Consider the following 115,343-nt stretch of genomic DNA (forward strand, 5'->3'; position numbering starts at 1 on the left):
ATCCGTCCAGCAATAATCGGGCAGGATGAAGGACGCCGTCGGAACAAATCCGGCGGCTTGCATCTGCCGGATCTTGGTTGGAATCGTATCGATTTCCGGATAGGCGTCGGTCCAGAACCGGTCGATTTCATCCGGGCGCATGTCGGTGAACCAGGACGCCTCGGAAACGGCGATGAAACCGCCTTTTTTCAGAAACCGGCGCCACTCGTTCAAGCCGCGTTCAAACCCGATGTTGTAGATGGCCCCTTCCGACCAGATGAGATCCAGGCTCTCTTCGTCGAATGGCAGGTTGTCCATGGACCCGACCCTGCCAATCACCCGATCCGCCAGATCAAGCCTGCGGCTGTTCTCATTGAAGATCGTGATAAAGTTTTCGAACAGATCGATGCCCGTGATGCGCCCCGGCGCATGCCGCGCCAGCACCATGGTCTGCCCGCCCGTTCCGCAGCCGATATCGGCGATGAGCGACCCGTCATTCAGGTTGTCGATGAAGCCCAGAGCCTTCACGGTGATTTCAGGGCTCCCCGGCCCCTGCCGGTCCAGCTTCGAATAATAGTCGCAAATCAATGCGACATCAAAATCGTGAATGGATGTGATCTCGTCGCCCACGGCATTTTCCTTCAGGTATAAATGAACGCCAAAAAAAGCGGCCAGTTAGAAAATGTTGGATTTTAATTCACATACCCCGGAAATACAAGTATCAATCACGAACGATGTTTGTTGATCACGTACCCGAGGATTTTTTCCGGGGGAAACATGGAAAGGAGGGCCTTGATGTCTTTATGGGTGGTCCGGCCTTCTTCGATGACGATTAGAAGACCGTCGATCAGGGGAGCAAGGGTCAGGGCGTCGGCGGTATGGAGGGCGGCGGGGGTGTCGAAGAACACGAAACGGTCGGCATAACGCGTCTTCATTTCACTGATCAGGGCCGCCATCTGGGGTGACCCCAAAAGCTCCGCGCTGCCGGCAACCGGACGCCCGCCGGAAATCACGGTCAGCTTGTCGATGCCCGGCCAGACCATCACGTCCTTCATAGACGCACTCTTGAGAATGATGTCCGAAAGGCCCTTGTCGCCGGGCAGGCCCATGTAGTCGTAGATCGTCTGCTTTCGGAAATCACAGTCCACCAGAAGCACCGTGTCTTCGAAGGTCCGGGCGAAAGTCAGGGCCAGATTGATGGCGGTCACCGTCTTTCCGGTTCCGGGCCCCGGGCTGGTGACCATCAGGGTGTTCCAGCCCTTTTCACGGATCCGCTGAAGGATCTGCGTGCGGAGCTGGGTGTAGGTCTCGCCGATCGCTGAATCAGTCGCCGAGCCGAGACAGCGGTTCGCTTCCATCCGGTTCAGATCGGGCCGGACATGGCGGGACGACACATAGGACGGCGAATTCCACAGTCCCGCGATATCCGGACGGACAACGGCACCGGCCGTTTCTTCGCCGGCAGACGTAGATGATTTTTTAAACAGGCTCAACCAGGCCATAGGGTTCACACTCTCCTTTCGCCTAAAACGAATACGTTATGGAAAGGCGATAGATGTTACGTTTTTTTTCAAGACTCTTTTCCCTGTATTCCAGATGAGAGTACTGGGCGGACAGAGACAGATCATCGGTCAGGGCGTAAAAAAGGCCGGTCCAGATACGGAAGGTTTCGAAACGCAGGGAATCGTTATCCTCCGTGTCATCACTCCGGTTCAGATAATACTGGGCCGACGCACGACCCTCCAGGTCGGCGATCAGTTTTTTCCGGACAGACAAATCCACCGTGGTGCGTTCAAGGGATTGATTCTGCCCCGTCGAGGGCTGAAGACTCTCGTCCACGGACAGCCGGACCGCATAATCCTCACCCTGAACATCCAGGCCCGCCCGCCCGATCCAGCCCCGGGTATGGTCGTGTTTCTCACGGAACACCGGCCGGATCACGCCGCTGCTCACGTCGTACCCCGAAAACACATCATAGGTATACGTGGTGTAGCGCCCACCGGCACTCAGGAACCCTGACATCGTTTCACTGAAACTCCGGGTCAAACCAACCACGGCATAGGACTGGTCCAACGTATGGGTCTCGTAATCGTAATAGCCGTACCCGCCGTTGACCGTAAGCGAGGTGAGTTCGTTCCACTGAACGGTGAGACCCGTCGATACGGATCGGCTGTCCAGCGAATCCTCGGAACTGCCGCTTAGGGAGTCAGAAAACCTTTCCGACCCGACCCCCACGCCAAAATCCACGGTGATTCGTTCATGGAGAAGGTGATAAACGGTCACGCGCCCGTCCAGGCTCCGATGATCCCGGGTGTCCAGAAGAACACCGGTCGAGGCCAGATAGCGGTCGATGCCGGTTTCCTCCTCAAATCCCAATGTCGAGGAAATCCGGGTCCGTTCGCTGAAAACCCAGGTCAGATCGTGCAGGACGTTCCAGTCTTCACCGTCAAGCTCCCGTTCCCGTTCATAGAAGGAATAATTCAGATCAAAGGACAAGCGGCTTTTCATCACCTCGCTGTCCATGGAAAGATCCAGAGACGACAAAAGAACGGTCACCTGGGACTGTGTTTTATCCGACTGATCGAAAAAAAGATTGTCGTTGAATTCCTGAGCGACCCCGACACTGCCCCGGGTGTCCAGTGCCGACGCGAGGCACGGGGCCGTGAAGATCAGAACAAGGACAAGCCATACCGGTTTGCCCCAGGCCCGACGAACCGATCCCTCCCTCGGCAATGCCGGTTTCCTCATCGCGGCAGAAACCCGTCGAGCACAGGAACGGCCTGAGCCATAAACGCCTGGATGCGGTCTTCGGCATCAGCGGAACGCTCATCCGGATAAACCAGGGTGATCAGCCGGACCAGGGCGCCGTCGGTCCGCTGCCGGGTCAGAGCGTCCCAGAAATTGAAAAACTTCATCAGATAGGTATTGGTCAGAATTCTCCCCCGGGCGGGAAACCAGTAATAGGCGATCTGCTCGACGGAGCCCTTTGCGATGACGGCCCGGTTGACAGAAAGTGAGGCCTCCCCACGAAGGTCAAGCTCCCGAACCCCGGCCTGTTTGAACTCCCACCCTCCCCCGCTCAGGCAGGAGGCCGGGGAATGGATGGACGCCCCCTTGGACTGGCTTTCATAATAAGCCACATAAAGCTGAACCGTTTTGCCTGAAGGATCGGCGTAATCGACCATCAGATAATCGGTGAAATCGAGTTCATCGATGAACCGGGCATCCATGGTCTGCCGGGTGCCCGTATAGGGGCCGAGGTCCTGGGGAAAAACGTCAAACGATTTCGTCATGGGAATGGCCTCCCGAAACTCCACGGCCAGGGAAAACCCTGTGGTCAGAACGATCAGAACCACGGACACCATGGCGTAGGCCCGGCCGGATCGAAAAAAACCGTCTTTGACGGGAACCGGTTCGGACAAGGTCACGGGCGTTTCAACCTTGCCCGATTCGCCGGGTTTTTCCTTGAACAGGGCGTTCAGGATCTTGATTTCCGCCATCAGAAAACCCAGACTGAGCATGAAAATGAACCAGCCTTCGAAATCATGAAAAAAGCCTTCGATGGCCGTGACCCCGAAGCGTTCGGCCAGGATGCCCGAAAGGGCGATACGAAGGCTGTTGCTGAACAAGGTGATCGGCACGGACGAGATCACGATCAGAATTTTTTTCCACACTGCGAGTTTGTAGACATAGGCCACCAGAATCGACAGCACCACCATGGGAAACAGATACCGGAGGCCGCTGCACGCATCGACCACCTGAAGCTGCGTGAACCCCAGATCGATGACATTGCCCTCCCGATGGGCGCTCATGCCGGTCATCTGCATCATTTTAACCCCGAGGCCGGTGGACAGAATTTTCAGAGACAGGGTGATCCGGTTGTTGATAAAGGCCGGAAAGGGAAACATGGCAAGGGCGAACACCAGTGGAAACAGAATGATCTTCAGCTTGCTCCACCCCAGATGCAGAAAACAAAGCCCGAACACCGTAAGCCACAACGACAGGTAGAGGGTAAAAAACTCACCGGCCAGCTCCCCCAGCCAGAACAGGGCAAGCCCCGCCGCCACAAAGAAAAAACCCGCTGCGGAGGGCTCGGACATACAGGCCTTAAGCCGCTCCCGCTTCCAATACACCAGCACCAGAACGATCAGGGGCACCAGCATGGCGTGGGAGTAATCCGGTTTGGCCCAGTCCTCTGTGATCAGCCAAAAGAGTGCCGAATGATAAAGAATACCCAGCAAAACGGCATAGCCCCCGGCTAAGGCCAAGGCGAATGGGTCCACGGGAAACTGACGAAACGCGCCGGATGATAAAGAAAAACGCATAACAATTTCAACCCTTTGATTTCACGGCTTCTCGGAAGACGCGGAAAAGAAAAACCGGAGACGATTTCATATTCCGTTCCCACAACCGTCCCGGTTCTTTGAGAAAACGGGGCAGCCATTCCAGACCCAGTCTGATCCAGAATTCCGAGGAGCGTTGTTTCGTCCCCGCGTAAAAATCAAACACCGCCCCGATGGCACAGGCCCAGGGGACCTGAATCCGATCGAGGTTTTTGTAAATCCACAACTCCTGCTTGGGAGCGGTCATGCCCACCCAGAGAATATCCGGAGCGGCCCGATGGATCGCCTCGAGCATCCCGTGGTCGTCCTCGGAAGAAAAAGTCTCTTTGAAGGGCGGTGAATAGGTCCCGCACACGGTCATACCCGGATAGTCCGCCTCCATACGGCGGGTGATCCGGGCAAGAACCAGGGGTGTGGATCCGAGAAAAAAACACCTCACCCCCTTGTTGCGATCGGCCCGTTCGTTGACCGCCCGGAACAGATCGCTGCCGGCGATTTTCTTAATCCTGAGGCCGTTCAACCATTTGGCGGCCAAAACAATACCTACCCCGTCCGGCAGAAGGATATCCGCCGCTCGAAGGGCCTTTCTGAACAGAGGAGACCGGTCAGCCGTCACCAACGAATGGGGGTTCAGACAGGCGACCCAGCGGGTCCTGCTTCTGTCCGGAAGTGTCTCCATGATCTGATCGACAATGGGCTCCAGACCGTTGACCCAGGTCGGGTAGCCGAGAATGGTGGAATTATCAGTGTTGGATGTCACGGTGTGGCACCTCCTTGGGTTCCGGGTAGGCCCGGAACGATCGTCATGGGTTCAAGGCGGGGGGGCCGACGGAGATTCCCGCAACGCTCGGGTGTGCAGTCTGTCCTTGTTCGGCCTTGGGTATCTACGATCCCAATTCTGTCAAGTGGAATGGGGATAAAACCCAACTTCAGGGCCGGAGAATCCGGATGAATTCCGAAGTCGCCGTTTACAGGGTCAACCAGCAGGGGATCGGCTTCATGGCTTGTTCGATCAAATCCCATGGACTTCCAGAGACTCCAGTTCGATGGGAACAGCTTGGACGGTAGACGGACGCCCAGAGAGCCACTGCCGCAAAAAACCGTGTTGGCGTCGGACACGGTACCTTTGAAGTCCATGGGATGGGGGACATCGAAGACGACGGCGTCAGGCTCCGTCAAGACAACAATATTCCGGATGAAACGGTTGCCGGTCATGGCTGATCCTGAACGGGGGCTCTGGATCGACGAGATGGCGGGATATTTTTTCACGTATACCCCGCTTTTTTTTTCAAGCAACGTCCCATACATCTTCGGCACCCACTTCCTCGACACGGAATGATCGGGTGGCCAGGCTGACAGAATGACCTGCCCGCGCCTGCCCCCATTATAAATGATATTGTTTTCAATTATGTTGTCCCGACCGCCGTGGATCAGGACACCTCCGCTCACCGTGTTGACGATGATGTTCCCGAAGACCTCTGTACCACTTGTCCAGTCGTCCAGATAGACACCATAAGTCACAAAAGATGTTTGGAAGGAATCGAATGAGGATCTTCGACCATACCCTCCGCTATTTTTTAGATAGTTGTACCGGATTTTCGTGCCCCGGGCGGTCCAGTCGATCTGACTGGAATAAATCATACCGCTGTCCTGGGTTTCGAGGTTTGTGTCACAGACGACGTTGTACTCGATCAGGTGATCGTTTCCCGAAAACCAGATCCCCACCCGGGGCGTGGTGGAAACCCTGTTGTGAACAATGATATGTCCCACACCTTTGCAGAGGATGCCGCTGGCTCCACCTTTATGAATCATCCCCGTATGATGAATATCGTTGTTATCGACACGGTGTCCCGAAGCCGTCAGATTGACCGGATTTCCGCCCTTGACTGTGACTCCCGTGTGCCCTACGTCGTATATGTGGTTGCCGGTCACCCGGTTGTCACGGCCCCGGTCGATCACGATGCCGCAGCTTCCGACTCCACGCACCGTGTTACCGGAAACAGTAATGCGATTCCCATCGGAGATCAAAACCCCATGGCCGGATGATCCTTCGAACACAAACCCCGAGATCTCAATATCGGATACCGGAAGCCCCTCACTGTGGCCGATGATCCCGATCACGTTTTCTGCCCAGGACAGCGTGACGGCGCTTACATCTTCGGGTGTAACGGGAATTACATAGAGAATCCCCGCGTTCCGGTCCACATACCATTCCCCCGGCGCGTCCAGTTCCTCGAACAGGTTCTCCACATAAAACCGGTTGCCTGAAAGAATGTCGTGGGTCGGCGGTGTGAGGGGACGGATCGTATTGGTCGTCCTGTCCCATTCAAGCCCCTTAAGGATGTTATTGGTCCAGTTGTGGCCCGGGAAAAGGACCATGCGGGCCTCAGAAAGAGACCGCCATGGCCGGGATGACTCACGAGGAAAGACGGCCTTGCCCTTTGCGCCCTTCCGAACGTGAAGAAACCCGCCGTAACGAGGATTCATCGAATCCTGATTCGGATATCGGGCCAGGGGACGTCGCTGACCATGGACGAACAGATGGGCCGCTGATTTTTCCGATAAAACTGGCCCCCCGAGATTGGCTTTCATGATCCCCCGCGCATGGGGCACAAAGCCTGTGATGGACCTGGCGACGCTCAGCACGGGGATCTCTGCCTCGAAGGCCTCGTATTTCACCGGTTTTTGCGGCAGTCCGGAATCTTCAGTCCCCAGAAAAAACGGCTCCGACCGTTCGTATCGACCGCCTCTGACACGGACGGTGATCGATTGTTCCGGTTCCGCCGCCCGTGCCTCCATCACGGCCCGCCGGGCCCGCTCAAGGGTTTCGAAAGGGCCGTCATTTTTTCCGGTTTCAGGGTCGGGAAAACCCCCGCTCCAGTCGTCGTTCCCCTGAAGAGACACATAAAAAACCCTCTCCCCGGACGCCGGGAAACACACCGTGGAGAAAAGGAAAATCAGGGCCTGAACCAGGCCGATCGCAATAAGGGATTTTTGAAATATCATCTAATCGTCGGGGGCATATCCCAGCATGGCATCATGACGATGCCGCTGGTCCTCGTCAAAACGCCATGAAAGAATCCGGGCCGGATTCCCTCCCACGACGGCGTATGCCGGCACATCATGAACGACCACACTACCGGCTGCCACCACGGCGCCCCGGCCGATGGTCACCCGCGACAGGACAATGACCCCGTAGCCGATCCACACATCATCCTCGACCACCACCTTGAACCGGTCCCCCCTGGGGGAGTCCCAGATGGTCACGCCGGTCATACGGTAATCGTGATCATCCCTGCCAACAAAGGCGGCGTTGTCGGCGATAAGGACATGATCCCCCATGATGATGTCACAGTGCACCGTGACGTTGCGACCGAACTGGACATTGTGGCCCAGTTCGATATGTCGGTGGGGAGACCACATATCCACAGACCAGGGCAGCCTGACAAAACCGCTGTATCGAAGATAGGGGCAACGGAGCCTGACATACAGCCAAGTCCTCAACCTGCAAAAATGGCTGCGAACAAAGGCGACCCAGGGTGACCTTCCGGGACGGATATTGGAAACGGATGTCATCGGCGGCACTCCGGTGCAGTCGTCAACGGCCAGACGCGCGTCAGGTCACGCGCCATGGTTGAAAGGGCATAGCGTCGAATCTCGGTTCGTGAATATGCTTCTACACTCCGGAGGGACAGGGCCTGCTCCATGGCCGTCGCGAATACGACCGGATCACGATCGACCACAAACCCGTTTTTCCCCTGCCGGACAAGGGCCTCGGCGCTGCTGAATCGGCTGGTGACCATGGGACGACCGCAGGCCAGCGCCTCGACCAGCACCGTGCTCCAGCCCTCTTTGATAGACCCCATGACCAGAAGATCCGAGGCCCGGAGATAGGCTGCGACCCGATCAGGGGGTTGATGCCCGGTAAGACTCACGTTTTGCCCCAACCCGAGTTCGTCAATGGCCTCGATCAAGGCATCCCGATCGTCTCCGTCACCCAGAAAAATCAACCGTGATTCAGGATGACGGCGGTTGAATTCGGCAAAGGACTTCAGTACCAGGGGCCAGCCCTTGGCCCAGTGAAGACGGCCGCTTGCCACGGCAATGGGAATGCGGGTGGGCAGTCCCAAGGCCTGCCGGACCTCGGTACGTTCTCCGGGAAAAAACATCGTTGTGTCCACCCGGGTGGGAAAAGGAATCACGGCACGCTGCCTGAGCACTCTTCCTGCACGCTGCTTCAGAGTCCTGATGGCTTCCGGATCGGCCGAAGCGAGAATGACCGAAGCCTTACGGACCAGGGCATTGAAAAAAAGGCTGTCGAACACTCGGCTGAAGGGTTTGGCCCAGGGATAACGGGAAATGGATAGAGGTGGTTCAACGCCCGGAAAACAGTAGCACAGGTTGTCTTCAAAACGACGATCAAGAGCCAAAAGAACGGCGTGCTCCCTAACGAGAATATGGTTGATTCCCAAACTGCGGATGCCCCTCTGGTAGCGTTTTATTCTCAGATACGTGAGCAAACGCGCCGGAATCCTTGGCTTTCCTGAGGCGGGGAGGTCACGGCCGATGGCGAAAAAATAATGGACGCCGCTGTCGAAGATTTTCATGAACCAGTGGCCCAAGGGATCGTAAGGATCGTCGGTCCAGCCCACCAGGGCCAGCCGGGAGCCCAGACACGCCATAAGCTGCCGTGAAAAATTGAGCTGCCCCCCCTGGGGACGATCCTTGAAATTGCAGGCTTCGATATGAAGAATCTCCGGAAACGGGCATGGAGAATTCATCGGCAGACCTCCTCGATCAGAGAGCGAAGATCCGGCCCATAAAGGCGGTAATCCAGACGGGGGAGTCCAATGCGGGTGGCACGGCGTACCCGGCTTTCGGCGTCTTTGGGATCGGAAAGGCAGCGATCAAGAACCCCGGCCAGACTGCGGACACTTCCCGGTTGATAATAATATGCCGCATCATCGGGCAGAATGCCTGTCACATCGCCAACGGGTGCCGTCACCACAGGCCGCCTGGCCGCCAGGTACTGGCCCAGCTTGGTGGGGAACCTTGTCCGGGACCGGTCGTCGTCCCACAGGGGCATGAGAAGGGCCTGGGCGGACACACACCATCCCCGGAGTTCGCCTTCCGACACATACCCCCGGACCATGACCCGATCCGGATCGATGCCGTTCATGTGGGCATGGTCCTTGAGCGTTTGACGCATCGGTTCGCTGCATGGACCGACAACAACGAGGGCAGCCGCTTGCCCCTCAGGGCTCGTGAGCGCTGCAAGGGCGTCCACCAGAAACAAAACGTCCCGCCGGTAACCATCAACCATGCCGCACCACAGCAAAACGGGAGCGGCATGTCGTATAGGCTCTGTTTCACGTTTATGCACGGTGTCATCGGGATCGACAAGGACCGGGATAGAAAAAGTTCGATGCCCCGGTTTCCGAAGCCTTTCGATCCGAAGGGCGATTGCTCTGGAAATGGGCAGCGATGCGGCACTTAGGCGAAACATGATTCTCCTGTAAAGAACACGGGAGATCAGGGTCTCGTACTCCGTTCCCGGCCACCATTCGGAAGCCTCCTGGATCACGGGGATCTTCAAGGCCCTGCAAATCAGAAAAACCCACAGATTCATGACGTTTCCCTGATAATAACAGTACACGACACCGAATCTCCTTCGTTGTAACAGGCGGATCAGAAGACTCACTCCGCCCAGGATGTAGCACAACGAGCGACCCACACGATTATCCGACCAGCGGACCCTGGGCCCCAGGTAATCGTAACTGATGCCTTCCACCTGACCGGATCTCAGCGTGTTCGCCGAAAAGGGGCTGGGTCCGATATGGAGCACATGAAACGGCAGGCCGCTTTCGGAAAGAGCCCGGCCGATCAGCGTGACGCGCCGGGTGCTGGCCGTTCCGTACGGAAAGCCGATACCGCCGCACACACAAAAGACACTGGGAGTCGCCATGGGTTGTTCTTTTCCTTTTCCCCGGTTCGCCATACGGATCATAAAGGCCGGATCACCCTGGCCGGTGAACCTGCGGCAAGCACGTCAGATGGCAGAGACCGCGTAACCACGCTGCCCGATCCGACCACGGTGTTTTCTCCGATGGTCACACCTTTGAGTACGGTCACCCCGGCTCCCAGCCAGACGTTTTTTTTGATATGGACCGGTGCATCCGGCCCCGATCGCCCGTCATCACCGTGCCAGTCCGAATCGGTAATGAGGGTGTTGGCCCCGCAGCGCACCCCTTCGTCGAGAATGACGGAACGGGCGCAACCAATAGCGGTGCCGCTCAATCCGCACCTGGGCCCGATCACCAGATGCGCCCCTTCTTTGAAGGTCGACAGGATGCAGGGATGGTTCAGGCCAAGAAAGTTGGAGGACAGGGAAGAGTTGAACACGCTGCCGTCATGGACATCCATCCGGCTCCCCGGGTGACGGTAAAACCGTGTATAACCATGAAACCGTTGACGCCCCTCAAGCGAAACGCCCCACCACCTCGCCCGTATCCGGCAGATCAGGCCATACCAGGGGGAAACCACGGCACGACGTGTCCAGAACAACACATGGGGCAGGCTGTCTCGATTGATACGCCTCATGAACGGCATTCCAAAATCTGGTGATAGGCATCAAGAATGTCTTGAACGACCGTATCGGGATCATGGCGGACCAGAGCGGACTGACGTGCCCCCTGCCCCAGCCGTTCCGCCATCGTGTCATCGTCGAACACGTTCCGGATCATCTGGGCCAGCATGGGCATATCGCCTTTGGGATAGAACAGCCCCGTGCGCCCGTCGTCGATCAGAGATGGAACGCCGCCGGTGTAGGAAGCAACCACCGGCATACCCAGACTCTGGGCCTCACAGACGGCGTTTGGGCTGTTGTCGATGTACGACGGCGAGACGAACACATGTGATGTAAGCATCGCCTGTACCATGGCCTGTGAATCCAATTGGCCCAATTCCCTGACGGCCGACCCCAAAGCGGCCATCTTCCGCCTGATAAACGTTCCGTATCCACTTCGCCGACTCACTGGACCCGCAATGCAGACTTCCATATCGGGATAATCGGATCTGAGCAGCTCCAGCGCATCGAGCAGGAGGTCGGTGCCTTTGCGTGGATGCCCTGCATTGGTAAAAATAATCCGGTGACGTTGAACCCGATTCAGTTGCCAAAGATTCTGATAGAATGCATCCCGAAGAATTTCGCCTCCGTGAAAGTAGCGGGCCTCCGGATGGATTGCTCTGATGTAAGCCCGGTCCCAACGGGTCCGTCCGATAAAAAACCGGTTGGTCCGAATAATGTCCCTTTCCCGCCGCGCCTTTTTCCGAATGTCCATGAACCCTCGTAACAACCCGCGCATAGCCGGGATTTCAAGAATGCGATGCATACGGACAATGGTCCCGAGGGAATGATCCCCGAAAAAATGATGAAAGGTGGAGCTTGGCCCGAGGAGCCCCTGCATGCTGATCACCACCGGACACGCCGGGGCATACCGCTCGGTCAGAAGTCCATAGGGTCCTTCACTCCCGTGGATATGAATCAAATCGGGTCTCAGCGACTCAATCACGTCGGCACACGCCTCAAGACCCCTCCTACGGGGAAGGGCAAAAGTGGTGACGCGGGGCATTCCCGTCCGGACTGTCCGACTGCTATCGCACAATGACGCACAGGTGAAGTCATGATCCGTTTTTTCCAGCATATGCCGCAGCAAGGTAATCATCCAGCCGCCGCTGTGATCGATGTCTCTCCTGCCTGTGATTTGGTCGGCGCTGAAGGGCAGATTGGTAAAATGAAGGATATGCATCAGCTATAAACCTCTTCGTCCGCTTCTCTGTCCGAAAGGCCAATGACGACGGCATGGGTCAGCCCCAGAAGCATCCAAGTCAGAAGAAAATAGCCCGGATTTCGTGTCACGCTGATTTTGTACTGGTCCACAAGAAACACACCCCACATCAAAGCGAACCCCAATGCCAGCGGTGTGAGAACGTGATTGGAGGACCGCTCACCCATATACGCCATCCAGGCCCTCAGCCCCGTGAAAAGTACGATCAGTATGAACGCCGCCGATCCGAGCCATCCGAAAAAAAAAGGCAGGCTCAGATAGAGACTGTGGTAACCGGAGAGTTTTTTCTTTTCGATGCCCAGGCTTTTCCGATTGCTTTCCTGGGTTCCGTAACCTGCACCGATCCATCGCGGTTTTTTCGAAAGCTCCCTGAGCGCCAGATCGAACAACCCGCCCCTGTTGATCCCCTGACCGCTGACAACCGATTTCACGTTCAGGCCGGCCTGGTCAAGCTGCCTGAAATCATCGGCCATGGCCCGGTAGGACGCCGTGTTGCTCATCAGATACACAAGAACGCCGAGCAGAGGGAAAAAACCGAGGATAAAAACGAACCGTTTAAGGCCCGCCACCGACGGCAGAAGTATGAAATCCACCACCGTGATATAAAACAGACCCATACAGGCCAGGATGACGGCCGACCTTGCACCGCCTGCAACAAGGACAAACAGTGACAGGGCAACCATCAGAAATGCCGTCATCCGACGAAGCCCCAGTGTGTTCAGGGTGCTACCATGAACAATCAGAAGAAAAGCAATCAGAAAAAATGAACAAAAATATTCCGCATTCAGTTCACTGTTCATGAAGGTTCCGATGGGGGTCGACCGAACGGATTCCGATATGCTTCCCGCATGATACAGCAAGGGGCTTGGGCTATCGATCAGATGGAATTTCTGATTGACGACGACCACGACCATCCAGCCGCAGACCAGAAACCACACCGAAAGAAAACGACGGGTGTTTGCGTCGGTCATTGGCTGTGAGGCGAACCAGTAGAATACAAAAAGGTGGGCCAGTGAAATCACAATGCCCTGAAGTTTTGCGACCCATGGGTATGGATTGACGGCAAGGCCGATGATCTGATGGGCCAGAAAAACCAGAACCATCAGATTGATCGGAAAGGAAACGGCCCCAAAGGAAAAACGAAAGTTGCGATTGAAGACAAGCCTGGCCAGGAACAAAGTGAACGCCAGATAGGACCACAGGCTGCCCTGCTGATCGGCAAACGCGAAATGGGTGCAGACGAAAAGGGCAAGCAGAATTTCAAAATCGTCATTTCGTATCATGATCCACACCAAACCCAACCCGACCATGATCGAAAGCCCGGCGACCCAGAAGGCCGCGTTCGGGAAGAATGTTTTTACGGAAAGATGAGCCAGTCCGAGAAAGACAAGACTGATGACGATCACCCCGGCAATGGATCGAGGCGGAGTCTCGTCATCGGCATCGTGCCAGTCATACACGGCGTCGGCCATGGCTGTTTGTTCAGGCTGCGGTTTTCCGTGACCGGTCACCATCATCCGCTCACACCCTTCTTTCGGACCGACAGACCCGAAGGGATCGGAAGGATACGCCGAATCATCGCGGACAAACGGCTTTTAAAAGGTAGGCTCCGGGTGTGTTGGCGGTCCAGGTCTTTTTCCGGTTTCTTGTCCACCCTGACCTGTACCGGGTGCCGAAGGGGAAAAGAAAGGCCGTGAACTGGGCAGCTTGAAAAGACGGTTTCCACGGTTCGGGTGTGGGTAGCCTCACTGTCGAAGCCGATGTTCCGGACAAGGTTCTTCTCAGGCACGATACAAAGGCCGCGGCGGACATAACAAGACAGATTCCAGTGAAAATCCCAGAAAGGGTGTTCTCCACGAACGTAGGCCCGGTATTTTGCAACCATCACTCGCCAATGAACGCGGTTGATCGAGTACTCCCGAAGCATGGCCAGAATCTGTTTATCGTCACAGCCCGTCAAGTCCGGGGGAAACCATTGAAAGGCCCGTTTCCAGGTAGCCCAGCCGTGGCAACGGAACGCTGTGCTGAAATGATAGTCAAACGGGTAGGCACGATCACGGTAGGGCGAAAAACCGGAAATCTGCATCATCCGGCTGTCATCACTGTACCGTTCAAGCAACTCCTCACAAAAGGGGAAAAAATGGGGATGCGGTACGCAGTCGTCCTCAAGAATGATTCCCCGGTCCACATGATCGAAAAACCATCCAATGGCGGCGGCCACCGCTGGATCACAGCCCTGGTTTACATCGGAAAACCGGGTGTGAACGTCACAGGGCCAGTCCACAGCCATGGCGGCCCTGCGGGCCCGATTGCACGCATCCACTTCGCCGGAATACCCCGCTCGGGGCCCGTCGGCAGCAATAAACAACCAAAGTGGCCGGACACGTCGCAGGACCTCCATGACCCGCCGTACTTTTTCGGGTCGATTGAACAGAATCAATAAAACCGGAACCCGGGTCTGACTGTCCATGATCAGTCTTCCTTTCGATGTGAGCCGGATGACAGGCTCATTCGAAATTGCCTGGCTGCGTTCCAGGCCAGAACTCCGCCAAACAGAACGGACGAAAGTTGACAGGCCACGGAAAGGATGACGACATCCGAAAGAGTCAGGGTATCATTGGCCTGCATCCGAATCCCAAGAAAAACGACGAACAGAAGAAACGACGACATCACAGACAGTCCAAACAACTCGGTCCGTTTGGACACCACAAGCAGTTGTTTGGGAAAGTCGATAACCGGAACGAGGGCCAGCCAGCACAATCCGCGAACCACAGGGGCACAATCGACATAGCGAGGCAGCAGCATCGTCAGCAGGGGACCGATGGCAACCCAGGTTACCGCAATGAGAGGGAACATGACCACCGCACCCGTCAGACTGCATCTCAGAGAGTACCTGAACGTCAACGCCATGTTTTCACCCGAAGATCCATAAAGCATGGCGATCCGGGGGTTGAACACCTGGCTGATGGATCGGGCCACGGTGACCAGCGCCAAGCAAAGTGAAGATGCAAAGGCGAACAGTCCAAGTTCCACGTTACCCAATCGACCAAGAATGACGGTCCGTTCAACGGCGACCCAGAGGTGGGACGACACGTAACCAAACACCATGAGCGGGGCTCCGAACACCATCATGGCCCGAATCACGCCCCAATCCAGACGGGGTCGCACCACAATGGGGCGTCTCAGATGGGCCAGAATCATACCCGATAAATCAGGCAGGGAATACCGCAGACAAAGTCCCCAGAACTGATAAATAGCCACGACCGGCAGCAACAACAGCGACATGACGGAGGAAACGACGGTGGTTTTCGACCAGGTAACGAACTCGGCGCTGCTTCGGTAGGTAGTTCCCAGATAAAGCATATAAAGGGACACCGATGTGATGACCGTCTGAATACCCCAACCGAAGGCTGACCGGAAGTCACCCCTGATTACTGCGTAAACCGAGGGCACCAGATAGATCAACGTGTGAACACCGCAAAGAAGGAGTGTCCAGCCCAATGCATTGGCCGCGTATGTCTCGGCAGACACCCTGTCGTTCTTTCCGATAGAATATGGAAATTGACGGCCGAAAGCGGTGAAAACCCCAAGATGAAGAAAAAAAAGATAGCCCGGGAGAATGGTGAACGTCGTATAATATCCCAGTGTTTCCGGACCGATAAACCGGCCCTGTACGATACTGCCCACAAAACGAAGCATCACGGCAAAAAGTCCGCTGGCCGCAAGAGACGATACGGATACCAAAATCTGTTTTCGAGAATCCCCTGAGAAAAAGGCCTGTAAACGAAGCCAAAATGGTGCCACTCCGAATTTACGGTCAGGTATAGTTTTCATTGAGATCATTCCCGAGACCCATTCAATGCCCGCTCAAGAAAGGCCCTGGATAAACCCACGCGGTGTTCACGTTCTTTTTCAACTTCATCCCAGGGGATGGCCCGGTGCAGAACGGCGGCGACGTTGGAATCATCGGGATTTTCAATCAGCCGGTCCGAAAGATTCAGATCAGACAGAAGATCCCGGGACCGTGCCGGGGTCATGGAATGAGGACAGCCGAGAAAAGGCTTTCGATACACGATGGAAAAAACGGTTCCGTGAAATGAATTCGTCAGGACCAGCGTGGCATGTTTGACCAGCCCCAGAAAAGACCCGGGACCGGCGTCAAGGATCACCCGGTCTGCAACCAGCAGCCATCTGAAGTCGAAAACCAGGGGCAGAACACAGACTATTGGACGGCCTGTCTGTTTTCGCACTGCCTTGACCAAGCGAAGGAACTCCCTGTTTTCACCAAGTTCCATAGGGTAAACCAGGGTATAATCCTCTTCCAGAGAAGGTGTCTCGATGATCGGATCGTAGTCTGAAGCCCCGAGGAGCAAGGTTGGATCGACCACATGTTCAGCGTCTCGTCCGGTCAGTTCAGCGATGATAGCCCGGCCTCGTTTTTCCCGAACCGAAAGATGATGATAGCGGTGAAGATATCTGACGATTGAGGGCTTGAACGATTCAGGAATGTCACTGACACCAAAACTGGGGGCGTAGGAAACAAGGCGGACCTGCTGCGGATCGGCAAACCCCAGATGGTAAACGTGGCCCGGATCATGATCAAGCAGTTTGGGTTGCCACACCTGGTCCGATCCGGTGACCAGAGCGTCACAGGACGGCGGATGTGCAGAAAGCTCCGAAAAACCGGTATACACCTGCTCGGTAAGGGGGATATGATCGTGCAGGAATGAACGAAACGACGCCTCGAACCTCTGGTTCGCCCTGCCATGAACAGCGTTGTAAAACCGACTCAGACGAGCACCGGGATAAGCGGCACGAATGGAAAGACGTCCCCCTGAACGATGACGGGTAAAATTCACAGTTCTGCATCCGTGGCCCAGACGGCGGATCATCCGGTTTAAGGCATACGCCTGGAGAGCGGCCCCATAGTTCAGATGATCATGTATGGTGACAATCCCAACCTCCATCATCACACCAGCCCCATGGCATTGGGATGGAAAATCATGTTGTGGACGAGGGAGAGGCCGGCGGTGGTTTTTCGGTCGTTTTTTTCAAGGCCGGTCGAGGCGAGGTGTCTGAGGTACCAGGCGTAAGCGTCTTTGATGCCCTGGGTGAGGGAGATGCGGGCGGACCAGCCAAGGGCGTCCATGCGACTGACGTCCAGGCGTTTGACCATGGTGCCGTCGGGCCTGGAGGCGTCGAAGACCAGATCCCCTTCAAAGCCCACGATGCTCCGGATACGTTCTGCCAGCTCGAGGATGGTCAGATCTTTCCCGGTTCCCAGGTTGACAAAACAGGGCGCGGGATAGTCGGTCAGTGACTCGCTGACAACGCGGTCTGAAAGATTCATCACATGGATGCAGCCGTCGGCCATATCGTCCACGTGAAGGAACTCCCGTCGGGGGGTTCCGGTGCCCCAGACGGTAACCGAGGGAGCCCCTTCCGTTTTTGCCTCGTGAAACTTCCGGATCAGTGCGGGCAGCACATGGGAGGTTTCAAGGTCGAAATTGTCGTTGGGGCCGTAAAGGTTGGTGGGCATCACGGCGATGAACTGCGTGCCGTATTGCCGGTTATACGCCTCGCACATCTTGATTCCGGAGATCTTGGCGATGGCGTAGGGCTCGTTGGTGGGTTCGAGAAGCCCTGTCAGCAGATGGTCTTCGGTCATGGGCTGGGGGCATGCCCTGGGATAGATACAGGACGAGCCCAGAAAGAGCAGACGCCTGACCCGGTTTTCGTAAGCCCCGTGGATCACGTTGGACTGCATGACCAGGTTGTCGTGGATGAACCGGGCCGGATAGGTGTTGTTGGCGTGAATGCCCCCGACCCTGGCCGCAGCCAGAAACACATGATCCGGCTTTTCCGTGTTGAAAAAGCAGCGGACCGATTCCTGATCCAGAAGATCGATGCGCTCGAAACGCAGCCGTCCTGGGGCATGGACATCCGGTGTCCTTGAATGGCAACTGCCGATCAGGTTCGTGTACCCCTTGGCCAGAAGCTTTCGGACAAGGGCGCTTCCCACCATGCCGGCCGCGCCGGCGATGAAGATTTTGTCTGTTTTGTTCATTGACGGTTCCGTATAAAGATTATCGGACGACTGCGTAAAAACGTTCGAGGTCGCGGCGTGCGAGTCCCGAGTAATGAGGCGCACCTGGGGTACGCCGCAGTGACGAGGGACGAAGCCCGGCGCAGAGATCGGATGTTTTTCGAAGCCGTCATTCATTGTATTGATATACCTGGAACCCCGCCCGATGGCAGAGTTCGTCTTTTTTGGCCTCTTCCAGATCGGCCCGGGTCATCTCCCGGACCAGTTCCTCAAATCCGATTTTGGGTTCCCAGCCCAGATTCTTTTTCGCCTTGGACGGATCACCCAAAAGGGTGTCGACCTCCGTGGGCCGGAAATAACGGGGATCGACACGGACAATGGTCTTGCCGTTGGCCGGATTGACACCGATTTCATCGACACCCGCGCCTTCCCAGACGATGGTGATGCCCAGTTCCCGTGCACAGCATTCCACAAACTCCCTGACCGAATGCTGCTCACCGGTGGCGATCACGTAATCATCCGGGCTGTCCTGCTGGAGCATCATCCACTGCATCCGAACGTAGTCTTTCGCATGACCCCAGTCCCTAAGGGCGTTCAGGTTGCCCAGATAAAGACAGTCCTGCATGCCAAGATAAATCCTCGAAAGGGCCCGGGTGATCTTGCGGGTCACGAAGGTCTCCCCCCGGATGGGGCTTTCATGGTTGAACAGAATCCCGTTGCAGGCGTAAATCCCGTATGCCTCCCTGTAATTGACCGTGATCCAGTAGGCATAGAGCTTGGCGCAGGCGTAGGGTGACCGGGGATAAAACGGCGTGGTCTCGGTCTGGGGTATTTCCTGGACCTTGCCGTAAAGCTCCGAGGTGGACGCCTGATAAAACCGGGTGGTTTTTTCCAGACCCAGGAGACGGATGCCTTCGAGCAGGCGCATGGTCCCCAGGGCGTCGGCGTCCGCCGTGTATTCCGGAGAGTCGAAGGACACCTGAACATGGCTCTGGGCCGCCAGGTTGTAAACCTCGTCGGGCCTGACCAGCTGGAGAATCCGGATCAGGTTGGTGGCGTCGGTCAGATCCCCGTAATGGAGAATCATTTTCCGGCCCGTTTCGTGGGGATCCGCATAAAGATGGTCAATACGGTCGGTGTTCAAAAGCGAGGCCCGGCGTTTGACGCCGTGAACCTCATAGCCCTTTTCAAGCAGCAGTTCCGCAAGGTAGGCCCCGTCCTGGCCTGTGATGCCTGTGATGATCGCTTTTTTCATTGTTTTCCTTTTCACTGTTTTAAAACGCCAGTTTTCGGGCCAGCTTGGCCCAGAACACATACAGGTCCATGATAAAAAAATGAAAGATCAGAACACTGACAAGCGGGGTCAGGACGGCGCCGGCCCAAAGGGTGATGCGCCGTTTTTGGATGCGTTCCCGATCCATCCGGCTGTAGATCACGCCGATTTCGCCGAGAACCGGAATGCCCGTCATCCGGACCAGTTCCTGGGGCTTTCGGACCGTATCGTCCAGGAATTCCGCCGCCGCAGCCGTACCTGCGCCCAGACCCAGTCCGAAAATCAATCCAATGATCATGATCACGATGCGTTTCGGTTTAAAGGGTTTCTCGGGCATCCGGGCCGGGTCGATGAGGGTGAATCGTTCCCCTTTCTGGTCTTTCTCAAGACCGTGGGCCACCTTGGCTTCCATCAGCTTCTGGGTGAGATCGTCGAGTTTTCGGGTATGGTTGGCCTGCTCGGCCAGAAGACTCTTGTACCGGCCTTCGATGTTGGCCGAGGCTCCGATGCGCGATTCGTATTCCCTTTTCTTGGACTGAACGTCCCCGATCTGGCGGAGCAGGGAATCGATTTCCGACCGGGCACCGGAAAGCTGGGCCGCGTAACTGATGTAGGTTGGATTGTCCGGTGTCCGGTTCGCCGTGTCTTCCGAACGTCCTTTTCCCGCATTGAGTTTTTCGGTGAGCCGCCTTATTTCATCACGGGTGTTGATCACATCCGGGTATTCGTCGCTGAATTTGGACGTCAGCGAAATCAACAGCACCTTGAGTTCCTCCAGGCGCCTTGCGTCGCTGTTGAATTCCATGTCCGGCGACATGAGCGAGATCTGGGCTTCCAGGTAGTGCTCCCGTTCCCTCAAGGTTTTCAACCGCTCGACCAGCTGTTCCTGGGTCTTGTCGGCCGAGTCCAGAAGCTGCATGGTGATGGTGGTGTATTCCGGCAGTGACAGGTAATTCTTTTCCTTGAACGCCGATATCTCTTCGTTCAGGCCGAACAGCTCGTCCTTGACCTTGTTGATCTCGTCTTCGAAAAACCGGGTCGTTTCCTCGGTCTGCCGGGTTCTGACCTTGAGATTCTCCTCGAGAAAGAGCGTGGTGAGGGCACTTGTAACGGCATGGACACTGCCGGGCGTTTTCCCCTCGTAGGAGAGCGTGAAGGCGATGGTGGCCACCGTGGCCCGCCCGGTTCGCCTGTCCATGATTTCAGTGCTGATGGTGTTCACATGGATGTCGTCACGCATTTTATCCACAATCTCTTCGGTGGTCCACCGGTCCCGAAGATCCCGGTACAGGCCGTGGGCCTCGATGAGTTTCAAAAGATTGCCGTAACTCATGATCCGCTGTTTGATCATTTCAAGGCGCTGTTCGGCGAAACTGTTGACCGTGGCCATGACGAATTCCTGGGGAATCTCCTGTTCCTCGATAAGAATGGTGGCCGTCGCCCTGTAATGGGAGGGCAGGAGAAAGGCCAGCAAAAGACCGGCCGTCATGATGATGAAAAAGGGAATCAGCAGAGCGGATTTTCTTCTTTTTATAATGGGGACGATGTCTTTGGGATCAAAGGGTGTGGTTGTTTTCCTCAAGCGTACCTCGTTATCTCAGCGATCAATCGCATATGAAATACTACTGAACGACGATCATGTCGCCGCGCTCAAGCAGAATGTTCTGTTTCAGGTTTTTTCCCCGGGCCAGGGCTTCGTAATCGAAAGCGAAAATATAGTCTTTGCCGTCCACGGTTCTGAACACACGGATATTATTTTTGTCGGCAAAGGGATTGAGACCCCGGGCCAGGGCCAGGGCCTGCATGACGGTGATCTGTTCATGGATCAAAAAATTCCCGGGGCTGTTGACCTTGCCCAGTACGTAGATCACCATGCTGCCTGGTTTGATCACCTCCACGGAGACGACGGCGTTTGGCATATACCGTTTGAGGCGACCGACAATCTCCGTCTTGAGCTGGGACACCGTCAGCCCTTCGGCCCGAACGTCTCCGATCAGCGGCAGGGTGATGTTCCCGTCGGGCAGAACCGACGCCTGCCGGGTGAGGGAATCTTCCTTCCACACCGAAATGTGCAAAAGATCTCCGTGGCCGATACGGTAGATGCGCTGACCCGTGACCGATGCGGTAAAAACCGGCGGACCGTCCGGAACAGGGCCCGTCGAAGCGCAGGCCGCAAGCACTGCGGCAAGACAGAATAATACAAGATGTTTCATGGTTGCCTTCTTCACCGTCGGATCATTCATATCCTGATCACCCGTTCGTCCCGACGCGAAGTTTTCCAAGGGTCTCTTCGGCCTCCCGGTATCCATGGTAATCCTTGCCCCCGGCAACGGCCTTTTCAAGGGCTCTGCGGGCGTCATCGCGTTTGTTCTGTTTGAAGAAAACCATGCCCGCGTGGTAGTTGATCACAGGATTGTCGGGCCGATCGGCCAGCACCTTTGCAAGAATATCCGAGGCCTGGTCCACATTCCCCATCTTATAGTGCAGCCAGGCCAGGGTGTCCCGGGCCGCCGGGTCTTCCGGCCGCTTGTCCACCACGCGCCGGGCGTAAGCCATGGCCAGATCCAGATCCCCTTCCTTTTTCGGGTATTCACCCAAAAGAACGGCCAGATTGTTCATGGCGTCCAGATTGTCGGGCATCCGATCCACGACGATCTTGTAAAGATCGATGGCCTTTTCGAATTTCCCGCCGTTTTCGTAAAGCACCGCAAGAAGAATCGAAGCGGGCAGATTGTCGGGATCATCGGCCCGCATGCCCTCGAAGGTGCTGATGGCCGAGGACTGTTTGCCCTGGGCAACGTACAGCCGGGTGAGGTTGAGGTAGGGCTCGTTCCAGGCGGGCTGGAGTTCCGTGGCCCGGAGAAAGGCCTTCTCGGCCGGGGCGTATTGTTTCTGCGCAAGATGAAGGCGACCCAGGATATTCTGAAACAGGGGCTCGTTTTTCTTTTTAGCGATCTGGTCACGACAGATGGCGGCCGCCTTGTCGTAGTGTTTCCCCTCGGCCAGAAGCTTGATCATGGGCGAAAGGACGGTGGGACTGTCCGGGCTGACGGTCAGCGCCGCTTCGAGTTCCGCCCGGGACTTGTCAAGGTTCCCCATGGTTTCATGGACAAGGGCCGTTTTCACATAACCGTGTTCCCGTCCCGGCGCGTTGGTCTTCACATAGGCGTACAGCTCCAGGGCCTTGTCGAATTTCTTTTCGATCAGGTAAAAATCTCCCAAGGCGATCCGGGCATCCAGGTCGTCGGGCAGGTCCCGGACCATGGCGAGCAGTTCCTTTTCGGCCCCGGCCTTGTCCTTGTTCGAAAGATGATAACGGATGAGGACCATCCGGAGATCCCTGGACCCTGGGATGCCGTCAACCCCGCGCCTTATGGCGTCGTAGGCCAGCTCCTTCTGCCCGTTCATCATGTAGGCGCGAATGAGGTTCAGATAACCGTTTTCGAAATCAGGTTTTTCAGCCACCACGGTCCGAAGGTTCGTGATGGCGCCTTCAAAGGCCTCCCGGCCCATCATGATAAGAGCGTCCAGGTAAAGGGCGTCGACGTTCTTCGGACTGGCTGAAAGGACCTGTCGGACATAGGCCTCCGCCGTGTCCTTTTCATTTTTCATCAGGTGGATTTCAGCAAGCCGGTTTTTGACCCGCAACAACCCGGGGTCTGCCTCGTCATCAGTCAGGGTCAGGGCCTTTTCAAGGATCGCAAAGCCCTCGTCCGGTCGGCCGGTGATTTCATAGAGACGACTGAGTGTAAGATGCAGATCGGCACGATCTCCCAGGCGGGCCATGCCTTCCTTGAGAACCGACTCAGCGGACTCGGGCTGTTTCCGGCCCATCAGGAAATCGGCAAGGCGGATGATTTTTTCCGCCTGGACATCCGGCTTGGCGTCGGGATCAAGAGTCTTATACAAAAGGGTTAAGGCCTTGTCTTTCCGGTCCATCCGAAAACAGGCGTCAGCCAGGGCGAACAGATGTTCCTCTTTGTCCGGCTCCAGGCGAATCAGTTCCTCGAGAACCCCTGAGAGTTTTTCCATGTTGTCAAGGCGCTTATAGTGAAGGGCCAAAGCCAGGCGCAGGGTGGTGTTGTCCTTATGGGCCGCGCAGCCGTCTTTGAGCACGGCTTCGGCTTTTTCCATTTCGTTTTTTCGGCTGTAAAGGCCCGATGAAAGAATATACCACTCGGGTTCGAGGGCGCCCTGTGTCTTCAGTTTCTCAAGCAGGGCCTCCGCCTCGCTGAATTTGCTTTCGCTCAGGTCCAGGGACACCTTGAGAAAACGCCCCTGAATGCTGGACGGATCGGCGGTAAGGATATAATCGATGGTTTCCCGGGCCTTGTCGATCTGACGGGCCGCCATGTACAGGCGCCCCAGCTGGATCTTGATGTCCAGGTTGTCGGGGGAAAGGGTTTCCGCCTTGCTCAGGCCCGCGAAGGCCTTCTGGTAATTCCTGTCCGCAAGCTCGGTCAGGCCCAGATAGTAATAGGCGTCGGCATAATTCACGTCGATCTGGATGGCGTTCCTGAATTCAAGCCTGGCACGGGTAAAATCTTTTTCCTCGTAAAGGCGTTTGCCCTTTTCGAGAAAGGCCGCTTTCTTTTCATCGGGACCGCTGCACGAGCAGAGGCCGACAAGAAAGGCTGAAACAATGGCGATACAGGTTTGGAACGATTTGACTTTCATGGATCATCTCCCGTCACGAAAACGCCGTCCCCGGTCACAGGGAACGGACAAGGTATTTCGCCAGCAGGATCACGACCATGCCGTGACTGGCCAGCGACAGATAAACGGTTTTGTCTCTCAGTTCCCCGGCGAGCACCTCGTAGGCGAACAACAGAACCAGGGCTTTGACCGCCACTTTCATGATGCCGGCGTCGACCATCTGGAAATTGATCAGAAGGGGCATGCACAACGTCACGAACAGCACCAGGTAATCATGGGGCGTGGGTTTGAATCCCTTGCGCCGCCGGGTGAATTTGAGGGTCAGAAGCATCAGGACGGTCAGCACGCCGAACAAGGCGTCGTAGCACACCGAAAAACCATGGACGGCCCAGCCGCCCACGCTCCGTTCACCCAGAAACAGCACAAAGGGCACCGTCATATAATAAAGGTAGCGCAGTCCGCCCTGGGTTCTGTCCTTGAGGGGCTTCACAACGATAAACACAAGGGCGAGCAGAGGAAACCCCACACCCAGGGTCAGGGGCACCTCCGGCAGAATCATCGCCGTCACAAGGGTCAGAAACAGAAAAAAAACAATCAACCCTCGGAAGGCCGTTTTGATGAGAAGCTGGCGGTCACGGTAAACCTTCAGCCGTCCGATGATCAGAAAATCAATGAGGCTGTGCCGCCGGTACCGCCACCCTGTGCGGGACGCCGCATCGAAGGCGGCGATCACGATGCCCGCAAAACCCAGGTAGGTAACCAGGAGGTGCCACTCGGAATAAAACCGGAACACATAGGCCAGACTCACGAGGGTGGACTGAAGCAGGTACACCACGAACACCGCTTCCGAATGGGACAGCCCCAGGTCCATCAGCTTGTGATGAAAATGGGATTTGTCCGCCTTGAACGGTGACTGGCCCTTGAGTATCCGCCCGGTCATGACCGTCAGGGTGTCGAGGATAGGAAAACCCAGGAGAATCAAAGGAAAAAGCGGGCTGATCGGTTCACTGGCCTGGCTGACCTGAAGGGACAGAGTCACGGCAAGGAACCCCAGAAGCTGGCTGCCGGTGTCGCCCATGAAGATGCTTGCCGGATGGGTGTTGAACCGAAGGAAGCCGAACACGGCCCCGACCACGGCCAGGGAAAGAACGCTGACCGCCGTCATACCCAGGGTGTAGGCCACGTAGGACAGACAGAGAAAGCAGAGCATGGTGATGCCCCCGGCCAGGCCGTCCAGACCGTCGGCCAGATTCACGGCGTTGGTTACGCCCACGATGACCACGAGCGTCAGGGGCAGCGACAGCCACACCGGCAGCATTCCTTCGCCGGGCAGCAGGTTCCCCGCCGATGCGATACGAAGCCCCCCTGCACCGATCACCACCAGGGCCGCCAGAATCTGGCCGAGAAATTTCACGCCATAGCCCAGGTCTTTAACGTCATCCAGGAAGCCGAACACCACGATCACCGCCGAACCGGCCAGAATGGACCGGATCACCGTCTCGCCCGGAAAGAACATCAGGGCCGACAGAAGAATCCCCGCCGCCATGGCCAGCCCGCCGATTTTCGGAACGGGTTGCGCGTGGACCTTGCGCTCCGCCGGATAGTCCACGGCGTTGAAATTCACCGCCAGACTCTTGAACAATGGAATCAACGACAGGGTGATGAACAGGGAAATCAGTAGGGTGGACAGATAGATCATGCCATGCCTGCAATAAAAGGGTACATCTGCCGCGATTCAACCTGAAACGGCATCCGGTAAAGACAGCTCCGCACGGTCGGTTACATGACCGATGAGATCCGCGAATCAACGTGAGCCGATGTATATCACGGACAACATTACGCAATTATTAATGGGGGATTAGGATTGTGTTACGGCATGCGCCTGTCGTCGAACCACAAAAGCCCATGGATAGCCGACACCGAACGAATCATAAAAACTTAACCAACCCTTAACGTTTTCCAAACAAATCCATTCTATAACCCTCAGGTCAACGGCCCGCACGAACAGCTGATCGACTGAAAAAAGCTGAATATCACATGGATTAAGGAACGCTGCGACGTCTCGAGTGGAACACAGATACGGCAGATCGTCCGGGCCCACCCTAAACCCTGAGGACAGGCACGCCCTGCCGCTCTATATAACAAGGAAGAAATCGACCATGAAACATTTCACCATGCTCATTTTCACCCTGATTTCCTTTGCCCGGCCCATGTCCGAAGCCTGGGCTTACTATATCGAAGTCGATTCCCTTTCCATGGTTCGGAACGGATCGACGGCCCAGCTGGTTTCCGGCGGCAACCGTTATTTAAGCCAGACCTTCACCGTCACCAACACCGGTGACGAAAGCCTCTCGGACGTGGGCGTGGCCTGGATGTTCCTTTATTCGGGCAGCAGGGTCTTTGACTATGACTCTGAGAGCCACACATGGCGGACGGATGTCTCCGTGGGCGGCCGGGATTACGGCGAGCATGCCGTCTCGGTCTACACACGGTCTCCCTTTGAGGACAGCCTGCCCCAGACCTACCTGTCCCTGTCCCGGGACGTCACCGATCTGGGACTGACCGGGTCGGCCTGCTCACGGGGCGGGCTTCTGTCTCTTGACATCGACGAGGCCGACGAGGTTCCGGTGTTCTGGATAGGGGACCTTGATCCGGGTGAAAGCGCCAGCCTGATCTGGTACGCTCTTCAGACCCCGTATCTGTCTCCGGCCACGGGATCGGGCTGGAGTTTCAGCATGCAGAACCGATTCGTGGCCCGCTGTGCCAATGAGGTGCCCCTTGCCGCCGGTCTCTGGTTTCTCGCAAGCGGGTTGGGTCTTCTGACCTTGAAACGGCGACAGCGTGTGATGCATTGATGAACCAATAAATGATCATCAACGGGCGGCCCATGCCGCCTTTTTTTGAAAACATGTTCGGACGTCGGGGCACCGGCGGTGGATTCCGCCTCCCCGTGCCGACGGCCTGTTGGATGAAAGCAGAGCGGAGGTTGGTTATGGACGGCCAGGGCACGGTACAGAAACTGGAACAGGGCACCAGGAAAAAAGACGGGCACACCCGGAAACAGGAGCGCCTTCTTGAATTCCTGAACCATTCCCGGGAAAAGAAATTCACCGGTTACATCAAAATCAATTTCAGCCAGGGCATCATCGGCCGGATTGAAAAATTCGAAGAAATTCTGAAATAAACGCGAGGCACCTCATGAACACACAACGTCAACGATTCACCATCATCCTGCCGGCCCTCTTGCTGCTCATCGCCGTCCTGGGGGCCACCCCGGCCCAGGCTTTTTTCGAGGAAGGGCACCTGATTCTTTCCGTCTACAACGAAAACGACATGGACCTGGGCGTGGACCTGGGCGTGGCCCTGGAACTATCCCAGTCCACGGCGACCAACGTCGTTCTGGCTCCCCCCGGCACCGTGAGTCTCGACAAGTTCGGAGACAATGTGGATGGATGGGATGATTTGAGAGCTGCGGCCTGGGGAAGGGTAATGGACACCCCCACAAATACCTATCAGATGTATATGGCTATGACTGAAACGATGTCCCCGGTTCCGTCGTCTAATCTGGTAATGAATTTTTTTTCACTAACAGCAGACGTTTCTTTAACTGGTTATGGCGACACCAATAACGGTCAACAATTCGCTGTAATTTCATCAACAGATCGGAATTCGTATGACCAAAAATTAAACAGGGCATCTAACGCACCAGGTACTTTTGGAGCTCTACATCCTGCGGGGTCCCATCTTTCCGAAGCCGACCTTGGCACATTGATCACTTCCGGCTATACAGATCTTAACGTTTATTCCTATGATTTATTTAATAATCAAGCAGGGCTTGCCGGTGGCAATCCCCCCAACGCCAAAATCCGCATCATGGCGGACGGCAGCGTGATTCTGAACCCGTCCTCGGCCAACACCATCACCATCACCTCGGCCTCCGCCGATATAAGCGACACCGACGAGGGCAGCGCCGCGCCGATCACCTTTGCGGGGGCCGCCACGGATACCAGCGGCTCTCAACTTGTCTATGCCTGGGCCGAAGCCTCGGGCCGGGCCACGGCCTGGATCAGCCATCCGGCAGACTCACCGGCCTGGACCCTCCGGGTGCCCGATGTGACGGAGGACACCGTGTACACCTTTCACCTGACCGTCTCCGACCACGACGGCAACCAGGCCGTGTCCGATCCGGTCACCGTCACGGTCCGGAACGTCAACCGGGCCCCCGAGGCTGCAGCGGGTGATGACATCACCCTGAACCGGGCCACCGCCGGAGATACCGTGACGATCCAGGGGTCGGCGTCCGACCGCGACGGAGACGCCATAACCATCGCCTGGACCCAGACCGCCGGAACGCCCGTGGCCCTGTCCGGCGCGGACACGGCCACCCCGTCCTTTTCCCTGGCCCAGGTCGATCCGTCAGACAGCATCCTCGGGTTTCAGATCACGGTCACGGATGCCCATGGCGCTCAAGATCAGGCCGGCATGACGGTGACTCTTTTCAGCCCGCCCACGGCCCTGGCCCAGGCCACGCCCCTCGCGGTGGACGAAGTCCATGGCGCCACGGCCCAGGTGGCCCTTGTCGGATCCGGCTCCTCCGATCCGGACAACGATATCGTCTCATTTACCTGGACCGTGGCCGACAGCCTTCCCGGTGTGACCTTCACCCACAGCGATACCGGCAACCCCGACCGGACGGCCCTGATTCCCGAGGTCAGCGCGGACACCGCCCTGACCTTTACCCTCACCGTCACCGACACCCGGGGCAACACGGATTCGGACAGCATCACCGTAACGGTCAGGAACGTCAACCAGGCTCCGGCCATCGCATCCCTCACCTGCCTGCCCGACACCGTTCATGAAAACGCGGCCTTCACCCTTTCCGTTGCGGTCGATGACGACGCGTTCACCGCCGATGAGACCCACGTGGTCTGGACCTTCGCCGGCGATGACACCCCCCTTGCCGATGAGGACGGCGACCCCCTGACCCTAACCGTCACGGCCCCGGATCTTTCCGCCGCTGACGCCCCGTTCCGCCGGGTGACCTACCGGGTCACCGTGATCGACGAGGCCGGAGACGAAGTCACGGGCACCAAAGACGTGGACGTCCATTTCGTCAATCAGCCGCCCGAGGCCCGAATCTCCTGCCCCGGCTGCGCGGACGGATGGACCGAAAACATAGAATCGGGCCTGTCCGTTTCCCTGACAGGTGCGGGAAGCAGCGACCCGGACAGCACACCCCTCCATGACGACATCGAAACCTATCACTGGATACTGCGTGATGCCACGGGTCAATCCCTGGACGAGGCAAGCTCAGGCATTCCGGAATACAGCCTTTTGGCGCCCCAGAGCGCCGGTGAGTACACCCTGACCCTCACCGTCACGGACCGGGCCGGAGAAACCTCAAGAACCTCCCTGACCCTTTCCGTCGTCAACACCGCCGGACCCAATCCGGTCATAACCGCCGGAAGCAGGGTCTACGAACGGCAGACCCTTTCCCTGTCCGGCGACCAGAGCACCGATGCCGACGGTGAGGGCATGGAGAGCATAATGACCTGGTCCTGGTCCTGCGTGCCCGATATCGGCGGGGTCTTCTCGGACACCGCAGCCCTCAGCCCCACCTTCACGGCTCCGTCCGTGGATGCGGACACCCCGGTCACCATCGTCCTGACCCTGACCGGAACCAACGGAATCCAGGCCGGCCGAAGCCATGCACTGACCATCGCGGACAACCGCCTTCCCACGCCGCCTTCGATCAACCACCCCCGCCACGACCCACTGGCCGGGACTTTTTCTCCGGGCAACGGGGAAGTGAGCTCCCTTTTCCCCACCGTGTCGGTCAATCCCGCAACGGATGCCGACGGCCACAGCCTGACCTATCGGTTTCAACTGGCCGCCGATGCCGCCATGACCCGCATTCTGGCGGAACGAAGCGGCCTGGTCCGGGAAGGCACCACGGTAAGATGGGCCCTCTCGGCCCAGGATTTTATCGTTCAGCGAGGCAGTCTTGCTGATCACACGGTTTACTATTTCAGAGCGTCGGCCGATGACGGCATCAGCCTCCCCGATGAACGCCTCTGGTCGGAAACCGCCGCCTTCTTCGTGAATACGGACAATGATGCGCCCGAACTTCCGGAACTGTCGGCGGCCTATTCGCCCCGGCTCGACGCGGTGATCCGGACCATCACCCCGTCATTCGCCCTCCCCCCGGCCCAGGACGCGGACCGTGATGTTCTCTCCTATGAATTTGAAATCCGGACAACCATGGGCCATCTGTTCCTGCCGTCCTTCCCTGAAGACATCGTCCCGGCAGAAAACCGTGTCACCTGGACCCCCGACTGGACGGGACTTGCCCTTGAACTCGATGACAACACCGTCTACCTGTGGCGTGTCAGGTCCCTGGACGACGAAGGCCTTGGCAGTGGATGGCAGGACATTCCCTTTACGGTGAATATCGCCGATGAAAGCCCGCTTCCCCCCGCCATCCGGACCCCGGCCCGGGGCTCGGAAGTGTTGACCCGGACCCCCACCCTCACGGTGGTGAACGCCGTGGACCATGATCCGGGAGACACGGCGTCCTATTATTTTGAAATCACGGCCCGGGGGGATGCAGAAGGCTGTGAGGAACGCTTCACCCTGTGCGACGATCTGGGCGGATGCACCCTCTTCGAATCCGGCGCCGTCAACGAGGGATCTGTGGACCCCGAACTTCCCGACGACGGCATCTGGTCCGGCCTGGACGACGGGGAAGGCTTACAGGATGACGGTTGGGACTTCCCGGTCTCCGACGGAACCACGTCATTTACCGTCCCCCTGCACCAGCCCGGGCTGCCCCTCGCCGACAACAGTCCCTACTGCTGGCGGGTCCAGGCCCGGGACGAAGGCGGTCTTGCCGGCCCCTGGACCTACGGCGACTTTTTCGTGAATCTTGAAAACGATCCGCCCCAGGCTCCGGAGATCCTGGCCCCCGAACACCAGGGCCGCGTGACCGTCGCGCGCCCCACCTTAAACGTATCTCCGGCCACGGACCCGGACCGTGACATGCTTTCCTATGAATTCGAACTTTACGAACATGCGTCGGAAGGAGCCCCTCTCCACACAGCAACGACTGACCAGTGCCACTGGACCCTGCCCGAGGCCGTAAGGCCGGGGGTCACCTATGCCTGGCGGGTCCGTGCGTTGGATCAGGACTCCCAGGGCCCCTGGACGACCTGGGCCGAGTTCCGGTATTTCCCCATCTACCCGCCGGCTCCGCTGATCAGCAGTCCGGCCAACGGCAACGCGGTCAACACTCTTTCACCGACTCTGTCCGTTCTCAATCCCGATGGTGTGGAAGGCGACGACCTTGACTACGTGTTCGAACTGTATGCCGACAGCCGCCTTTCCTCCTGGGTGGCCCGGGCCCGCATTCCCCAGGGCGAAACCGTGACAACCTGGTCCCTGGACTCGGACAGTACCCTGTGGAACGACGACGTCTATGACAATCACCTGCTGATCGACGGCTCGGCCTATTACTGGCGCGTCGGGACCTGTAACGGGTCGAACGACGTCGAGGACGGGGCATGGATGACCACGGCACGTTTCGTCGTCAGACTGGACGCCAAGGTTCTTGACGTAAAAGTGGAATCGGCCGCGCCGGTGTCCGCCAATGCCCAGGGGGATCAGTATGTGACGGTCAGCGACCCGGAAAGCCCCGTCTACGGTGTAAGCCTTCGGATTCCGCCGAATGCTGTCGATGAGGACCGGACCATCACCATCGGCTTCGTGACCAACTCGGTGTCCCTGCCCTCGAAGGTGGTCTCCCTTTCACGGGTGATCGGCTTGTCGCCTCCGGGTCTTTCCTTCGGACGGAGTGTGGAGCTGACCCTTCCCTGGAATGTCGAGGGACTGCCCGCCGGCGTGGTGGAAAATGCAGAAACCGTGGTTCTTTATCTGTATGATCCCGAAAACGGGACCTGGGAGACGGTGCAGGAAGTTCCCATCACATCGGTCAAGGGAAGCACCATCACCTTCACGCTCAATCACTTCTCCCACTATGCGGTGGGAATCCCGATCAAGGGGTCGGAATCGTCCGACGATGATCCCGACCCGGCGGCCGGCTCCGACGATGACGACGATCCGGGCTGCTTCATCGGCGTTCTGCGCCGCTGAAAACCGTTTACCATGGGACAGGGGCAACCGGCACGATGTTTCCCCCTCTGAAACTGGCATAAACCGCCCCTGCCCCATGGTTTTTTCTTCCCCCGGCCCTTGCCGGGGGCCTGTTCAAATCGCGTGTTCCCCTTTCCATGGGGCACGGGCAGACAAGACATACGCCTCTCCGCGATGCCGCCCGTGTTCCATGGATTTTTTTTATCCTGGCACATGTCGGATTTTCCCATCCAATCGTAGGGGCGGCCTGCGGTCGCCCTTGATCGTATGACGGCGACGGGCCGGGCAATGGCCATCACAACCCCTGGCCCTGCGCCCTCTGTCATCTGTCTGGTTTCGTGCCTCAACCCGACCCGCGATGGTCGGTCGCATGGGCGAAACGGTGGAGAGGAGGGGGGCTGCATTTTTCATGGGGGTGTTGTGGGGCGGTTTGGGGATGGGCGCACGCCGTGCGCCCCTGCATGCCATAAAAAAACACCGCCTCACCGCTGTCAGGAAAGACAAGGCAGCGCGTGCCCGTTTTTTCTTCGTGGACCTTCGTGTCCTTCAGTGAGGCAGCGAACGGGTGGTCACATTCACGCCGGACGGCAGGCGGGATTCGTTCCTGATCCCGCGGGCGGTCGATTTTTCGGGCGGTGGTGAGGGTGATTTTTTCGTGGGATCGACCGGTGGCATGACGATGGTTCCATGGTGTTTGGCTGGCGCACAATCCTAGGGGCGGCCTGCGGCCGCCCTTGATCGCATGACGACGGCGGGCCGGGCAATGACCATCACAGGGGGCGGAACGCCCCCCATCATTTCACAACCGTTTTGGCGGCGTTGTTCTCGTCGATGCGGGTTTTGTACTGCTGGACCATTTTTTCCATTTCGACCTTGCGGAGCTGGGTCAGGGGTTCGGTGACGGAAATCACGTTCAGCAGGCCCTTGTTCTGGTACATGTCCACCAGTTCTTCGTTGATGGTGCACAGCCGGGCGTTGTGTTCGCCGCAGGTGTCGAGTTTGTTACGGGTGCGCTTGAGTTCGTAATCCGTTTCCTTGAGATTTCGGGAAAGGTCGGCGATGGCCAGATCCCGGGCTTCGACCTCCTGGACCTTTTCTTTGTAACGGGCAATGATCTCGTCCCGGACGGCCTTGATCTTTTCGATACGGTCATTGAGTTCCGCGATGGTCTTGTCCTTGTCCTCGAGCTTTTTCACCCAGTTTTCCTCCAGGTGTTCCTTTTCGCTCACAAGACGCTGATTATCCTCCCGGGCCTCGGCCAGCTTGGCCTCCATGCCCCGCAACAGGCCTTCCAGGGATTGTTTGCTGCGCAAAAGGCCCTGGCTCAGGGTTTTTTCCTGCTGGTATTTTTTCTCGGTCTGGGCCAGACGACCCCGGGTATCGGCCAGGTCGGCGGCGAGCCGGTTCCGTTCGGCGTATAGGGCATAGAACGCATAAATCACCCCGGCCAGGGCAAGGACGATTCCCACCGTCATCAGCCGGGTTTTAAGTTTCCTGTTCATCAACAATGATTTCATGGCTTATCCTGTCCTTTCTCGTATTCAGTCGCCGATTTTTATGGCGCCAGGGCTGACTTGTAACGGGCATAGGCCGCGTCACCCCAATCCTCGAGCCTGCCGTTCTTGAGAATCAGGGGCGTGCATTCCTCGGCCGTGGCGTACCCGTCGTCAATGCGGGTCCTCGTGTAGTAGAAGAATATATCCATGTCCGCCTCGTCACGGGTGACATCACGGCCGTAAAGATCGGGCATGCCCATGATCCGGTAAATCTCTTCCCGGTCCATGCCCCGCTCCAGCCGATCCAGGTTGTACCGGTTCCGGGCGTCCTCGATGTCGGAAGCAAGGGGCTCGGACTGAGGGTTCCAGGCCAGCGTTTTCGTGTCGTGATTCCAGAAAAATGGGCATCCGCAGAGCCCTACCGACAAAAGGATTAGAAGCAGAATGATCCTGAAATTATCCATGATGGTGTCCTTTCCGTTAAAACGATGCGTTCACATCCACCTGACACTGATCGATGGACAACTGTGGACCATTGATTTCATTGGATGTGATCCACTGGGCCGTCAGCCAGACATTTTTCAACAGCCCGAATTCCCCCTTGAGATTCCATCCCCTTGCATTGGTGCCGCCCATGTGAAAATCCGAATCGGTGAAGGCGTCAAGCACCGCGTCGGCTCCCACATGCCGATAGGCGAAGGCCCACTGCCACTGACCGAAATCCCTGACCTTGGTATGGCCCACCATAAGCTCGGCCTTGTAACCCGTGGTGTCGTCCGGGGGGTTTTCGACTCCGGTGCGGGCACGGATCTCGTCCTTGTCGAATCCGAGGTTCAAAACCGCCTGGGCGGTGAACATCACATGCACCGGATAATACCAGGCGCAGTCCACGTAGGCCGTCAGATCCGCAAGCCGGAAATCCGAGGCCAGACCCGGCGTGAACTCGGACGAATCGGCGGAAATGTTGATCAGGGTATTACCCTTCTGCTGGAACAGGGGCGAGGTCCAGTCATAAAGCTCCGGGTAGGCCGGACTGTTCACCGTACCCTTGATGTTCTCGTAATGGTAGTAGGCCGAGGTCAGCACAAAGGCCAGGTCCCGGGAGGGCCGGTATTCGAACCCCATCTGACCGCCGAACAGCCATTTGTCCGAGTACCATTCCTCTTCCTGGAGTGGGTAGGCCCCCACGGTCAGAATGGGAGAGACACTGCCGGTCCGGCGTTTGTCGTAGGTGACGGCAAGACCCTCGAACCCCAGGTCGCTGTCGAAAATCAGATCGGTGCCCACGTAGGGCGAGGGGAAACGGCCCATCCGGATGATCAGTTCGGGCCGGGTCGGCATGGGCTGAAGTTTCAGATAGGCCAGGTCGAAAAGAATGCTGTCTTTGTTCAGGTAATCCCCCAACGTCTCGTTGGTGGACACCGGGTTGCCCGAACTGCCGGTGGCCAGCCGGACCGTCAGGTCGGCCTGCTTGTTGATTTCGGCAGTCAGACCGATGCGGGCCCGCATGCGGAACCGGTTCTGGGTTTCCAGAGTATTGATGAGTGCCGTTGGGTCCTGGGGATTGATGATCAGGTTGTTCTCCTCATTGTAGAACACCCCTTCATAGCGGAAACGGACATCCCCGGACAGGCGAATCCGGCGGCTCCATTCGGGAACGGACAAATGCATGCGATCCAGCCAGTTCCGGTCGTCGATCCGCATGTCCCGTTGAAGTTCCTCCTTGACCGATTCCCTGATTCTGTCCAGCAGCTGAACCGACAGCCGTTTTTCGAGCAGATCGAGTTCCTCCGGGGTCAGTCGGGGTTCACGGACATCGGCCGCGCCTTCGACGGCCTGCACGACGGGCTCCGCCGTTTCTTCAGCCAGTGCCCCACCGGGGGCGAGGACTGTCCAGCCGATCATTCCCAGGACGGCCATAACGGCCCCCTTCTGTTTCCATCCCTTGAACGTCTTTAGCCACATAGTTGCGCGTATCTCCTTGTCATCACCCATCAGGCCCTGCCTTTGGACGTAATTCTGAATTTAAGGGCCCGGGGCATGTCGAGGGGCGGCATTTCTTCGATCGCCGCCGTGGCCAGGGCCTTCATGATGGCCCGGTCCATCCGTTCGTCGCCGGACGAGGCGAGCAGGGCGTAATCCACCACCTTTCCCGTATCGTCGATCACGACCTTGACCAGGGCCTTGAGTTCCGTTTCGGGAAGCCCCCCGTTTTTTTCCAGATAGTTCCGGACCGTATCGCTGATTTCCTTCTGGATCATGGCCGTGTACCAGTGAAACCGGCCGTCACCGCCACCCACCAGGGAATGGCCGCCTTTTTTGGCCTTGAGCCCGAAATCATCGCTGCCTGTGGCATCCGAATCCAGGCCCAGAAGATCATCCACGGATTTGCCCTCGTCGTCGGGGGCGTCCTCCGGCTGGTCCTGGTCCGGTTCCGGTTCCGGCTCAATGATCTCTTCTTTCTTCATTTCCGGCTCCGGAGGTTTTTCCTTGATTTCCGGCGGCGGAGGCGGTTTCAGAAGGGTCACCATGCGGGCCCTCTCCCGCCTATCCCCGCCGTCATCGGACATGATCAGCGCAACGATGCCCGCGATGAAGAGCAGGGCCACCAGAATGACCAGGGGAATAACGATCTTCGCCAGGTTTTTCGAAGCGGCACGGGTGTCGTCGTCATACCTGTCGCTCATGGACGCCTCCCGCCTGTCACTTGACCAGCTTCTGGGTCACCAGACCCAGTTGCGTGATTTCAAGCTTCTGCATGATATCCAGCACGGAAATCACCTTCTGGTAATAAATCTTTTCATCGCCCTTGATAACCACCGGCAGCTCCGGATCGGCGGCCCGGTACTGGGCCAGCTGGGTTTCCAGTTCGGCAAGGCTCACCGGATAGGCATCCAGGTAGATCTGGCCGTTTTCATGGATGGTGACGGACTTGGTCTTGGGCTTGACCAGGCTGGGCGTATTGCTGGCCTTGGGCAGATTGACCTTGATGCCCTGGACCGCCGCCGTGATGGCGATGATGAACACAACCAGAAGGGTCCAGGCCAGGTCCAGCAGCGGCGTCACGTTGATGTCATTGAAGCTTTCCAGTTGAAAAAAATCCCGTTTCATCGTTCACCTCCGAACATCCGGTTGACCTGGAGCGTCAACTCGTCCACATACACGTTCAGATCGATGGTGGTCTGTCTGATCCGCGTGCTCAGGTAGTTGTAACCGAACAGGGCCGGGATGGCCACGATCAGGCCGAACACCGTGGTGGACAAAGCCGAGGCCACGCCCGGAGCGATGGCCATGATGTTGGCCTCGCCCGCTTCGGCCATGGCGGCGAAGGTGTTCATAACCCCCCAGACCGTACCCAGAAGGCCGAGAAAGGGCCCGCCGGAAATGGACATGGTCAGAACCGTCATCCAGTCGTTCATCCGAACGGTTTCATCGATCAGGCCCTTTTCCAGGCCGGACTTGAACTGCTCGATCTGGTGGGAGGACAAGGGAGCCGCCGTGTCACCCTTTCCCACCCAGGGTTCGAGAATATCCATCCCGGTATTGTAAATCCGGAGCAAAGACCCGTACTGGCCTTCCATGGCCCGGGCGGCGAAGAGGGTGCTGTCGTCCCGGCTTGACGTGGCCGATCGGAAAAAACGGTTTTCTTTGGTCATCATGTGAAAGGTGATGCCCTTGATCACGATCACGGCCCCGCTCATCACACCTAAGACCATCAGGATCACGATGATCAGCCAGCCGTCCAGGGTGATGTTTTTGAACACCGTGCCCAGGTAGAAAATCGGACTGCCGCCGCCCTCGTTCATCATTTCCTCACCCAAAGACAGGCAGGGGCGGTCCTGGCCCTGAATGGCGAAGTCCAGGCGGATCCGGTCGGCGGACAGCGCCGTTGAATAGAGCCTCAACTCATCCAGCTCGCCGGTGAAAAACCGGTCACCCTCAAGGGAGGCCCCCACGGCCATGTCGCCATTGAAGACGGGCAGTTTCTGATTGAGGTTCACCCAGTCGATGCGGATGCCGTCCACATGGATGGCGATGACGCCGTCCGGGCTGCCGGTCACGGCCACGGGATGCCAGGAGCCCGGAGACAGCCCGGCGGTTTTTTCCGTGCTGATCACCCGGCCGTCGGCCAGGGTCACCGTGCAATAGAGTTCGGCCTGGGCGATGGCGATGACGAGATCCGCCTGATCCCCTTTGCGTTCGAACAGCACCGCGTCCTCGAGAAAGGTGGGAATCTTCACCCAGGCGGACACCGTGAACCCCCCGGACATGTCCAGGGACGGATGGGACCTTATGACCATCTGATCGCTGAGGCCGTTGAAGGACAGCCCGTTGCCGATGACGCCGGGCAGGCCCTGGCCCCCGGAAAAACGGTCGACCGGTACGGAAAGCATCGAGCTGTCGGCGGGCAGTCCCCGGGATTCGGTAAAATGAAAAACCGCGGCGTCACTGCCGAAGGTGCCCCGGGCATCCCCGCCGCCCATGGCTTTTTTGTTGCCGTAATACATCCATAAATAATCGAGGCCCGAATTGCCGGAGACCCTGGGCAGACGCACCCAGGCGGCGCCGATTTCCCCCAGGCCGTCGTAACTGTCCAGATGATGGCTTAGCACCGTCTTGTCGTCGGCCATGACAAAGCGGATATCCTCACCGTTTTCCAGGGCATTGGTGAAATTCATGTTGCCCGGATGGAGCCGGACCAGAACCGGCACCTCGCTTAGGTTGCTCTGGATGTCCGCCCCCGAGGGGGTGGTGTCCAGGGTGATTTTTTTCCGATACTGGAAATCCTCGTTCCACCAGCCTTCCCCGGCGAAAACCACCGAACCCAAGGCCGGGATCAGGCATGCCGCCAAAAGGAGTCTCACAAGCCGCCCCACCGTTTTTTCAACACGTGTCCGTATCCGCATCATTCTCCTCATCCTTACAAATCATCCACATCAAAACCCATGAATTCCACCCGCAGCCATGTGGGGAGGAAGGTATCCGCCATGTTGTCCGCGCTTTCCGCGAACGCCTTGTTCACCGCCGCCAGAGCCGAGGCACTGTCGCTGATCTGGTTGGCCGCACCCAGGCTGCCGGCGCCGGTGATGGCGCCCAGATTCACACTGCTTTCCGATCCCATGGGAACGCCCACGGCCCCTTGGGAAAAACTGATGTTCTGCACGTTCAGAACCGTCCGGGCCCCCAGGTACACCGAGTTGCCCGCGATGCCCGCCTCCCCCGCGTCGATGATGCCCGTGGGAGCGAACAGGTATACGTCGCCCAGGTCGGCCTTGGCCAGGGGGCCTTCCAGGCCGTCGGGGTCGTAGGTGAGGGCCCTGATCCCGCTGCCCGAGGCCGCGGGAACGATGACCTCGTAAGGAACGCCGTTTTCATCCCACGCCACGCTCTTGGAGCCCGGACTGATTTCCGTGCGGGAGCCCCGGCCGGCGTTGATGTCGCCCAGATCGGCCCACAAGGTGATATCTCCGCCGTACCAGGTCATCAGACGGGATTCGTTGATGTTCATGTCGCCCACCGAAAAGACCCGGATATCGCCCCCGGCCTGGGTGTTGATGCCGTTACTGAGTTCGGATGTGTTGCCGATCACGGTCTGGCCCACGTTGATGTCCCCGGCGGCGATAACGGCGATGTCGCCCCCGCCGGCGGTGGCGATCCGGGACCGGATCATGTCGATGTCCCCGTCGGGGCGTGTGGCGTAATCCTCGCCCAGGGTCGCGATGAGCGTGTCCCTGGCCAGCGTCACATGATCGTCCACCTCGGTGTCATCCTCACCCAGGGCATCGGAATAGAGCTTACCCTCCTCACGCAGCACATCGAAGAAGGCGGAAAGCTCCCGGTCCGGATCGGTCAGGGCAAAGGGATCGTCGTAACCGCTGATCACCACCACGTCGCTGCCCGACGACGGCAGGTCTGTGTTTCGGACATTGCCCACCGAGACGATGCCGGTGGAGGTGCCCAGGTCGATGGAGCCCCCGGCCAGGACGGCCAGGGTCCCCGGCCCGGAAAGCTCGATGGCGGTATTGCTGCCGTATTTCGCGCCCAGGGCCGTGCCGAAGACGATGTCCCGGCCCGCTTTGACCAGAGTCCGGTCGCCCTCGTTCAGGTTCTGCCCGTCGAGCACCAGGTTCACCATATCCCGGCCCGCCGTGATTTCGGCCTGTTTGGGCAAAAACAGCGTGATGCTGTCGATATCCCCGCCGGCATCGATCCGTATGGGGGCGGTGTCGGTCAGATGGAGCCTGTCGGAGTTTGTGATGATGTTTCCAGTCAACAGGTTCCGACGCGCAAGAATGGCCGTATCACTCCGGGAATACATCGTTTCATAGACCTCGGCCATGGCGGTGTCAGCCATGTTGATTATCTTGCCGTATCCATCAATGCTGCCCCCGGCGGACAGACAGAGATTGCCGTCAGACGATGGAAACAAAGACAGGGTGCCGGTGATGTGAAGATCCCCCCCCGCATTCAAAGTCAATGAGGGAGGCAGCAGGTTTTCCATGCCGGCAATATTACCTGTTCGAAGGTCCACATAACCCGAGTCGCCGGAAAACGAGATGTCCCCCAAACCGCTCTGAACCGTTGCCGCCGAGGTTTCGGTGTAGCCGGGGTTCCAGTAGAGATAGCCCGAATTCGCCTCGTAAAAATCCACCAGGGACGGGCTGACCACGCTGCCCAGAATGATCCGGCCCTGGGCGTAAAGGTTCATGGTGCCGTCCATGAGTTCCAGGGTCTGGTCCGGATACCGGGCCAGGGTCCCGAAATTCCCGGCGCTGAACAAACGGCCCCTGCCTTCACTGACCAGGAAACGGCCGTTCAGGTCCCCCCCGGCCCGGACCGTCAGATCCCCCTCACCGAAGGCGCCGGTCTGGGCCGTGATGTTTCCGTCCGCCCAAAGGCTCACATCCCCCCCGGCCATGGTCAGAATCCCCGTGCTGGTCAAACTGCCGTCGCCGTAGTTGGCGGACCAGACCACCTCCCGGGTCCCGTCGCTTCGAAGGACCGGCGCGTTGTCGCCCCAGGTTCCCGTGGCCGGTGATCCCTCGATGTTTCCGGACGTTCTGATATGAATGTCCCCGCCGTTTGAATACAGAAAGGTCAGATCATGGCGGGAGGCTGCAACATAATCTGCGGGGATAGCCTCCGGAGCCTCACCGGTGGTCCGGATGGAGGCCCGGATGCCGCTTTGACGGTTCAGCCGGAGATCCCCGCCCACGGACAGGTCGATGTCACCGGTGCCGGTCTGGATGGCGCTGCCGGTCACAGACAGAGTGCCGCCCACCTTGCCTTCGATGTCGCCGTCAAAGGTCGCGATGGCGCAGTTCATGGGATTTTTCACCGAATAGGTCTGGGCCGCGCCGGTGCCCAGGACCGTGTCCAGACGACTTGCAAACCGGATATCGCCGCTTTCCGAATAGACCATGGCCCCGTTCGACACCGTCAGGGCGCCGTCCGCTCCGCTTTCTTTGACGGCAAGGTCATGGGCCGAAGACGCATCGGCCCCTGCAACCAGGGTGACATTCCAGGAATCGGGCGTGACGCCGGACACCAGGTCGGCCAAGGCCGTGGGATGGGACACAAGGCTCCGCGTGAGGGTCAGGTCCCCGTCGGCTTTGAGGGTCAGGGTGCCCACCTGGTCCGAAAAGGTGTTGAGGTCCATCAGGGCCGTCAGGTCCAAGTCCCCGTCGCTCTTTATCTCGATGCCGGGGGTAAAATGAAACAGGTCCGGGTCATCCAGGGTCAGGCCCGACAACAGACGGTCACAGGTGCCCGCCGCCGTCGCCGCGTTCATGTAGGCCTGGGTCCCGTCTCTCAGGGTTGATATCGCCGCCGCGTCCACGGTCTGGCAATGTTCGGTTGTCCGGGCCTCCACCGTCACCGCAGATGCCCCGGCGATGGTTCCGTCAAGGGCCATGGCCACCTCGTTGCCACCCGCCCGACTGGCGCTGAACGTGACCCGCCCCCCGTCATGGGCCTCGGACCCGCCAACGTCAATGGTCGCGCCGTCCGCAAAGGTAAGGTTACCCCGTCGGGCGGCCAGATTTACCGTGCCGCCGTCCCCGTCTGTTGCCATGGCCTTGAGCGTGCTTCCCGAATTCAGGTTCAGGTTCTCGCCCGCAAAAAGGCCGATGCCGCCTCCGGTTTCCCCGGAAGCATCGACGGTCACGCCGTTTCTGACGGTGATGTCGCCCTGGTCGGCCACCAGGGTCAGGTCACGGGCCGTGACATCTGAGGTCAGGTCCAGATGGCCGGTCCGGGACCGCAGGTAAACCGCCCCGTCCAGACCCGCCATGGACGAGATCAGGGCCGCCGCATCCGACGTCCCCAGCACGTCGACCCACAGGGACCCGCCGCCGCCCGTGACGACAAGATTCCCGGCCAGATCGGCCTGGCCTTCGGGGCTCCGGATGGTCAGGGACCCGGCCGAGCCGTCGGTTCCGGCCGAAACATCGATGGTCGCTCCGGCGTTGACGGACACCCTGCCATGGTCCGTTCCGAGTGACACCGCCCCGGCCGGAGCCGTTTCAGTGCCGGAAACATCGATGAGGCTGCCCGTCTCCAGGACGATGTTTTGCTCCGCCCCGCCCGTGGCGTCCATGGAAACGTGACCGGCCGGAAGGACAATGCGGCCCGTGTGGGTGATCGACCGGGCGGAAAAGGCCAGGTTTCCGCCCACGGAATCCACATGGCCCTCACCAGCTATGGAAGAAATCGAAAGTGCCCCGTTTCCAAGGGCCACACGGACATCGGGGGTTTTGTATAGGGTTTCGCCGTCTTCTCCGGTGACCCTGCTCAAGCCCCCGGTGATCACGGGGGCTTTCAGGTCAAGATTACCGTCGCCGATCGACAGGGTCCCCTGGCCTTCCATGGTCAGGGTGTCCCCGGCTGAAAGAATGGTCTTCGTAACCCCGGACACGGCCAGGGTCCGGGACACGCCGGTTTCATCGGCGCCGGCCGCCCGGGGCGCAAAGGCCACGGTCAGGTCCGTCCGACCTTGGAGGGTGAGTTCTCCTTCCGGATCACCGGCCACGGGAAAAAGAGCCCCGGGTTCGGCGGACCCGCTGTTCCTCACGGTCAGGCTGTCGGCGCTGATCAGGGTCTCCGTCCCGGCGCCGACCGGGCCGTCGATGACCGACAGGGTCGCGGTGTCAAGCAGCAGAGACCGTTGTCCGTGAAGGGCCAGGCCGCGATCCAGGGTCATGTCGCTTCGGCTCAGAAATTCCAGGGAGTGGCTCCCGCTGATCATGGTCCAGAGACTCTCGTCCACGGTGAGGCCGACGGGCCCCGTGCCGTTCTCCGATCCTTGGGCAATAAAGGCAATCGCGTCGCTTTCGAGGGTAAGGGTTCCAGAATCCACCCCGATGGTGCCGTCGATGTCCATGGAGGCTCCGGACAGGGTCAGGTGCTCCCCGGCCGTCACGCTGGCCCCCGTTTCCACTGCCAGATGGCCGTCCTCCGTGAGGAGGCTGACGGTCCCGGTCCCGTCATGGCCCGAGTCGATGGCCGCCCCGGCTTCGACGGTGATCAGGTCCCGGGCCGCAAGGGTCAGGTTCTCCACGGACACAAGGCTGTTTTCGGTGACCCGGACGCTCTCGGTGCTCTGGCCGTGGCCCAGGGTCACATCGGTGAAGCCGGACCCGGACAGGCTGTCCGCGTCCACCACCAGGGTGCCGGTCAGGTCCTCCAGGTCCGCCCGGCCCACAATGACCCGGGTTCCGGAAAGGGATACGGAACCGCCCTTGCCGTCGGCCGCGCCCCAACCGTTCAGGGTGGCCGAAAGAAGATTGGTGGCGGCCAGGATGGACAGAATTCCGGCGTCGTCGACCGTCCGTTCGGCGTAGGAGTAGTTCCCCTCTTTCAGCACATCGGCGGCGCTGCGGACCTCGAAGAGTCTGGCCTGGCTGCCGTGGCCGATCTGTCCTTCGGCGGAATCATATCCCACCGCAACCTGATAGCCTTCAGAGGTGGTCTGACATGCCGACAAAGACGCGGCCGGACCCAGATCCCGGATCACCAGGGCCCCGTCGGCAAAGGCATATTCCTCGCCCACGACCACGTAATAGCCGGCACGGACCCCGTCACGGCCCGACAGGTAAACCCGCTCGCCGGGTGAGGACACCTCGGCCTCGGGCATCAGGACCCGGGCGCCTGTCGCTGTGAGGGGGTCCACCGACCCCTCCACGGCCTGTTGAAACAGATAGGTGAAAAGGGCTCCGCCGCCGGACACGTCGAGGCGCGAGCCCTCCTCCGAGCGGACCGTCTCGCCGGTTATTGTGATGCTGCGTTCGGGCAGTTCTTCCAGTGCCTGTTCCTCAAAGGCCAGGCCTTCCCGATCGATCACCCTGGGATGCTTTTTCCAGACCATGGTGTCCGGGTCATAGGTGCCGTAGTACACCGGCTGATCCCCGCCCGTCTCGATGACGCTGCCGCTCTCGAGGGTGATGCTGCGGGCCGTCCGGGTCCCATCGATGCCGCGCAGAACGATCTCGCCCATGGGGGCCGAAAAAACACCGCCGTGGACAATGTCTTCGGCTTCCACGACAAGGCGGCCGCCGGCCGAATACAGCGCCCCGTCGTGGGGATCGTCGCCCCGGTTCGTGGCGAGGGTCCGGTCGCTGTGAAAGATGAACTCCGAGGCGGTGGTCGGACTGATCCGGGAGGCCACAAGGGTCAGGTCCCCGTTCACGGTAAATTCGCCGTAGTATCCTGAGGAAAACCCAGGTGGCAGGTTCTGGATGTAACTCCGGTCCTGGGCAAGAATATCCCGGTCCGCCCTGAGTGTCACGGATTCAAAGCCAGAGACGAGCATCCGTCCGTCGATGTCCAGGTACCCGTCCGAGGAAAGGGTCAGGGAGGCGCCTTCCGTCACCGCCATGCGCGGATCGGTATTGGCAACGATGCGGCTGTTGACCAGATGGACGGCATTGGCGGACAGATCGACCCGTTGCCCTGCCTCGCCCGACGCCCGGATCTCCGGCGTGTCCAGGGTGAGAACCCGGCCCGCATCCAGATCGACAGGACCTGTGAATGTCAACGAATGGTCGCTTCCCAGTGACAGGGCGTCGAACCCGCCGGCAAGAAAAGCATCGATCATGGTTTCCGAAAGGGCAAGGCCTTCAGCCGTGTGGGTTTTCCGGATCGACAGATCGCCGCCGCTCACCCCGTCGATACCGGCATTCTCCGCCCGAAGGGTCCCCGCAAGGGTCGTCTGGCCTTCTCCGTCCTCGGCCCGAAAAAAGGAGATCGACACGGACCCGGGATTGGCCGCCACGGTCCGGCGCACAGTCCGTCCCTCTTCGTCCGTCAGCACACGGACGGCGGTGTCCGTTGCGGACACATCCACCAGGGCACCCTCGTTCATCTGAAGCATCCCGGCGGATTCGATCACGATGCTCCCGCCGTCCAGGGGGAGATACGCCACAGCCCCGTCATCTTCGGCAACACTGTCGTCGGGGGCCAGATACCCCCGGGCCAGCATGCGGGCCGTGGGGCCCAACAGCAATTCCATATCCGTTCTGGACGAACTCACCGTGATGGTCCCGGCCGGGGCCTCCAGGGTCCCATGGATCGCCACACCGGGGCCTTTAACGGTGATGGTTCCCGATGGCGCTGAGGTTATTTTACTGTTTTCGGCAATAGCCACCTTTGTTTCAGCCACCTCATTTGCGAATCCGTCAACCAGCGGTGCACCGATCGGATGCGATCGGGAAAAAACATCCTCCTCTGATTTCTGTCCCGCCTTAAGTATGATTGACGTTTTTCCGAGTTCATCGGCCGAGACCTCTACAAAATTCCCAACGGAATCAGCAAATGCGGCATCCCGGCCGGAAAGAGGCGGGGCCGCCTTGATGTGCGGGACGCCAAGCGCAACGCCGCTCGCAACGGTCAGATCGAAAAAGCTCCTCAACACCAGTTCGGCGGCTCCGGTCTGATCCAGACGGTTGTCGTCCAGGATCAGCCCCTGGGCAGCGTCCCCGAGCAGATCATCCCGGCCAAAGGTTTCGGGCAGCGGGGCACGGATGTCCTCGGGAACCACGGTCACGGTTTCCGCGATCAGTTCAATCGTCCCGCCATGTTGTCCTTCCATGGACCAGGCCCGCAGGTCCCCGTCGAGAATCAGGTTGGCGCCCATGAGACGAATCATCCCCGCATCCCCGGCGCTAAGATCGCCGTTTGCACCAATCTCATAGCCCCCGCTCACATCGAGGACGCTCCCCTCCCGAAGAATCACGCCCTCGCCGCTGTGGCCATCGCTGTCCAGGGTTGTTTCCTCGAGTGTGATGGAACCGCCCGTGACCCGGGCCGATTGATACGCCTCGCCCGTGGATCTGGCCAGGGCGTTGTTCACCGTCTCACCGGCGGTGGTCAGCACGGCATGGTCCCCCACATAGATCCGCTCCGGGCCGATAAGATCCGTTGGGACATAATCAGGACTCGCCTCGTTTGATGAAGCGTTGTTGATCGTCCACATATGAATCGTTCCTGCGGGAACGTTTACCGTGCCGTCCACGGAGATGGTACGGGCACTCGCCTTAAACTCACTTCCGGTTAAGGCCGGCCCGGATGAATCCAGTGTGATCTCGGCCCCGGCTTCGATATCGATGGCGGTGAGGGCATTCAAGGAAAGCACCGACAGTCCGGCCTGGGAAAGCGTTTCCGAAGGCAGCAGGGTCTTGTAAATGGCGTGGCCGTCGGTGGCGTAATCGGACACAAGGGCCTCCGGCAGGGACGAATCCGCGTCGAAGTCCGCAGGGAGGGGGGCCGCGTCCGGGGTAACCACGATCTGGCTGGTGCCCTGCTCGATCCGGAACTCACCCCCGGCCGGCTGGTCAACCCCGGCGGCGATCTGCCGCATCAGCTCATCTTCGGGATCGCCGATGTCGGTCTGGTAAAACCCCGGCAGGGTGGTGCCGTCCAGGTCCCCGTCAAGGACGATGGTGCGGGCCTTCATGGTCAACAGGCCCGCGTCGGCTCCGGTATGATAATCCCGGATAAAGGTCCGGACCGGTGCGGCCCCGCCGGTGTAAAGGCCGGAAAAACGCTCGGTGATGCCGTACCGGGCGTAGGTCTTTTCATAAGACCCCAGGATGCTGTCGTAGCTCCGGGTATCAGGGGCCTCGCTGATGGAAAAGGCCCGGCCGCCGGAGGCCAGCCAGGTGGTGTCCACGAATCCCGACTCATGGTGGGCGCTGCCTCCGGAAAAATCGAGCGACGCGCCTTCCCGGACGATGATATCGCCGTCCGGGGCCGCCAGAGTGATCTGCCCGCCGCTGACGGCCGCTTCGGCGGCGGTCTTGAATTCCTTGTCAAGATGGCCGGACACGTCACCGATGGCGGACCCGTCCTCCCGGACAAAGGCAATCTCCTCGCCCCGCAGAATGCCGTCTTTCTGGTGCTGTTCGTCTTTAAGTTCCACGCTGTTCAACGTGGCGGTGACCAGGCTGTCCGACGCGTCCTGATCCGCCGTGACCCCGGCCACGTCGATTCGGCTTCGATCGCCCAGGTAAATCCGGTCACCGGCCGTGAGTTCCACCTTGCCGGCGGGACTGACCAGGGTTCCCTGGTGCTCGATGACGTTTCCCGCCGTGAGGGTTATCCTGCCCTGATCGAATTTGAACGAGTCATGGACCTCCTCGTCGGAATCGCTGATCAGGTTCAGGGTCCGGCTGTCTTCGCCGGTGATGATGCGATCCGTGGCTTTGAGGATGATCTCGCCGTCTTTTTTGATGGCGGTGACGGACCGCACCAGGCCCTGCTGGTTCACACAGGAGCCGTACATCTCGATTTTGCCGAGGTTTGAGCTGATCCGACCTTCGGCCTCGTTGAGGACCACGTTGTCCGTCGGGCTGTCCGAGGTCACGTCCACCGTGTCGACCAGCGTCTTTCCGTCATTCGAAACCTCCTGAAGAAAGGACATCTCCCTGCCCGCGGCCAGAACGATTCGGCCCACCGGGGCCTCGATGCTGCCCGAATTGACCACATGGGGGGACAAGAGATAAACGCAGCCGTTCACGTCGGTCTCGATGGCGCCCCGGTTTTCCACAATGGCATCGGCGGCGGTGGGACCCAGGCCGTCCGCGCCCTGGGATGTGAAGGCAATGGTGCGGCTCAAGAAATCGTTCTCGTCCATGGATAGGGAAGAAGCCACCAGGGAATGGACGTTGATCCGTGCGCCCTCGCTGAACAGCATGCCGTTGGGATTGATCAGGTACACGGCCCCGTCGGCGGTGAGGGAGCCGTAAATCCGGCTGGGGTTCTGGTCGTGAATCCGGTTCAGAACCGACCATGCCGCGTGGCCCTGCTGGTCGAAACGGGTATGGGCCGCGGCACCGATGTCGAAGCTTTCCCAGTCGATCACCGCGTGGTCCGCACTCTGGTGAACCACCAGTTCGGTTTCGGTGGCCTGGGACAGGGTGGCGTTCCGGACCACGTTCCGGACCACAGGAAGGGCCGTCACCGACGGAGGCACCAGCCCGGCGGCATCCTTGCCGTAATAGCCCGGAATCACCGGCTGACCGGCGCCCAGGGCAACCGGGGTGTAAAAGCCCGTCTGCACGGCGACCATCAGAAGGGCCAGCCCCTTTCGCCATCTGTCCTTACCACGACCGAATCTCATGCGCTCACTCCGATCTTTTGTGTTTATTCCGTCTTTTCATGACGGCATCGTAAAATGACAATGTTTGGACGGCTTCGAAAAATGTTCGAGATCAAGGCTTGCGAATCCGCAAGGAATGAGGCGTACTAAAAGGTACGCCGCAGTGACGAGGGATGACGCGTAACACAGATATCGGATGTTTTTCGAAGCCGTCACTTAAAACGTGCCCTTGATCCTGAAATACCCCCGACTGTCCCCGGCCCGGGTCTCTCCGTTGGTGGAAAGGGCCTGGCCCCAGTCGAAGCCGTAGGCCAGGTACCGGGTCAAATAGCCCCGGACGCCCACACCCGCGCCCTGGAGGTCGGTGGATCGGTCTTCGCCGGGCAGGGGGTTCCGGATGGTCTGGTACACACCGTCGTAAAACACATAGGGACGGCATTTGTACCGGGACGGCCTGTTGTCGTCATCCTCCTTTTTCGAGAACAGCCTCACCAAATCCGGCAGGGCCCATTCCACTGAAACAAGGCCCGCATTGTCACCGGCCGATTCGCTTTCGAGATACCCCCGGACGCTTTCCATGCCGCCTGCCGAATACTGCTCGTTGGACACCAGGGGCTGGTCCGCAATCTGACCGTCCAGCCGGACATTGAGGCCGAAACCCCAGGGAAGCCCGGCCGCGTGTTCCAGACCCAGCTTGAAAACAATGGGGTTGCCCCGAGCCTTGAAACGTTTGTTTTCGTATTCCCCGACGTCCATGGCGACCCCACGGGGGACCAGGGTAAGACCGGCCGTGGCCGTGGTCTTGGACGATCCTTCGAGGCGGGCGGCCTGATACACAAAGGACAGGGGCACATAAGACACGGGCGTCACATCGACCCCGGCGTCTTCGCCGCCAAAAGACAGCGCGTCTTCGAATCGTTTGTAGTCCAGGCCCAGGGTCACGTTGTGGGTGAAGGTCTCTGACCCTTCAAGCGGCATGACGTATCGAACGCCGACCATGACCCCCTTCCCCTTGACCGAAAACCCCTCTCCGAAGGCCACCCGGCTGTCCGACAACACCCCGTAGGAGGCCAGCAGATGCCTGTAGTTCCATGGGGCATGGATCAGATAGGACACGGACAGGGCCATGACCTCTTCAGTTTCTTCCGGCGCGGTCTGACACTGGATGGAAAAGGAATGCTCCCGCTGCCAGAGGTTGTCGTAATGAATCACCCCGTTGACCCGAATATCCGAGGTGTTGGCCGAGGCCCGGTTGTTGACCTCCAGGCTGCCGTGCAGTGGCAGCTTGTCGGTGACGGTCAGTTCCACGTCAACGGTGCCGGGCTCCCTTCCCGGAATCAAAACGGGTTTGACCTTCAGATCCGGATTCATGTTGGCACGGTGAAGCTGCTTTTTCGCTTCAGGCAGATACAGCACCTCGCCCGGGGCAAAAATCGGCAGGTCTCGGGCGATCTTGCCCATGGTGAAATACCGGTTGCCCGTGATCCGGACCCGCCGGATGCGACCCTCGACCACCGTGAGGTCCACCACCCCGTCCTCGACGCTCTGCTCGGGAATATTGACCAGCACCGTGGGGTAGCCCGCCTCCCGGAATCGCTGCTCGACGGCCATCCGCATTTTTTCCACATCCTCCGCCGTTTTCCCCGGTCCGATGAAGGCCCCTGTCACCGCGTCGATCTCGGCGCCGTCTAAAAGGGTGCTCCCCGTCACACGAACCTCGTCGATGTCGAATCGAAGATCTTCGGCTCCGGTATCACCAAAGGCCGGAACAAACCATACCGAACACAGCAGCCAGACCCACACGCCGATCACGGCCCGCACACGCCCCATTGTCATCACCGCCGTGTTCCTTTCACTCATCACAGTGGCCAGACCCCGGTTCCGCGGTCTCGCCGCCGTAAACCGTCATGCCCGCCAAACGATCGTCATGCCACATGAGAAGCTCCTGCCGGAGCCGTCCGGGATCACGGAATCCCTTGAGCTCCCGGTAAATGGTCTGGTCCGGATTGAGAAGGACGGTCATGGGAAAACCCTCCTGTCCGAACAGCTCCTTGATGTCCGTCCGGACACCGGAATTGACCGACACCCAGACAAAATCCTCCGACAGGCTTTGGAGCCTGGGATCGGGGAACACCCCTTTTTCCATGCGCTCGCACCAGGGACAGCCCTCGCGGTAGAGAAACAAGACCATGGGCCGCTGTTCGGCCATGGACAGGGCCACCCCCTCGTCGTAATCACGGGTCCATTCGATGGACCGGCCGTGAAGGGCCGAGGCCTTGATCAGGGAATCGATGGTAAGATCCATGAAAAGGGTCTTGCCGGCCAGGGGGGGATTGAAATCCACGGTGAAATGGGTGTCGTCCACGGCCGTGATCCGTCCGCTCATCCCCCCGGTTTCAAAGGGGGCGCCCACGGTCGGTGTGAGTTCGAGCACGATGTCATCCCCTTCTCTCATGATCCGGGTCCGGCCGAGGGTGTCGGTCACCGTCTTTTCCTCTGTGATGTCCGAATCGATGTACACCTGATCGTCCCTCACACCACGGACCGTGGACATAAAATAGGGCGTGACCGGAATGGCGACGCCGGGCGCAGGTTCGGTTTTGAACTGACGCCTGAAATCGGCAAGGGCCATGCTCATGAACGCCGGCATGTCCCGCTTCCGGGTAAACCGCTTGATGTTGTCGGGGGCCACGGGAAGTCCGCCATTTTCCGGGGTCAGCACAATCCGCCGTGATTCGCCGGGTTTCATGCCGATGACCTGGTCGGAAATATCCATATGTTTCTCGCCGGTTCCCACCATCACGGGGTCGGGATAATAATAGATGACCCCGCTGTCCCCCAGCCGCCCGTGGCGCTCGGCCGCCTCCCTCACATTGGTCCGGATCAGGGTGCCATCGTCGAGGGTGAGGACGTAGGTGATGGCGGCAAGGTCCCCGGTCTGGACCAATTCCGGATCTTCCCCGGGCCACACATCGATGCTGGCCTGGCCCGTGTCCCGGACCTTATTAAAGGCGGTTTCCAGTTGGCGGTTCATGTCCCCGGCCTGGGGGGGACGGGGCTCGGCGGCCCGGTCTGCGGACCTGGCCGTACAGCTCACGCACAAAAGGCCTGAAAGGACAAGGCCGATGCCGCCCACCCAGCGTTTAAGCATATCTCGTATCATGGGTTTTCTCCTTGGGGTGATCGAACGGAGACAATCTCCACATCACAGGTCAGGGTTTTTCCTCCGAAGGGGTGACCGTAATCGATGACGAACCGGTCATCCCCGACCCGGACAATCTGCCCGAGGAGGGAGGCCATCTTCACCGGCCGGCCGGCCCGGGCGTCGATGTCGACGATGTAGTGTTCACCGTCCGGGTCATGGGACAGCCGCCCAGGCCCGAAGGGCATGGGCAGGGTGTCTCCGTCGGTAAACTCGAAGGTGAAGGTGACCTGGTCCGGGGTCACGGCGATGATCCGGGTTTTGAGGGGGCCCATGGACGGGCCGTCCATGCCGGGTTCGGGTTCGCGGCCCAGTTGTTTGGTAAAGGGAATCCGGCCCACGGTCCGGGTCAGGGGGTAGCGCCGCTGAAGGGTCAGGGCCAGGTAGCGGTCCTCGTCGGTGAGACCGTCGGGGGCCGCGCTGTCAAGGGTCAGGGTCTGTTTTCCGTCTGGTGTCATCCCCGGAAGCCGAACCGCCACGCGGGCCTTCAACTCACCTGCGAAGGTTTTCAGCTTTCCTTCCAGGGGGCCGGGGTCGTCGCTTCCCGCCGTCAGCACCTGGGGCCCGGGGCCCGCCGGGCCGAAAAAAAGGGAAGCCGGGTCCGGCTGTTCCTCAGTTCGCTCCGGAACAGCATGAGTGTCATACAAAAGCTGCCCCTCGTCGGTCATGCAGGTCAGGTGGACCTCGACACGGTCCCCGGGCCTGATGGTTTTTCCCTTTCCCAAGGTGGCGCAGCCGGAAAGCCAGGCAAGGCCCAGAACAACGAGCAAGCCAAAGGCCGCCTTCGTTCTCACGTATCGTTTCATAGCCATCCCATTCATTGCGGTTTCAGGGTGATACCGGGACTGGCCCGGCTTTGGAATGTGGTAATCTGCCACGGGTTTGTAAGGCATATGTTAGGCGGGGGTTTTGTTTTGATGAGATCGAAAGGGCCGGTTCCGGAAAAAAAATGGGGGGCCTCCCATGAATGGAAAGCCCCCCGGCACATTCACACGCGTTTGTTACCGATCAGGTCTTACTTAAAGGTGGGATAAGCCGTATCCGTGGCTTTGGTCACCTTCATCTCGTCTTCGGCAGCCCAGTAGGGTGCCCGGGAAGCGGGCATGTTGGCCGGGTTGGAAGCATAGGTGTTCAGGTCGGCCACCAGGTCAGCAATCTCTGCGGGTTCGCTTTTGCTGCTGTACAGCCACTGATTTGACCAGAAATCGTACTGACCGTTCACGATGTTTTCCTTGGCGGCGGACACGCCCATCCAGTCCATGGCCTTCACGCCGGAAGCGCTGGCATCGGCATCGGCATAGCCCACGGCCCCGTCGGCGCTGGTGATGCAGGCCATTTCATCACCGGAGCCGGAGTTGAACCAAACTACCGGGGAGAAACCGAATGTATGAAGGAAATCAGTGGGTCGGACCTGAGACTGAAGAAGTCCAACATCACCCCTCATGACTGCGGCATCCAATGTGGCGTGTGTACCGGAACCGGCATGACGGAGGCAAACCACGATGGGCAGTGAACCTTCAGCACCAAACTCGTTCCAGTTGAGTACCTGACCGCTGAAAATGGAGGTGGCCATCAGACGGGTCATGTTGTCAAAGGGAACGTTCTCATTGGCGAAGAATCCGAAGGGAACCACGATGGGGCGGTAGGCGTAATAGTCATCGAGATCGATGGTGAAACCGGAGATATCGCGGTTGGTGGGGGCACCGCCATTGGGTCCCAGAAGGTCGCCGTTGCTTTTCTGGTTGAAGGTCTCGGCGGCCACGTCGGAGGCTCCGATGATGACGTCCTTGGGAACCACGCCGTTAACGGTGCCTTCAGCACCCACGGTACCCCAGGTGGTGTTGGTTTCGTCGGCCATCAGACGTTCACCGAGATCGCAGCCGGCAGCGGCGTCAGCAGAAGGGATATAGTCGTTGTTGTCCTGAACAGCCATGACGCCGTCGTAGGAGGCATTGTCCGTGTACCGGATAAAATAGTCATGGCCGTCGCCGTTGATGCCGTCGCCGGTCACACCGTTCACGCCCACGCTACCGGCGCACCAGGCGATACCGTGGTTTTTGCCGTTGATCTTGGCTTTGGCCACACGAATGTCGGCTCCGTCGCAGCCCTGGGCCGCCAGGAATTCCGGAGCCGCACTGGTCCAGAATTTGTACTGGGCTGAGGCACCATAAATATTAACGTTGTATTCGGCCGCGTTGGCGGCGGTGACCATGGCCATGAGGCAGGTGCCTGCAACGGCGGATTTTACGATTTTGCGTACCATTGTTCTACTCTCCTGTTGTTTTTGTTCGTTAGACCTACTTATTCGCGTCGTCCTGATGACGACCGGGTTTTCCATCGTATGATCGTGGGATGATCACGGGTTCCCGCCGCAGCCTTCGCATTCCTTTCATTGGGTTCATAACCCCTGCCCTTGGCGGCGTGCCTGAATCGCTAGCCCCGGCCGGTGTGAGCCGGATCATCCCGGTGTGACCGTTTGGCTTATCCGTTCAATCAGGCGTTCTTTCTGCGGATGCCGATCATGCCCAGAAGACCTGAGCTGAGAAGAATCAGGGAACCGGGCAGGGGCACTTCGGGGGTGGTGCCGGGGTTGAGCAGAACACCGCCGTCAGCCATGATACGGATTACGGCATTGGGAGCATTCCCACCAGCAAGGCCGGCTTGGTTATTGAACAAATCGTAAGCATAAAGATTCAAATCAGCATAGCCGAGGGTTTCCAGTGTGGCCAAGTTAACTTCTGAACGATAATTCCCAGAACCATTAAGAGCAGCGAAAGTCCCGGGGGCATTTGATGCTCTATTGAGCTTGTTATCGTAAGAATTGATGTCAGTTGAAGCAATCACAGCATACTGTTCGCCAAAATTACTGTCCCCATAACCAGTCAAACCAGTGTCAGCAGTTGCAGCGAAAAAATTCATGACCATATTCGTAGAAGGCGCAGGTGAAATTGTTTCAGTCATAGCCATATACATCTGATACGTATTTGTCGCGGTGTTCATCAATCCACCCCAAGCCGCTGCGCTCAGATCGCTCCAACTGTCCACGTTGTCACCAAATTTGTCCAGAGTAACGGTACCGGCCTGTGCCAGAACCACATTAGATGCCGTGTTCTGAGAAAGGGCAAGGGCGTCACCCAGATCCACGCCAAGATCCATGTCATTTTCATTGTACACGCTGAGAATCAGCTTGCCTTGTTCAAAATAGGCGAAAGCCGGGCCACTGAAGGCGGTGACGGTCAGAAGCATGGTCAAACCTAACAAGATTTTTTTCATGGTCGTTCTCCTTTTTTCTAATCAAATCAAAGTGTGTTTATCAATTTACAAGCCAATATACAGAAGCGTTTTCTTTTACGTGAACTGAGTTGTGTTATCATGACTCCACCCTGGCCTTGCCAGGGATGTGTTTTTTGATTCCGGGCGGCTTATGCCGTTTGCTCGCTCTATCGCACCACCTCCTTCCTGTTCTGCTCCGGGCAAGAAAAAAAGCCCGAAACGGGACCGTATCGAGGGTCCGGTTCCGGGCTTCCTGGTGCTTGAATCAAGTCATCGAAGTACCCGTTTAATTTTTTTATGGAATTCCGGCCCGAGGGAGTGACCGGCTGCCATGTCGCTTTGTTGGGACCGAATTTAGTGGGGCCGTGTTTGGAAAATGTGAGCGTAAAGATAAGATTGTGTTAATGATCTCGGGGAAAAAAAGGCAGGGCCGAGGCCCTGCCTTTTTCAAACAAAACCCGAAGAGGAGGTCAGGCTTTGGAGATGATTTTCTTTCGGCCGAAACCGGCAAAGCCCACCAGGCCCATGCCCAGAAGAATCATGGTGGCGGGTTCGGGAACCGGGGCGGCCTCGTTGTAGGCCACGGTCAGATGGGATATGGCCGGCTGATTTTTTTCTTTGGGGGTCAACAGATGGGACGTGGTCCATCTTCCTTCGGTCATGACGGGATCGAGATAATACACGGCATATTCGCCGGCACCCTTGACCACGAAAAAGGATACACCTGTCAAGGAATCGGAGGCCGTGAGGGACCAGGTTCCCGTTTTTTGGTCGTCGTCAGCCTGAACGGTCAGAGCCCCTGTGGACGAGGAGTCGTCTTTTCCCGTTGTCATGGAATAGTCCGGTACCGATCGATCAAGATAATAAGCGAGCAGGCCCCGCAACGACTCGTAACCCTGAACGGCATCATTCCCTTCAACGGTACCAATATAATATCCGCTCCAGCTCACTCCCGCATACCCTCCGAAGGCTGTGCTGTAATTCCCTGCAGTCGCGCGGTTATACACCTTATATCCATTGATTTCTTTGACCTGTCCATCGTTATTTATCAGCGGCAAGGCGTCAACGCGGATACACAGGCCCGCGAGCATGAGTAAAATAAAAACCGCTTCTTTTTTCATGACAACTCCTTGTTGTAACAGACCGAATCATCGCCTCACCGGGTCCTCCCGGCATGATGGGTAACAATGTCATCGATTGTTTGCATAAAGCAGACCACCTTTCAAAACTTCTATATAATGACAAATACAAATAAAAACAGATAATTGAATATTTTTAAAACCTACCGGCCGGTCAAATTGTAAAACAAACTTCACAGCCCGATATGGAAATGCATGTCCCATGATGTAACATTTGACAAACCGAATCCTCCCGTGATATTGGTTGGGCCAATTAAACGATTAAGGAAGCATCATGACCAGACGGCTGCACGAACAGATTGTGGAGATCATCGGGGGGATGATTGAATCGGGCGACCTTTCCGGGGGGGACAGACTCCCTCCGGAAAGGAAGCTTGCCGACACCTATCAGGTGTCCCGGAACACGGTCCGGGAAGCCATCAAGACCCTCACTGAAAAAAAGATCCTGTACAGCATTGTGGGCTCCGGCACCTACGTGGCCGAGGCGGCCCGCGACATTCTCCGAACGTCCATCGACGAGGCCCTCGAACAGAAAAAGCACCGGATCAGCGATATTTTCGAGCTCCGACGTATCCTTGAACCCCAGATCGCGGCCCTGGCGGCCCAGCGTGTCGGCCCGGACGACATCACGGCCCTGGCTGACACCCTCTCCATGCAGGAAAAGGCCCTCAGGCGGAATGAAAGTACCCGGGAATGGGACGAGCGGTTTCACCGGCTTCTTGCCCGGGCCACGGGCAACACGGTCTTGCTGCATGTTTACGAAAAGCTTCAGGACCTGTTCTTCGAAAGCCGGGCCGACGACCTTCAGAGCCAGGAGCGCAAAAACGTGTCCCTGGCCCTTCACCGTGCCATCTTCGAGGCGGTCCGCGACGGAGAGCCGGACAAGGCCGCCCGAAAAATGAACAGGCACATGACCCGGATCCAGAAGACCATGGACCGAATCAAAGAAAAAAAACAGCGGCAGAAATAAGGATACATCATGACGTGGATTGCATCATACGTGGCTTTAGGGGCCGTGGCCGGAGTGCTGGCCGGGCTTCTGGGCATCGGCGGGGGGCTTGTTATCGTTCCCTTCCTGACCTTCATGTTCACGGCCCAGGGGTTCGCCCCGGACTACATCGTCCACATGGCCCTGGGAACCTCCCTTGCCAGCATCATCTTCACCTCGATGTCCAGCGTCAGGGCTCATCATAAACGGGGCGCCGTTGTCTGGCCCGTGGTGTTCCGAATCACGCCGGGCATCATCGCCGGATCCCTTTTCGGAACCGTCTTGGCGGCCCAGCTGTCCACCGCCGTGCTCAAAGGGTTTTTCAGCGCCTTTTTATATTACGTGGCCACTCAGATGCTGATCGGCATCAAGCCCAAACCCTCGCGGTCCACCCCGAAAACCGCCGGCATGTTCGCCGCCGGGGGGACCATCGGCATCTTTTCCAGCCTCGCGGGTATCGGCGGCGGCACCCTGACCGTGCCCTTCCTCGTCTGGTGCAACACCGTCATGCACCAGGCCATCGGCACGGCCGCAGCGGTGGGGTTTCCCATCGCCATCGCGGGCACGGCGGGTTACATCGCAAACGGCCTTTCCGTGGCCGAGGCTCTGCCGGGCAACACCCTGGGTTTCATTCATCTGACGGCGCTTGCGGGCATCGTGGCGGCCAGTGTACTCACCGCCCCGATCGGCGCATGGCTGGCCCACCGCCTGCCCGTGGACAAACTCAAGAAAATATTCGCCTGCCTTTTGTACCTTCTGGCCACGCGGATGCTGGTATCCCTGTTTTAAGGGCTTCGAAACGTCCGATCTCTGCCTTGCGCGTCATCCCTCGGTCTTCGCAAGCCTTGATTCTAACATTATACGAAGCCGTCTTAATCACTCCAGCCGCAGATAATCCAGGAACAGCTCTTTTTTTTCAGGAGGATCGACCAGGAAAAACACCAGGGCATAGATGGTCCCAAGGTCAAGCGGTCGGCCCGACGGGGTTTTCAGGCTGTGGAGGTCAAAGCGGAGATGGTTCAGGCCGGGGGACAGGACCTGACTGCCGTTGAAGCGGTCCGCGTAGTCCGGGGCGTCGGGCCGGTCGTCGATGCGCACCGCAAAGCGGAGCTCGCCCTGGGATGGGGGGTTGTATACATCAAGGGCCAGGGTGTCGAAGCGCCGCCAGTTTCGGGGCATGGTTTTGATCGATGTTCCCGGATAGGCTGACGGATAAAAACCGATGTTAAGGGCGCACGTGCCATGGCTTGCATGGTCCTGTGACAGGGCAAAAAGGGTCCGGCATTTCCAGTGAAGAGCCGACAGGTCCGCATCGGTTTCAAAATCGTTGATGATCAGGGGGCCGGACGGCTCACGGCATCCTCCGCAGATCGGAACCGCCGGAAGCAGCAACAAAAGACAGGCCAGCGATAATCGGTTCATGCTTCTCCCCCGCATCAGAAAATAAATACCGTGATTTCCGGTCGACAGAACAGCCGAAAAGGCAGATGGCTGGTGCCCAGCCCCCGGCTCACGTACAGGCGATGATCGCCCCGACGATACATGCCCTTGTTGTACCGGGCGTTCTTCTCATAACCCAGAAACCGCCAGACCCGGGCCGGAAGATAGAGCTGGCCGCCGTGGGTGTCGCCGGCCAGCATCAACACAGCCCCCTCATCGCCGAGCATGTCGAACAAAAGGGGGTCGTGACTCAAAACGATCAGCGGCCCGTCTCCTTGATATTTTCTGATAAACGTTCGGAGGTCGTCGTCACCGTCCGAGCCGTCCAGGCCGACTAAAGCAAGTGTGTTTCCGCCAACGGAGATATCGGCCCGCTGATTTTTGAGCATCCGCACCCCATGGGCCCGGGTCGGCTCGCCGGTTCCCGGTGCGTGGCAGAACAGGCAGCCGGCACGGGAATCGCTGTAATCATAATCCCCCATGACGCCGAAGACCCCCAGCGGAGCGTCAAGACGGGACAGAAAGGAAAGGGCCGGGGCCACATCCCCCTTCCAGGGGATGTAGTCACCGGTCAGCACGATCAGGTCGGGAGAAAGGTCTTTGACAATGGCCAGAACCTTTTGTTCCCGATAGCCCGACCGGGCCATGTGAAGGTCGCTCAGGTGAACCAGGGTTTTCCCCCGGAGCACACCTTCAAGTGCGCTTGACGGCATGGTCACCCGGGTCACCTCAGGATGAAAGGTTTCCCAAAACCCCCAGGCCAGGATCAGGACAAAGCCGCCGATCAACACAGACAGTATCGTTTTCATGGGTCGTTTTCCGCCGTTCTTGACACGATCGTAATGGATGATGACTGTCTTCTATCGTCTCGGTGCGTTCCGGGCAAGCAAAAATAAACGGCCCCGCTCCAAGCGGGCGGGGTATTGGGACCAGGCAACCGCATGTCGCATTCGTCCACGTGCATGTTCACGTTCACGCGCACGAGCACGGCAGGCCGGACCGGCTCGACCCACGCCGGTTGAACCATCTGACGGCGGCGGTAAACCTGTCATCGGCCGGCATCGTGAACGTGCGCGTGCTCGTGACCGTAAACGTGAACGGCATGAATCCGCCCCGCTGGAAGAGACCCATGTGTTTTATCGATCATACAGGCGATTTTATAGGTATTGGAACTCCTTTTAAAAATATTTCATCCCGTCATGCAACCCTGGCCGGCTTCACATTATCTGCCCGTTAAGAGATCATCAAGGTTGATGGCGGCGGGAATATGGGGTATGGTTTCCGGCATAACGCGCCAAACCGTTACACCACACACAAGGACACACGAGCACACCGTGAACATCATCAACCGCTACATCGCCAGAGCCTGCTTCACCTACCTGTTTCTCATTCTCGGGGTGGTGCTTTCCCTGTTTATCACCATCGAATACCTGTCGAGGACGGGGCGGTTCATCAACCAGGGCATGAGCCTCATGGACGGGTTCGGATTCGTCCTGCTCCAGACCCCCTTCGTGTTCGGTCTGATCCTTCCGGTGGGCTGCATTCTCGCTCCCATCGCGGCCTTCGGTCTGATGAAACGGAACAACGAACTGGTGGCGCTCCAGAGCGGCGGCGTCAGCCTTTATGCCCTGGTCAAACCCGTGGCGGCCTGCGGGGTAATACTGGGCCTCCTGTCGTTTTTCACGGCGGAAACGCTCATTCCGATCACCATCGGCAAAGCCAACGAGATCAAACGGATCCTGCGCAACAAAAACGTGAAAACCACCCGCGACAACAAAATCTGGCTCAAGGAAGATCAGCGCATTCTTTACATCGATTATTACAACGCGGCCAAACAGACCCTTTCCGGACTGACCCTCTTTGACATGGGTGACGGTTTCCAGCTGGTTCGACGGCTCGATGCCCGGTCGGCCCGGTTTGTCGACGGCTCCTGGGTCCTGAAAGAGGCACTTGAACTTCGCCTGAACCCGGAAACCCGGGGCTACGATTCCCTTGTTTACGCAAAAAAAACGGAGGATATCGGTATTCGTCCCGATGACCTCAAACGGGTGATCAAGGATTCAGAGGAAATGAGCATCCGGGACATTTACCGGTATGTGAGCCGTGTGGAATCCGAAGGTTACGACGCATCGTACTACAAGGTCGACATGTTCGGCAAAACCGCCGTGCCCTTCACCTGCCTGTTCATGACCCTGATGGGCGCGGGCATCGTGCTGGCCCGCCGGAAAAAAGACGCCATTGCCACCAACATCGCCATGGGCACGGGCATCGCCTTCATTTTCTGGTTTTTCAACAGCTTCTGCATGTCTCTGGGCTATGCCGGTCTTCTGCCCGCCGTGTTCGCCGCCTGGCTGGGCAATCTTCTGTTTGCCTGCGTGTGCGGCATCGTGCTGATCAACGCCGAATAAACCCCAATGATAATGGTCCTGTCATGATCACTTCCGCTTACCCGTCGGTGGTGGTGCTCCCGGAAACGGCCCCGCATCCACCGACCATCCTTGATTTTCTCGAGATCCGGTTCCCCGGTATCAGCCGGGCCATGTGGGCGGCACGCATGGACCGGAGCATGGTCCTCGATGCGTCGAACCGGCCGATCCGCAATGACAGCCCCTACGTTCCAGGCAAAAAGGTGTTCTACTTCCGGGAAGTCGAAACGGAACCAAGGGTTCCCTTCGAGGCTCACGTGCTTCATGCCGACGACCATCTGATGGTGGTCTGCAAGCCCCATTTCCTGCCGGTGATCCCTTCGGGGCCCTATGTGAACGAATGCCTGCTCAACCGGCTGAAAACCGAAACCGGCAATCCCCACCTCACACCGGTCAACCGGCTCGACCGGGACACGGCGGGCCTGGTGGTGGTGTCCGTTTGTCCGGAAACGCGATCCCTCTACCATGATCTGTTCATGGGCGGCCGGGTGATGAAAACCTACCAGGCGATCAGCCACCTCACCCGCCATCCCACCCAACGGAAATGGGTGGTGGAAAACAGACTTGTTCCGGGTGAGCCATTTTTCCGCATGACCATCGGAGAAGGACCTCCCAACGCACGGACCCGTATCGTTCTTGAGAAAACCGCGGACACCAGGGCCTCGTTCACGCTGATCCCCGACACCGGGAAAAAGCACCAGCTTCGGCTTCATTTAAGCAGCCTGGGTTTCGGCATCGTGAACGATCGCACTTACCCGGACCTGCTGCCCGAAGCGCCGCCCGATTTCGACAAGCCCCTCCAGCTTCTGGCCCGAAGCCTTTCCTTCACCGACCCGGTCTCCGGTCGGCATCATGTCTTTAAAAGTCCGCGCACCCTGTCCGAAGACTGGTGACACGGTCATTCCCGGTAAAGGGTTTTAAGCAGCCGGATTTCGTCGGCGTATCCGTCGATCTCGTTGGGGGTTTCCAGGTAGAAGGGAAGGTGTTTAAGGGCCGGATGGTTGATGATCCGGGCAAAGGCGTCAAGTCCCAGGCTGCCATGGCCGATTTTTTCGTGGCGGTCCTTGCGGCTGCCCATGGGATGTTTGCTGTCATTGAGATGGATGGCGCACAATCGGTCAAGCCCGACGACCCGGTCAAATTCCGCCAGAACCCCATCCAGATCCCCCACAATGTCATACCCCGCGTCATGCACATGGCAGGTGTCCAGGCAGACGCCCATCAGGGGGGTGAGGGTCACCCGGTCCAGGATCTCACGAATCTCTTCGAAACGCCCGCCCACCTCGCTGCCCTTGCCCGCCATGGTTTCCAAAAGCACGCGGGTTGACTGCTTTTCGCTTAATACCGTGTTGAGCAGGTCGGCGATCTTCCGGATCCCCTCTTCCATCCCCTGCCCCACATGACTGCCCGGATGGAAATTATAGGCGTTTCCCGGCGTGTACTCCATCCGTTTCAGATCATCGGCCATGACCTCGTGGGCAAAGGCCCTGATTCGGTCATCGGCCGCGCAGGCATTCATCGTATAGGGCGCATGGGCGAGAATGGCGGCAATGCCCTCCCGTTCGGCAAAGGCCCTGAACGCTAACGCATCCAAAGGATCAAGTGCCTTGGCCTTCGCCCCCCTGGGATTCCGGGTAAAAAACTGAAAGGTGTTGGCCCCGATGGCCCGGGCCGTCTTCCCCATGGCAAGATACCCCTTGGATGACGATAAATGACAGCCGATCATGAGCATGCGTTTCCCCCTTTTTTTTCGAGACCATCACAATTCCACGGCCACCCTATCATATTCTCCCCGTGAGTTGGGCATGGTTCTTCAGGGCCTGATGTTTTTTAACAGCCGTCATATTCTCTCTTGACAAACGGTCGGGTTCGGTTTAGCACTATCTAAAAAGTATATAGCCACACTATATACGGTATCCATTGACATTATTATCTTCCAACCATTCCGATGGCATGAGCGTAAGAGTTTTGGCCTCCATTGGAAGGTGAATTTTTTATTCATTTATTTAACGTTATGGGGTAAAAACATGAAACTAGACGACGTAAAATCAATCACCATTCTCGGGTCCGGAGCCATGGGCCATGGCATCGCCCAGGTCTGCATCGACGCGGGCTTCAACGTGATCATGCGGGACATCAAACAGGAATTCATCGACAACGGCGTGGCGAAAATCAAGGAAAGCCTGGCCTTTCTGGTCGCCAAGGGCAAAAAGACCCAGGAAGACATGGACGCCGCCATGGCCCGGCTGACCACCACCACCGATATCAAAGAAGCCCTCAAAGGCGCCAAGCTGGTCATCGAAGCGGTTCCGGAAATCATGGATCTCAAGAAATCCGTATTCAAGGAAGTGGCAGGCCTGGTGGACGAGGACGTGATCATCGCCACCAACACCTCGACCATGAGCATTTCCGAAATCGCCACCGTGGTCAACAATCCGGCCCGGTTCGTGGGCATGCACTTCTTCAACCCGGTCAACCGGATGAAGCTGGTGGAAATCATCTACGGTGAAAAAACCTCCGACGAGACCGTGGAACTGCTCTGCGAGGTGTCCCGCAAATACAACAAGGTACCCATCAAGGTTCTCAAGGACCGCCCCGGTTTCATCGTCAACCGCATCAGCGCCCCCAACCAGGCCTTCATCAGCGCCATGCTGGATTCCGGCAAAATCGTTCCCGACCAGGTGGACACCACCATGAAGGCCGTGGGCCAGAAGATGGGCCCCTTCGAGCTGGCGGACTTCGTAGGCATCGACGTGTTTTCCCACACCCTGGAATACTATTCGCAAACCCTGTCCAAGGAATTCAAGCCGGGAAAATTTTTGACCGACAAAATGGCCAAAAACGAACTGGGCATGAAAACCGGCAAGGGCATCTACGAATGGAAAGACGGCAAGGCCGTGGTGGACAGTTCCAAGCCCAGTGAGGGTGTGGGCCCCATGGAATTCGCCGCCATCCAGATCAACGAGGCCGTCCGAGTGTTCAAGGAAGGCATCGCCCAGTCCACCAAAGACATTGACGACGCGGTGAAATTCGGCATGAACGCCTTTATCGGACCCTTCGAACTGGGGGCCAACATCGATCCCAAGCAACTGACCGACACGCTGAACAAACTGTCCGACCAGTTCGGCCTGTCCATCCTCAAGCCCGAACCGGAAATCGTGGACGGATCGTTCAAGACCCTGGGCAAATAAAACCCCGGAAATCACAAACAGCAAGACACCCGGTCAAACACAACACCCCCGCATCGGCATGCCGATGCGGGGGTGTCTGTTTTAATGATATTGGGTTCAATATGGATATGGATTTGGTCTTGTCGATGTGTCTTTAAGACAACGGGCTTTCCCTTGTGGGAAAGCCACGCGTTAATTGACCACCCGTTCGCTGCGCTCTCTGAAGATCACGAAGGGCCACGAAGAAAAATCTCTCTGTACGCCCTTCTTCGTGGGCTTCGTGTCCTTCAGTGAGCAACGCGAACGGGTGGTTTAACCATGGAAAGGCCAGCTCCATGGTTTTTTGCTTCCAGATCGTTCAAACCTGACGCAAAACAGGGCACGTTTGGGGGGCAATTTTTTTCTCCGAGACCCTTACTTTTCGATCGTTTCGAGCGGTTCCAGACGTTCGCATTCGCTAAAGATCCGGACGGAACACGTCCGGCAGATCTCCCGGTCAAGGCCTGAAAAAATTGTGGCGATGGCCTCGAATTCCGTGGGAAAGATCCGCGAACGGGGAAGATGGGCCTTGAATCCGAAATGGGTCAGAAAATCTTCAACCTCGGGATTGATCCGGCACAGATAAAGGATTTTATTCATTTTCAGTCGCCGGTGGGCCTCCTGACTGAGCATCATTGCTCCGGCGATATCGATGAAATTGATGCCGTATCCGACAATCAGCAGATGACGGGGATCAGCCTCGTCCAGATCTTCAAGAAAGGCGGAAACGTGGTTGGCCGCCCCGAAAAAAAGGGAGCCGTCAATGCGGAGGATTGTCATCTGGGGGCATGAGGCCGCCTGGTCCCCGTCAATCTCCCGAAGCCGCCGCCGGGCGTCCTCGGGATCCGGTGTCATGACCGAGATGCGGGGATGGGCGGTCCGGGTCAGATAGATGGCCAGCGACAAAAGAACCCCGGTGTAGACGGCGAACTCCAGCTCGAAAAACAAGGTGCCGAAAAAGGTGACCGACAAAACCAGGGTCTCGGCCCGACTTACGGTGACGATCTCCCGGATGTGCCTGACATCGATCAGCCGGACCGCCACCGCCAGAATCACTCCGCCCATGGCCGACAGGGGCAGCCAGGCCGTCAGGGGGGCGACCGCCAGAACGATCAGAGCGAGAAAGCCTGCGGAAAAAATGCCCGAAAGCGGGGTGACGGCCCCGGAATCGTAATTCAGGCTGGACCGTGTGAACGAGCCCGAGCTTGCGTAGGACGAAAAAAAACTTCCCACCAGGTTGGACAGCCCCTGCCCGACAAACTCCTGATTGCCGTTGATGTGCTGCCGGGACAACACCGTGACGGACCTGGCGATGGACAGGGCCTCGATAAGCCCCAGCATGGCGATGGCCAGGGCGCCGGGGGCCAGGGTCCGAAGGGTTTCCAGGCTCAGATCCGGCGACGACAACGGCGGCAGGGTTCCGGACAACTCCCCCAGCACCTTCATGCCGTGGGCCTGTCCGTCTATCAGAATGCCCACAGCGCTTCCCGCAACAAGGGCGATCAGAAGACCGGGCCATCGGGGCCGCCAGGCTTTGAGCCCGAACGCGATGAAAAGGGTCACCAGGGCCACGGTGAGTTCATACCCGTTGATGCGGGCGGCGGACCCTAAAATGATCGTCAAGCTTCCCAGAAACGACGTGCCTCCGGGAATTGTAATGCCCAGGGCATACTTGAGCTGTCCCACGGCGATCAGACAGGCGGCGCCGGCGGTAAATCCCACAATCACCGAATGGGACACAAAATTCGTCACCGTACCCAGCCGGGCCAGACCAAAAGCCAGCTGAAAGACACCGGCCATGAAGGTCAGGGTCAGGGCCAGCCTGATATAGGCCGCCGTCCCCGGCTCGGCCAGGGGGCTCAAGGTGGTGAACACCACAATGGAAATGGCGGTGGTGGGCCCGGAAATCAGATGGCGGGACGACCCGAACAGTGCCGCTATGACGGGCGGAACCATGGCCGTGTAGAGGCCGTATTCGGACGGCAGACCGGCCACCATGGCGAAGGCCACGCCCTGGGGCAGTACGATGAAGGCACCGGTGAGACCGGCCAGAAAATCCGCCCGCATCGATTGAACCGTCAGGGTTTTTCCCCAGGCGAGGAAGGGGAACAGCCGGACACCCAGGGGCATCCTGCGACCGGAAAACAAGGTGTTTGGCGAGGATGTCATCGCATAATCCGCCCGTTACGGGATATAACAGTCCAGGGTAAACCGGAACACCGTGCCCTCTTCCGCCGACGTGGTGAACGACACGGTTCCGCCGAGCATTTTTTCCCCGAAGAGTTTCATCGAATAGGTTCCGAGGCCCCGGCCCTGATCGTTTTTCGTACTGAAATGACGCTGGAATATCCGCCGGGCCACCCCCTCGGGTATTTCTTTTTTGTTCCACACACACATCGACAGCGATGACCCGTTCTGTTCGGCCCACAGCTTCACGCGGTCGCCGCGATCGCCGGCTTCCAGGGCATTGATCACCATATTGGAGAGCACCCGGGATAAGAGGACCGCATCCGTCCGGATACGCACATCCGGCAGATGCTGCGGCCAGTCCAAATGCTTCCCCTGTGCCGCCGGATGATTGGCGAAAAAGTCGCTGAGTTCGCCGATCACCTCATTCAGGCTGTAATCGGCAAAGGAAGGTTCGTAATCCGACGTCCCCACCCGCGACAAGCATCGCTGAATGGCCATTTCCTTGAACAGACGGAAGGATACCTGATGGATGATCCGGGCCAGCCTGGACGGAGAGTCCATGAGCAGCATCTCACTGGCGCCGGACAGGGCGCTAAGCATATTGTTGATGTCATGAAAAAACATCCGCTCAATGGCGTCCTGCTGCTGCCTGCGCGTAATGTCCTGAAGAAACAGAAGAAGAAACCGCCGTCCCTCGATGTCCACGGGCTGGGATCGGACCGAAAGAGCCAGATCCATGGGCTCATCGTTTTGGCGAATCCTGAGGGCGCACGTGCGCTCCACCGGCTCGTTCAGCCCCAGACTGGACACGATGGCGATGGCCGCCCCGCAGGTCGAGCAATACTGCGAGGTGCCGCAGCCTCCCGGCTCCAGGTCCGCATACACGCACCCCACCGCCTCTCCGGGACGAAGCCCCAGGGTTTCGGCGGGATTCGCAATCCCCAGAAAATCGAGAAACGCATCGTTGACCGCCACAATCTGGCGATGTTCGTCAAGAACGGCGATCAGGCCGCTGATGATGCGCAGCAGGCCGGTCATGACGGGGTCCGTGCTCACCTGTTCAATGGCCCGGTCCAGAGCCTCCCGGTCCGCCCGTTCGGCGGGCGCGAAATAGGTTTTCATGCAGTCCTCAATCGGTCAGATCGGAAATGGACGCCCCGGTTTTTCAGCATGTCCCGGCAGAACGCAACGCGACCAGGGCAGGATGGATACAATCGTTTAATTGTTTCCCCGATTTTGGCAAGAAAAGACAAAAAAATCAACCCGTGATATTGCGCCGTTCAAAAAACGGGACGGTCAGCGGGTTTAAGGCATCGGACGATCATAGCCGAAACAGGCCAGTTCGTATCGGTAGCGCGTTTCAACCAGCGCCAGGGCGGCTTCGTCGTAATAGTCACATACCGGGATGCTGCGGTCCCGGATTCCGGCCTTGAGCACAGGGATGTCATGGGGGGCGAAGGGCAGGTCGAGACGTTCGCAGACGGCTCTTATATCGTCCTTCAGATGTTCATAGCGGATAACCTGATCCAGGGCCAGGCGGCCGTCGATCAGGTAGGTATCCCGATCAAAGGCCGGATCCAGATCACGGAGCCAGATCCGGAACTGATCGATCAGAACGTCTTTCTGATGGGTTTTATCGCCGCCTTTGACCGTTTCCGGAGGCCTCATCCGGTGAAAAAAATGAAAGGCCGACACCAGCTTGTCGAAGGGATTTCTGACCACACAGAATTTGAAATACCGCTGCCAGACGTCCTCACCGAGCAGAAGGCGAATATCCTTGGCAGGCATGTGATTCCACCAGGTCTTTTCACCACGGCGCACACTGCCCCGGTAGCCGATGATACCCGCCGGAGAGATGGTTTCCGCCCGGCCGTGGGAAAAGGTCCAGGCTCCCTCGGGCAGGCAGTATTTCTCGAAATACACTTCCACCGATGTCCCGGCGGTCTTCCGGGTCTTGGTGTAGATAAACTGTTTTCGATGGCTGACGAGCACATTCTCCTCGTATTTTTATCGAACAACGGCCCCAAGGTCTTATGGCAGCGTGCGGTCCACAAAGTGGTCGATCCGGGCCAGCATCTCCGCAAAATAGGGATTCCAGGTCAGACGACGGACGTGACGGCTTTTTTTGAATGACCGCAGGAGTTCTCCGTAATACACCTCAGAGGGCGGCACATCCGTATCGTCCTGCCTGAGCAGGGGATGGGGCGAATACACATAATCGCCGTCTTTTCCGTAATGAGGGTCCGTGGGCGGCACGATCAGGGACATGTGGGAAAAGGACAAAATCCGCAATTGGGGAACCCGGCTGTCGACCACCGCAACCCGGCCCGACACATCCTGAGGGAACCGGTCCGGGAAACAGGTGTAGACGATCATTTGGCTGAGATCCGACGAGCATCTTTGCCGAAACACATCCATGGTCCGGTCCGAATCCACGGTGATGTCCTGATCGCTGAGGGCTGCGAACACCGGAACGGTGAGGGCCTCCGTTTCGGAAAGAAGACGGCCCACCTGCCGCGTGAGGGCATACACCTGCCCCACGGCGTGGGACGGCAGGGAATCGTAACGGGCATAATCCTTTTCGGGCTGTTTGAGCAGCCACTTCGGGCAAAGAAAGGTATCGGCCAGAAAGGCGAAGGGTGTCCGAATGCCGATGGCCGGGGCGAACAGCACAAGCCCCGCGATATCGCTCTGGGTCAGTGCCAGGTGCAGGGCAAGGGCGCCGCCGGTGGAAAACCCGCCGACATAAAGGCGGTCAACCCGTCCGGCCAGGCGATGGGCCCCGTACTCAGCCGCCCGGACCCAGTCGGTCCAGGACACCGCCGTCAGATCACCGGGTACCGTGCCGTGTCCGGGAAGCAGAAGGGTTCGGACCAGAAAGCCCCGGGCCGCGAAATGGGCGGCCAGGGCGTTCATCTGGTAGGGGGAATCGGCCAGGCCGTGAATCAGGAGGATTCCGGCCCGGGGCCGTCCCGTTTCTGGGCCGATCTCAAAGGGGGTGTTGGCGTCGATGATCCGGTCGCGCTCTGCGCCGCCCAGATCCACCCGGCCCGCCTCGATCATGGCCCGGCAGTCGGCGATGTATTCGGCATAGGGCCGGTCGAACGGCACCGAAAACCCGCCGTTCACCCCGCTGACATCATACGGCCCCCGGGCCGTGGCCGGATTAGCGATCATCATCATGACCAGAAGAAGACATCCCCGGATCATGGCGCTGCGGGGGCGGAAACTTCGTCCGGAACCGTCAGGGGTTTTCCCTGCGTTCCGGCGTAGAACACAACGATCACCGCCGGCCGGTCCCCGTCGTTTCTCCCGTAATGCGGAGTATTGACCACCTCGACAATGGCCTCACCGGATCTCAGGTGAAGGGTCTGATTGTTGTCGGTGATCACGGTCAACTCACCGCTTAACAGCACACCGGCATTGATCACGGGGTGATGGTGCAACGGCAGCGTCGTCCCCGGCGGGATCGTGATCCGGAGCATCGTGATCTCCGGCGTCCCGGAAGGGTAAGGCGGCAACGCCTGCCCGTCCCAGCTCTGCCCCGTTTTCGCCAGCACCTCGCTGGTCACCCCACCTGCCTGCAGGGCGAAGGCCTGGGTCCACAGCATCAGAATCAACCCGAGCACGATTATGGCTTGTTTCATAACGACCATCCTTTTTCGGTTAACCCATGACCGGATTATTTCTCCGTGTCACCGGAAAGCCGCTCGATGATCCCCCGGGCGGTCTGTTTGCCCGAGTGGATGGCGGTGACGACCAGAGACTGGCCGTGGGACATGTCGCCGCCGGCGAAGATGCCGGGAACGCTGGTCATCATCCGTCCGTCGACCTTCACGTTGCCCCGGGCGTCGGTGTCGAGGCCGAAGCCCTCGATCAGCGCCTCGTTGCCGGGGCCGGTGAAGCCCATGGCCAGGAGCACCATGTCGGTTTCGATCTCGAATTCCGAACCGGGAACAGGGGCGAAGGTCATGCGGCCGTCCGTGTTGGACCAGGCGACCTCTTCGCAGCGGATCTTTTTCAACACCCCGTTTTCACCGATACAGGCCGTGGTATTGACGGACCAACGCCGGGTGCCCCCTTCCTTGTGGGCATGGGATTCCCGGAGTTTGTTGGGCCACAGGGGCCAGGGCGTGGCTTCCGATGGTGTTTCAGGCGGCTTGGGCATGATTTCAAGCTGGATCACCTTTGTGGCGCCCTGCCGGAGCGAGGTGCCGATGCAATCGGAGCCGGTATCGCCCCCGCCGATGACCACCACGGTCTTGCCCGCCGCGTTGATCTCCGTGGACGGCGTGATGGGCTCGCCGCTGATCCGCTTGTTCTGCTGGGTCAGAAAATCCATGGCAAAAAAGATGCCGGTGAGATTGCGTCCCGGAACATCCAAATCCCGGGGTTTCCGGGCGCCGCAAGTCAGACAGACGGCATCGAAGTGCTTGGTCAGGTACCGGATGGAGATATCGGTGCCCACCTGCACGTTCTGTTCGAAGACGATGCCCTCTTCTTCCATCAGCCGGATACGGCGCTCGACCACGTTTTTTTCCAGTTTGAAATCCGGAATCCCGTAACGCAGAAGCCCGCCGGGTTTGTCGGCCTCGTCGTAGACCGTGACGCGGTAGCCCGCCCGGTTGATCATCATCGCCGCGGCCAGACCGGCCGGTCCGGCCCCGATGACGGCCACCTTTTTATCATGGTAGAAAGCCGGAGGCTGGGGCTTCATCAGGCCCTTTTCAAAGGCTTTTTCGATGATGGCCAGCTCGATCTGCCGAATGGTCACCGGATCCCCGTTGAGATTGTCCACGCAGGCCTCTTCACACGGCGCCGGACAGATCCGCCCCGTGAACTCGGGGAAACTGCTGGTGGACAAAAGGATGTCCAGGGCACAGGCCCAGTCGCCGTGATAGACCCGGTCGTTGAACTCGGGAATGACGTTCAAAAGCGGGCATCCGTAATCGTGGCAGAAGGGAATGCCGCAGTCCATGCACCGGGCCGCCTGATCGTAGATATCGTCCTCGTCGGGCATGTTCTCCACGGCCCGGTAATCCTTGAGGCGTTCGTCCTTGTCCCGGTAGCCCGGCTCTTTGCGTTCAAATTCAAGAAAACCCGTTGCCTTACCCATGCTGGACCTCCTGTCGTTCGGTCTCTATATCTTCGCGGATCATCTTGCCGAGAACCTTCCGGTATTCCATGGGAAAGACCTTGACAAAACAGGGCAGACACTCGTCCCAGTGGTCAAGGATGTCCCCGGCTTTTCCGCTTCCGGTGTATTCATAATGTCTGGCGATCATGGCCCTGACGGCCTCGGCCTCGGCCGGGTCGTCGATGGTTTCGAGGTCCACCATCTCCAGGTTGCAGCGGATATCGAACTTCCGGTCCGGGTCGTACACATAGGCGATGCCGCCGCTCATGCCGGCCCCGAAGTTGATGCCCGTTTCACCTAAAACCACCACCCGGCCGCCGGTCATGTATTCGCAGCCGTGGTCCCCCACGCCTTCGACCACGGCAAGGGCCCCGCTGTTTCGTATGGCGAAGCGTTCACCGGCCTTGCCGTTGATGTAGACTTCGCCTGCGGTGGCGCCGTAGAGCAGCACGTTGCCGGCGATGGTATTGGCCGACGGATCGAAGGTGCAGGCGTCCTGGGGTTTGACGATGATTTTTCCGCCGGACAGCCCCTTGCCCAGATAATCGTTGGCCTCGCCGCAGAGAATCATGGTAAGGCCGTGGGCGGCAAAGGCGCCGAAGCTCTGGCCCGCATAGCCGGTGAACGTGATGCGGACGGTATCCTCGGGCAGGCCCTTGTTGCCGTAACGCCGTGCGATCTCACCGGAAAGCATGGTACCTACGGTGCGGTAGCTGTTCTTGACCGGAATGTCCAGGGTGACCGCCTTGCCCGACGTAAGGGCCGGAGCACAAAGCTCGATCAGCCTGCGGTCCAGCACGTCATCGATATCCGAGGGCTGGGCCTGGACGGCCCGCCGGGGAGCGGAGGAATCCTGAACCCAGGGGTTGTAGAAAATCCGGGACAGGTCGAGGCCTTTGGCTTTCCAGAAATGAACGGCGGTATCCGTGACCAGAAGGTCGGACCTTCCGATGATGTCGTCCATCTTCGAAAAACCAAGTTTGGCCATAATCTCCCGGGCTTCCTCGGCGATCATGTGCAGGAAATTCACCACGTATTCGGGCTTGCCCTTGAACAGACAGCGAAGGCGCGGATCCTGGGTGGCAATGCCCACCGGGCAGGTGTTTTTGTGGCATTTGCGCATCATCACGCAGCCCAGGGTCACCAGGATGGAGGTGGCGAACCCGAATTCCTCGGCCCCGAGCAGGGCGCCGACGATCACGTCCCTACCCGTCTTGATCTGCCCGTCCACCTGGATGCGGATCCGGTCCCGAAGGCCGTTTAAGATCAGGGTCTGCTGGGTTTCGGCCAGACCGGTTTCCCAGGGGCCGCCCGCATGCTTGATCGAGGAGATCGGTGAGGCGCCGGTGCCGCCGTCGCTGCCGCTGATCAGCACCGAATCCGCATGGGCCTTGGCCACACCGGCGGCCACGGTACCCACCCCGGCTTCGGCCACCAGTTTCACCGACACGACGGCCGAGGGGTTGACGTTCTTCAGGTCGAAGATCAACTGGGCCAGATCCTCGATGGAATAGATATCATGGTGGGGCGGCGGTGAAATCAGGGTGACTCCCGGGGTCGAATGACGGACCCGGGCGATTTCATCGTTGACCTTGTGACCGGGCAGCTGGCCTCCCTCGCCGGGCTTGGCCCCCTGGGCGATCTTGATCTGAAGTTCTTTCGCATTGACCAGATACTCGGTGGTCACACCAAAACGGCCGCTGGCGATCTGCTTGATGGCGCTGGACTTGCTGTCTCCGTTGGCCATGGGAATAAAGCGGGCCGGATCTTCTCCGCCTTCGCCGCTGTTGCTTTTCCCGCCGATGCGGTTCATGGCGATGGCGATGGCCTCGTGGGCCTCCTTGCTGATCGAACCGAAACTCATGGCCCCGGTGACAAACCGTTTGACGATTTCAGAGGCGGGCTCCACATCGTCGATGGGAATGGGTTTCCCGTAGTTGAACGCGAACATGCCGCGCAGGGTGCTCAGTTTTTCGCTCTGATCGTTGATCATGGCGGCATACTGACGGTAAAGAGCGTAGTCGTTGGTCCTGACCGCATGCTGAAGGGTGCTGATGGACCGGGAGGTCCACAGATGGCGCTCGCCGTCCACCCGCAAACGGTAATACCCGCCCGGAGGCAGGATGGCCCGGGGCATAACCGGTTTAACGCAGGCTTCCGCATAGCGGTCGCATGCTTCCTTCGCGATCTCATCGAGGCCGATGCCTTCGATGACAGAGGACGTTCCGGTAAAATACGTGTCGACCACGGCCCGGGACAATCCCACGGCCTGGAACACCTGGGCGCTCCGGTAACTGCGCAGGGTCGAAATGCCCATCTTGCTCATGACCTTGAGCAGGCCTTTGCACAGGGACTTGATGTAATTCTCGATGGCCTTGGCACCGTCGGTGCTCTTGGGCAGCCGGTCTTTCATGGCCAGGTCGGCCACGGTCTCAAAGGCCAGGTAGGGGTTGACCGCCGTGGCGCCGTAGCCCAGAAGCAGGGCGATATGCATCACCTCACGGGCCTCGCCGGTTTCGACCACGATGCCCGCGCCGGTTCTCTTGCCGACACGAACCAGGTATTTGTTGACGGCCGAGGCCGCCAGAAGGGCCGGAATGGGCGCCATGTTTTCACCCAGCGTGCGATCGCTCAGGATCAGCACCCGGTTCCCGTTGCCGATGGCGATTTCGCATTTTTCACACATCTGCCGGATAGCATCCTCCAGCTCCCGTCCCCCGCCGCCTGCGGGAAAGGCCATGGGAATGACGGCGCTTCGGAAATCCTGGAGTTTCAGCCCCTTGAGCATGGTCAGATCGTCGTTGGACAAAATGGGATGACGGAGCTTGATCAGACGGCTGTTCTGGGGCACCTCCGACAAAATGTTGCCGGGATTGCCGATGAAGGTCATCAAAGACATGACCAGTTCCTCACGCACCGGATCGATGGGCGGATTGGTCACCTGGGCGAACAGCTGGCGGAAGTAGTTGTAAAGAAGCTGATTGGTTTCCGAAAGCACCGCATGGGGTGAATCGTTGCCCATGGAGCCTACCGGTTCCTGGCCGTCGGCGGCCATGGGACCGAGGATCATGTCCAGATCCTCCCGGGTGTAGCCGAAAAGCTTCTGGCGCTTCATCAAGGTTTCCACCTCGGGCGTCACCGAGGCCACGTCGCCGTAGAATCCCCGAAGGGTGATCCTATTTTCTTCCACCCAGCGGCGGTAGGGCTGTTTGCGTGCACAGGCGGCCTTGACCTCGCCGTTTTTCATCACGCGTTTTTTGTCGAAATCCACCAAAAGGATTTCACCGGGCCGAAGGGCGCCTTTTTCACGGACATTAGCCGGATCGATTTCAAGGACACCGGTTTCGGAGCCGAACACGATCATGCCGTCTTTGGTGATGGTGTAGCGGGCCGGGCGCAGGCCGTTCCGGTCCAGCATGGCTCCGGTGAGGCGGCCGTTCGAAAACGCCACCGCGGCGGGGCCGTCCCAGGGTTCCATGATTCCGGAGTGGTATTCGAAAAAACCGCGAAGGTCCGGCCCCATGGGATATTTCACGCCCCAGGCTTCAGGAACGAGCATCAGCATGGCGTGATCGATGGCCCGCCCTCCGTTGACCAGAAGTTCCAGGGTGTTGTCCAGGCTGGAACTGTCGCTGCCCGGTTCCCGTATCACCGGCAGCACCTTGGGCATCTCGTCGCCGAACAGGTCGGACTTGAGGGCCGCCTCCCGGGACTTCACATGGTTCAGGTTGCCCTTGAGGGTGTTGATTTCACCGTTGTGGGCCAGGTAGCGGAAGGGCTGGGCCAGCTCCCAGGAGGGAAAGGTGTTGGTGCTGTAGCGCTGATGGACCAGAGCCACGGCGCTGGTCATGGACGGATCGGCCAGATCCGGGTAGTAGTCGGGCAGCTGGGGTGCTGTGAACAGGCCCTTGTACACGATGGTGCGGCAGGACAGGCTCGAGATATAGAAGCAGCCGTCCTCGATGGTCAGCCGGTCCGCTTCTTTTTCCATCATCCGCCTGCTGATGTAGAGCTTCCGTTCGAAGTCGTCGCCTTCAAGGCCTTTGCCGTGCACGAAAAACTGCATGATCTCGGGGCGTTTTTCCAGGGCCTGACCGGAGATGGCCGCAAGGTTCACGGGAACGTCCCGCCAGCCCAGAAAGCCCAGCTTTTCGTCGGCGATGGTTTTTTCCACGATGGCCATGCAGCGCCTGCGGAGGTCATCATTTCGGGGCATGAAGACCATGGCCGCCGCATAAGCCCCGGCCTCCGGCAGACTGATATTTTCGGCCGGACAGACATTCTGAAAAAATTCATCGGGAATCTGGAACAGAATCCCCGCACCGTCACCGGTGGACTGGTCCCCTCCGATGGCGCCGCGATGCATCAGATTCCTCAGAATTTCAATGCCGTTTTGAATCACACGGTGGGTTCGGGTCCCGTCGATGTTCGCCGTAAAACCCACCCCGCAGCTGTCATGCTCATGGGCCGGATGATACAGACCCTGGGGGCAAGGCATGGATGAACGTGTCATATGCGTGTTCCTTGTGTCAGGGCCTCGAAAAAACCGGCCCTTGGTCTTTTTTTATTATCATTGCCGTTATCACGTTTCGTCCCTGAGCCGGCAGGTCTCCCAGACACCCCCACCGGCCGAAAACGTGAACGATTTCAATCAAAACGTTCTGGAACCCGATAACTTACTATGGATAAAAAATGAAAAAAAGTTATTTTTTTCATTTTTTCCCCGCTCCCGTTCCGCTTTTGATCGAACCGAAGGCATCCCTCCGGGTTTAAGGGCTTGCCTTTCCCACGTCAAACGACTATAATTAAGCCGACAAATCAATTATTTGCATAAAGGAGGTCCGTATGTTCCGTTTCTTGAAAGCCAAAGACATCGACCCCCGGACGCTTCTCTCCGACGACGCCGAACGCCGAGCCTTTACCTGCCGGCGACGCTCATTCGACACCAAGTACCTTGGCCTGGGGAAATGCATTGACCGACGACAGAAGAACCGCCGACAATCCGACCGGTTCGACCATGAAAAATACGAACAGATGTGCCGGGAACGCCTGGGACCGGGATGGCTCTGACCGCTGCGTGATCCCATCGGGCAGGACCTGCGGAGAGGACGTGCCCCGCTCCGGATGGATGACTGTTGCCTTTTTAAGCACGACATCAGCAATTACAATCAGGAGAATCGTCAATGGAGACCCTGCTTACGGATGTGGAAATCAGAATTCTGGGCTCGCTGATCGAGAAGAAAATGGCCACCCCGGAGTATTACCCCCTGTCCCTCAACGCCCTTATCAACGCCTGCAACCAGAAATCGAACCGCGAGCCGGTGGTCGCCTGGGACGACGAAACCGTCCTTGACGGCATAAAGGGTCTGGTCCTCAAGAAACGGGTCTTTGAAAGCCGCCTCGGCCGGGTGTCCAAATACGAGGAATGCACGCTCAACGAATCCGGCTTCGTTCCCGCCGAATCGGCGATCCTCTGCGTGCTGATGCTGCGCGGGCCACAGACCGCCGGGGAGATCCGGACCCGAACCGAGCGCCTTTACGCCTTTGACAGCCTGGAGCACGTCAGCCGGATCATCGATCACCTGATCGAAAGGGGCCAGGTCATCGCCCTTCCCCGCCGGCACGGTCACAAGGAAATTCGTTTCCACCACACCCTGGGAGCAGCCTGGGACGAAACAGCCGCCCATGCCGATGCTCCTCAAGAGACCCCTCAGCATCCGTCTCAATCGGACCGGATCACGGCCCTTGAACAAACCGTCGAGACCCTTGCCGCCGAACTGGCCGACCTCAAACAGCAGTTCGCCGAGTTCAGAAAACAGTTTGAATAGCCCCCTACCCCGCCACCCATGCCCAGGCCACCAGAATGACGAGGGAGGACAGGGTCACGGGGATGCCGATTCGGGCGTGCTCCCGAAATGAGACCGTAACGCCCTGATCGGCGGCTTTTTCCACCACGATCAGGTTGGCGATGCTGCCCAGAAGGAACAGGTTGCCGGCAAAGGTGCTGGACACGGCCAGAATGTACCAGGGTGTGAGGGGCAAGGGGTCCAGGCAGGGAATGACCAGCATCACGGCGGGCACGTTGCTGAACACGTTGCTGAGAACCGTGGACAGGCCCGTCAGGAACAGCGGGTCTGTCAGGGAAAAGCCCCGGCTGGTCAGAGCCGCAAGCACCCGATCCGTCAGATGGACCTGGGACACGCCGTGGATGATGATGAACAGGGCGCAGAACAGGGTGATCAGATGCCAGTCCACCAGGGCCGTCATGTCCCTGCTTTTCATCTTCCGGCTCAACAGAAGGGCGCCGGCCACGGCCAGGGCGGACAGATCCCGGGGAAGATCGGTAAGAAAGAGCCCCACCAGCACCACGGTGGCCAGAAGCCCCTTGGCGCTCTGCCACTGGTCGAACACGGGCCAGTTATGGGCCCTTTCGTCCGTCACCGTCTCCGGAAGAGCGGACAGGGTTTTCCGGTACATCCAGACAATGATCGCAAATGCACCAAGAAGGGCCAGCGCCGACGGCACCGCCGCCCAGAGGAAAAAATCTCCAAAGGGCAGCCCGCCCACCTGGCCGATCAGCATGTTCTGGGGGTTGCCGATCACGGTGGCCGCCGAGCCGATGTTGCTTGACACGGCCAGTCCGATCAGAAAGGGAACGGACGTCAGGCCGGACCGTTTGAGGGACCAGACAAGGATGGGAGCCAGGGCGAAACAGACGATATCGTTGGCCAGCAGCGCAGACAGAACCGCCGCGAGCACCATGACGGCAAACAGGAAAAACCGGGGCCGGGCCACCAGGAACAGAATCTTCTCCGCCGTAAAGGTGTAGAAACCCCCCAGCCTCAGCTGGGCGGAAATGATCATCAGCCCGTAAAGCAGACACAAGGTGGGAAAATCGATGGCCCGAACCGCCTCGGCGGGGGAAACCACCTTGAACACCACCATGGCGATGGCCCCCAGGATGGCAATACCCACCCGATCCAGGGCCAGGCCCGGAATGCGCCCCAGGGCGATGCCCGCGTAGCTCAGCGTGAAAATCAAAAGGGCCGTCGTCACAGGACTTTCTCCTTGTAAAATCCGATACTCGCCGAGGACAGCACCACCAGCACCGATCCGATGTTGTGGACCACCGCGCCCATGATGGGCGTGATCACCCCCCCGGCCCCGGCCAGCACCGAAACCAGGTTGAACACCAAGCCGAAGGCGATGTTCAGTTTGATGATAAACAGCATGCGCCTTCCCAAAGCGATCATGAAGGGCAGCCGGGTGATGTCGTCTCCCATCAGGGCGATGTCGGCGGTTTCAAGGGCCACCTCGGTGCCCCGTGCCCCCATGGCGATGCCCGTGTCGGCCACGGCCAGGGCCGGGGCGTCGTTGATGCCGTCACCCACGTAGATCACCCGGGCGCCCGTTTTCTGCACGGATTGAATGATGTCCAGCTTGCCTTCGGGTTTCAGGGCGGACCAAAGCCGGTCGATACCCACGGACCGACCCACCCGGGCGACCGATTGTTCGTGGTCTCCGGAAAGAATACCGATCTCCCGCACTCCCAGTGCGTTCAGTTTTTCCACGGTTTTATCCGCATCGGCCCGCACCTGATCGGACACACCGAGGAAGCCCAGCGCCTGTTTATCACGGTACACCATCAAGGGCGTTTCCCCCTGCTCCCGGACAGCCTGAAGTTTAGCCTCTATCGCCGCAGGAATCGCCCCCATGCCGTCGTTCATGCAGACACTGCCCACCTCGACCAGACGCCCGTCAATGGTACCGCGAACGCCAAGGCCGATCTCCGTCAACAGATCCCGGGCCGCCTCGATGGTGATTCCCGCCGCCGTTGCCGCCTGGGTCACCGCCCGGGCCAGGGGATGGGTCGAATGGCATTCCACGGCGGCCGCCTGTCTCAACAGATCGTTGTTATCGACCGTATCGACAGGGACAATGGAACTGACCCGGGGATTGCCTTCGGTGAGGGTGCCGGTCTTGTCGAAAAAAAGGGTGTCCGCGAGGGCCATCGATTCGATATGCTGTCCCCCCTTGACCAGAATTCCGGCCCGGGCCGCCCGGCCGATGGCGGCCACCGTGGCCGTGGGAACGGCGAGAATCAGGGCGCAGGGGCAGCCGACAATCAGCACGGTCACGGCCCGGCCGAACTCACCGGTGATCAGCCAGGCGCAAAGGGCGCAGGCCAGGATCAGCGGTGTGAAATATGTGGCGAACCGGTCGATAAAGGCAATACTTTTGGGCTTGTGGGCCTCGGCTTCGGACACCAGACGGATCACCCGGCCCAGGGTCGAGTCCTCCCCCACCCGCTCGGCCCGGATGCGAAGCACCCCGTTGTGGTTTAACGTTCCGGCAAAAACCGGATCCCCCGCTTTCTTCTCCCGGGGCATGGCCTCGCCGGTGATGGCCGATTCGTCAAGGGCCGAAAACCCGTCCACGATCACGCCGTCCACCGGAACCTGTTCGCCCGCCTTGACCAGAAGCATGTCTCCGGGCTTTACGGTCAGGACATCCACCTCGTCCTCCCTGCCGTCGACAAGGATCACCGCTTTTTTCGGGCTCACCCGGATCAGGGCCTTGATGGATTTTCGGGCCGACTCGGCCGTGGCCTCCTCGATCAGCGCGCCGAGCACCATGATGCAGCTGACCACCGCCGCCGTCAGATACTCGCCCTTGATCAGACAGGCGATGATGGCCAGAGCCAGCAGTTCATCCACATTCATTCGTTTTTCAAGGATCCCCCGGACGGCCCCCACCATGACCGGGAGCCCGTTCACCGCCACCGACAGCAGGATCAGACCCGTTCCCGCCATGTCCCGGTAAGGCAGATCCGACCGGCCGATGACAAACCCGGCCAGGGCCAGAAGGGCCCCGAATCCCACCTTGATAAAATCCCCGTACTGCATCAGCTCCTCATACACCCCCACACGGGTAAAACGACCGATCATCCGTTTTTTTCTCCTCGTTAACGTTTATCGTATCTTCTGGAGATGCTCCATCAGCTCGTCGATCAGCTTTTCGTCGTGATCGACCAGGGCCTTGGCGATGCAGCCCCGCAAATGATCGCCGATCACCTGGGTCCAGACACCGCGCAGGGCGCCCGACACCGAATTGATCTGCCGAAGCACCTCGATGCAGTCCTTGTCCTGTTCGACCATGGCGCACAGTCCCCGCACCTGGCCTTCGATGCGCCGCAGACGCTTGACGACCCGTTCCTTATCCTGATCCGTTCCGCATAGGCTCATGACATCTTTCCTTTCATGGGGTTTCAGGCCATGCCATCCAAACGGCGGCCCTCCACCGGAGTCAATAGACAATAGGGGTATACCCTATCCAAGACCCTTAGACCACATTTCCAGGGCGCAGGCAATGATTAATTTAAAGACGCCGATGGGCCATGGAATCATCCGGCTTGATCGAATCCACTTGATTCATCGGAGCACATTCAGTAGGTTAATGGAAATAAATGAATCTGCCCTGTTGTATCTCCATGGGTTACTCTGCCGAAATGATATACCGACATGAAAGATAATCGTATGATGCCTTCTGTTACAGATGTGCTGGAATTCATTCGCCTGTCCCGGAATGTGGATTTTTCAGGCTTTCACAAATCGTTGTCGGAAAGAAAAATTGATGAACGGTTACAGTGCCTTGGTCTTCATTCCATCAGCGATTACCTGGACTTCCTCAAGAAAAACCCCGATGAAGTCGATGTGTTGATCAATGATCTTGTTGTGAAGTTCAGTCTTTTTTTTCGGAACCCGTTGGTGTTTGAATTGTTGAGACACGATATCCTGCCCCGGCTGTTGTCGGAAAAGAAAGCCGGACGAGACATCCGCATCTGGTGCGCCGGGTGTGCGTCAGGTGAAGAGCCCTACTCCGTCGCCATCATTCTCAGCGAATTGATGAAACAGGAGACCTGCGCCTTTACCCCATTCATCTTTGCCACGGATGTCAGTCAGTCCATCATGGCTTCCGGCATCCGGGGCGTCTACACCGCCGAATCCCTGGAAAATGTCAGACTGGGTCATTTGAACAGCTATTTCGACAAAGACGGCAAAGGGAAATACGTCCTGAGCGAAACCATAAAGAAAATGGTCCATTTTTCCATCGACGACCTGACCTCGGACAAGGGGTTTGCCCCTCCGGAAAGTATCTTCGGCGGGTTTGACCTGATTCTCTGCCGCAACGTGATGATTTATTATGACAAGGACATTCAGAACCGGATCGTGAACAAACTGTACAAGGCCCTTGACAGTCAGGGGCACCTGGTTCTGGGCAGCTGCGAATACCTGCCCAGGGAGATCGAAACCAAGATGGTCCAGGTCCATCATAAAAGCCGGATATACAAAAAAACCTGATCCGTCAGGAACGGACGGTCCATACGATCGCGAATACGTTTTTTTGCTGAACGGTTCAAGCTGATGCTCATACGGAGACTGCCATGTTTTTGAAACACATTTCCATCAAAGCCCGACTGACGTACGCGTTTATCATTGTGGGTCTGTTTTTCCTCATCTTCGGAATCTATGCCATCCTCGAGATGAATCGCCTCAGCAAACTCACCACGGACCTTTACAGGCATCCCTATCAGGTTACAAGGGCCGCACTGAACGCCGAGACCCAAATCATCCGGATACACAGCGACATAAAGGAACTGACCTTCACCCGGTCCAACCTGGGCCGGACAGAGGTGATTTCCCGAATCAACAAGGCTGAAGAGGATGTCTATCGGCAACTGGATATCATCAAGGACAGCATACCCGGAGATGCGGGTCTTGCCCTGGAAAACGAGACCCGAAGGCTGCTTACGAACTGGCGATCCCTTCGGGACGAAATCATCCAATTCGTGAAAGAAGAGAAAAATGACGAGGCCGCCCTGGTCATACGGAAAAAGGGCGACGAGCAGGTGGCCCTTTTGCAGCAGAAACTGGCTGAGCTGAACGATGATGCCAAACAGACAGCCGACGGATATTTGCAAATTGCCGGCGACATCGACGGACGGATCATCGTCAGCACGGCCATCGCCATCGTGGTCATCGTTCTGGTTTCAGCGTTTCTCGCCTACATCCTCATTGACAGCATCGTGTCCGATGTGCTTCGGCTCAAAATCATCATGTCGAAAATCGAAAAAACCGGGAAACTCGAAAAATCAAACCTGACCGGTAAAAATGAAGTGGTTTCCATGGCCAGACACTTCAACAACCTGATCGATATGCTGCAGGGCCAGTTGTACCTGAGGGAGGGGATCTCGGACATGATAAGGGACCTGTCGGGCAACCTGCCCTATGATGAACTGGTGTCCAAGGGCCTCAATTACATTGCACGCTACACCGACGCCTGCATCGGCGCCCTTTATGCCTATGACAAAAACACTAAAACCTGCCGGCTGACGGCCAGCTACGCCTTTGTGGACCGGAAGTACCTGTCCGAATCGTTCAAGGCCGGTGAAGGGATTGTCGGACAGGTCGCCCTGGAACGAAAGCCGATCCACCTTCACAACATCGAGCGCACCGACGCCCTGGCCAACACGGGAACCGTCAGCGAACCGCCGCGGTCCATCTATACCGTGCCCCTGATCTTCGACCATATGCTTTACGGCGTCCTTGAACTGGGTTCGTTCGAGCCGTTTTCCAAACCCAAAATCGATTTTTTGAATGCCGCCGCCATCAATCTGTCGTCCTACCTGTTTTCTTCGGTCCAGAATGAAGAAATCCAGCGCCTGCTCCAAGAATCCAGAAACGCCAACAATTCGCTCCAGGCCCGAACCGATGAGGTCAATGAGGCCAATGAAAAACTGACGGCCATGAATGAAGAACTCCAGGCCCAGTCCCGGGAACTCCAGGCCCAGACCGAAGAGCTGGAAGTCCAGAAAACGGAACTGGAGATCCAGCGGTCCCGGGTGGAGGAGGCGGACCGGTTGAAATCGGAATTCTTATCCAACATGAGCCATGAGCTTCGAACGCCCCTCAACAGCGTCCTGGCCTTGTCTCAGCTGATGATCTCCCGGGGGACCGGCAATGATCCGGATCAGGAATCCGAATACCTGAAAGTGATTGAACGAAACGGACGCCAGCTTCTTGCCTTGATCAACGATATCCTCGATCTGTCAAAAATCGAAGCCGGAAAGATGGACATCTACATGACGGACTTTGACACCCGGGCCCTTGTGGAACGGGCCCTTTCCACCATCATCCCCCTTGCCGCGAAAAAGGGCCTTCGTGTGGAAAAGGATCTTGATGACGCGCCCTACATCCATTCGGATGAGGACAAAATAAACCAGATCCTTTTGAATTTGTTTTCAAATGCCGTCAAGTTTACGGACAAGGGGCAGATAACTGCCCGGGTCGCTACCGATAACGGGCATGTCCATTTTACGGTCACCGACACCGGCATCGGCATCGACAAAAAAGACCTGCATCATATTTTCGATGAATTCAGGCAGGTGGACGGGTCCACCACCCGAAGCCATGAAGGAACCGGCCTGGGCCTTGCGATCTGCGCCAAACTGGCCGACCTTTTGGGCGGCAGCATTCACGTCGATTCAGACCCCGACAAGGGAAGCCGGTTCACCCTCACCCTGCCCCTTGCAAAGGTTGATGAAAAGGATGTCAGGGAACGGCAGCAGCAAGAAAGCCGTCGCATTGAACGCGAACGGGAAGCGTCATCGAACACCGTCGTCGTGATCGATGACGACCCGGACATTCGGGCCGAGATGAAAACCTATCTGACCCAGGCGGGTTACCATGTCGAAACCGCACGAAACGGAAAACAGGGCATCGAACTGGTAAGGGCCTTAAAACCCATGGCCGTGACGCTCGATATCATGATGCCGGAAATGGACGGCTGGGAGGTGGTCCGTCTGCTGAAGGAAAGCCGGGAAACCGATAAAATCCCCATTGTCATCGTTTCCGTCAGCAACGATCAGCAGACGGGCATGGCCCTGGGCGCGGCAGGTTACATCGTCAAACCCCTCAACCGGGAAAGAATTTTGAGTGCCATTCAATCCATCGGCAACGCCAACGGGGGGAACCCCGGTGCCGCCAACGACATTCTGGTGGTTGAAGACAACGACATCGCCGGGCTTCAGATCCGATCGGCCCTGGAGGAACGCGGTTATCGGATCCGCATCGCCTCCAACGGCAACGAGGCCCTGGAAACCATCAAACAATCCTGCCCGCGGGCCATCATCCTGGATCTGATGATGCCGGGCATGGACGGTTTCCAGGTTCTGGACTCCCTGCGGGCCGCCCCGGAAACCCGGGATCTGCCGATTCTGGTGCTGTCGGCCAAGGAACTGTCCTCGGACGAACGGGCGCGTCTGTCCCACAACAAGGTCCGGCAACTCATACGAAAGGGATCCATTGACCGGAACCAGCTGGTGGACTGCATCGAAACCCTTCTGGGTATCGGCGGTCCGGAGGACCGTAAAGCCGATGAAAAAGCGGAAATAAAGGCCCCTGAATCCGTTCATGAGAAAAAAGATCCCAAGGCCCTCAAGATTCTGGTGGTCGAAGACAACCCGGACAATCTTCTGACCATCAATGCCCTTCTGACCGACGCCGGATACAATCATTTTGTGGCCCAGGACGGCCATGAGGCCCTGTCGGTGGCCGCCAGCGTCCAGCCGGATATCATCCTCATGGATATCCAGCTGCCGGGACTGAGCGGCCTGGATGTCACGACAAAACTTAAAGAGGACAAGACGCTCAAAGGGATTCCGGTCATCGCGCTGACGGCCAAAGCCATGCGGGGGGACCGGGAATCGCTTATGGCCTCGGGCTTTGACGACTATATCTCCAAACCCATTGATCCCGATGTCTTGATCGATACGATCCGGAAGTGGTCCTGATGGCAAAAACAACGTCATTATATGTACCGGTGGGCGAGCTTCGGGTCGCAGGTGATGAACCCATCGAACTGTGGACGGTCGCGGCATCGTGTGTGGTACTGGTTCTGATCGACACCGTTCACCATGTGACCGGCATGCTGCACGTCGTTCTGCCGGGAAGGCGCAAGGTGTTGAGAGACGACGACCGAAATGCTTTTTTTGCCGACAGCGGCGCGCCGCTTCTGGTCAATGAAATGAAAAAAGCCGGGTCTGATCCCCATTGTCTGTCAGCCGTCCTGGTGGGCGGCGGCTCCATGTTCCAGCTGCAGGAAGGGGTGGATATCGGTCGTGAAAACGTCGCGGCGCTGAAGGCTTATCTGACGGCCCAGGGCATCCCCGTGATCCGTGAGGAGACCGGGGGCACGGACGGTCGCAGGGTTTCCGTGCAGTGCGTCTCCCACCTTCTATCGATCGAAACCATCAGAGACACGCCGTCTGATGAGACCAGTCCCTCACGGCCTCCGGCGGCGGACCGTCTCAAGCCTTACAGTGACCGCCTGGAAATCGTGCCGGCGGACAAAACCCTGACAGGGGCCCTGTTGGCAGAGATCCACGCCGCAACGATCAACTGGGACAGGGTCTGCCTGATTCTGTCCAAAGACCCCGTGCCGGCACTCCGGTTTTTCAGGCTGGTTAATTCGTCCTATTACGGCGTGTCGGAACCGATCGCGTCGTTTACCCAGGCCAGACAGCGGTTATCGGTGGCCCATTTCCGGCGGATCTGCATCGTCACATCCGTCTCAGGCAATAAAACGAAAGCGCCGTCCCTCAGTGATGAAATCATCCGTGAATGGAAGAACCACAGTCTGGCCGCAGCCTTCATTGCACGGCATCTTTCAGAGACCATCATGCCGGATCGAAAAGAAGAGGCCTATGTCGCAGGGCTCTTTCACTCGGTGGGAAATCTGTGCCTTTCGCTTGAGCAGCCGGCCCGGATCACCCAAGGCATGGATGACCGCCATGAATCCGGCGCGTCGTTGAGCGCCGAGCTCATGCGTTTCTGGCATTTTCCGGAGATCCTGTCCGGATCGGTCGGCGCGGGCCTGACCCGTGGTGAAGGCCGTCACACGGAGGCGGAACGCCTGTCGGCCATACTTCATGTGGCCTGCTGGATCAGCCGTCTGATCGGGGTATCGTCCCAGGTCGAGCCGAATCATTTTATTCTGGACAGGCAGATGGTCAAAACCCTGGGCATCAGCGATTCGGTTCACACCCTGCTGCCGCCGATCCTGACCGGCCTTGCGCGTCTGGGTGTGAAACAATGGACAGGCCATGATTCTGCGGCATAATGAGCAAAAACGAAACAAACCAGGATGTAATCTATGATCGCCCCCGTCATTCTCGCTGTTGACGACAGAACGGAAAATCTCTTTATCATCGAGCAGATCGTCACCCAGTACATTGGCGGCGCCCGGCTCATAAAGGCCCTGTCCGCCGAAGAGGGGCTCAAGATCGCCCACGACCATCCGGTGGACATCGCCATCCTTGACGTACAGATGCCCACCATGGACGGCATTGAAATGAGCCGGAAGCTCAAGGAAAATCCCCGGACCAAAGACATCGCCATCGTGCTTTTGACCGCCCACCTGGCCACCCCCGAACTCAAAGCCAGGGGCCTTGAAGCCGGGGCCGACGACTTCATCTCCAAACCCATCGATGTAATGGAATTCACGGCCCGGATTCGCGTGATGCTGCGCATCAAAGACGGTGAAAAGGCCCTGAAAAACAGAAAAGAGGTGCTCGAAGCCACGGTCACGGAACGCACCCTGTCCCTGGCCCGGGCCAACCGGGCCCTCAAAATGCACAGTGCCTGCAACAAGGCCATTGTCCATACCCGTTCGGAATCGGAACTTTTGTCGGTCATCTGTGACACCCTGTCCAAAACAGGCGGCTACCCCCTTTGCCGGGTGGATTATCCGGACGCTCAGGCCCCGTCCGGAACGTGCCGGGCCCTTTCGTCCAGTCTCACGATTCCGCCTGCCGCCCGCCACGACGACCGCTCCACACCATCGGCGTTCGATCAGTGCTGCAGCGAGGTCACGACCGATCGTCGGCCCCTGGTCCTTCGAAACCTTCAGGCCCGCGAGGAAAAGGACGACCTCAGGGACGACGCGATTCATTACAAATACAAAACCCTTGCCATCCTACCCATCGTGACGGACCATGGCCCGGTCGGAACGCTGAGCGTGGGGGCGTCCGGCCTCAATGCGTTTGACGATGCCGAGATCGGTCTTCTGTCGGAAATCACGGCGGATCTGGCCTTCGGCATACAGACCTTGAGGCTCTACGATCAACAGGCCAAAACGGAGAAGTCCCTGCAGGAAAGCCGTGAAACCATGCGGGCCCTGCTCAACTCCCCGCCCGATTTTGCCTATCTGCTCGAACTGGACGGCACCATCCTTGCGCTCAACGACAACGCGGCCCGGATATTCAACCGAACCGCCGATGACCTGATCGGCAAAAATGTGTTTGACCTGTTGCCCTCATGGATTTCCGGGTATCGCCGGGAAAAACTGGCCAAGGCCGCGGATCTCGGAAAACCCTTTCGGTTTGAGGATGAAACCCGACGACGGCGTTTTGCCCACAATCTGTTTCCCATTTTCAACGAGCAGGGCGTGCTGTACAGAATGTCGATTTTCACACGGGACATCACCCGTGAAAAACAGCTGGAGAATGAATCAAGGCGGCTCACCGCCGCCATTGAGCAATCGCCGGAATCGGTTATTATCACCGACAAAAACGGCGTGATCCAGTATGTGAATCCCGGGTTTGAGAAAACCACGGGTTACACGCGGGAGGAAGCGATCGGCAAAAATCCCAGGTTCCTCCAAAGCGGCAAGCACAGCCGACGGTTCTATGTCGACATGTGGAAAACCCTGTCCGACGGGCGCATCTGGAAAGGGGAGCTGATCAACCGGCGTAAAGACGGGGCCTTGATCGAAGAAGGGGTCACCATTTCACCCGTGAAAGATGATTTTGGCAATGTCATCCATTATGTCGCCGTCAAACTGGATATCACGGAACAGAAAATCATGGGGCGTCAGATCCGCCAGGGACAGAAAATGGAAGCCATCGGCACCCTGGCCGGCGGCATTGCCCATGATTTCAACAATATCCTGTCCGCCATCATGGGATACACGGAGATTACCAAAAGTGCCCTCCCTCCGGAGAGCAACCTGAACACCTATCTGTCCAAAATACTGGCGGCCTCAAAGCGAGCCGCCGATCTTGTCAATCAGATACTCATGTTCAGCCGGAAAAGCGACACCGAGATGAGGCCGCTCAAGGTGAAGTCCGTTGTCAAAGAAGCGGTTGAACTGCTTAGGGCCTCGTTGCCCTCAACCATTGACATTGTCCAGAAGATTGAAAGCGATTCGTACATTCTGGGCGACACGACCCAGTTCCATCAGGTGGTCATGAACCTGTGCGCCAATTCAGGGTATGCGATGAAAAAAAAGGGCGGGGTCCTGACCATCGAACTTGAGGACATCCGCCCGCCCTACAGCGAGGAGGTGAACCGGCTGATCGCATCCGCCAGGGAAAATGAAAACGAGCCGCCGCCGTTCTGGGTTCAATTGAAGGTCATCGATACCGGCCACGGCATCGAAAAAAAGAACCTGAAACGCCTTTTCGATCCTTTCTTCACGACCAAGGCCATCGGGGAAGGAACCGGCATGGGCCTGTCCGTCGTTCACGGGATCCTGGAAAGTCACAAGGCAGCCATCCGGATCGAAAGCGAACCGGGCCGGGGCACCGAGGTGACGGTGTTGTTCCCGGCCATGAAACGGCAGAGTCTCAATGCGGCGGATTTCCTTTTGCCCGTTGAAAAAGGCTCGGAAACCGTTTTGTTGGTGGATGATGAACACGCCCTGGTTGACGTGAATTCACGGAACCTTGAGACCCTGGGATACATCGTGACGGCACGGACCTCCCCCGACGAAGCCCTTGAGTTGTTCAAACGGGCCCCCGACGCCTTCGACATTGTCATCACGGATCTGACCATGCCCGGCATGACCGGGGATGTGCTTGCCGAAAAAATCCTGGCGGTGAGGCCTGATATTCCGATCCTGCTGTGCACCGGATTCAGCACCCCCGAAACGGAAAAGCGTGCTGAAAAAATCGGCATCAGGCGGATCATCAACAAGCCGCTCACCACAAGCAAATTTTCCGAAGCCATCCGGTCGGTTTTAATGTCCCGGAAAAAATAATCCGTTCCAAACGGCTCCCTGACGTGCTTCAGCGTTATGACTTTTCTTCGTCGTGTTGCGGCAACGCATGGAGCGCATGGTTACACAGCGCCAGCCGGGACTGATGGAAATCAAGAAATTCATCCAGGGCGCCGAAGACGATCCGGATATCCCGGGGCAGGTCCGATCCGGTGCACCGACGCATGGTATCGCCCCTGCGATGGGCGGAGATGACCGCGTAGATCTCTTCGAGGGGCGCGATCACATGGTTTGACAGACTCCGTCTGAACACCATCCCGGCAAAAAAGACGGCGGACGCCATAAACACAATCCCCCAGGCCCCGGCATGGCCGAACTGCCTGGCACGGAGATCGGCCCGGACCATGGCGTCCCGGTTGATTTTCCCCAGGCGGCCGACGGCCGTCACGGTACGTCGGCGGGCATCGCCCTGCCCGGCAAAGGCGTCCTTATAATTGACGGCGATCAATGTGAGGACATCGGGCTCTTCGGTTTCGGTGATGTTATTCCGAGCCCGGGTGAGGGCGTCTAAGAAAATCTTTTCCCGGGCCCCATTGTCCTCTGCATCGTCTGTGATCAGGGCCAGACAGGTCAGCATGGTCTCACAGGCTTCCAGAGACTTCCCATTCCGGTCGATGATCACGGAAATGGCCGGACTCATCCGTGTAAACACGCCGACGGCTCCAAAGGCCATCAGAAGGTTGAGCCCGAGCAACAGCCACAAGCCGATACGAACCGGTTGTGCAATTTTCATCATCACACCCCTTTGACCAGTCTGGCTATGCCCGCTTCACTGGATACAATCATCAGATGATCCTCCTCACGCATGGGTTCGGTGGGCGTGGGCTGAACGAATTTTCCGGTGCCCCCCCGACGGATGGCGGCCACCGTCACCCCGAAGCGTTTGGGCAGAGCCAGTTCGATGAGATTTTTCCCGACCATGGACGGCTGGATGCGGATTTCGGTCAACAGAAGGTCCTCGCCCAGGGCGGTGTCGGCAATCACATGGCGGTAAAGAAGCCGGTTGGCAAAGCGTTTGCCGAACTCCTGCTCCGGATTGATGATCTGATGGGCGCCGACCAGTTGAAGGATGCGCTGGTGCAGCTTGTCGTTGGCCCGGGCCACGATGTACGGCGCGCCCATCTGCCGCAGCAGGGCCGTGCAGATGATCGACGATTCCTTGGAATCATCCCCGATGGCGCAGACCACGGCATCCCGTTTCCGGGGATGGAGCCGGGCGAGCTCGATCTCATCGGTGGCGTCCATGGTTAGGGCCTCGGTGACAAAGACGGCCGCTTCTTCGACCAGATGTTTCAGGGGGTCCACGGCCAGGACTTCAACGCCCTTTTCCGACAGGGTCCGGGCCAGGGCCATGCCGAACTGTCCCAGACCGATGATCAGTATCTGTTGAGGCATAACGGTTTTCCTTTAATTTAACGTGATTTCCACATCCGGACATCGGGAGACCGGCGAGGTCTGGTCCCCGCTGAGCAGCATGAACAGGGTCATGGGCCCCACACGTCCGGCGAACATGGCGATCATGATGATGATTTTTCCAATGGTATCCAGATGGGCGGTGGCCCCGGTGGTGAGGCCCACGGTTCCGATGGCGCTGGTGGCCTCAAAGATCAGATCCCGGGCCGAGAGCGGCTGGGTCACCGTGAGCATCAAAAGGACGAGAAACCAGATAAGCGCACCGGAGGCCGTGATGGTGACGGCCCGATAGATGGTTGCGGAAAGAATCCTGCGGTTTTGCAGGATGATCACATTGCGATTGGTGATATTGGCCATAAAGGTCAGGGCCAGAATACCGAAGGTGGTGGTCTTGATCCCGCCGGCCGTGCCGCCGGGGCTGCCGCCGATAAACATCAGGCAGAGCATGACAAGAAAGGTCGGGGTGATCACGGCGGCAATGTCCACCGAGTTGAATCCTGCGGTGCGCAGGGTCACCGATTGAAACCAGGCGTTGTGGAGTTTATCCGGCAAGGCCAGACCCGCCAGCATGCCGTTCCACTCGAAGGCCAGCATGAACAGCGTCCCTGAAACCAAAAGAACCACGGTGGTGACAAGGGTGATGCGGGCCGGAACGGAAATCCGCCTACCCCTCAGCCACCGCGGCACGATCAGGCTGGTGGCCGGAGCCAGACCGCCGACGATGATCAGAAGGGCGATCACATGCAGAATCAAAGGCTTATCCTGATAGGGAATCAGACTGTCGGTCTGCAGGGCAAACCCCGCATTGCAGAAGGCCGACACTGCCGTGAACACCCCCCGCCACGACGCCTGTGCCGGAGAATCGCCCAGGGAATAAAACAGCATGGAAAGGGCCGCGGCACCCAGAGCTTCCGCAATCAGGGTGAATTTCAAGATGGCGGCCAGCGAGGACACCAGTTCCTCATGGTCATTGCCGGTCATGGACGAGAGAATGCGCTCCTGCCGAAGGCTCAGCCGACGTCCCATGGCGTGGAGGGCCACGGTGGTGATGCTCATGATGCCCAGACCGCCAAGCTGGATCAGGATCAGAATGAACATCTGGCCCATCCCGGTAAAATCATGGGGCGTATCGAGCACGATGAGCCCGGTCACACAGACGGCGCTCACCGACGTGAAGGCCGCATCGACCAGGTCGATGGCGCCCGCCGTGGTCGCATGGGGCACATTCAAAAGCAGGGTCCCCAGCACGCACAGTCCGAAAAAGGTGGAAAGAAGAATCCGCGCCGGATGGTTGAGCAGGAGTTCCCATCCGTTCTGTCTGTTCTCCGCCCCCCGGACGGACCGGGGAACCGCAGAAAAATTGACAAGGCTCACGACAAGGGCCGCGCTCACCGTGTGACCGGTGGAAAAGGCCCAGAAAATCAGCATCAGACAGACGACGCCTGTGCCTTGCATCAGAAAAAAAAGGGGCGTTTTTCGTTGAAAGGTCCACTGAACAAAAAAAACCTGGCTGATCAGGGCGGAGGCCGCCACCGCCGCCGTAAAAGAAACGGTGTCTGTCGCACCGAGCAGCATGGACAGAGCCGTCATGACGGGCACCGCCGCGGCGGCGAATCGGGCCCGCTGCCGGCACCGGTGTTCATGGTCGCTTTTCCGTTCATCGCCCGCGTGCAGGCTGAAATCATACAGGGCAAAGCCCATGGCGATCACCACCACGGCAGCAAGCAGGGCGCCCCCGGGATCATTGAAAAAAGACGGCAGGGCTCCGCCGTACCCGGCCATGAGCGCCAGAAAACCGGCGGTCTTGCCGATCACCGGCCGTCGGAACAGGGTCCAGGCACAGATCAGGCAGGCCAGACAGGCCGCCGAGCCCAGCCCCATCCGCCACAGGGCAGGAAGGCCGTCGGCGGCACCCAGGGTCGCAAAAATCACGGGCAGGGGCGAAAGCGCCGTCAACGCCCCCTCCATACCGACATGGGGCAGCACGGATCGTGAAATTGTCCCTGTTTTCATACCCTCATCCTAAAACCGCCCGGGTCATCGGCTTATGCCCTATGAGCGGTCCCTATTCGTAATGAGTCCACATTCGAATAACTTTGACAGTTTTTTCATCATTCAGAATCTGGTAAACCATTCTGTGTTGAATGTTCAATCTTCGTGAATAGGCGCCTGATAAGTCACCGACAAGTTTTTCATAGGGTGGTGGTGTCTGGTATGGATTATGTTTCAACAATTCAATTATTTCTTTCGCCTTTGATTTCAACCCATGTGAGGCCAGTTTTTTTGCATCTTTCTGTGCGTGTTTCGTAAAAACGACCGTCCAATTCACCAGTCAAGCTCCTCGCTGCAATCGTCAATAGACGTTGCAAGGCCATTCCTGATGGATTCTCGCATTCCTGGAATATTCAAAAGAAACATGGTTTCCTGAATTGATTTCCAGTCTTCTTCTGAAATAAGAACGGCGTTTCCCCGTTTGCCTGTAATAATGATAGGTTCATGGGAGGAGGAAGCTTGATCAATCAGTCTGTAAAAATTTGAACGGGCTTCTGTTGCGGATAATATTGTCATCTCTGCCTCCTTGACGTTTATGGTAAAAGAGTACGACATCACGTACGCATTGTCAAGTTGGTGATACGGTGAAAAAAAGATGCCGATTATGGAAACATCAACCGGGGTCAGAGTTCAAGCAAAAGCCCCACGGGGCAATGGTCCGACCCCATAATGCCGTTGTCGATAAACGGTTCTTTGATCCATCCTTTGTCGATGATGTCCCGGGTCACGAAAAAATAATCGATGCGCCAGCCCGCGTTGGTTTTCCGTGCGCCGGACCGGTAGGACCACCACGAGTAGGTAACGGTATCGGGAAAGGCGTGGCGGAAGGTGTCCACATAGCCCCGCCGGACAATCTCGTCCATCCAGTCCCGCTCAATCCTCAAAAAACCCGAGGTGTTTTCGTTGGCCTTGGGATGTTTGAGATCGATCTCGTTGTGGGCGATGTTGTAGTCCCCGGTGATGATCAGGCTCCGGCCCCTGTCCTTGAGGGCGTCGGCGTAGGCGAAGAAGGCGTCGAAGAAATCCAGCTTGTACCGGAGGCGTTCGTCACTCATCTGCCCGTTGGGGAAATACACGTTGAACAGAATGAAATCCCCGAAATCGCTTTCAAGGATCCGGCCCTCGTCATCGAAGGCGGGAATGCCGATGCCGGTCTTCACCGACAGGGGCCGGACCTTGGAATAGGTGGCCACCCCGCTGTACCCTTTCTTCACCGTGGAATAGGACCAGTCGCTGTGATAGCCGTCGAACGCAAGCATCTCATCGGTTCTCTGATGCTCCTGGAGTTTGGTTTCCTGCAACGCCAGGATGTCCGGATCGAGGGTCCGGACGCTGCCGACAAAATCCTTGCCAAAAACCGCCCTCAGGCCGTTCACATTCCACGACACCAGTCGAATCGTTCGCGTCGTTCGCTTGGGCACTGAATTATCCTCAAAAAAAAATACTGTCTATTGGTATAGCTGATGGGCACGCTTTGCTTTGCCCATCATTTCCTTGAATCAACAAACAACAACGATGATACCCCAAAACAAAATTATCGATGGCACTGGGCGCAGGCGGTGGGGCCGGTTTTGGCGCCGTCTTTTTTCATGGAACGGTGGCAGTCCAGACAGTGGTTCATCACCTGCTTCTTCTGGAGTTTGCCCTCGGCTTTCATGGCCTTGACCACGGCTTCCTGTTTGGGAAACAGATTGTGGCAGATGCCGCAGTCGTTCAGGCTTGTCTGGTGGTCTTTATGGGGAAAAGACACATTGCCTTTTTTCCCCCCGTCAAGATCGATGACGGCCTTGCCCGTCGGTTCGTCGGCGGCAAACGCGGTCCCTGAAACAATCATCACGGTCATCATCACGGCGAGCAACAGTGTTTTCTTCATGGCGTTTTCTCTCCTTGTCAAAGGGTCACGGTAGTGTTGACTTCTTCCATGGTCACGATGGGCAGTGTCTGTTTGCCCTTGCCCAGAACCAGGTCCAATACCTTCTGGGGGGCACTTCGGTAAAGCAGTTTCACCTCGATGGTCAGGACACCTTTGTCAATGGGGGTGAACCGGACCTCTTCCCTCAGGGATTTTCCCGGGGGCACACGTCTGTCCTTGAGGATTTCACGGGCCTTGGCGATGTTCAGCACCGGATTGCCCTTACCGTCCCCGAAAACGGTGTTATAAATAATGGCGTCATCGGGCACATAGCCGTTTTTATCCGCAACGCCGCTTGAAAACACAGGCTTACCGGCGGCATCGTTGATACGGATGGACAGCCACATCTGCCTCACATCGGTGAGGCCCGTGGGCAGATCATGCCCGGCCCCGGTATTTTTAATGACGATGCCAAGACGCCCGGCCGCGATCCAGTCCGTATCGAGGGACAGTTCCGCGCAGTTCTGAAGACGTTCCAGAGCCATGGCCGCCTTGTCCGCCCCGCCAAAGCCCGGGGGAACGGCGGTGTTGGCGCCCACGAACACGTGGGTCCTTACATGCGCCCTCTCGGGGCCGTCATCTGAAGCCCTCCCCGGATGGGCAGGCCTGTCGGTCGACGCCGTGGCCGGAACTCCGGGCCGCTGGACCATATGACACCCCTGGCAGGTGATGGTTTGTGACGGATCGGCGGGACCGAACGGCCCTTTTATCCATTCGTCGTAGGTTGTCTCGAGTTTGGTCCCGAACGAGACATGGGACACGTTGTGACAGGTGCCGCAGATATCCGAAGCGGTATGCAGGGGCGAATAGGCGGTGTCGTGATAATCGGATTCGGCGTCGTCGCGGGGGCCGCGTTTGACGCCCGGGTCATCCTCCCCGAGGCCGGGACTGATGATCAAACCGTTGTTGACCATCCGGGTAACGCCCGTGGCCGAATGACAGTAATCGCACTGAATGCCCTGGGCGGCGATCGAAGACACCTTCGACGGGTCATCGGAGGTTTTCAGCGGATAACCGGTGAGGACCCCGACGGGGGTATGGCACTTGACGCAGGATTCGCTTTCGGCGATTTCACCGGGATCGGAAAGCCCCTTGAGCAGGTATTGGGACAGGGCCTGGTACACCGGATCGCTATGAGACAGATGGTGCATGGAAGCGGTCCACTGGCTGTAAATCCCACTGTGGCAGTCCCCGCAGGTCGCAGGATCGATGAAGCGTCCGGGCGCCAAAACGGCGTCGGAGGAAAACGCCGTGCCGATTCCGATCGGCACGGCGATAAAAACAAAAAAGACAAGCCCTTTCAGGCTGAGGCATCGCAACACGGCATCCATGGTGTGTCCTTTCCCGGTCCGGGAGGTCTTTCGTCATCACAGGCAGACGGACAGCACCATGAAAGGTCTATGCCTCGGCCTTGGCGGCGGCCTCCTTGCCGTAGGCCTGGGCCATTTTCATTCCACCCTCGACAACGGCGGATTTAAGCATCAGGGGGCCCCCGACCATGGCCATGCCGAAAATATTTTTCATGGTGTCAAAAATCCGTTCAGCCGCCTCGCCGCTCCATCCGTAGGCTCCGAATGCACCGGCGACCCTGCCCTCAAGCCCTGCTTTTTCCGCGATGAAAAGCAGGGTTTTCATGCTGTTCATCATCTCCCCGTGGTAGGTGGATGATCCGAACATGTAGATATCATACCCGTCAAGCTCCGATTCCTTTTTAATATCCTTGGCGTCGGAAAGGGTCACGTCCACCATGGAAAACCGCAGTCCTTCCGCAATGAACTCCGCGATTTTCCGGGTATCACCGGTGCGGGTCGAATACACAATCAGGGCCTTTTTCATGAACGAGTCTCCTTTTATAATGATTGATGGATAAATTCAATGCTTTTGACGCGTGGCTTTCCATGTCGGGCAACACGAACACAGCCACCGGGACCGAAAGCCCCGGGAACAGATGACCTCATTTACATACACATTCCATGCCGGACTATCAATCCTGTTAAGCGGTGGTGCGTTTTATAATGATGACGGGCAGTTGGTGGACACAGTCCACCCTACGACAGGCGGTCGTTTATGCGAAGACCGTCGTTGTTCGGGCAAATCCCTGTGGGGTGCCTAACCGCGAAAAGCCCCGCCCATGCGCAAACCCATCGTCGTCGTGGGCTGTGCCCACCGATATGGCCCTCATCCTTAATAAAATTCGATGACATACCAAATGAAAACCTGCTTTTCGATTTCGATTTGGATTGTTTTGGTAGACAGGACGGCCAAACCTTTATATGACAACGGGTGAAACCCACTTCATGAAAGGATCGCCCGTGAACACCCTCAAAGATGTCATTGCCTCGTCCGATCTGTTTTCGGGTCTGCCGGACGAACAGCTGGAGGCCCTGTGCCGGATCAGCGTGCCTCGGCTTTACAAAAAAGGGGAAACCATCTTTTCCGAAGGCGAGCCGGGAACGGGGTTTTACATCGCCGAAACCGGCATGATCAAAATATACAAGCTGTCCTTCGAGGGCAAGGAGCATATTCTTCACATCTTCGGCCCCGGTGAGCCCTTCGGGGAGGTTCCGGTGTTCACGGGCAAGCCGTTTCCGGCCGGCGCCATGGCCCTCAGGGAATCCCGGGTGCTCCTGTTTCCCCGGAGCGATTTTATCGATCTCCTGACCCGGGACCCGTCGCTGGCCCTCAACATGCTCGGTGTTCTTTCCATGCGGCTCCGGCAGTTCACGGTCCAGATCGAAAACCTGGCCCTCAAGGAGGTGCCCGCACGTCTGGCCGCCCACCTGCTCTGGCTGAGCCGGGAGCAAAACAACCGGGAACGGGTCACCCTGGATATTTCCAAAGGGCAGCTGGCCAGCCTTCTGGGAACCATTCCCGAAACCCTGTCACGGATCATGGCCAAAATGAACGGGCACCGGCTGATCGAGGTTCAGGGCCGGGACATCCTGATCCTGAACCATGACGGCCTGAAAGATCTTGCCGAGTTCGGAAAACTTGAGTTATAGTGGCCCATGCGTTACGACGGGCCCGGAGACAACCGCCCGGCCTTCGAGCGTATCCGATGTTTTGATACACACCTGTCTCAATAAACCGCAAGAGACAGACATGATACAAGAATTTCAATTCGTTGGGCCTGATCCCCCATCAGCCTTTGTCCCTCTGCCCACAGGCCGGGGACAAACGGCCGTCACCGGAGGGGCTCAACCGGGCCCGGCACGGAAAATCGTTTAACATCAGTTCTTTGACAAGCATTTTACCAAACCTTTCTTTTCTGGCATGAAATGTGATTGAGGAATCAGACATTTTATGCGACATCGCCGCCCGGCGGCATTTTATGTTGAACTCAACCCATCTCGACACCAGGAAAGGAAGGACCATGAAAAAGTTTGTTTGCACGATTTGCGGATACATCGCCGACGCTGACGCTGCCCCGGAAAAATGCCCCCAGTGCCAGGCCCCGGCCGCCAAGTTCAGGGCGCAGAGCAGCGGATCTGCCCCGGCATGGGCCGATGAACATGTGGTCGGCGTGGCCTCAGGGGTGGACCCTGAGATCATCGAAGGGCTCAAGATGAATTTCACCGGCGAATGCACCGAAGTGGGCATGTACCTGGCCATGAGCCGACAGGCCGACCGTGAAGGCTATCCGGAAATCGCCGAAGCTTACAAACGCATTGCCTTTGAAGAGGCCGAGCATGCCGCCAAGTTCGCCGAACTTCTGGGCGAGGTGCTCAAGGCCGATACGAAAACCAACCTTCAGATGCGCGTCGATGCGGAGCACGGGGCCTGTCAGGGAAAAAAAGACCTGGCGGTCCGGGCCAAACAGTTGAACCTCGACGCCATCCACGACACGGTGCATGAAATGTGCAAAGACGAGGCCCGGCACGGACAGGCGTTCGCCGGCCTCTTGAAACGGTATTTCGGATAACATTAAAAAACATGAAGGAGACTTAGACCATGGATTGTTATGAATGCCCCTGCGGTTATGTGTACGACCCCGAACTCGGCGACATCGAAAACGGCATTGCCGCCGGAACGGCCTTTGAAGATCTGCCCGATGACTGGGTCTGCCCGGTCTGCGACGCCGCCAAGGAATATTTCGAAAAAGTTGAATGATGTTAGACTCCCGTCCGCGGCGTTACCCGTAATCCCGCGGACCTATTCATTTTCATTGTCCTGATCCAAGGAGGCACCATGTACGAATGCAATGTCTGCGGTTATGTGTACGATCCGAAAAACGGCGATCCCGACAGCGGTATCGAGCCCGGCACCCCCTTTGACGATCTTCCGGCGGACTGGGTCTGCCCCGTCTGCGGCGTGGATAAAAACGAATTTTCCAAACAGTAGGCCCGACCTGCGAAAGAGGATGCCATGAGACCATTGAAGATAGCGGAAGGAATCTACGATGTGGGGGTCAAGGACTGGAACGTCAGGGATTTCCACGGCTATTCCATCCACGGAACCACCTACAACTCCTTTCTGATCATCGATGAAAAGGTGGTCCTGATCGATACGGTGAAAAAAGGGTTCGGCGATGAACTGCTCCGAAATATCGCCGCCGTCATCGACCCGGCAAAAATCGATTTCGTCGTCAGCAACCATACGGAATTGGATCATTCGGGCTGCCTGCCCCAGGTGATGGACGCCATCGGCAAAGACAAGCCCGTCTACTGTTCCAAAATGGGTGAAAAAGGCCTTAAGGCCCATTTCGGTAACGCGCTGAACCTTAACGCCGTGGAGGGCGGAAGCTCCATGTCCATCGGGCGAAGGACCCTGACCTTCATGGAAACCCGGATGCTCCACTGGCCGGACAGCATGTTCACCTACCTGCCCGAAGACAAAATCCTTTTTTCCAGCGACGCCTTCGGTCAGCATTACGCCGATCAGGAAAACTTCGACGACGAGGTGGGACAGGCAATCGTCAAGCATGCCAAGAAATACTACGCCAACATCCTTCTGCTCTACTCTGCCAAGGTCAAGGCCCTGATCGAATCCGTCGTCGCCTCGGGCATCGAAATCAAGACCATCTGCCCGGACCACGGTATCATCTGGCGCAAGGATCCGGGATTTATCATCAACAAATACCTGGAATGGAGTGAACAGACGCCCGCCAAAAAAGCCGTGGTGCTCTACGACACCATGTGGGAAAGCACCGAAAAAATGGCCAAGGCCGTGGCGGCGGGCCTGAACCACGAAGGCGCGGACGCGGTCCTCATGCATGTCCGCAAATGGCACCGAAGCGACGTGATCACCGAAGTGATGGACGCAAAGGCCCTGATTCTGGGTTCACCCACCCTGAACAACGGCCTGTACCCCACCTTGTGCGACGTGCTGACCTACATCAAGGGCCTGAAACCCAAAAACAAAATCGGCGCGGCCTTCGGCTCCTACGGCTGGAGCGGTGAGGCGGTCAAGCTGCTCAACGCGGAGCTTGCGGCCATGGGCATCGAACAGGTTCACGACGGATTGAAAATCCAGTATGTCCCCGATGACAATCAACTCGCCGCCTGCTTCGAATTCGGAAAAACCCTTGCCGCAAAACTGTGAGGGACGCCATGGGCGGCAGAGTCCTCAAAAAACGGCTTGAATCCCTGCTTCTGGCGGAACCCTGGAACGAGGCCCTGACGGACCTTGCCGGGGCTCCGCCCAGGCAGAGCATCAATGCCCTGATCTCGTTTTTCTGCAGCCTAAGCCCCCTTCTGAAATGGCGGGCCGTGTCCGCGGCGGGCACGGTGACGGCCGGCCTGGCCGATCACAGCCCCGAAGAGGCCCGGGTAATCATGCGGCGCTTGATGTGGACGCTCAACGACGAATCCGGGGGCATCGGCTGGGGCGCCCCCGAAGCCATGGGCGACATTATGGCGAAAAGCCCGGTCCTGGCCTCTGAATACAACCGGATCCTCGTGTCCTACCTGGACGAGGACGGCAATTATCTCGAACACGAACCCCTTCAGACCGGGCTGCTCTGGTCCGTTTACCGTCTGGCCGGGGCTGATCCGGCCCGCATCATGCGGGCGGCGGCCTTCACCCGCCCGTTTCTTTCATCCGCCGACCCCGAAAAACGCGGGCTGGCCTGCCTGATCGCAGGGGCCCTCAGGGACCATGATGCAAAGGCCCCTCTGACGGCCCTGCTTGCGGACCCGTGTGAAATCACGTTATACAGCCATGGCTATTTCCATGAAAAAACGATACAATGCCTGTCTGAACACGCCTTGAAAAGGATCGTATCCCCATGAAAATGAGCTGTAAAATCCGACTGGACGAATTCATGGCCGGCCTCATCCGCCGGAATCCCGGTGAGAGCGACTTCCACCAGGCCGTCTTCGAGGTGGCCCGGGATATCCTTCCCTTTGTGGAATCGCGAAAAATCTACTGCGACAACCGGATCCTCGAACGCATGACCGAGCCGGACCGCATCGTGATCTTCCGGGTCAGCTGGGAGGACGACGACGGCAACATCCGGGCCAACCGGGGCTACCGGGTCCAGTTCAACAACGCCATCGGTCCCTACAAGGGCGGCCTGCGCTTCGACAAGGGCCTGACCCTCGACACCTTGAAATTTTTAGGCTTCGAACAGACCTTCAAAAATTCCCTGACGGGGCTTCCTCTGGGCGGGGCCAAGGGCGGCTCGGACTTCAATCCCAAGGGCAAATCCGACCACGAGGTGATGCGGTTCTGCCAGTCGTTCATGACCGAACTGTTCCGGCACATCGGCCCGGACACGGACATCCCCGCCGGAGACTTAGGGGTGGGCGGCCGGGAAATCAGCTACATGTACGGCCAGTACAAACGCCTGACCAACACGGTCACCGGCACCCTCACCGGCAAGGGCCTGTCCTACGGCGGCAGTATGGTCCGCACCGAGGCCACGGGGTACGGCCTGGTCTACCTGACCGACACCATCCTCACCCATCACGGCAACGGCCTTGCGGGAAAAACCGCCCTGGTCTCCGGATCGGGCAACGTGGCCCAGCACACGGTGGAAAAGCTGCTCGAGTACGGCGTCACCGTGCTGACCATGTCGGACACCTCCGGATTCATCTACGACAAAAACGGCATCGACGCGGAAAAACTGGCGTTTATAAAACAGCTTAAAAACGTCGAGCGAAAACGGATCTCCGAGTATGCCGCCGCCTTCGGGGCCGAGTTCCATGAGGGACAGAAACCCTGGAAAGTCCCGGCCCAGCTGGCCTTCCCCTGCGCCACCCAGAACGAGATTCTGGAACTGGACGCCAAGGCCCTGGCCGACAACGGCTGCCTGGTGGTGGCCGAAGGGGCCAACATGCCCGTGAGCAACGAGGGCATCGACATCTTTGACCGGGCAGGCGTCCTGTTCGCACCGGCCAAGGCCGCCAATGCGGGCGGCGTGGCCGTTTCCGGCCTTGAGATGGCCCAGAACAGCCTGCGCCTGTCCTGGACCCGGAAGCAGCTGGACGCCAAACTGAAAAACATCATGAGGCACATCCACGAGCAGTGCGTGGAATACGGCACGGACGAGGGCCGTGTCAACTATCGAAAAGGGGCCAACATCGCCGGATTCATCAAGGTGGCCGAGGCCATGGTGGCCTTCGGAAACTGTTGACGGCAAAGAAAAACGTCCGATTTCTGCGTTGCGCTTCATCCCTCGTCACTGCGGCGTACCCTAAGTACGCCTCATTCCTCGGGATTCGCGACGCCTTGAACTCAAACGTTTTTCTTTGCCGTCATGTGATGACTTTTTACGAGTTCATCATGATTCAATACATCAAAAAAAGGAGACCGATCATGAAAATGGAACAGTACATCAGAGCCTTTGCCGGAGCGTTTATTTTGATCACCGTCTTTCTTGCCCTGTTTTCCAAATGGTGGCTGCTTCTGACGGCCTTTGTGGGGGCAAACCTGCTTCAGTCGGCCTTCACCGGGATCTGCCCCCTGGAAAACATCCTGACCAAACTCGGAATCCCCAAGGAGTGACATCCCGTATTTTTCCCGATTGATCACCCTTCACGCGCCAAGGTGAACCCATGAATACACGTCCTGTCCTGATCATGGTCCTTTTCGGCCTTTTCTTCGCCCCGCGGCCCTGGGCAAGCGATGCCCGCGCCCTGGACCGCTACGACTACGAAAGGATCAAAAAGGATTTCAACGACTATTACTGTCCCATGCCCGAAGCGGCCGGGGCGACGGGCGGCAGCGCTCCCTGCGCCGCGGATCAGGCCCTGACCCTCAAGGCCGCCCTGGCCCTGGCCCTTGGGAACAATCCGGACACCCAGATCGCCGCGGCTCGGATCGAGCAGAGCCGGGCCCAGCTCGATCGGGCCAATGCGGCCTTCATGCCGACGGTGGATGTCTACACCGAATACACGAGGGGGGACTTCCCGTCGGGGTATCTGTTCAAGACCATTGACCAGCGGCAGTTCGTAAACGGTACCGACTTCAACGATCCGGGCATTGTCGAGAATTTCGAAACCGGCATATCGGCCCGGCTCCCCCTGTTCAACGGCGGACGAAACCTCCTGGGCCGGGCCATGGCCAAAGAGGACCTGGCCATAAATACATGGAACGCCCAGGCATCGAAAAACCAGGTGGCGGCCCAGGTGATCCACGCCTGGTACGACAGCCTGTCGGCCCGGGAATTCATCACCATCGCCGAAGAATCCGTGGCCACGGTAAAAAACCAGCTGTCCGTCATGCAGGTTCGGTTCGAGGGGGGCAGCGCGCTCAAATCCGACATTCTCTCGCTCAAGGTCCGACTGGCCCAGGCGGAAGAGGACCTGCTGAAAAGCCAGAACCGGGCGAAGCTGGCCCTGGCGGCCCTGTCCACCGTTCTGGGCATCTGTCCGGACAGCCCCCTTGAAATCGACAGTTCGCCCTTTTCCCTTTCCAATATTCCTGACACCTACGACAAGGGCATGACCGCGGCCCTCGACAACCGCCCCGAGCTGAACACCGTCCGGGCGGCGGTCCGTCAGTCCCGCATGGCCCGGGATCTGGCCAAAAGCGCCTACCTTCCAACGGCCGGCCTCATGGGCAAATACTATGTGGACGACCCGTCCATGGACTATGACAGGGACCGGGAAAACTGGGCCGTCGGCGTGACCGTCAACTGGAATCTGTTCGCCGGTCTGTCGGACAAGGCCGGCGAAACCCTGGCCGAGGCCCGGCTTCGGGAAGCCCTGACCTCGGACAGAAAAACCCTTCTGTCGGTAAGCTATGAAGTCAAAAACGCCTTCATCCGGCGCGACGAAGCCCAGTCCCGCATCGACGTCGCCCGATCCGGCGTTCGGCTGGCCCAGGAGTCCTATGATTTGGTCAAGCGCCAGTATGAGGGCGGTTCGGCCACCATCACCCGTTATCTGGAAGCCGAGCTTGACTGGAACGCGGCCCGGATCCGTTCGACGGCGGCATACTACGATCACCAGAAAGCCCTGGCCGACATCGCCCGCGCAACGGGCCTGCTCACCCGTCCCAACGCCCTGATTCCCAAGTCGAACAAGGAGATTTTCGATGAAAACCGGTAACGCGTTTACAACCCCTTCGCTGTCAGCTTTCCTGATCGGTCTGGTCTTTCTCGCCGCCTGCGGCTCCGACGGCCCGACTGACGAAAATATCGAAAACCAGGGGCCGGCCGTCTCCGCCACGGACCAGGCCCGCCTGGAAACCATCACCCAGTGGTACGATGCCGTGGGCAGCATCCGGCCCAAAACCGAAACCGTCATCGAGGCCCAGGTCCCGGCCCAGATCACAAAAATCCTGATCACGCCGGGGGCTTCCGTGACCAAGGGCGACACCATCATGCTGCTGGACAACCGCCAGTACACGGCCCGGCTGGAAAGCGCAAAACAGGGGGTCACAGCGGCCCAGGCCGCCCGGGAGCAGGCCAACCAGGGCCTGATCGCCGCTGAAGCCAATCTGACCCAGGCACAAACGGAATACGACCGAATCAAACATTATTTCGAAACCCAGGCCGCCACCAGTCAACAGCTCGAGCAGGCAAAGGCCGCGTTCATCACCGCCGAAGCCGGCGTCAAACAGGCCAAGGAAGCCCAGACCGCCGCCGAAGCGGGCATCAACCAGGCCCGGCAGGCGGAAAAGGAAGCGGCCATCGCCCTGGGTTACACCGTCATCACGGCGCCCGACAGCGGCGTCATCCTCAAACGCATGGCCGAGCCCGGCGACATGGCCCTGCCCGGCAAACCCCTGGCCGTCATGCGGACCAGCGGATCCCTGCGCATCGAAGCCTATGTCCGTGAAGGCCTGATCGGCAAGGTGGCCGGCGGCACCGAACTTGGGGTGGACATCACCACCCTTGGCATCCGGTCCCAAGCCACGGTCGACGAGGTGGTGCCCTACGCCGACCCGAAAACCCGAACCTTCCTGGTCAAAGCCCAGCTACCCGATATCGAGGGACTTTATCCGGGCATGTACGCCAAGCTCCTGATTCCGGTCATGGACCGACAGGTGGTCACCGTTCCGGCCCGGGCCGTTCAGACCGTGGGACAGATGGAACTGGTTCTGGTCCGGGAAAACGAGGCCTGGAAACGGCGTTTCATCAAAACCGGCGCGATGCTGGGCGACCGGGTGGAGGTCCTTTCGGGCCTTTCCGGCACGGAAACCGTGGGCTACTAAACGGCCATGGGCCGCAACAAAGCAGGAAAGACGCTTGACGCATTGCGACCGTTGTCTTTCATATCAACTTAAAGAGGGAAAGGCGTCATGAACCAGCCAAACACCGTTCCGGGCGGTTTTGTCATCGGCATCGTCAAACAGTTTCTCGGCTCATCGCTGTCCGTCATCATGATCATCGCAGCCCTTCTGCTGGGTCTTGCGTCCATTCTCGTCACCCCGAGGGAAGAAGAGCCCCAGATCGTGGTGCCCATGGCCGACATCTATGTGGAGGTTCCGGGGGCAGACCCCGAGGAGGTCGAACAGCTGGCGGCCACACCCCTTGAGCGTCTGCTCTGGCAGATCGACGGGGTGGAATATGTCTACTCCATGTCCCATCGGGATATGGCCATTGTCACCGTCCGGTTTTACGTGGGCGAAGACCGGGAAAACTCCCTGGTCAAGCTGCGCAACAAGATCGACATGAACATCGATAAGGTGGCTCCGGTGATCCGAAGCTGGGTGGTCAAACCCGTCGAGATCGACGACGTGCCCATCGTCACCCTGGCCCTTTATTCGGAACGCTACGACGACCATGATCTGAGGCGCATCGGCGAGGAAATTCTGGCCCGTCTTTCCGAGGTCAAGAACATTTCCGGCACCACGGTTGTGGGCGGACGAAAACGGGAGGTCCGGGTGGCCCTGTCCCCGGAAAAAATGGCCGGAGCGGGCATCTCCCTTCTGGAGGTGCATCAGGCCCTTGCCGCCTCGGACGCCTCGGTCACCGCCGGAACCTTTGCCAGAAGCAACACCGAATTCACCGTGGTGGCCAACGCCTTTCTCCGCTCCGCCGGAGAAACGGCATCCCTGATGGTGGGGGTCAATGAGGGGCGGCCCGTGTACCTGCGCGACATCGCCGAGATCAAAGACGGCCCCGAAGAAATCACCACCTATTCCCGCATCGGCTTTTCGAACGCCTACCGGAAAGAAAACCGCCTGACCGACGCGCCCCCGTCCATGCCCGCCGTGACCCTGGCCCTGTCCAAGAAAAAAGGCTCCAACGCCGTAACGGTGGCCCGGGACATCCTCGATAAAATGGAGACTCTGTCCGAAACGGTTCTTCCTGACGGCGTCCGCTACACCGTGACCCGGAATTACGGGGAGACGGCCCAGGAAAAGGTCAACGAGCTTCTGGCCTCCTTAGGGTTCGCCATCGTCTCGGTGGTCGTTCTCCTGATGATCGCCCTGGGCCGCAAGGAGGCCCTGGTGGTGGCCCTGGCCGTGCCCATCAGTTTTTCCCTGGCCCTTTTGTGCAACTACCTGTTCGGCTACACCATCAACCGGGTGACCCTCTTCGCCCTGATCCTGTCGTTGGGCCTGGTCGTCGACGACCCCATCATGAACGTGGACAACATCCAGCGCAACATCCTCAAAGGGGCTCTCAAGCCCTTCGACGCCACCCTTTACGCGGTCAGGGAAGTGTTGTCGCCGGTGATCATGTCCACCGTCGCCATCGTCGTCACCTTCGTGCCCCTGTTCTTCATCACCGGCATGATGGGGCCCTACATGGCGCCCATGGCCATCAACGTGCCGCTCACCATCATCTTTTCCACGGTGTCGGCCCTGACCATCGTGCCCTGGCTGTCCCACCTGCTGCTGAAAAATCTTTCGGTGGGCGGGCACCTGATTTCTGAAACGGAACGGCCCGATCCCCAGAAGGCGTTTCCCGCCCGAATCTACCGGAAGATCCTTTCATTTTTCCTGGCCTCGTCCAGGCGTCGCCGGGGGCTGGGTGCGGGCATCGTCGTGCTTCTTGTGCTGTCCATGCTCCTGGCCGCCGTGGGACTGGTGCCCCTCAAACTCCTGCCTTTCGACAACAAAAACGAAATGCAGCTGGTCATCGATATGCCCGAAGGCAGCCCCCTTGAAAAGACCCAGGCCGTGGTCAACCGGTTTGAGGATTATCTGCGGCAGGTGCCCGAAGTCACCTCCTTCGTCAGCTACACCGGTACGGCCTCGCCCATGGATTTCAACGGCATGGTGCGTCATTACTACCTGAGATCCCAAAGCAACCTGGCCGACATCCGGGTCAACCTGCTGCACAAAAGCGAGCGCGACATGCAGAGCCACGCCATCGTCCTGCGGCTCCGGTCGGATCTGGAAGCCATCGCGGCCCGGGAAGGGGCCGTACTCAAGATCGTGGAAGTGCCGCCCGGACCGCCGGTTCTGTCGACCATCACGGCCGAGGTGTACGGCAGTCCCTCAAGTTCCTACCAGGAGCTGATCGACGCGGGAGAGCGCATCGCAGCGCTGATGAAACAGGTGGAATTCGTCACGGACATCGACAGTTCGGCCCTTGATTCCCACCAGCGGGTGGACGTGGTCGTGGACCGGGAAAAGGCGGCCCTCCACGGGGTTCGTGTCCAGGACATCATCAGCACCCTCCGGGGCGCCGTGGGCGGCCTGACCCCGGCCCAAGTCCATCTGCCCGGCGAACGCCGGCCCCTGAACATCCGCATCATCCTGCCCATCGCCCAACGGTCCGGCCTCACGCCCCTGTCCCAGATTCCGGTCAAGGCCGTGGACGGCAGCATGGTGCCCCTGGCCGAGCTGGTCAGCATGGACACCGTTGCCGCAGAACAGCCCATCTACCACAAAAACCTGGACAAGGTGGTGTTCATCTATGCGGAAATGGCGGGACGGGCTCCGGCCGAGGCCATTCTTTCCCTCCAGTCCCGATTGAAGAAAGATCCCCTGCCCGACGGCATCCGGGTCAACTGGGCCGGGGAAGGCGAATGGAAAATCACCCTAAACGTGTTCCGCGACATGGGCATCGCCTACGCCGCAGCCATGCTGGGCCTCTACCTGATCCTGGTCGTCCAGACCGGTTCGATGTCCCTGCCGGTGCTGATTCTCCTGTCCGTGCCCCTGACCCTTCTGGGCATCATGCCCGGCTTCTTTCTCTTGAATGTCGTGGCCGGAGAAACCGTGGGCGGGTACAACAATCCGATCTTTTTCACCGCCACCAGCATGATCGGCATGATCGCCCTGGGCGGCATCGTGATACGAAACGCGCTCATTCTCATCGAATTCATCCAGGATTCGATCAAACAGGGCCTGCCCTTCGACGAGGCCATCCTCCAGAGCGGCACCATGCGCCTGAGACCCATCGTGCTCACGGCCCTGACCACGGCCATCGGCGCACTGCCCATCACCTTCGATCCGGTATTCTCGGGTCTGGCCTGGGCCCTGATCTTCGGCCTTATCGCCTCCACCCTGTTCACCCTGGTGGTCATTCCCGTGACCTATTACGCCCTGTACAAAGACAAACCCGTCTGAGCATAAGGACCGGCGCCGTCGCGGCGCCGGTCCATTATATGATCACGGTTGACAACTCCCCGGATCTATGAAACTTTTTATCCAGTGATACCATCCCAAAGCAAATAACCAAAAAAAATGGCGTTTTCAAACAAGCCCTGATAAGCCAAGAGGACATGGATGAACCGACAAGAAATACTTGCCACATTACGTGAATACAAACGAACGAACGCCGATAAATACGGAATTCTTGAACTTGGCGTCTTCGGCTCGGTGGCCCGGAACGAAGCCGGGGATGACAGCGATGTTGATATTTGCATCAAGACGATGACTCCCGATGCGTTCATGCTTGTTCATATCAAAGAAGATATCGAAAACATTCTACAAAAACATGTGGACATCATTCGTGTTCGCGACACAATGAACCCCTATCTCAAAACCAGGCTCTCCAAAGAGGCCGTTTATGTTTGATACGATTCTGGTTAAAGACATTCTCTGCCAAATCAAAGACGCCCTTGAAAAGATAGCCCGGCGAACCTCAAACATATCCAGTGCGAATGATTTTACAGATACTCCTGACGGAATGGAAAAACTGGATGGTGTCTGCATGCTTTTCATGGCCGTTGGGGAATCATTGAAAAAAATCGATAAAATAACTTCCGGCCGTCTGCTGCTGCGTTATCCGGAAACCGACTGGAAAGGCGCCATCGGGTTTCGAGACATCATCGCCCATCATTATTTCGACATCGACGCCGAACAGGTTTTCTGGATCTGCTCACATCACGTCGAACCTCTGTTGAAAACCTTGGAACGGATGATTTCGGACCTTGACGCATTTGACTAACGATGCAACGCCGTCAATCCGCCCCATGTATAAAGACAAACCCGTCTGAGCATAAGGACCGGCGACTTCGCGGCGCCGGTCCTTTATGATCACGGTTGACAAGCAAATTTCATCGGAGAGTGATCATGATCTGGGATGGATTTCTTTTGATTCTTGGGCTGTTACTCCTCACGGCCGGTGCGGAAAGTCTGGTCCGGGGAAGCGCGTCCCTGTCCATCCGGATGGGGCTCACGCCCCTGGTCATCGGGTTGACCATCGTGGCCTTCGGCACCAGCACACCCGAACTTTTGGTCAGCCTGATCGCCTCCCACGACGGGCAGGGGGATATCGCCCTGGGGAACGTGATCGGATCGAACATCTTCAATATCGGCGTCATTCTGGGCATCACGGCGCTGATCTGTCCCATCGCCGTCAACATCAGCGTGATCCGCATGGACGGGCCGATCATGCCGGCTGTATCACTTATAGCAACGCTGTTTTTCATCTTCGGAGGTATCGGAAGACTCGAAGGTCTCCTTCTGGTTGCGGGCCTGATTGTCTATACCGTCTTTACGGTCTTCATGGCGGGCAAAGACAAGGCCGCGGCGACGGACCTGAATATCGACCAGGCTCTTCCGGGAAAGACCAAGGCCCTGACCTTGGATCTGGCATTCATTGCCGGCGGTCTGGTTCTGCTCGTTTCCGGCTCCCGTCTCCTGGTTCTGTCCGCCGTGGCCATGGCCCGGTCTTTCGAAGTCAGCGAGGCCGTCATCGGGCTGACCATCGTCGCGGCAGGCACCAGCATGCCGGAGCTGGCCACCTCACTGGTGGCCGCCCTTCGCCGCCAGCCGGACATTGCCGTGGGCAACGTGATCGGATCGAACATCTTCAACATTCTGGGAATCCTCGGGTTGTCCTCGCTGATCAAACCCATCGTTCCGGTGAGCATCCTCCCCCGGGATCTCTGGATCATGAACGGATTCGCCCTGCTTCTGCTCCCCATACTCCGCACAGATCTCACCCTCAAACGATGGGAAGGCGGACTGCTAATCGGATGCTTCGCCGCCTATCTCTGGATGCTGTGGCCTTAATGGGGGAATAGTCGACGCACGACACGATCCTTGTTACTCGTTGCCCTGAAACCCCTCGGCGTCGATATCCTGCCGTATCGGATGATTTTCTATTTTGATCTGGGTGCTTTCCTTATCCCATTTGAACTGGTTGCTTTCCATGGTATCGAGCTTGATTTGGGTACTTTGTTTGTCCCATTTGAATTGCTCGCTGCCCGTGACCGGCAAGCGGTTGGTATCCCATTTGATCATGGAGCTTTCTTTTTTCATCTCAGTGGATTCGCCGACGTCCTGATTGGACGTTTCGGCATCCAGTTCATCCATCTGCTCAGCCACCCTGTCCTTGACGGAATAAGCCGGAAGGGTTTTCATTCCGGCCTCCTCGGCCATAACGCGCCCCACGGGAACACCCAAAGACACGCCCAGGGACGCCGCCACCGTCGCGACCGCAAGGCGTTTTTTCAACGAACGGTCCGTTGATGTCGTGTCATCCGCAATGTTTTTCTTTCGTTTGGCCATGATCGTAATCTCCGTTAACGTGATGTTGCCCAGGACAGAACGGCCTCGATATGCCGGGTCATTCTGTCTTCGATGGTCTCGTGAATCGTAATGTTCGCACCGGTGCGATCGCCGTGGTCTGCAAGAACCCGGTCCATGTCGTTCCAGGCCGCCCCCCCGGCGCCGTCGTTTGGTGCGGATGCCGCATTGACGGTATCGATGACGGCTTTTTGGCCCGCGGAATCGAGTTCCCCCGCCGCCACATGGTCGATCAGGCGGCGGAGAAGGTCCAGATAGCGATCGGCCGCGTGCATAAAGGGAAAGGCTCCCTGCTCATCCAGATAGGTTTCAACGGTTCCCGTTTCATGATACCGTCCCCGGCACCCGTCTTCGGGTGAAATCCTGGAAAACTCCTCTTCCCCGTCAAACCCCACATGACGGCCCAGGGGATACAGCCGGCACACCAGGGGGCGGTCCGCATGGACCGAGCATCCGTCGGCGTCGAGAAACACACAGGTTCCGTCCGCATTGGACCGGAGAACCGTCCCGCCCTTTTCCGTGAACCGCGAAATGAAATCCGTCGTCGATATCTCCAGGTTCCGCGCCATGCGGGCGACTTCATAGGGATTGAGCTGGATGGTCTTGAACCGGCAGCAGGTCAGGCAGCGGGCGCAGGCGTACCCGAACACCGTCTTGCGACCAAGCCCTGTCCTGAACAACCGCATCGCCATGGAAGGCCCGCCTGTTTTTCGTCGTATTTGAATCACACCGGAAACATGCGCAGAAGCGCTTTACAACAGCTATACCGCGCCCGCGATATCCGGTCAAGCGGCGAATGAGACGGTGGAATTATCCCCCGGTCAGACAACCCGTCCTGCTCTGTGGCTCAATGTTTCTGCGTGAAACCCCAAACACCCGTTTGTCCGCCTTTTCAAAAGGCGGGCCCCCGGCAGGGCCGCCGGAGGCCCGTTTTTCTCCGTGACATCCGTGCCTCCGTGGTGCCCCCTTTTCCCCCAAAGCCTTTAAGAAAACCCATCACAGCGAGGATAACCGTGCCAGGGATGCGGCCATTTTATCGAGAAACGACTCATCGGGAAGGGTCAGGGTGAGTTTCAGGTTGCCGTCTTCGTCCGTTTCCATGCAGCTTTTCAGCTTTTCCTTCATCAGCTCGGCCATGCGGGCGTCCTGATCGCCGGGGGCTTTGGATGCGAACATTTCCCCGATCAGATCGAAGGCCGCGCCCAGAAGAACGCCGCCGGTTTTGGAAATCTGTTTCCTTCGGATCCTCTCCGCCTCTTCCTCGGCTTTGGTCCGGGCGCTTACATCTTCGGCGGCATCGGGTTTCCGGCCCAGCAGCACTTCCAGGCGTTTTTTCAGCTCTTCCATGCCGGACTGGAGATCCACGGCGGTTTTTTCCGAATCGGGATCGAGGACGGCCAGGGACAGCTCGTTTTTGGCCGACAGGGTGGAAAGAAGATTTTCCTCCAGGGTGTTTTCCGTGACCAGGAGAAACACATGGACGGGCCGGGTCTGGCCCATGCGGTGGGCGCGTGCGATCCGCTGTTCGAGGATGGCCGGGTTCCAGGGCAGATCCACATTGATGATCGTGTTGGCCGCCTGGAGATTGAGGCCGGTGGACCCGGCATTGGTGGTGATGAACACCCGGCAGGCCGGATCATTCTGGAAGCGGTAAACCAGTTCCTGGCGTTTTTTCTGGGGCACCGAGCCGTCGAGTCTAACGTAATCCAGGCCTTGTTCGGTGAGAATGGGCTGAATCAGGTCGATCATGGTGGTCCACTCGGTGAAGATGATGATTTTCCGGTCTTCCTCGCGGGAAAGTTTATCGAGAAGCTGGGCCAGTTCATCGAGCTTGCTGGAATAGGCCGGCATCTGCTTGTCCACCAGAAAGGTGCTGTCCGCCGCCATCCGGCACATCAAAAGGGCCTTCTGGAGCCTCAGAAGATCCATCTCCGAAATATACTTTTTGTTGATGATGCTCTGGATGATGAGCCGGTGGGTCCGTGACAGTTCGAGCTGCTCGTCGGTGGGCGGAATCCGGAGCACATCGGTGGTCCGGGGCGGCAGCTCTTTCATCACCTGACTCCGGGTCCGCCGAAGGAGAATGGGTTTCAGCTTTTCCCGGAGTTCGTCAAGGTTCGCGTATCCCAGAAGCTTGCCCCGCTGATCCACGACCTTGTGCCGGTTGAAGAACCTGAAGGCCGCGCCCAGGCGCCTGTCGTCGATGAATTCCACCACCGAGTAAAGCTCGTCCAGATTGTTTTCAAGGGGCGTTCCGGAAAGAACCAGGGCAAAGCGGGATGTCAGGGACTTGATGATCCGGCTGGTCTTGGCCTCCCAGTTTTTGATCCGCTGGCCTTCATCCAAAATAATCAGGTCCCAGTTCACCTTCTCGATGGCGAGAATGTCCCGGAGAACCTGCTCGTAATTGCAGACCGTAAAAAAAGCGCCGTCATCGTAATACGCCGCCCGTTCCGCCGCCGGCCCTAAAACCAGACTGACGGACCGGTCGCTGAACCGGCCCACCTCGATGCGCCACTGGGATTTGAGGGAGGCGGGACAGATGACAAGCACCCTTTCGATGCCCGCGAACCGGGCCAGAAGTTCGGCGGTGCCGATACCCTGAATGGTTTTTCCAAGGCCCATGTCGTCGGCGAGGACGGCCCGTCCGCACCCGGCGGCAAAGGCGATGCCGTCGAGCTGATAGGGAAGGAGGTCGGTTTTGAGCAGGGTTTTGCGCAAGGGGTGGCCTGCCGGGTCGTTGCGGATTTCGGCGATCCGCTCGGCCATGCGGGCCTTGAAGAGTTCCTCCCGGATGTATTCTTCGGCGTCCGGGTAGATCAGGACCGATTCGCCAAGGGCCTGGACGCGACCCATGGCGCCGATCAGACCGGCCACATCACGGACGGCGATGTCCGTAAAGGGGTCAAGCAGCACCCGTGCGTCGTCCCGGGTATCCGGCGGCACAAGGATGCGCAGCTCCAGGTCCGCGCCGTAGCTTAAAAAGACGGCCACATCCTTGGGTGTGTAAGGGGTGTCGCGATCGGCCTTTTTGAACCGCGTTCGAACCCTGTCAAGGGCGTAGATCAGGTGCTTGCAGGTGCCCAGGGTATTTTTCCGGTAATCCGGGCAGGAACAGTACGACTGGCCCCGACTCCAGCCCCTCAGGGAAATCCGGTAGCTTTTCCCCGACTCTTTGCTTGCGACGATGTAATCGGACCACAGCACGCCGGGGGTCAGGGCGGTGAGCGTCATTTTTTCCTTTTTCGCCCGCTCGGTTCTCTCGTCGATGGCCCGTTTGACCAGATCTTCTTCGGAAAGACTCTCCACGGGAACCGGTTCCGGCGGGGCCTCGGCAAGACCCAGGGCGGTCTTTTCCTCAAGGATCAAAGACAGGGCCGCCCCCATGTGTTCGCAGCAGGTGTCGCAGCGGGAACAGGTCATCCGAAGGCGCCCCTCCTTTGCCTCGTCAAGGGAAAGGGTCACCACGCCGTCGTCAAAGGTCAGCATGAACAGAGAGTCGGTAAGCCGGACCTGATCGTCTGGATTGATGGTGTATTTGCCGCCCTGGGTCAGATACTCTTTGCCCGAGGGCCCGAGGTATTTCACCGCCTTTGTGTAGTTCAGATGGGACAACAGATCCTTTAAGCCGACCACGGCAATCTCCTTTTGACGCATAGGTTGAACGGGGCCGCCCGTTTCGGGCGGGGGTCGTTTGTTCAAACCATAGTTCAGGGATAAGGTCAACGGGCGGATGAAAAAAAGGCATGGAAGCGGTGATGGGCGCGCGACACTCCCTGGTCGTATCGTTCAAAAACCTTTGAGCTCTGATCCACCCGCCGTCTGGGACGTATCGTTCAGTCGTTACATTCGGCGAAGGCGTCAAGGATGGTCTTGATCGGTAGAAACATGGTTGAGCCTGGGTTCACCTCAATCAACTTCTTTTCTGTCATGCCGGCTGCCAAGGGGCTCGATGAGTTTATCCCTGATATCAACCGGGATTCGTGTGGTGATACGTTCCGTTTTTTTGCTCAAAGCAAGAACCATGTCGCCTCCCTGAGGGGATTTAAGGTGACAAAATGACACCAATAATTGTTTTATGAATCATCCGCACCCGATTTACAACGGCAAAAGGGGAACGGAGCAGGGCACTTGC

Annotated in this window: 88 protein-coding genes; 29 read left to right on the forward strand and 59 right to left on the reverse strand. The window is 58.3% G+C overall.

Features of this window, described 5'->3' with window-relative positions:
• The 11 genes from ACYQ11_RS07060 to ACYQ11_RS07110 all read right to left on the reverse strand — a co-directional run.
• On the reverse strand, positions 1-609 hold a 609-nt coding region (locus ACYQ11_RS07060), incomplete at its 3' end, for a class I SAM-dependent methyltransferase (protein ID WP_459923062.1).
• Between the two features lie 95 nt (positions 610-704).
• Positions 705-1,481, reverse strand: a complete 777-nt coding sequence (locus ACYQ11_RS07065; protein WP_459923063.1) for a nucleotide-binding protein — start codon at positions 1,479-1,481, stop codon at positions 705-707.
• Between the two features lie 22 nt (positions 1,482-1,503).
• Positions 1,504-2,712 (reverse strand): hypothetical protein, encoded by a 1,209-nt coding sequence (locus tag ACYQ11_RS07070; RefSeq protein ID WP_459923064.1) that lies wholly within the window; start codon positions 2,710-2,712, stop codon positions 1,504-1,506.
• Positions 2,713-2,723: 11 nt separating this feature from the next.
• Positions 2,724-4,247: a VPLPA-CTERM-specific exosortase XrtD gene (xrtD, locus tag ACYQ11_RS07075; RefSeq protein WP_459923065.1), complete on the reverse strand. Its 1,524-nt coding sequence runs from the start codon at positions 4,245-4,247 to the stop codon at positions 2,724-2,726.
• A 64-nt stretch (positions 4,248-4,311) separates the two neighbouring features.
• Entirely contained in the window at positions 4,312-5,082 is a 771-nt protein-coding gene (locus ACYQ11_RS07080) for a WecB/TagA/CpsF family glycosyltransferase (RefSeq protein ID WP_459923066.1), read from the reverse strand.
• Complete coding sequence (locus ACYQ11_RS07085; protein ID WP_459923067.1) at positions 5,079-7,328, reverse strand: right-handed parallel beta-helix repeat-containing protein; 2,250 nt, start codon at positions 7,326-7,328, stop codon at positions 5,079-5,081. Before ACYQ11_RS07085 ends, ACYQ11_RS07080 begins: the two co-directional genes overlap by 4 nt.
• Positions 7,329-7,745 carry an acyltransferase gene (locus tag ACYQ11_RS07090; RefSeq protein ID WP_459923193.1) on the reverse strand — a complete coding sequence of 139 codons (417 nt, stop codon included), beginning with the start codon at positions 7,743-7,745 and terminating at the stop codon, positions 7,329-7,331.
• Between the two features lie 149 nt (positions 7,746-7,894).
• Positions 7,895-9,103 (reverse strand): glycosyltransferase, encoded by a 1,209-nt coding sequence (locus ACYQ11_RS07095; RefSeq protein WP_459923068.1) that lies wholly within the window; start codon positions 9,101-9,103, stop codon positions 7,895-7,897.
• Entirely contained in the window at positions 9,100-10,287 is a 1,188-nt protein-coding gene (locus ACYQ11_RS07100; RefSeq protein ID WP_459923069.1) for a glycosyltransferase family 4 protein, read from the reverse strand. The genes ACYQ11_RS07095 and ACYQ11_RS07100 overlap by 4 nt, the downstream gene beginning before the upstream one ends.
• Before the next feature lie 38 nt (positions 10,288-10,325).
• Positions 10,326-10,745 (reverse strand): acyltransferase, encoded by a 420-nt coding sequence (locus ACYQ11_RS07105; protein ID WP_459923070.1) that lies wholly within the window; start codon positions 10,743-10,745, stop codon positions 10,326-10,328.
• A 173-nt stretch (positions 10,746-10,918) separates the two neighbouring features.
• Entirely contained in the window at positions 10,919-11,893 is a 975-nt protein-coding gene (locus ACYQ11_RS07110) for a glycosyltransferase family 4 protein (RefSeq protein ID WP_459923071.1), read from the reverse strand.
• Between the two features lie 111 nt (positions 11,894-12,004).
• Between ACYQ11_RS07110 and ACYQ11_RS07115 the strand changes: the two genes are divergently transcribed.
• On the forward strand, positions 12,005-12,139 hold the full coding sequence (locus ACYQ11_RS07115; RefSeq protein ID WP_459923072.1) for a hypothetical protein: 135 nt from the start codon (positions 12,005-12,007) through the stop codon (positions 12,137-12,139).
• Here ACYQ11_RS07115 and ACYQ11_RS07120 read toward each other — a convergent pair.
• The 10 genes from ACYQ11_RS07120 to ACYQ11_RS07165 all read right to left on the reverse strand — a co-directional run bounded on the left by ACYQ11_RS07120 (position 12,130) and on the right by ACYQ11_RS07165 (position 25,843).
• A complete protein-coding gene (locus ACYQ11_RS07120) occupies positions 12,130-13,686 on the reverse strand; it encodes a hypothetical protein (protein WP_459923073.1) in 1,557 nt (518 codons plus the stop codon). The two genes, ACYQ11_RS07115 and ACYQ11_RS07120, sit on opposite strands and share 10 nt — an antisense overlap.
• The gene (locus ACYQ11_RS07125; protein ID WP_459923074.1) at positions 13,683-14,639 is read right to left on the reverse strand and encodes a hypothetical protein; all 957 of its coding nucleotides are present in this window, start codon (positions 14,637-14,639) and stop codon (positions 13,683-13,685) included. Before ACYQ11_RS07125 ends, ACYQ11_RS07120 begins: the two co-directional genes overlap by 4 nt.
• Positions 14,640-14,641: 2 nt before the next feature.
• Complete coding sequence (locus ACYQ11_RS07130) at positions 14,642-15,700, reverse strand: MATE family efflux transporter (protein ID WP_459923075.1); 1,059 nt, start codon at positions 15,698-15,700, stop codon at positions 14,642-14,644.
• Positions 15,701-16,008: 308 nt separating this feature from the next.
• On the reverse strand, positions 16,009-17,139 hold the full coding sequence (locus ACYQ11_RS07135) for a polysaccharide pyruvyl transferase family protein (protein WP_459923194.1): 1,131 nt from the start codon (positions 17,137-17,139) through the stop codon (positions 16,009-16,011).
• A complete protein-coding gene (locus ACYQ11_RS07140; RefSeq protein WP_459923076.1) occupies positions 17,139-18,236 on the reverse strand; it encodes a GDP-L-fucose synthase family protein in 1,098 nt (365 codons plus the stop codon). Before ACYQ11_RS07140 ends, ACYQ11_RS07135 begins: the two co-directional genes overlap by 1 nt.
• A 148-nt stretch (positions 18,237-18,384) precedes the next feature.
• Positions 18,385-19,470 carry a GDP-mannose 4,6-dehydratase gene (gmd, locus tag ACYQ11_RS07145; RefSeq protein WP_459923077.1) on the reverse strand — a complete coding sequence of 362 codons (1,086 nt, stop codon included), beginning with the start codon at positions 19,468-19,470 and terminating at the stop codon, positions 18,385-18,387.
• Positions 19,471-19,489: 19 nt separating this feature from the next.
• Positions 19,490-21,070: a GumC family protein gene (locus tag ACYQ11_RS07150; RefSeq protein WP_459923078.1), complete on the reverse strand. Its 1,581-nt coding sequence runs from the start codon at positions 21,068-21,070 to the stop codon at positions 19,490-19,492.
• A gap of 40 nt (positions 21,071-21,110) precedes the next feature.
• Positions 21,111-21,701: a polysaccharide biosynthesis/export family protein gene (locus tag ACYQ11_RS07155; protein WP_459923079.1), complete on the reverse strand. Its 591-nt coding sequence runs from the start codon at positions 21,699-21,701 to the stop codon at positions 21,111-21,113.
• A 37-nt stretch (positions 21,702-21,738) separates the two neighbouring features.
• Positions 21,739-24,165 (reverse strand): tetratricopeptide repeat protein, encoded by a 2,427-nt coding sequence (locus ACYQ11_RS07160; protein WP_459923080.1) that lies wholly within the window; start codon positions 24,163-24,165, stop codon positions 21,739-21,741.
• A 34-nt stretch (positions 24,166-24,199) separates the two neighbouring features.
• Positions 24,200-25,843 (reverse strand): glycosyltransferase family 4 protein, encoded by a 1,644-nt coding sequence (locus ACYQ11_RS07165; protein WP_459923081.1) that lies wholly within the window; start codon positions 25,841-25,843, stop codon positions 24,200-24,202.
• A gap of 460 nt (positions 25,844-26,303) precedes the next feature.
• Here ACYQ11_RS07165 and ACYQ11_RS07170 point away from each other — a divergent pair, with 460 nt between their 5' ends.
• From ACYQ11_RS07170 to ACYQ11_RS07180, 3 genes are all read left to right on the forward strand, one after another.
• Positions 26,304-26,999, forward strand: coding sequence for a VPLPA-CTERM sorting domain-containing protein (locus ACYQ11_RS07170; RefSeq protein ID WP_459923082.1), 696 nt, complete (start codon positions 26,304-26,306; stop codon positions 26,997-26,999).
• Positions 27,000-27,136: 137 nt separating this feature from the next.
• Positions 27,137-27,328, forward strand: a complete 192-nt coding sequence (locus ACYQ11_RS07175) for a hypothetical protein (RefSeq protein ID WP_459923083.1) — start codon at positions 27,137-27,139, stop codon at positions 27,326-27,328.
• 14 nt (positions 27,329-27,342) lie between these two features.
• Entirely contained in the window at positions 27,343-32,292 is a 4,950-nt protein-coding gene (locus tag ACYQ11_RS07180) for a PKD domain-containing protein (protein ID WP_459923084.1), read from the forward strand.
• A gap of 794 nt (positions 32,293-33,086) precedes the next feature.
• Here the strand turns inward: ACYQ11_RS07180 and ACYQ11_RS07185 are convergent.
• From ACYQ11_RS07185 to ACYQ11_RS07245, 13 genes are all read right to left on the reverse strand, one after another.
• A complete protein-coding gene (locus ACYQ11_RS07185) occupies positions 33,087-33,809 on the reverse strand; it encodes a hypothetical protein (RefSeq protein ID WP_459923085.1) in 723 nt (240 codons plus the stop codon).
• Between the two features lie 38 nt (positions 33,810-33,847).
• Positions 33,848-34,252: a DUF3192 domain-containing protein gene (locus tag ACYQ11_RS07190; protein ID WP_459923086.1), complete on the reverse strand. Its 405-nt coding sequence runs from the start codon at positions 34,250-34,252 to the stop codon at positions 33,848-33,850.
• 16 nt (positions 34,253-34,268) lie between these two features.
• On the reverse strand, positions 34,269-35,753 hold the full coding sequence (locus tag ACYQ11_RS07195) for a putative porin (protein ID WP_459923087.1): 1,485 nt from the start codon (positions 35,751-35,753) through the stop codon (positions 34,269-34,271).
• Between the two features lie 29 nt (positions 35,754-35,782).
• Positions 35,783-36,475, reverse strand: a complete 693-nt coding sequence (locus ACYQ11_RS07200) for a TonB C-terminal domain-containing protein (protein ID WP_459923088.1) — start codon at positions 36,473-36,475, stop codon at positions 35,783-35,785.
• Between the two features lie 16 nt (positions 36,476-36,491).
• Positions 36,492-36,899, reverse strand: coding sequence for an ExbD/TolR family protein (locus tag ACYQ11_RS07205; RefSeq protein WP_459923089.1), 408 nt, complete (start codon positions 36,897-36,899; stop codon positions 36,492-36,494).
• Complete coding sequence (locus tag ACYQ11_RS07210; protein ID WP_459923090.1) at positions 36,896-38,698, reverse strand: DUF2341 domain-containing protein; 1,803 nt, start codon at positions 38,696-38,698, stop codon at positions 36,896-36,898. The genes ACYQ11_RS07205 and ACYQ11_RS07210 overlap by 4 nt, the downstream gene beginning before the upstream one ends.
• A gap of 11 nt (positions 38,699-38,709) precedes the next feature.
• Entirely contained in the window at positions 38,710-48,405 is a 9,696-nt protein-coding gene (locus ACYQ11_RS07215) for a filamentous haemagglutinin family protein (RefSeq protein WP_459923091.1), read from the reverse strand.
• Between the two features lie 195 nt (positions 48,406-48,600).
• Positions 48,601-50,220, reverse strand: a complete 1,620-nt coding sequence (locus ACYQ11_RS07220; protein WP_459923092.1) for a ShlB/FhaC/HecB family hemolysin secretion/activation protein — start codon at positions 50,218-50,220, stop codon at positions 48,601-48,603.
• A 16-nt stretch (positions 50,221-50,236) separates the two neighbouring features.
• Complete coding sequence (locus tag ACYQ11_RS07225; RefSeq protein ID WP_459923093.1) at positions 50,237-51,547, reverse strand: thioredoxin family protein; 1,311 nt, start codon at positions 51,545-51,547, stop codon at positions 50,237-50,239.
• On the reverse strand, positions 51,544-52,392 hold the full coding sequence (locus ACYQ11_RS07230; protein ID WP_459923094.1) for a peptidylprolyl isomerase: 849 nt from the start codon (positions 52,390-52,392) through the stop codon (positions 51,544-51,546). Before ACYQ11_RS07230 ends, ACYQ11_RS07225 begins: the two co-directional genes overlap by 4 nt.
• A gap of 209 nt (positions 52,393-52,601) precedes the next feature.
• Entirely contained in the window at positions 52,602-53,849 is a 1,248-nt protein-coding gene (locus ACYQ11_RS07235; RefSeq protein WP_459923095.1) for a substrate-binding domain-containing protein, read from the reverse strand.
• A gap of 230 nt (positions 53,850-54,079) precedes the next feature.
• Positions 54,080-54,859 (reverse strand): PEP-CTERM sorting domain-containing protein, encoded by a 780-nt coding sequence (locus tag ACYQ11_RS07240; protein WP_459923096.1) that lies wholly within the window; start codon positions 54,857-54,859, stop codon positions 54,080-54,082.
• Between the two features lie 470 nt (positions 54,860-55,329).
• Positions 55,330-55,980: a PEP-CTERM sorting domain-containing protein gene (locus ACYQ11_RS07245; RefSeq protein ID WP_459923097.1), complete on the reverse strand. Its 651-nt coding sequence runs from the start codon at positions 55,978-55,980 to the stop codon at positions 55,330-55,332.
• A gap of 292 nt (positions 55,981-56,272) precedes the next feature.
• Between ACYQ11_RS07245 and ACYQ11_RS07250 the strand changes: the two genes are divergently transcribed.
• Both ACYQ11_RS07250 and ACYQ11_RS07255 read left to right on the forward strand, forming a co-directional pair.
• Positions 56,273-56,968, forward strand: coding sequence for a FadR/GntR family transcriptional regulator (locus ACYQ11_RS07250; protein WP_459923098.1), 696 nt, complete (start codon positions 56,273-56,275; stop codon positions 56,966-56,968).
• Positions 56,969-56,977: 9 nt separating this feature from the next.
• The gene (locus ACYQ11_RS07255) at positions 56,978-57,775 is read left to right on the forward strand and encodes a sulfite exporter TauE/SafE family protein (protein WP_459923099.1); all 798 of its coding nucleotides are present in this window, start codon (positions 56,978-56,980) and stop codon (positions 57,773-57,775) included.
• Positions 57,776-57,862: 87 nt separating this feature from the next.
• Here ACYQ11_RS07255 and ACYQ11_RS07260 read toward each other — a convergent pair whose 3' ends face one another.
• Both ACYQ11_RS07260 and ACYQ11_RS07265 read right to left on the reverse strand, forming a co-directional pair.
• A complete protein-coding gene (locus tag ACYQ11_RS07260) occupies positions 57,863-58,408 on the reverse strand; it encodes a hypothetical protein (RefSeq protein WP_459923100.1) in 546 nt (181 codons plus the stop codon).
• A gap of 14 nt (positions 58,409-58,422) precedes the next feature.
• Positions 58,423-59,235, reverse strand: a complete 813-nt coding sequence (locus ACYQ11_RS07265) for a metallophosphoesterase (protein ID WP_459923101.1) — start codon at positions 59,233-59,235, stop codon at positions 58,423-58,425.
• 525 nt (positions 59,236-59,760) lie between these two features.
• Between ACYQ11_RS07265 and lptG the strand changes: the two genes are divergently transcribed.
• Both lptG and ACYQ11_RS07275 read left to right on the forward strand, forming a co-directional pair.
• Positions 59,761-60,834, forward strand: coding sequence for an LPS export ABC transporter permease LptG (gene lptG, locus ACYQ11_RS07270; protein WP_459923102.1), 1,074 nt, complete (start codon positions 59,761-59,763; stop codon positions 60,832-60,834).
• A gap of 23 nt (positions 60,835-60,857) precedes the next feature.
• A complete protein-coding gene (locus tag ACYQ11_RS07275; protein ID WP_459923103.1) occupies positions 60,858-61,745 on the forward strand; it encodes a pseudouridine synthase in 888 nt (295 codons plus the stop codon).
• A gap of 5 nt (positions 61,746-61,750) precedes the next feature.
• Here ACYQ11_RS07275 and ACYQ11_RS07280 read toward each other — a convergent pair whose 3' ends face one another.
• Entirely contained in the window at positions 61,751-62,584 is an 834-nt protein-coding gene (locus ACYQ11_RS07280) for a deoxyribonuclease IV (RefSeq protein ID WP_459923104.1), read from the reverse strand.
• A 295-nt stretch (positions 62,585-62,879) separates the two neighbouring features.
• Here ACYQ11_RS07280 and ACYQ11_RS07285 point away from each other — a divergent pair, with 295 nt between their 5' ends.
• The gene (locus tag ACYQ11_RS07285) at positions 62,880-64,043 is read left to right on the forward strand and encodes a 3-hydroxyacyl-CoA dehydrogenase (RefSeq protein ID WP_459923105.1); all 1,164 of its coding nucleotides are present in this window, start codon (positions 62,880-62,882) and stop codon (positions 64,041-64,043) included.
• Between the two features lie 393 nt (positions 64,044-64,436).
• Here the strand turns inward: ACYQ11_RS07285 and ACYQ11_RS07290 are convergent, their stop codons facing one another.
• The 7 genes from ACYQ11_RS07290 to gltB form a co-directional block, all read right to left on the reverse strand.
• Positions 64,437-66,230, reverse strand: coding sequence for a SulP family inorganic anion transporter (locus tag ACYQ11_RS07290; protein WP_459923106.1), 1,794 nt, complete (start codon positions 66,228-66,230; stop codon positions 64,437-64,439).
• A 15-nt stretch (positions 66,231-66,245) separates the two neighbouring features.
• Positions 66,246-67,373, reverse strand: coding sequence for a sensor histidine kinase (locus ACYQ11_RS07295; protein ID WP_459923107.1), 1,128 nt, complete (start codon positions 67,371-67,373; stop codon positions 66,246-66,248).
• A 183-nt stretch (positions 67,374-67,556) separates the two neighbouring features.
• Entirely contained in the window at positions 67,557-68,243 is a 687-nt protein-coding gene (locus ACYQ11_RS07300; RefSeq protein WP_459923108.1) for a sulfotransferase family 2 domain-containing protein, read from the reverse strand.
• Between the two features lie 39 nt (positions 68,244-68,282).
• Positions 68,283-69,434, reverse strand: a complete 1,152-nt coding sequence (locus tag ACYQ11_RS07305; RefSeq protein WP_459923109.1) for an alpha/beta hydrolase — start codon at positions 69,432-69,434, stop codon at positions 68,283-68,285.
• A gap of 23 nt (positions 69,435-69,457) precedes the next feature.
• Positions 69,458-69,898: a cupin domain-containing protein gene (locus ACYQ11_RS07310; protein WP_459923110.1), complete on the reverse strand. Its 441-nt coding sequence runs from the start codon at positions 69,896-69,898 to the stop codon at positions 69,458-69,460.
• A 35-nt stretch (positions 69,899-69,933) separates the two neighbouring features.
• Complete coding sequence (locus tag ACYQ11_RS07315) at positions 69,934-71,367, reverse strand: glutamate synthase subunit beta (protein ID WP_459923111.1); 1,434 nt, start codon at positions 71,365-71,367, stop codon at positions 69,934-69,936.
• The gene (gene gltB, locus ACYQ11_RS07320; RefSeq protein ID WP_459923112.1) at positions 71,360-75,901 is read right to left on the reverse strand and encodes a glutamate synthase large subunit; all 4,542 of its coding nucleotides are present in this window, start codon (positions 75,899-75,901) and stop codon (positions 71,360-71,362) included. Before gltB ends, ACYQ11_RS07315 begins: the two co-directional genes overlap by 8 nt.
• Before the next feature lie 332 nt (positions 75,902-76,233).
• Here gltB and ACYQ11_RS07325 point away from each other — a divergent pair, with 332 nt between their 5' ends.
• Together ACYQ11_RS07325 and ACYQ11_RS07330 are read left to right on the forward strand one after the other, a co-directional pair.
• Positions 76,234-76,458: a hypothetical protein gene (locus ACYQ11_RS07325; RefSeq protein ID WP_459923113.1), complete on the forward strand. Its 225-nt coding sequence runs from the start codon at positions 76,234-76,236 to the stop codon at positions 76,456-76,458.
• 113 nt (positions 76,459-76,571) lie between these two features.
• Positions 76,572-77,216, forward strand: coding sequence for a YceH family protein (locus tag ACYQ11_RS07330; RefSeq protein ID WP_459923114.1), 645 nt, complete (start codon positions 76,572-76,574; stop codon positions 77,214-77,216).
• Between the two features lie 4 nt (positions 77,217-77,220).
• On the opposite strand, the gene ACYQ11_RS07335 is transcribed toward ACYQ11_RS07330, so the two are convergent.
• From ACYQ11_RS07335 to ACYQ11_RS07345, 3 genes are read right to left on the reverse strand one after another with little or no spacing between them, the layout of a single operon-like run.
• Complete coding sequence (locus ACYQ11_RS07335; protein WP_459923115.1) at positions 77,221-78,444, reverse strand: SLC13 family permease; 1,224 nt, start codon at positions 78,442-78,444, stop codon at positions 77,221-77,223.
• The gene (locus tag ACYQ11_RS07340) at positions 78,441-80,336 is read right to left on the reverse strand and encodes a heavy metal translocating P-type ATPase (RefSeq protein ID WP_459923116.1); all 1,896 of its coding nucleotides are present in this window, start codon (positions 80,334-80,336) and stop codon (positions 78,441-78,443) included. Before ACYQ11_RS07340 ends, ACYQ11_RS07335 begins: the two co-directional genes overlap by 4 nt.
• A gap of 24 nt (positions 80,337-80,360) precedes the next feature.
• Positions 80,361-80,633 carry a metal-sensitive transcriptional regulator gene (locus tag ACYQ11_RS07345; RefSeq protein ID WP_459923117.1) on the reverse strand — a complete coding sequence of 91 codons (273 nt, stop codon included), beginning with the start codon at positions 80,631-80,633 and terminating at the stop codon, positions 80,361-80,363.
• Between the two features lie 291 nt (positions 80,634-80,924).
• Between ACYQ11_RS07345 and ACYQ11_RS07350 the strand changes: the two genes are divergently transcribed.
• From ACYQ11_RS07350 to ACYQ11_RS07365, 4 genes are all read left to right on the forward strand, one after another.
• On the forward strand, positions 80,925-81,749 hold the full coding sequence (locus ACYQ11_RS07350; RefSeq protein ID WP_459923118.1) for a CheR family methyltransferase: 825 nt from the start codon (positions 80,925-80,927) through the stop codon (positions 81,747-81,749).
• Positions 81,750-81,832: 83 nt separating this feature from the next.
• Positions 81,833-85,240, forward strand: a complete 3,408-nt coding sequence (locus tag ACYQ11_RS07355; protein WP_459923119.1) for a response regulator — start codon at positions 81,833-81,835, stop codon at positions 85,238-85,240.
• Positions 85,240-86,568, forward strand: coding sequence for an HDOD domain-containing protein (locus ACYQ11_RS07360; RefSeq protein ID WP_459923120.1), 1,329 nt, complete (start codon positions 85,240-85,242; stop codon positions 86,566-86,568). The genes ACYQ11_RS07355 and ACYQ11_RS07360 overlap by 1 nt, the downstream gene beginning before the upstream one ends.
• A 33-nt stretch (positions 86,569-86,601) precedes the next feature.
• Positions 86,602-89,487: a response regulator gene (locus ACYQ11_RS07365; protein WP_459923121.1), complete on the forward strand. Its 2,886-nt coding sequence runs from the start codon at positions 86,602-86,604 to the stop codon at positions 89,485-89,487.
• Positions 89,488-89,521: 34 nt separating this feature from the next.
• On the opposite strand, the gene ACYQ11_RS07370 is transcribed toward ACYQ11_RS07365, so the two are convergent.
• The 9 genes from ACYQ11_RS07370 to ACYQ11_RS07410 form a co-directional block, all read right to left on the reverse strand.
• Positions 89,522-90,241: a hypothetical protein gene (locus tag ACYQ11_RS07370; protein WP_459923122.1), complete on the reverse strand. Its 720-nt coding sequence runs from the start codon at positions 90,239-90,241 to the stop codon at positions 89,522-89,524.
• Positions 90,241-90,900 carry a potassium channel family protein gene (locus ACYQ11_RS07375; protein ID WP_459923123.1) on the reverse strand — a complete coding sequence of 220 codons (660 nt, stop codon included), beginning with the start codon at positions 90,898-90,900 and terminating at the stop codon, positions 90,241-90,243. The genes ACYQ11_RS07370 and ACYQ11_RS07375 overlap by 1 nt, the downstream gene beginning before the upstream one ends.
• 12 nt (positions 90,901-90,912) lie before the next feature.
• Entirely contained in the window at positions 90,913-92,931 is a 2,019-nt protein-coding gene (locus ACYQ11_RS07380) for a TrkH family potassium uptake protein (protein WP_459923124.1), read from the reverse strand.
• Positions 92,932-92,983: 52 nt separating this feature from the next.
• Positions 92,984-93,247 (reverse strand): Txe/YoeB family addiction module toxin, encoded by a 264-nt coding sequence (locus ACYQ11_RS07385; RefSeq protein ID WP_459923125.1) that lies wholly within the window; start codon positions 93,245-93,247, stop codon positions 92,984-92,986.
• Positions 93,244-93,486: a type II toxin-antitoxin system Phd/YefM family antitoxin gene (locus ACYQ11_RS07390; RefSeq protein ID WP_459923126.1), complete on the reverse strand. Its 243-nt coding sequence runs from the start codon at positions 93,484-93,486 to the stop codon at positions 93,244-93,246. Before ACYQ11_RS07390 ends, ACYQ11_RS07385 begins: the two co-directional genes overlap by 4 nt.
• 107 nt (positions 93,487-93,593) lie before the next feature.
• The gene (locus ACYQ11_RS07395) at positions 93,594-94,391 is read right to left on the reverse strand and encodes an exodeoxyribonuclease III (RefSeq protein WP_459923127.1); all 798 of its coding nucleotides are present in this window, start codon (positions 94,389-94,391) and stop codon (positions 93,594-93,596) included.
• A gap of 113 nt (positions 94,392-94,504) precedes the next feature.
• Positions 94,505-94,843 (reverse strand): cytochrome c3 family protein, encoded by a 339-nt coding sequence (locus tag ACYQ11_RS07400; protein WP_459923128.1) that lies wholly within the window; start codon positions 94,841-94,843, stop codon positions 94,505-94,507.
• A 17-nt stretch (positions 94,844-94,860) separates the two neighbouring features.
• A complete protein-coding gene (locus ACYQ11_RS07405) occupies positions 94,861-96,213 on the reverse strand; it encodes a multiheme c-type cytochrome (protein ID WP_459923129.1) in 1,353 nt (450 codons plus the stop codon).
• A 67-nt stretch (positions 96,214-96,280) separates the two neighbouring features.
• Positions 96,281-96,718 carry a flavodoxin domain-containing protein gene (locus ACYQ11_RS07410; protein ID WP_459923130.1) on the reverse strand — a complete coding sequence of 146 codons (438 nt, stop codon included), beginning with the start codon at positions 96,716-96,718 and terminating at the stop codon, positions 96,281-96,283.
• Between the two features lie 476 nt (positions 96,719-97,194).
• On the opposite strand from ACYQ11_RS07410, the gene ACYQ11_RS07415 reads away from it, so the two are divergent.
• The 14 genes from ACYQ11_RS07415 (at position 97,195) to ACYQ11_RS07480 (ending at position 110,692) form a co-directional block, all read left to right on the forward strand.
• The gene (locus tag ACYQ11_RS07415) at positions 97,195-97,884 is read left to right on the forward strand and encodes a Crp/Fnr family transcriptional regulator (RefSeq protein ID WP_459923131.1); all 690 of its coding nucleotides are present in this window, start codon (positions 97,195-97,197) and stop codon (positions 97,882-97,884) included.
• 371 nt (positions 97,885-98,255) lie between these two features.
• Positions 98,256-98,804, forward strand: coding sequence for a ferritin family protein (locus ACYQ11_RS07420; protein ID WP_459923132.1), 549 nt, complete (start codon positions 98,256-98,258; stop codon positions 98,802-98,804).
• Positions 98,805-98,833: 29 nt separating this feature from the next.
• The gene (locus ACYQ11_RS07425; protein WP_459923133.1) at positions 98,834-98,992 is read left to right on the forward strand and encodes a rubredoxin; all 159 of its coding nucleotides are present in this window, start codon (positions 98,834-98,836) and stop codon (positions 98,990-98,992) included.
• 78 nt (positions 98,993-99,070) lie between these two features.
• Complete coding sequence (gene rd / locus ACYQ11_RS07430) at positions 99,071-99,223, forward strand: rubredoxin (RefSeq protein ID WP_459923134.1); 153 nt, start codon at positions 99,071-99,073, stop codon at positions 99,221-99,223.
• Positions 99,224-99,247: 24 nt separating this feature from the next.
• A complete protein-coding gene (locus ACYQ11_RS07435) occupies positions 99,248-100,423 on the forward strand; it encodes an FprA family A-type flavoprotein (protein WP_459923135.1) in 1,176 nt (391 codons plus the stop codon).
• Positions 100,424-100,431: 8 nt separating this feature from the next.
• The gene (locus ACYQ11_RS07440; protein ID WP_459923136.1) at positions 100,432-101,112 is read left to right on the forward strand and encodes a DVU0298 family protein; all 681 of its coding nucleotides are present in this window, start codon (positions 100,432-100,434) and stop codon (positions 101,110-101,112) included.
• Positions 101,109-102,458 carry an NADP-specific glutamate dehydrogenase gene (gdhA, locus tag ACYQ11_RS07445; protein ID WP_459923137.1) on the forward strand — a complete coding sequence of 450 codons (1,350 nt, stop codon included), beginning with the start codon at positions 101,109-101,111 and terminating at the stop codon, positions 102,456-102,458. The genes ACYQ11_RS07440 and gdhA overlap by 4 nt, the downstream gene beginning before the upstream one ends.
• 182 nt (positions 102,459-102,640) lie before the next feature.
• Entirely contained in the window at positions 102,641-102,829 is a 189-nt protein-coding gene (locus tag ACYQ11_RS07450; RefSeq protein ID WP_459923138.1) for a YgaP family membrane protein, read from the forward strand.
• A 50-nt stretch (positions 102,830-102,879) separates the two neighbouring features.
• The gene (locus tag ACYQ11_RS07455) at positions 102,880-104,376 is read left to right on the forward strand and encodes a TolC family protein (RefSeq protein WP_459923139.1); all 1,497 of its coding nucleotides are present in this window, start codon (positions 102,880-102,882) and stop codon (positions 104,374-104,376) included.
• Positions 104,363-105,484: an efflux RND transporter periplasmic adaptor subunit gene (locus tag ACYQ11_RS07460; protein ID WP_459923140.1), complete on the forward strand. Its 1,122-nt coding sequence runs from the start codon at positions 104,363-104,365 to the stop codon at positions 105,482-105,484. Before ACYQ11_RS07455 ends, ACYQ11_RS07460 begins: the two co-directional genes overlap by 14 nt.
• Before the next feature lie 87 nt (positions 105,485-105,571).
• On the forward strand, positions 105,572-108,799 hold the full coding sequence (locus ACYQ11_RS07465; protein ID WP_459923141.1) for an efflux RND transporter permease subunit: 3,228 nt from the start codon (positions 105,572-105,574) through the stop codon (positions 108,797-108,799).
• Positions 108,800-108,958: 159 nt separating this feature from the next.
• The gene (locus ACYQ11_RS07470) at positions 108,959-109,249 is read left to right on the forward strand and encodes a nucleotidyltransferase family protein (RefSeq protein ID WP_459923142.1); all 291 of its coding nucleotides are present in this window, start codon (positions 108,959-108,961) and stop codon (positions 109,247-109,249) included.
• The gene (locus ACYQ11_RS07475; RefSeq protein ID WP_459923143.1) at positions 109,242-109,622 is read left to right on the forward strand and encodes a HepT-like ribonuclease domain-containing protein; all 381 of its coding nucleotides are present in this window, start codon (positions 109,242-109,244) and stop codon (positions 109,620-109,622) included. The genes ACYQ11_RS07470 and ACYQ11_RS07475 overlap by 8 nt, the downstream gene beginning before the upstream one ends.
• Before the next feature lie 125 nt (positions 109,623-109,747).
• Positions 109,748-110,692 (forward strand): calcium/sodium antiporter, encoded by a 945-nt coding sequence (locus tag ACYQ11_RS07480; RefSeq protein ID WP_459923144.1) that lies wholly within the window; start codon positions 109,748-109,750, stop codon positions 110,690-110,692.
• Between the two features lie 33 nt (positions 110,693-110,725).
• On the opposite strand, the gene ACYQ11_RS07485 is transcribed toward ACYQ11_RS07480, so the two are convergent.
• From ACYQ11_RS07485 to ACYQ11_RS07495, 3 genes are all read right to left on the reverse strand, one after another.
• Positions 110,726-111,190 (reverse strand): hypothetical protein, encoded by a 465-nt coding sequence (locus tag ACYQ11_RS07485; protein ID WP_459923145.1) that lies wholly within the window; start codon positions 111,188-111,190, stop codon positions 110,726-110,728.
• A 14-nt stretch (positions 111,191-111,204) separates the two neighbouring features.
• Positions 111,205-111,900 (reverse strand): YkgJ family cysteine cluster protein, encoded by a 696-nt coding sequence (locus ACYQ11_RS07490; RefSeq protein WP_459923146.1) that lies wholly within the window; start codon positions 111,898-111,900, stop codon positions 111,205-111,207.
• 304 nt (positions 111,901-112,204) lie between these two features.
• Positions 112,205-114,844, reverse strand: a complete 2,640-nt coding sequence (locus tag ACYQ11_RS07495) for a DEAD/DEAH box helicase (RefSeq protein WP_459923147.1) — start codon at positions 114,842-114,844, stop codon at positions 112,205-112,207.
• Positions 114,845-115,343 lie beyond the last annotated feature (499 nt).

It is taken from the genome of Desulfatiferula olefinivorans, assembly GCF_054657895.1.

Bases quoted from the DNA above. Each gene is read 5' to 3' on its own strand.
- ACYQ11_RS07090 (WP_459923193.1), bottom strand. From the start codon at position 7,745: ATGTGGTCTCCCCACCGACATATCGAACTGGGCCACAATGTCCAGTTC.
- ACYQ11_RS07465 (WP_459923141.1), top strand. From the start codon at position 105,572: ATGAACCAGCCAAACACCGTTCCGGGCGGTTTTGTCATCGGCATCGTC.
- ACYQ11_RS07165 (WP_459923081.1), bottom strand. From the start codon at position 25,843: ATGATCTATCTGTCCACCCTACTGATTTCCCTGTTCATCACCCTGTCG.
- ACYQ11_RS07170 (WP_459923082.1), top strand. From the start codon at position 26,304: ATGAAACATTTCACCATGCTCATTTTCACCCTGATTTCCTTTGCCCGG.
- ACYQ11_RS07380 (WP_459923124.1), bottom strand. From the start codon at position 92,931: ATGAAAACAGGGACAATTTCACGATCCGTGCTGCCCCATGTCGGTATG.
- ACYQ11_RS07115 (WP_459923072.1), top strand. From the start codon at position 12,005: ATGATCCGTTTTTTCCAGCATATGCCGCAGCAAGGTAATCATCCAGCC.
- ACYQ11_RS07255 (WP_459923099.1), top strand. From the start codon at position 56,978: ATGACGTGGATTGCATCATACGTGGCTTTAGGGGCCGTGGCCGGAGTG.
- ACYQ11_RS07355 (WP_459923119.1), top strand. From the start codon at position 81,833: ATGTTTTTGAAACACATTTCCATCAAAGCCCGACTGACGTACGCGTTT.
- rd (WP_459923134.1), top strand. From the start codon at position 99,071: ATGTACGAATGCAATGTCTGCGGTTATGTGTACGATCCGAAAAACGGC.
- ACYQ11_RS07400 (WP_459923128.1), bottom strand. From the start codon at position 94,843: ATGAAGAAAACACTGTTGCTCGCCGTGATGATGACCGTGATGATTGTT.
- ACYQ11_RS07065 (WP_459923063.1), bottom strand. From the start codon at position 1,481: ATGGCCTGGTTGAGCCTGTTTAAAAAATCATCTACGTCTGCCGGCGAA.
- ACYQ11_RS07100 (WP_459923069.1), bottom strand. From the start codon at position 10,287: ATGGCGACTCCCAGTGTCTTTTGTGTGTGCGGCGGTATCGGCTTTCCG.
- ACYQ11_RS07325 (WP_459923113.1), top strand. From the start codon at position 76,234: ATGTTCCGTTTCTTGAAAGCCAAAGACATCGACCCCCGGACGCTTCTC.
- ACYQ11_RS07275 (WP_459923103.1), top strand. From the start codon at position 60,858: ATGATCACTTCCGCTTACCCGTCGGTGGTGGTGCTCCCGGAAACGGCC.
- ACYQ11_RS07220 (WP_459923092.1), bottom strand. From the start codon at position 50,220: ATGACAATGGGGCGTGTGCGGGCCGTGATCGGCGTGTGGGTCTGGCTG.
- ACYQ11_RS07235 (WP_459923095.1), bottom strand. From the start codon at position 53,849: ATGGTACGCAAAATCGTAAAATCCGCCGTTGCAGGCACCTGCCTCATG.
- ACYQ11_RS07460 (WP_459923140.1), top strand. From the start codon at position 104,363: ATGAAAACCGGTAACGCGTTTACAACCCCTTCGCTGTCAGCTTTCCTG.
- ACYQ11_RS07435 (WP_459923135.1), top strand. From the start codon at position 99,248: ATGAGACCATTGAAGATAGCGGAAGGAATCTACGATGTGGGGGTCAAG.
- ACYQ11_RS07240 (WP_459923096.1), bottom strand. From the start codon at position 54,859: ATGAAAAAAATCTTGTTAGGTTTGACCATGCTTCTGACCGTCACCGCC.
- ACYQ11_RS07085 (WP_459923067.1), bottom strand. From the start codon at position 7,328: ATGATATTTCAAAAATCCCTTATTGCGATCGGCCTGGTTCAGGCCCTG.
- ACYQ11_RS07405 (WP_459923129.1), bottom strand. From the start codon at position 96,213: ATGGATGCCGTGTTGCGATGCCTCAGCCTGAAAGGGCTTGTCTTTTTT.
- ACYQ11_RS07190 (WP_459923086.1), bottom strand. From the start codon at position 34,252: ATGGATAATTTCAGGATCATTCTGCTTCTAATCCTTTTGTCGGTAGGG.
- ACYQ11_RS07285 (WP_459923105.1), top strand. From the start codon at position 62,880: ATGAAACTAGACGACGTAAAATCAATCACCATTCTCGGGTCCGGAGCC.
- ACYQ11_RS07420 (WP_459923132.1), top strand. From the start codon at position 98,256: ATGAAAAAGTTTGTTTGCACGATTTGCGGATACATCGCCGACGCTGAC.
- ACYQ11_RS07155 (WP_459923079.1), bottom strand. From the start codon at position 21,701: ATGAAACATCTTGTATTATTCTGTCTTGCCGCAGTGCTTGCGGCCTGC.
- ACYQ11_RS07305 (WP_459923109.1), bottom strand. From the start codon at position 69,434: ATGATGATGATCGCTAATCCGGCCACGGCCCGGGGGCCGTATGATGTC.
- ACYQ11_RS07245 (WP_459923097.1), bottom strand. From the start codon at position 55,980: ATGAAAAAAGAAGCGGTTTTTATTTTACTCATGCTCGCGGGCCTGTGT.
- ACYQ11_RS07180 (WP_459923084.1), top strand. From the start codon at position 27,343: ATGAACACACAACGTCAACGATTCACCATCATCCTGCCGGCCCTCTTG.
- ACYQ11_RS07095 (WP_459923068.1), bottom strand. From the start codon at position 9,103: ATGAATTCTCCATGCCCGTTTCCGGAGATTCTTCATATCGAAGCCTGC.
- ACYQ11_RS07260 (WP_459923100.1), bottom strand. From the start codon at position 58,408: ATGAACCGATTATCGCTGGCCTGTCTTTTGTTGCTGCTTCCGGCGGTT.
- ACYQ11_RS07105 (WP_459923070.1), bottom strand. From the start codon at position 10,745: ATGGATGTCCATGACGGCAGCGTGTTCAACTCTTCCCTGTCCTCCAAC.
- ACYQ11_RS07295 (WP_459923107.1), bottom strand. From the start codon at position 67,373: ATGAAAACCTATTTCGCGCCCGCCGAACGGGCGGACCGGGAGGCTCTG.
- ACYQ11_RS07455 (WP_459923139.1), top strand. From the start codon at position 102,880: ATGAATACACGTCCTGTCCTGATCATGGTCCTTTTCGGCCTTTTCTTC.
- ACYQ11_RS07265 (WP_459923101.1), bottom strand. From the start codon at position 59,235: ATGAAAACGATACTGTCTGTGTTGATCGGCGGCTTTGTCCTGATCCTG.
- ACYQ11_RS07470 (WP_459923142.1), top strand. From the start codon at position 108,959: ATGAACCGACAAGAAATACTTGCCACATTACGTGAATACAAACGAACG.
- ACYQ11_RS07160 (WP_459923080.1), bottom strand. From the start codon at position 24,165: ATGAAAGTCAAATCGTTCCAAACCTGTATCGCCATTGTTTCAGCCTTT.
- ACYQ11_RS07195 (WP_459923087.1), bottom strand. From the start codon at position 35,753: ATGTGGCTAAAGACGTTCAAGGGATGGAAACAGAAGGGGGCCGTTATG.
- gltB (WP_459923112.1), bottom strand. From the start codon at position 75,901: ATGACACGTTCATCCATGCCTTGCCCCCAGGGTCTGTATCATCCGGCC.
- gmd (WP_459923077.1), bottom strand. From the start codon at position 19,470: ATGAAAAAAGCGATCATCACAGGCATCACAGGCCAGGACGGGGCCTAC.
- ACYQ11_RS07450 (WP_459923138.1), top strand. From the start codon at position 102,641: ATGAAAATGGAACAGTACATCAGAGCCTTTGCCGGAGCGTTTATTTTG.
- ACYQ11_RS07230 (WP_459923094.1), bottom strand. From the start codon at position 52,392: ATGAAACGATACGTGAGAACGAAGGCGGCCTTTGGCTTGCTCGTTGTT.
- ACYQ11_RS07410 (WP_459923130.1), bottom strand. From the start codon at position 96,718: ATGAAAAAGGCCCTGATTGTGTATTCGACCCGCACCGGTGATACCCGG.
- ACYQ11_RS07490 (WP_459923146.1), bottom strand. From the start codon at position 111,900: ATGGCGATGCGGTTGTTCAGGACAGGGCTTGGTCGCAAGACGGTGTTC.
- ACYQ11_RS07200 (WP_459923088.1), bottom strand. From the start codon at position 36,475: ATGAGCGACAGGTATGACGACGACACCCGTGCCGCTTCGAAAAACCTG.
- ACYQ11_RS07350 (WP_459923118.1), top strand. From the start codon at position 80,925: ATGATGCCTTCTGTTACAGATGTGCTGGAATTCATTCGCCTGTCCCGG.
- ACYQ11_RS07370 (WP_459923122.1), bottom strand. From the start codon at position 90,241: ATGATGAAAATTGCACAACCGGTTCGTATCGGCTTGTGGCTGTTGCTC.
- ACYQ11_RS07215 (WP_459923091.1), bottom strand. From the start codon at position 48,405: ATGAGATTCGGTCGTGGTAAGGACAGATGGCGAAAGGGGCTGGCCCTT.
- ACYQ11_RS07250 (WP_459923098.1), top strand. From the start codon at position 56,273: ATGACCAGACGGCTGCACGAACAGATTGTGGAGATCATCGGGGGGATG.
- ACYQ11_RS07210 (WP_459923090.1), bottom strand. From the start codon at position 38,698: ATGATGCGGATACGGACACGTGTTGAAAAAACGGTGGGGCGGCTTGTG.
- ACYQ11_RS07185 (WP_459923085.1), bottom strand. From the start codon at position 33,809: ATGAAATCATTGTTGATGAACAGGAAACTTAAAACCCGGCTGATGACG.
- ACYQ11_RS07365 (WP_459923121.1), top strand. From the start codon at position 86,602: ATGATCGCCCCCGTCATTCTCGCTGTTGACGACAGAACGGAAAATCTC.
- ACYQ11_RS07485 (WP_459923145.1), bottom strand. From the start codon at position 111,190: ATGGCCAAACGAAAGAAAAACATTGCGGATGACACGACATCAACGGAC.
- ACYQ11_RS07140 (WP_459923076.1), bottom strand. From the start codon at position 18,236: ATGAACAAAACAGACAAAATCTTCATCGCCGGCGCGGCCGGCATGGTG.
- ACYQ11_RS07175 (WP_459923083.1), top strand. From the start codon at position 27,137: ATGGACGGCCAGGGCACGGTACAGAAACTGGAACAGGGCACCAGGAAA.
- ACYQ11_RS07375 (WP_459923123.1), bottom strand. From the start codon at position 90,900: ATGCCTCAACAGATACTGATCATCGGTCTGGGACAGTTCGGCATGGCC.
- ACYQ11_RS07125 (WP_459923074.1), bottom strand. From the start codon at position 14,639: ATGGACAGTCAGACCCGGGTTCCGGTTTTATTGATTCTGTTCAATCGA.
- ACYQ11_RS07440 (WP_459923136.1), top strand. From the start codon at position 100,432: ATGGGCGGCAGAGTCCTCAAAAAACGGCTTGAATCCCTGCTTCTGGCG.
- ACYQ11_RS07290 (WP_459923106.1), bottom strand. From the start codon at position 66,230: ATGACATCCTCGCCAAACACCTTGTTTTCCGGTCGCAGGATGCCCCTG.
- ACYQ11_RS07280 (WP_459923104.1), bottom strand. From the start codon at position 62,584: ATGCTCATGATCGGCTGTCATTTATCGTCATCCAAGGGGTATCTTGCC.
- ACYQ11_RS07205 (WP_459923089.1), bottom strand. From the start codon at position 36,899: ATGAAACGGGATTTTTTTCAACTGGAAAGCTTCAATGACATCAACGTG.
- ACYQ11_RS07425 (WP_459923133.1), top strand. From the start codon at position 98,834: ATGGATTGTTATGAATGCCCCTGCGGTTATGTGTACGACCCCGAACTC.
- ACYQ11_RS07120 (WP_459923073.1), bottom strand. From the start codon at position 13,686: ATGATGGTGACCGGTCACGGAAAACCGCAGCCTGAACAAACAGCCATG.
- ACYQ11_RS07310 (WP_459923110.1), bottom strand. From the start codon at position 69,898: ATGAAACAAGCCATAATCGTGCTCGGGTTGATTCTGATGCTGTGGACC.
- ACYQ11_RS07475 (WP_459923143.1), top strand. From the start codon at position 109,242: ATGTTTGATACGATTCTGGTTAAAGACATTCTCTGCCAAATCAAAGAC.
- ACYQ11_RS07330 (WP_459923114.1), top strand. From the start codon at position 76,572: ATGGAGACCCTGCTTACGGATGTGGAAATCAGAATTCTGGGCTCGCTG.
- ACYQ11_RS07345 (WP_459923117.1), bottom strand. From the start codon at position 80,633: ATGAGCCTATGCGGAACGGATCAGGATAAGGAACGGGTCGTCAAGCGT.
- ACYQ11_RS07135 (WP_459923194.1), bottom strand. From the start codon at position 17,139: ATGATGGAGGTTGGGATTGTCACCATACATGATCATCTGAACTATGGG.
- ACYQ11_RS07390 (WP_459923126.1), bottom strand. From the start codon at position 93,486: ATGACAATATTATCCGCAACAGAAGCCCGTTCAAATTTTTACAGACTG.
- ACYQ11_RS07225 (WP_459923093.1), bottom strand. From the start codon at position 51,547: ATGATACGAGATATGCTTAAACGCTGGGTGGGCGGCATCGGCCTTGTC.
- ACYQ11_RS07315 (WP_459923111.1), bottom strand. From the start codon at position 71,367: ATGGGTAAGGCAACGGGTTTTCTTGAATTTGAACGCAAAGAGCCGGGC.
- ACYQ11_RS07480 (WP_459923144.1), top strand. From the start codon at position 109,748: ATGATCTGGGATGGATTTCTTTTGATTCTTGGGCTGTTACTCCTCACG.
- ACYQ11_RS07360 (WP_459923120.1), top strand. From the start codon at position 85,240: ATGGCAAAAACAACGTCATTATATGTACCGGTGGGCGAGCTTCGGGTC.
- ACYQ11_RS07340 (WP_459923116.1), bottom strand. From the start codon at position 80,336: ATGATCGGTCGTTTTACCCGTGTGGGGGTGTATGAGGAGCTGATGCAG.
- gdhA (WP_459923137.1), top strand. From the start codon at position 101,109: ATGAAAATGAGCTGTAAAATCCGACTGGACGAATTCATGGCCGGCCTC.